The sequence below is a fragment of the Micromonospora sp. NPDC049139 genome (assembly GCF_055586845.1).
On record NZ_JBVJHK010000004.1, the window covers coordinates 169,511 to 283,278 of the forward strand.

101 protein-coding genes, 1 tRNA gene and 1 pseudogene (2 of these 103 running past the window's edge) are annotated in these 113,768 nt (G+C 74.0%); 65 read left to right on the plus strand and 38 right to left on the minus strand.

What is annotated here, in order from left to right; translation table 11 throughout:
- The 4 genes from ACZ6Q9_RS09895 to ACZ6Q9_RS09910 all read left to right on the plus strand — a co-directional run.
- Window positions 1-345: the 3' end of a phosphoenolpyruvate carboxykinase (GTP) gene (locus tag ACZ6Q9_RS09895; protein ID WP_393258556.1), read on the plus strand. Its footprint begins 1,497 nt before the window's first position; the window shows 345 of its 1,842 coding nt (coding positions 1,498-1,842); the start codon falls outside the window, past its left edge; its stop codon occupies window positions 343-345.
- A 43-nt stretch (window positions 346-388) separates the two neighbouring features.
- Window positions 389-1,267, plus strand: coding sequence for a hypothetical protein (locus ACZ6Q9_RS09900; protein ID WP_396829001.1), 879 nt, complete (start codon window positions 389-391; stop codon window positions 1,265-1,267).
- A 323-nt stretch (window positions 1,268-1,590) separates the two neighbouring features.
- Window positions 1,591-2,733 carry a geranylgeranyl reductase family protein gene (locus ACZ6Q9_RS09905; protein ID WP_396829000.1) on the plus strand — a complete coding sequence of 381 codons (1,143 nt, stop codon included), beginning with the start codon at window positions 1,591-1,593 and terminating at the stop codon, window positions 2,731-2,733.
- 31 nt (window positions 2,734-2,764) lie between these two features.
- Complete coding sequence (locus tag ACZ6Q9_RS09910) at window positions 2,765-3,535, plus strand: isoprenyl transferase (protein WP_350678538.1); 771 nt, start codon at window positions 2,765-2,767, stop codon at window positions 3,533-3,535.
- 28 nt (window positions 3,536-3,563) lie between these two features.
- Here ACZ6Q9_RS09910 and otsB read toward each other — a convergent pair whose 3' ends face one another.
- The 3 genes from otsB to ACZ6Q9_RS09925 all read right to left on the minus strand — a co-directional run bounded on the left by otsB (window position 3,564) and on the right by ACZ6Q9_RS09925 (window position 5,446).
- Window positions 3,564-4,388, minus strand: a complete 825-nt coding sequence (gene otsB, locus ACZ6Q9_RS09915; protein WP_396828999.1) for a trehalose-phosphatase — start codon at window positions 4,386-4,388, stop codon at window positions 3,564-3,566.
- A gap of 101 nt (window positions 4,389-4,489) precedes the next feature.
- Window positions 4,490-4,843 carry a hypothetical protein gene (locus tag ACZ6Q9_RS09920; RefSeq protein WP_393258568.1) on the minus strand — a complete coding sequence of 118 codons (354 nt, stop codon included), beginning with the start codon at window positions 4,841-4,843 and terminating at the stop codon, window positions 4,490-4,492.
- Between the two features lie 162 nt (window positions 4,844-5,005).
- The gene (locus ACZ6Q9_RS09925; RefSeq protein WP_393258570.1) at window positions 5,006-5,446 is read right to left on the minus strand and encodes an XRE family transcriptional regulator; all 441 of its coding nucleotides are present in this window, start codon (window positions 5,444-5,446) and stop codon (window positions 5,006-5,008) included.
- Between the two features lie 263 nt (window positions 5,447-5,709).
- Here ACZ6Q9_RS09925 and ACZ6Q9_RS09930 point away from each other — a divergent pair, with 263 nt between their 5' ends.
- The 6 genes from ACZ6Q9_RS09930 (at window position 5,710) to ACZ6Q9_RS09955 (ending at window position 11,034) form a co-directional block, all read left to right on the plus strand.
- Window positions 5,710-6,054, plus strand: a complete 345-nt coding sequence (locus ACZ6Q9_RS09930; RefSeq protein WP_393452703.1) for a hypothetical protein — start codon at window positions 5,710-5,712, stop codon at window positions 6,052-6,054.
- Window positions 6,055-6,085: 31 nt separating this feature from the next.
- A complete protein-coding gene (locus ACZ6Q9_RS09935) occupies window positions 6,086-6,421 on the plus strand; it encodes a hypothetical protein (RefSeq protein WP_350703423.1) in 336 nt (111 codons plus the stop codon).
- A gap of 378 nt (window positions 6,422-6,799) precedes the next feature.
- Entirely contained in the window at window positions 6,800-8,215 is a 1,416-nt protein-coding gene (locus ACZ6Q9_RS09940; RefSeq protein ID WP_393452700.1) for a PhoH family protein, read from the plus strand.
- Window positions 8,216-8,480: 265 nt separating this feature from the next.
- Entirely contained in the window at window positions 8,481-9,179 is a 699-nt protein-coding gene (locus tag ACZ6Q9_RS09945) for an aggregation-promoting factor C-terminal-like domain-containing protein (RefSeq protein WP_357692212.1), read from the plus strand.
- 114 nt (window positions 9,180-9,293) lie between these two features.
- Window positions 9,294-9,947, plus strand: a complete 654-nt coding sequence (locus tag ACZ6Q9_RS09950; protein ID WP_396828998.1) for a rhomboid family intramembrane serine protease — start codon at window positions 9,294-9,296, stop codon at window positions 9,945-9,947.
- Between the two features lie 115 nt (window positions 9,948-10,062).
- On the plus strand, window positions 10,063-11,034 hold the full coding sequence (locus ACZ6Q9_RS09955; protein WP_350703416.1) for an NAD(P)/FAD-dependent oxidoreductase: 972 nt from the start codon (window positions 10,063-10,065) through the stop codon (window positions 11,032-11,034).
- A 224-nt stretch (window positions 11,035-11,258) separates the two neighbouring features.
- Here ACZ6Q9_RS09955 and ACZ6Q9_RS09960 read toward each other — a convergent pair whose 3' ends face one another.
- A complete protein-coding gene (locus ACZ6Q9_RS09960) occupies window positions 11,259-11,957 on the minus strand; it encodes a TetR/AcrR family transcriptional regulator (RefSeq protein ID WP_396828997.1) in 699 nt (232 codons plus the stop codon).
- A gap of 141 nt (window positions 11,958-12,098) precedes the next feature.
- On the opposite strand from ACZ6Q9_RS09960, the gene ACZ6Q9_RS09965 reads away from it, so the two are divergent.
- Complete coding sequence (locus ACZ6Q9_RS09965) at window positions 12,099-13,043, plus strand: NAD-dependent epimerase/dehydratase family protein (RefSeq protein ID WP_396828996.1); 945 nt, start codon at window positions 12,099-12,101, stop codon at window positions 13,041-13,043.
- Between the two features lie 68 nt (window positions 13,044-13,111).
- Here the strand turns inward: ACZ6Q9_RS09965 and ACZ6Q9_RS09970 are convergent, their stop codons facing one another.
- Window positions 13,112-14,086, minus strand: coding sequence for a DMT family transporter (locus tag ACZ6Q9_RS09970; RefSeq protein ID WP_393453649.1), 975 nt, complete (start codon window positions 14,084-14,086; stop codon window positions 13,112-13,114).
- 14 nt (window positions 14,087-14,100) lie between these two features.
- Window positions 14,101-15,135 carry a class II fructose-bisphosphatase gene (gene glpX, locus ACZ6Q9_RS09975; protein WP_357692224.1) on the minus strand — a complete coding sequence of 345 codons (1,035 nt, stop codon included), beginning with the start codon at window positions 15,133-15,135 and terminating at the stop codon, window positions 14,101-14,103.
- A 153-nt stretch (window positions 15,136-15,288) separates the two neighbouring features.
- On the opposite strand from glpX, the gene ACZ6Q9_RS09980 reads away from it, so the two are divergent.
- The 3 genes from ACZ6Q9_RS09980 (at window position 15,289) to ACZ6Q9_RS09990 (ending at window position 18,021) form a co-directional block, all read left to right on the plus strand.
- On the plus strand, window positions 15,289-15,999 hold the full coding sequence (locus ACZ6Q9_RS09980) for a DUF4245 domain-containing protein (RefSeq protein ID WP_393452695.1): 711 nt from the start codon (window positions 15,289-15,291) through the stop codon (window positions 15,997-15,999).
- Between the two features lie 112 nt (window positions 16,000-16,111).
- A complete protein-coding gene (locus ACZ6Q9_RS09985) occupies window positions 16,112-16,927 on the plus strand; it encodes a hypothetical protein (RefSeq protein WP_393258589.1) in 816 nt (271 codons plus the stop codon).
- A 239-nt stretch (window positions 16,928-17,166) separates the two neighbouring features.
- Complete coding sequence (locus tag ACZ6Q9_RS09990; RefSeq protein ID WP_393258592.1) at window positions 17,167-18,021, plus strand: hypothetical protein; 855 nt, start codon at window positions 17,167-17,169, stop codon at window positions 18,019-18,021.
- A gap of 78 nt (window positions 18,022-18,099) precedes the next feature.
- On the opposite strand, the gene ACZ6Q9_RS09995 is transcribed toward ACZ6Q9_RS09990, so the two are convergent.
- Window positions 18,100-18,312: an exodeoxyribonuclease VII small subunit gene (locus ACZ6Q9_RS09995; protein ID WP_350678613.1), complete on the minus strand. Its 213-nt coding sequence runs from the start codon at window positions 18,310-18,312 to the stop codon at window positions 18,100-18,102.
- A 37-nt stretch (window positions 18,313-18,349) separates the two neighbouring features.
- The gene (xseA, locus tag ACZ6Q9_RS10000) at window positions 18,350-19,570 is read right to left on the minus strand and encodes an exodeoxyribonuclease VII large subunit (protein ID WP_393452692.1); all 1,221 of its coding nucleotides are present in this window, start codon (window positions 19,568-19,570) and stop codon (window positions 18,350-18,352) included.
- A 176-nt stretch (window positions 19,571-19,746) separates the two neighbouring features.
- Here xseA and ACZ6Q9_RS10005 point away from each other — a divergent pair, with 176 nt between their 5' ends.
- Complete coding sequence (locus ACZ6Q9_RS10005; RefSeq protein ID WP_363705064.1) at window positions 19,747-20,733, plus strand: 4-hydroxy-3-methylbut-2-enyl diphosphate reductase; 987 nt, start codon at window positions 19,747-19,749, stop codon at window positions 20,731-20,733.
- A gap of 44 nt (window positions 20,734-20,777) precedes the next feature.
- Window positions 20,778-21,221 carry a hypothetical protein gene (locus tag ACZ6Q9_RS10010; protein WP_396828995.1) on the plus strand — a complete coding sequence of 148 codons (444 nt, stop codon included), beginning with the start codon at window positions 20,778-20,780 and terminating at the stop codon, window positions 21,219-21,221.
- A gap of 530 nt (window positions 21,222-21,751) precedes the next feature.
- Here the strand turns inward: ACZ6Q9_RS10010 and ACZ6Q9_RS10015 are convergent.
- Window positions 21,752-25,021, minus strand: a complete 3,270-nt coding sequence (locus tag ACZ6Q9_RS10015) for a S8 family serine peptidase (protein WP_396828994.1) — start codon at window positions 25,019-25,021, stop codon at window positions 21,752-21,754.
- Between the two features lie 160 nt (window positions 25,022-25,181).
- Window positions 25,182-26,354, minus strand: a complete 1,173-nt coding sequence (locus ACZ6Q9_RS10020; RefSeq protein WP_393258604.1) for a DNA recombination protein RmuC — start codon at window positions 26,352-26,354, stop codon at window positions 25,182-25,184.
- 53 nt (window positions 26,355-26,407) lie between these two features.
- On the opposite strand from ACZ6Q9_RS10020, the gene ACZ6Q9_RS10025 reads away from it, so the two are divergent.
- The gene (locus ACZ6Q9_RS10025) at window positions 26,408-27,169 is read left to right on the plus strand and encodes a hypothetical protein (protein WP_396828993.1); all 762 of its coding nucleotides are present in this window, start codon (window positions 26,408-26,410) and stop codon (window positions 27,167-27,169) included.
- 78 nt (window positions 27,170-27,247) lie between these two features.
- Here the strand turns inward: ACZ6Q9_RS10025 and ppc are convergent, their stop codons facing one another.
- On the minus strand, window positions 27,248-30,034 hold the full coding sequence (gene ppc / locus ACZ6Q9_RS10030) for a phosphoenolpyruvate carboxylase (protein ID WP_396828992.1): 2,787 nt from the start codon (window positions 30,032-30,034) through the stop codon (window positions 27,248-27,250).
- Between the two features lie 104 nt (window positions 30,035-30,138).
- Window positions 30,139-31,158: a hypothetical protein gene (locus ACZ6Q9_RS10035; RefSeq protein ID WP_393258611.1), complete on the minus strand. Its 1,020-nt coding sequence runs from the start codon at window positions 31,156-31,158 to the stop codon at window positions 30,139-30,141.
- An 83-nt stretch (window positions 31,159-31,241) separates the two neighbouring features.
- On the opposite strand from ACZ6Q9_RS10035, the gene ACZ6Q9_RS10040 reads away from it, so the two are divergent.
- Window positions 31,242-32,282 carry a S66 peptidase family protein gene (locus ACZ6Q9_RS10040; RefSeq protein WP_396828991.1) on the plus strand — a complete coding sequence of 347 codons (1,041 nt, stop codon included), beginning with the start codon at window positions 31,242-31,244 and terminating at the stop codon, window positions 32,280-32,282.
- 126 nt (window positions 32,283-32,408) lie between these two features.
- Here ACZ6Q9_RS10040 and ACZ6Q9_RS10045 read toward each other — a convergent pair whose 3' ends face one another.
- Window positions 32,409-33,359 carry a cyclase family protein gene (locus tag ACZ6Q9_RS10045; RefSeq protein ID WP_396828990.1) on the minus strand — a complete coding sequence of 317 codons (951 nt, stop codon included), beginning with the start codon at window positions 33,357-33,359 and terminating at the stop codon, window positions 32,409-32,411.
- A gap of 297 nt (window positions 33,360-33,656) precedes the next feature.
- On the opposite strand from ACZ6Q9_RS10045, the gene mfd reads away from it, so the two are divergent.
- Genes mfd through ACZ6Q9_RS10065 form a run of 4 tightly spaced genes read left to right on the plus strand, consistent with a single transcriptional unit; the run spans window position 33,657 to window position 40,779 of the window.
- Window positions 33,657-37,346: a transcription-repair coupling factor gene (gene mfd / locus ACZ6Q9_RS10050; RefSeq protein ID WP_393258618.1), complete on the plus strand. Its 3,690-nt coding sequence runs from the start codon at window positions 33,657-33,659 to the stop codon at window positions 37,344-37,346.
- 59 nt (window positions 37,347-37,405) lie between these two features.
- Window positions 37,406-38,176: a hypothetical protein gene (locus tag ACZ6Q9_RS10055; RefSeq protein WP_393258621.1), complete on the plus strand. Its 771-nt coding sequence runs from the start codon at window positions 37,406-37,408 to the stop codon at window positions 38,174-38,176.
- A 2-nt stretch (window positions 38,177-38,178) separates the two neighbouring features.
- Entirely contained in the window at window positions 38,179-39,150 is a 972-nt protein-coding gene (locus tag ACZ6Q9_RS10060; protein WP_396828989.1) for a nucleoside triphosphate pyrophosphohydrolase, read from the plus strand.
- 9 nt (window positions 39,151-39,159) lie between these two features.
- Window positions 39,160-40,779 (plus strand): DUF885 domain-containing protein, encoded by a 1,620-nt coding sequence (locus ACZ6Q9_RS10065; RefSeq protein WP_393258625.1) that lies wholly within the window; start codon window positions 39,160-39,162, stop codon window positions 40,777-40,779.
- Window positions 40,780-40,950: 171 nt separating this feature from the next.
- On the opposite strand, the gene ACZ6Q9_RS10070 is transcribed toward ACZ6Q9_RS10065, so the two are convergent.
- Both ACZ6Q9_RS10070 and ACZ6Q9_RS10075 read right to left on the minus strand, forming a co-directional pair.
- The gene (locus ACZ6Q9_RS10070) at window positions 40,951-41,889 is read right to left on the minus strand and encodes an NAD(+) diphosphatase (RefSeq protein WP_396828988.1); all 939 of its coding nucleotides are present in this window, start codon (window positions 41,887-41,889) and stop codon (window positions 40,951-40,953) included.
- Window positions 41,886-42,578, minus strand: coding sequence for a hypothetical protein (locus tag ACZ6Q9_RS10075; RefSeq protein ID WP_393452668.1), 693 nt, complete (start codon window positions 42,576-42,578; stop codon window positions 41,886-41,888). Before ACZ6Q9_RS10075 ends, ACZ6Q9_RS10070 begins: the two co-directional genes overlap by 4 nt.
- 234 nt (window positions 42,579-42,812) lie before the next feature.
- Between ACZ6Q9_RS10075 and eno the strand changes: the two genes are divergently transcribed.
- The 4 genes from eno to ACZ6Q9_RS10095 are packed head-to-tail and all read left to right on the plus strand — an operon-like array spanning window position 42,813 to window position 45,903.
- Entirely contained in the window at window positions 42,813-44,096 is a 1,284-nt protein-coding gene (eno, locus tag ACZ6Q9_RS10080) for a phosphopyruvate hydratase (RefSeq protein WP_350703373.1), read from the plus strand.
- Between the two features lie 31 nt (window positions 44,097-44,127).
- The gene (locus ACZ6Q9_RS10085) at window positions 44,128-44,772 is read left to right on the plus strand and encodes an FtsB family cell division protein (RefSeq protein WP_393453643.1); all 645 of its coding nucleotides are present in this window, start codon (window positions 44,128-44,130) and stop codon (window positions 44,770-44,772) included.
- Window positions 44,773-44,806: 34 nt separating this feature from the next.
- Complete coding sequence (locus tag ACZ6Q9_RS10090; protein WP_396828987.1) at window positions 44,807-45,364, plus strand: DUF501 domain-containing protein; 558 nt, start codon at window positions 44,807-44,809, stop codon at window positions 45,362-45,364.
- A gap of 2 nt (window positions 45,365-45,366) precedes the next feature.
- Window positions 45,367-45,903 carry an amino-acid N-acetyltransferase gene (locus ACZ6Q9_RS10095; protein ID WP_466021400.1) on the plus strand — a complete coding sequence of 179 codons (537 nt, stop codon included), beginning with the start codon at window positions 45,367-45,369 and terminating at the stop codon, window positions 45,901-45,903.
- A gap of 15 nt (window positions 45,904-45,918) precedes the next feature.
- On the opposite strand, the gene ACZ6Q9_RS10100 is transcribed toward ACZ6Q9_RS10095, so the two are convergent.
- Window positions 45,919-46,563 (minus strand): TetR/AcrR family transcriptional regulator, encoded by a 645-nt coding sequence (locus ACZ6Q9_RS10100; protein ID WP_396828985.1) that lies wholly within the window; start codon window positions 46,561-46,563, stop codon window positions 45,919-45,921.
- A gap of 95 nt (window positions 46,564-46,658) precedes the next feature.
- Here ACZ6Q9_RS10100 and ACZ6Q9_RS10105 point away from each other — a divergent pair, with 95 nt between their 5' ends.
- The 4 genes from ACZ6Q9_RS10105 (at window position 46,659) to ACZ6Q9_RS10120 (ending at window position 48,769) form a co-directional block, all read left to right on the plus strand.
- Window positions 46,659-47,048 carry a DoxX family protein gene (locus ACZ6Q9_RS10105; RefSeq protein ID WP_393258637.1) on the plus strand — a complete coding sequence of 130 codons (390 nt, stop codon included), beginning with the start codon at window positions 46,659-46,661 and terminating at the stop codon, window positions 47,046-47,048.
- A 166-nt stretch (window positions 47,049-47,214) separates the two neighbouring features.
- The gene (locus ACZ6Q9_RS10110; protein WP_393259210.1) at window positions 47,215-48,144 is read left to right on the plus strand and encodes a Ppx/GppA phosphatase family protein; all 930 of its coding nucleotides are present in this window, start codon (window positions 47,215-47,217) and stop codon (window positions 48,142-48,144) included.
- Between the two features lie 47 nt (window positions 48,145-48,191).
- Window positions 48,192-48,395, plus strand: a complete 204-nt coding sequence (locus ACZ6Q9_RS10115; protein WP_350703367.1) for a FitA-like ribbon-helix-helix domain-containing protein — start codon at window positions 48,192-48,194, stop codon at window positions 48,393-48,395.
- Entirely contained in the window at window positions 48,392-48,769 is a 378-nt protein-coding gene (locus ACZ6Q9_RS10120) for a type II toxin-antitoxin system death-on-curing family toxin (protein ID WP_393452658.1), read from the plus strand. The genes ACZ6Q9_RS10115 and ACZ6Q9_RS10120 overlap by 4 nt, the downstream gene beginning before the upstream one ends.
- A gap of 811 nt (window positions 48,770-49,580) precedes the next feature.
- Here ACZ6Q9_RS10120 and ACZ6Q9_RS10125 read toward each other — a convergent pair.
- Window positions 49,581-49,784, minus strand: a complete 204-nt coding sequence (locus tag ACZ6Q9_RS10125; protein WP_393258640.1) for a DUF397 domain-containing protein — start codon at window positions 49,782-49,784, stop codon at window positions 49,581-49,583.
- Complete coding sequence (locus ACZ6Q9_RS10130; RefSeq protein WP_396828983.1) at window positions 49,775-50,584, minus strand: helix-turn-helix domain-containing protein; 810 nt, start codon at window positions 50,582-50,584, stop codon at window positions 49,775-49,777. Before ACZ6Q9_RS10130 ends, ACZ6Q9_RS10125 begins: the two co-directional genes overlap by 10 nt.
- 152 nt (window positions 50,585-50,736) lie before the next feature.
- Here ACZ6Q9_RS10130 and ACZ6Q9_RS10135 point away from each other — a divergent pair, with 152 nt between their 5' ends.
- The 12 genes from ACZ6Q9_RS10135 (at window position 50,737) to ACZ6Q9_RS10190 (ending at window position 60,552) form a co-directional block, all read left to right on the plus strand.
- The gene (locus ACZ6Q9_RS10135; RefSeq protein WP_393258646.1) at window positions 50,737-51,036 is read left to right on the plus strand and encodes a hypothetical protein; all 300 of its coding nucleotides are present in this window, start codon (window positions 50,737-50,739) and stop codon (window positions 51,034-51,036) included.
- 58 nt (window positions 51,037-51,094) lie between these two features.
- On the plus strand, window positions 51,095-51,427 hold the full coding sequence (locus tag ACZ6Q9_RS10140; protein ID WP_350686966.1) for a PadR family transcriptional regulator: 333 nt from the start codon (window positions 51,095-51,097) through the stop codon (window positions 51,425-51,427).
- On the plus strand, window positions 51,424-52,464 hold the full coding sequence (locus ACZ6Q9_RS10145) for an HAAS signaling domain-containing protein (RefSeq protein WP_393258647.1): 1,041 nt from the start codon (window positions 51,424-51,426) through the stop codon (window positions 52,462-52,464). The genes ACZ6Q9_RS10140 and ACZ6Q9_RS10145 overlap by 4 nt, the downstream gene beginning before the upstream one ends.
- A gap of 119 nt (window positions 52,465-52,583) precedes the next feature.
- The gene (locus ACZ6Q9_RS10150; protein ID WP_393258648.1) at window positions 52,584-53,066 is read left to right on the plus strand and encodes an LppU/SCO3897 family protein; all 483 of its coding nucleotides are present in this window, start codon (window positions 52,584-52,586) and stop codon (window positions 53,064-53,066) included.
- Between the two features lie 207 nt (window positions 53,067-53,273).
- Window positions 53,274-53,960 (plus strand): dienelactone hydrolase family protein, encoded by a 687-nt coding sequence (locus ACZ6Q9_RS10155; protein WP_393258649.1) that lies wholly within the window; start codon window positions 53,274-53,276, stop codon window positions 53,958-53,960.
- A 19-nt stretch (window positions 53,961-53,979) separates the two neighbouring features.
- Window positions 53,980-54,693, plus strand: coding sequence for a uracil-DNA glycosylase (locus ACZ6Q9_RS10160; RefSeq protein ID WP_393259211.1), 714 nt, complete (start codon window positions 53,980-53,982; stop codon window positions 54,691-54,693).
- A gap of 80 nt (window positions 54,694-54,773) precedes the next feature.
- Window positions 54,774-55,517 carry a DUF4129 domain-containing protein gene (locus ACZ6Q9_RS10165; protein ID WP_396828982.1) on the plus strand — a complete coding sequence of 248 codons (744 nt, stop codon included), beginning with the start codon at window positions 54,774-54,776 and terminating at the stop codon, window positions 55,515-55,517.
- A gap of 43 nt (window positions 55,518-55,560) precedes the next feature.
- Complete coding sequence (locus ACZ6Q9_RS10170; protein WP_396828981.1) at window positions 55,561-56,145, plus strand: hypothetical protein; 585 nt, start codon at window positions 55,561-55,563, stop codon at window positions 56,143-56,145.
- On the plus strand, window positions 56,142-57,149 hold the full coding sequence (locus ACZ6Q9_RS10175; RefSeq protein ID WP_350703340.1) for an AAA family ATPase: 1,008 nt from the start codon (window positions 56,142-56,144) through the stop codon (window positions 57,147-57,149). Before ACZ6Q9_RS10170 ends, ACZ6Q9_RS10175 begins: the two co-directional genes overlap by 4 nt.
- Window positions 57,149-58,564 (plus strand): DUF58 domain-containing protein, encoded by a 1,416-nt coding sequence (locus tag ACZ6Q9_RS10180; RefSeq protein WP_396828980.1) that lies wholly within the window; start codon window positions 57,149-57,151, stop codon window positions 58,562-58,564. Before ACZ6Q9_RS10175 ends, ACZ6Q9_RS10180 begins: the two co-directional genes overlap by 1 nt.
- On the plus strand, window positions 58,561-59,118 hold the full coding sequence (locus ACZ6Q9_RS10185; RefSeq protein WP_396828979.1) for a hypothetical protein: 558 nt from the start codon (window positions 58,561-58,563) through the stop codon (window positions 59,116-59,118). The genes ACZ6Q9_RS10180 and ACZ6Q9_RS10185 overlap by 4 nt, the downstream gene beginning before the upstream one ends.
- Window positions 59,119-59,220: 102 nt before the next feature.
- Window positions 59,221-60,552: an NAD(P)/FAD-dependent oxidoreductase gene (locus tag ACZ6Q9_RS10190; RefSeq protein WP_393258657.1), complete on the plus strand. Its 1,332-nt coding sequence runs from the start codon at window positions 59,221-59,223 to the stop codon at window positions 60,550-60,552.
- 95 nt (window positions 60,553-60,647) lie between these two features.
- Here the strand turns inward: ACZ6Q9_RS10190 and ACZ6Q9_RS10195 are convergent, their stop codons facing one another.
- Window positions 60,648-62,486: a DUF6311 domain-containing protein gene (locus ACZ6Q9_RS10195; protein WP_393452631.1), complete on the minus strand. Its 1,839-nt coding sequence runs from the start codon at window positions 62,484-62,486 to the stop codon at window positions 60,648-60,650.
- Between the two features lie 102 nt (window positions 62,487-62,588).
- Between ACZ6Q9_RS10195 and ACZ6Q9_RS10200 the strand changes: the two genes are divergently transcribed.
- The 4 genes from ACZ6Q9_RS10200 (at window position 62,589) to ACZ6Q9_RS10215 (ending at window position 64,882) form a co-directional block, all read left to right on the plus strand.
- Window positions 62,589-62,669, plus strand: a tRNA-Leu gene (locus ACZ6Q9_RS10200).
- Between the two features lie 111 nt (window positions 62,670-62,780).
- Window positions 62,781-63,596 carry a Bax inhibitor-1/YccA family protein gene (locus ACZ6Q9_RS10205; protein WP_393258660.1) on the plus strand — a complete coding sequence of 272 codons (816 nt, stop codon included), beginning with the start codon at window positions 62,781-62,783 and terminating at the stop codon, window positions 63,594-63,596.
- 151 nt (window positions 63,597-63,747) lie between these two features.
- Window positions 63,748-64,506: a Bax inhibitor-1/YccA family protein gene (locus ACZ6Q9_RS10210; protein ID WP_396828978.1), complete on the plus strand. Its 759-nt coding sequence runs from the start codon at window positions 63,748-63,750 to the stop codon at window positions 64,504-64,506.
- Between the two features lie 55 nt (window positions 64,507-64,561).
- Complete coding sequence (locus tag ACZ6Q9_RS10215) at window positions 64,562-64,882, plus strand: hypothetical protein (RefSeq protein WP_396828977.1); 321 nt, start codon at window positions 64,562-64,564, stop codon at window positions 64,880-64,882.
- Between the two features lie 43 nt (window positions 64,883-64,925).
- On the opposite strand, the gene ACZ6Q9_RS10220 is transcribed toward ACZ6Q9_RS10215, so the two are convergent.
- The 3 genes and pseudogenes from ACZ6Q9_RS10220 to ACZ6Q9_RS10230 form a co-directional block, all read right to left on the minus strand.
- Entirely contained in the window at window positions 64,926-66,188 is a 1,263-nt protein-coding gene (locus ACZ6Q9_RS10220) for an acetyl-CoA C-acetyltransferase (RefSeq protein WP_396828976.1), read from the minus strand.
- A 125-nt stretch (window positions 66,189-66,313) separates the two neighbouring features.
- Window positions 66,314-67,117, minus strand: a complete 804-nt coding sequence (locus ACZ6Q9_RS10225) for an SGNH/GDSL hydrolase family protein (protein WP_396829068.1) — start codon at window positions 67,115-67,117, stop codon at window positions 66,314-66,316.
- A pseudogene (locus tag ACZ6Q9_RS10230) lies at window positions 67,106-68,166 on the minus strand (SGNH/GDSL hydrolase family protein); the annotation flags it as partial. The pseudogene ACZ6Q9_RS10230 and the gene ACZ6Q9_RS10225, both read right to left, overlap by 12 nt.
- 148 nt (window positions 68,167-68,314) lie before the next feature.
- Between ACZ6Q9_RS10230 and ACZ6Q9_RS10235 the strand changes: the two are divergent.
- Together ACZ6Q9_RS10235 and ACZ6Q9_RS10240 are read left to right on the plus strand one after the other, a co-directional pair.
- Window positions 68,315-68,671, plus strand: a complete 357-nt coding sequence (locus ACZ6Q9_RS10235) for a YkvA family protein (protein ID WP_357462538.1) — start codon at window positions 68,315-68,317, stop codon at window positions 68,669-68,671.
- Between the two features lie 78 nt (window positions 68,672-68,749).
- Window positions 68,750-70,120: a cystathionine beta-synthase gene (locus ACZ6Q9_RS10240; RefSeq protein ID WP_350703322.1), complete on the plus strand. Its 1,371-nt coding sequence runs from the start codon at window positions 68,750-68,752 to the stop codon at window positions 70,118-70,120.
- A 70-nt stretch (window positions 70,121-70,190) separates the two neighbouring features.
- On the opposite strand, the gene ACZ6Q9_RS10245 is transcribed toward ACZ6Q9_RS10240, so the two are convergent.
- From ACZ6Q9_RS10245 to ACZ6Q9_RS10280, 8 genes are all read right to left on the minus strand, one after another.
- The gene (locus ACZ6Q9_RS10245) at window positions 70,191-70,700 is read right to left on the minus strand and encodes a GNAT family N-acetyltransferase (protein WP_396828975.1); all 510 of its coding nucleotides are present in this window, start codon (window positions 70,698-70,700) and stop codon (window positions 70,191-70,193) included.
- Window positions 70,697-71,626 carry a ribonuclease Z gene (locus ACZ6Q9_RS10250; protein ID WP_396828974.1) on the minus strand — a complete coding sequence of 310 codons (930 nt, stop codon included), beginning with the start codon at window positions 71,624-71,626 and terminating at the stop codon, window positions 70,697-70,699. The genes ACZ6Q9_RS10245 and ACZ6Q9_RS10250 overlap by 4 nt, the downstream gene beginning before the upstream one ends.
- A 336-nt stretch (window positions 71,627-71,962) precedes the next feature.
- A complete protein-coding gene (locus tag ACZ6Q9_RS10255; RefSeq protein ID WP_396828973.1) occupies window positions 71,963-73,147 on the minus strand; it encodes an osmoprotectant NAGGN system M42 family peptidase in 1,185 nt (394 codons plus the stop codon).
- Window positions 73,144-74,955 (minus strand): N-acetylglutaminylglutamine synthetase, encoded by a 1,812-nt coding sequence (gene ngg / locus ACZ6Q9_RS10260; RefSeq protein ID WP_396828972.1) that lies wholly within the window; start codon window positions 74,953-74,955, stop codon window positions 73,144-73,146. Before ngg ends, ACZ6Q9_RS10255 begins: the two co-directional genes overlap by 4 nt.
- Before the next feature lie 2 nt (window positions 74,956-74,957).
- Window positions 74,958-76,739: an N-acetylglutaminylglutamine amidotransferase gene (locus ACZ6Q9_RS10265; RefSeq protein ID WP_396828971.1), complete on the minus strand. Its 1,782-nt coding sequence runs from the start codon at window positions 76,737-76,739 to the stop codon at window positions 74,958-74,960.
- A 203-nt stretch (window positions 76,740-76,942) separates the two neighbouring features.
- The gene (gene msrA / locus ACZ6Q9_RS10270) at window positions 76,943-77,605 is read right to left on the minus strand and encodes a peptide-methionine (S)-S-oxide reductase MsrA (RefSeq protein WP_393258674.1); all 663 of its coding nucleotides are present in this window, start codon (window positions 77,603-77,605) and stop codon (window positions 76,943-76,945) included.
- Between the two features lie 74 nt (window positions 77,606-77,679).
- Complete coding sequence (locus tag ACZ6Q9_RS10275) at window positions 77,680-78,633, minus strand: Fic family protein (protein ID WP_393258676.1); 954 nt, start codon at window positions 78,631-78,633, stop codon at window positions 77,680-77,682.
- 208 nt (window positions 78,634-78,841) lie between these two features.
- Window positions 78,842-79,252: an HIT family protein gene (locus ACZ6Q9_RS10280; RefSeq protein ID WP_393258678.1), complete on the minus strand. Its 411-nt coding sequence runs from the start codon at window positions 79,250-79,252 to the stop codon at window positions 78,842-78,844.
- 112 nt (window positions 79,253-79,364) lie between these two features.
- Between ACZ6Q9_RS10280 and ACZ6Q9_RS10285 the strand changes: the two genes are divergently transcribed.
- The 3 genes from ACZ6Q9_RS10285 (at window position 79,365) to ilvA (ending at window position 83,301) form a co-directional block, all read left to right on the plus strand.
- Entirely contained in the window at window positions 79,365-80,507 is a 1,143-nt protein-coding gene (locus ACZ6Q9_RS10285; protein WP_363708544.1) for a cystathionine gamma-synthase, read from the plus strand.
- 15 nt (window positions 80,508-80,522) lie between these two features.
- Complete coding sequence (locus tag ACZ6Q9_RS10290) at window positions 80,523-81,920, plus strand: amidase (protein WP_396828970.1); 1,398 nt, start codon at window positions 80,523-80,525, stop codon at window positions 81,918-81,920.
- 160 nt (window positions 81,921-82,080) lie between these two features.
- Window positions 82,081-83,301 carry a threonine ammonia-lyase gene (ilvA, locus tag ACZ6Q9_RS10295; protein ID WP_363708548.1) on the plus strand — a complete coding sequence of 407 codons (1,221 nt, stop codon included), beginning with the start codon at window positions 82,081-82,083 and terminating at the stop codon, window positions 83,299-83,301.
- A gap of 91 nt (window positions 83,302-83,392) precedes the next feature.
- On the opposite strand, the gene greA is transcribed toward ilvA, so the two are convergent.
- Together greA and ACZ6Q9_RS10305 are read right to left on the minus strand one after the other, a co-directional pair.
- A complete protein-coding gene (greA, locus tag ACZ6Q9_RS10300) occupies window positions 83,393-83,890 on the minus strand; it encodes a transcription elongation factor GreA (RefSeq protein WP_357462509.1) in 498 nt (165 codons plus the stop codon).
- Window positions 83,891-84,042: 152 nt separating this feature from the next.
- Complete coding sequence (locus ACZ6Q9_RS10305) at window positions 84,043-84,477, minus strand: DUF4307 domain-containing protein (protein WP_396828969.1); 435 nt, start codon at window positions 84,475-84,477, stop codon at window positions 84,043-84,045.
- Window positions 84,478-84,669: 192 nt separating this feature from the next.
- Here ACZ6Q9_RS10305 and mca point away from each other — a divergent pair, with 192 nt between their 5' ends.
- The 7 genes from mca to ACZ6Q9_RS10340 all read left to right on the plus strand — a co-directional run bounded on the left by mca (window position 84,670) and on the right by ACZ6Q9_RS10340 (window position 94,903).
- Window positions 84,670-85,551 carry a mycothiol conjugate amidase Mca gene (gene mca / locus ACZ6Q9_RS10310; RefSeq protein WP_393258684.1) on the plus strand — a complete coding sequence of 294 codons (882 nt, stop codon included), beginning with the start codon at window positions 84,670-84,672 and terminating at the stop codon, window positions 85,549-85,551.
- A gap of 48 nt (window positions 85,552-85,599) precedes the next feature.
- The gene (locus ACZ6Q9_RS10315) at window positions 85,600-85,893 is read left to right on the plus strand and encodes a hypothetical protein (RefSeq protein ID WP_396828968.1); all 294 of its coding nucleotides are present in this window, start codon (window positions 85,600-85,602) and stop codon (window positions 85,891-85,893) included.
- Window positions 85,894-86,134: 241 nt separating this feature from the next.
- Entirely contained in the window at window positions 86,135-88,603 is a 2,469-nt protein-coding gene (locus tag ACZ6Q9_RS10320) for a putative bifunctional diguanylate cyclase/phosphodiesterase (protein WP_396829067.1), read from the plus strand.
- Between the two features lie 83 nt (window positions 88,604-88,686).
- Window positions 88,687-90,681, plus strand: a complete 1,995-nt coding sequence (locus ACZ6Q9_RS10325) for a thioredoxin domain-containing protein (RefSeq protein ID WP_396828967.1) — start codon at window positions 88,687-88,689, stop codon at window positions 90,679-90,681.
- A 77-nt stretch (window positions 90,682-90,758) separates the two neighbouring features.
- On the plus strand, window positions 90,759-91,940 hold the full coding sequence (locus tag ACZ6Q9_RS10330; protein ID WP_393258689.1) for a 5-(carboxyamino)imidazole ribonucleotide synthase: 1,182 nt from the start codon (window positions 90,759-90,761) through the stop codon (window positions 91,938-91,940).
- A 41-nt stretch (window positions 91,941-91,981) separates the two neighbouring features.
- Complete coding sequence (gene purE / locus ACZ6Q9_RS10335; protein ID WP_396829066.1) at window positions 91,982-92,452, plus strand: 5-(carboxyamino)imidazole ribonucleotide mutase; 471 nt, start codon at window positions 91,982-91,984, stop codon at window positions 92,450-92,452.
- A gap of 198 nt (window positions 92,453-92,650) precedes the next feature.
- Window positions 92,651-94,903, plus strand: coding sequence for an MMPL family transporter (locus tag ACZ6Q9_RS10340; protein ID WP_396828966.1), 2,253 nt, complete (start codon window positions 92,651-92,653; stop codon window positions 94,901-94,903).
- Window positions 94,904-95,492: 589 nt separating this feature from the next.
- Here the strand turns inward: ACZ6Q9_RS10340 and ACZ6Q9_RS10345 are convergent.
- Window positions 95,493-100,409, minus strand: coding sequence for an SCO7613 C-terminal domain-containing membrane protein (locus ACZ6Q9_RS10345; RefSeq protein ID WP_396828965.1), 4,917 nt, complete (start codon window positions 100,407-100,409; stop codon window positions 95,493-95,495).
- A gap of 164 nt (window positions 100,410-100,573) precedes the next feature.
- Window positions 100,574-102,001 (minus strand): UDP-glucose dehydrogenase family protein, encoded by a 1,428-nt coding sequence (locus ACZ6Q9_RS10350; protein WP_393258695.1) that lies wholly within the window; start codon window positions 101,999-102,001, stop codon window positions 100,574-100,576.
- Window positions 102,002-102,248: 247 nt separating this feature from the next.
- Here ACZ6Q9_RS10350 and ACZ6Q9_RS10355 point away from each other — a divergent pair, with 247 nt between their 5' ends.
- Window positions 102,249-103,412 (plus strand): acyl-CoA dehydrogenase family protein, encoded by a 1,164-nt coding sequence (locus ACZ6Q9_RS10355; protein WP_357692345.1) that lies wholly within the window; start codon window positions 102,249-102,251, stop codon window positions 103,410-103,412.
- 41 nt (window positions 103,413-103,453) lie between these two features.
- Here ACZ6Q9_RS10355 and ACZ6Q9_RS10360 read toward each other — a convergent pair whose 3' ends face one another.
- Complete coding sequence (locus ACZ6Q9_RS10360; RefSeq protein WP_393455642.1) at window positions 103,454-104,113, minus strand: hypothetical protein; 660 nt, start codon at window positions 104,111-104,113, stop codon at window positions 103,454-103,456.
- Between the two features lie 23 nt (window positions 104,114-104,136).
- Between ACZ6Q9_RS10360 and ACZ6Q9_RS10365 the strand changes: the two genes are divergently transcribed.
- Window positions 104,137-104,655 (plus strand): acyl-CoA thioesterase, encoded by a 519-nt coding sequence (locus ACZ6Q9_RS10365; protein WP_393258700.1) that lies wholly within the window; start codon window positions 104,137-104,139, stop codon window positions 104,653-104,655.
- Window positions 104,656-104,879: 224 nt separating this feature from the next.
- Window positions 104,880-106,871 (plus strand): acetoacetate--CoA ligase, encoded by a 1,992-nt coding sequence (locus tag ACZ6Q9_RS10370; RefSeq protein ID WP_393455645.1) that lies wholly within the window; start codon window positions 104,880-104,882, stop codon window positions 106,869-106,871.
- Between the two features lie 149 nt (window positions 106,872-107,020).
- Here ACZ6Q9_RS10370 and ACZ6Q9_RS10375 read toward each other — a convergent pair whose 3' ends face one another.
- Window positions 107,021-107,701 carry a TIGR03089 family protein gene (locus tag ACZ6Q9_RS10375; protein ID WP_393258703.1) on the minus strand — a complete coding sequence of 227 codons (681 nt, stop codon included), beginning with the start codon at window positions 107,699-107,701 and terminating at the stop codon, window positions 107,021-107,023.
- 149 nt (window positions 107,702-107,850) lie between these two features.
- Here ACZ6Q9_RS10375 and ACZ6Q9_RS10380 point away from each other — a divergent pair, with 149 nt between their 5' ends.
- Entirely contained in the window at window positions 107,851-108,996 is a 1,146-nt protein-coding gene (locus tag ACZ6Q9_RS10380) for a glycosyltransferase family 4 protein (protein ID WP_357462467.1), read from the plus strand.
- A gap of 62 nt (window positions 108,997-109,058) precedes the next feature.
- Window positions 109,059-110,150, plus strand: coding sequence for a mannose-1-phosphate guanylyltransferase (locus tag ACZ6Q9_RS10385; protein ID WP_357692357.1), 1,092 nt, complete (start codon window positions 109,059-109,061; stop codon window positions 110,148-110,150).
- Here ACZ6Q9_RS10385 and ACZ6Q9_RS10390 read toward each other — a convergent pair.
- Window positions 110,119-110,745 carry an NUDIX hydrolase gene (locus tag ACZ6Q9_RS10390; protein WP_393455651.1) on the minus strand — a complete coding sequence of 209 codons (627 nt, stop codon included), beginning with the start codon at window positions 110,743-110,745 and terminating at the stop codon, window positions 110,119-110,121. The two genes, ACZ6Q9_RS10385 and ACZ6Q9_RS10390, sit on opposite strands and share 32 nt — an antisense overlap.
- Window positions 110,746-110,784: 39 nt before the next feature.
- On the opposite strand from ACZ6Q9_RS10390, the gene ACZ6Q9_RS10395 reads away from it, so the two are divergent.
- On the plus strand, window positions 110,785-111,819 hold the full coding sequence (locus tag ACZ6Q9_RS10395) for a hypothetical protein (RefSeq protein WP_396828964.1): 1,035 nt from the start codon (window positions 110,785-110,787) through the stop codon (window positions 111,817-111,819).
- Window positions 111,820-112,127: 308 nt separating this feature from the next.
- Complete coding sequence (locus ACZ6Q9_RS10400; protein ID WP_393258708.1) at window positions 112,128-113,132, plus strand: ArsR/SmtB family transcription factor; 1,005 nt, start codon at window positions 112,128-112,130, stop codon at window positions 113,130-113,132.
- Window positions 113,133-113,218: 86 nt separating this feature from the next.
- Here ACZ6Q9_RS10400 and ACZ6Q9_RS10405 read toward each other — a convergent pair whose 3' ends face one another.
- Window positions 113,219-113,768 carry the 3' portion of a coenzyme F420-0:L-glutamate ligase gene (locus tag ACZ6Q9_RS10405; RefSeq protein WP_393455656.1) on the minus strand. Its footprint extends 539 nt past the window's final position, so only the last 550 of its 1,089 coding nucleotides appear in the window; its start codon lies beyond the right edge, outside the window — the gene reads right to left on this strand; it ends in the stop codon at window positions 113,219-113,221.

The following is a 113,768-nucleotide window of genomic DNA, read 5'->3' on the forward strand; positions in this document are numbered from 1 at the left end:
TACGTCAACTGGTTCCGCAAGGACCCGGAGGGCAGCTTCCTCTGGCCCGGTTTCGGCGAGAACTCCCGCGTCCTGAAGTGGATCGTCGAGCGGATCGAGGGGCGCGCCGAGGCGGTGGAGACCCCGATCGGCATGGTCCCGGCCCAGGACGCGCTCGACATCGAGGGCCTGGACATGACCCCGGAGGACGTCCGGATCGCGCTGAAGGTCGACCCGGAGGAGTGGCGCAACGAGCTTCCGCTGGTCACCGAGTGGTTCGAGAAGTTCGGCGACAAGCTGCCGGGCGTGCTCTGGGCCGAGCTGGACGCGCTGCGCGCCCGGCTCGACGCGGAGCCGCAGCGCTGACGACAGGTGTGATCGACGCCCGTACCGGGCATCATCGGTTCCCATGAGGACGGCCGCCGAGACCGAGGTCCGGCGGCCGTCCGCCGTCCGGGCGCTGACCACGCTGCTCGCACTGACCGCGGCGGCCACCGTCGCGGTCGAGCTGCTCAACTGGTGGTACGCCCCGGAGCAGGGCTTCGGGCTGGCCGTACGCACCGGCTGGGCCATGCTCCGCTCGCTCGGCTTCCTGCTGCTGATCGGGCACGTCCGTCGCGGCCGGACGGTGGCCCGGCCGTTCGGGCTGATCCTCGCGGTGACCACGGTGTTCGCCGTCGGGCGGCTGATCGTGCCCCGGCAGGGCGTGCCGCCGTTGCCCGGGCTGCTCGGGTTCGCCCTGCTCACCGCCCTCTGCGCGGCCGTGGTCTGGCTGCTCTACCGCTCGCCCGCGGTGTCCGGGCACCTGGTCCGCCACCGGCCCCGGCTGGTCATCGACCATAGTGGCATCTCCTGGCGGGAGACCCCACCCCGCTGGCCCGAGGTCAACGGCTGGCTGCTCACCAGCCGGGTTGCCGCGTTCACCTACAGCCCGCTGATGCTGGTCCCGGCCCTGGTCGCCGGCGGCGCCGTGCTGGACGACAGGCTGACCGCCGTGCCGGCGGTGCTGTTCTGGTTCGCCGCCGGCATCGTGACCAGCTACGCGGTACTGTTCTGCACCGCTTTCCTGATGCGCGGCAAGGGCTGGGCGCGCATCCTGCTGGTGGCGGTGACCGTCGTCGTGCTCGCCGTCGACCTGCCGTTGTGCTGGTGGCTGCTCGGGCTGGACGGGCTGATCCGCGACGGCGGCCCGCTGCTGGCCGCAGCCGCCCTGACGCTCTACGGCCTGTGGCGCGCGACCCGCGCCGAGCGAATCGGGCGCGCCGGGCTTTCCGAGCGTGCCAGGTGAACCCGAGCGCACCGGGCGAACCGAGCCGGGCCGGGTCAACCGAGCGCGCCGCACCGGCCTGACGGAGCGACGAGTCCGGGACAGATCACGGGCCCCTGTCGAGCGCTGTCGAGCTGCCCCGTCCATGGGACCGCCGGAATGACGAGGCCGGCCGCCCGGATGGTGCCCCGTCTGTGCGGGCAGCTCGACAGGGCTCGAGCCGTTGGTCGGTGCCGGGTCGACGACGTGCTGACGGACATGCCGGTGCGGCATCGGCGCGCCGCGCGTGTGCGACGGCAGGATGGCCGAAAGGCCGGAAGGTCAGGCCGGAGGGAGGCGATGCGGTGAGCGATGAGTTCGACGTGGTGGTGGTCGGGGCCGGTCCGGCCGGGTCGGCCGCCGCGCTGGCGGCCCGGCGGGCGGGGGCCAGCGTCCTGCTGCTGGACCGCTCCGACTTTCCCCGGGTCAAGGCGTGCGGGGACGGCATCGCGGCGCACGCGCTGGACGTGCTCGCCGAGCTGGGTGTGCCCGATGCGGTGGCCGGGCACGCGCCGCTGCCGGCGTTGCGCCTGGTCGGGCCGGGTGGCGGCACGGTGGCCCGGGCGCTGCCCCGGCCGGCGTACACGGTGCCCCGGACGGTCTTCGACGCCCGGCTGGTGGCGGCGGCGGTCGCGGCCGGCGCGCGGTTGCGCCGGCACGCGGTGCGGCGGGTGGAGGTCCGCGCCGACCGGGTGGTGCTCGACGGGGAGCTGGCCGCGCGGGCGGTGGTCGGCGCGGACGGCGCCGGGTCGGTGGTCCGGCGGGCGCTCGGGCACCCGGTGAACCCCGACCGCCACCTGGCGCTCGCCATCCGAGGGTACGCCCCGGCGCTGCCCGGCCCGCCCGAACAGCTCATCGTCACCTCGGCGCCGCGCTGGCCGGCGTACGCCTGGTCGTTCCCGATCGGCGACGGCCGGGCGAACGTCGGGTACGGGGAGGTGCTGCGGGGGGAGCCGCTGAGCCGGGCGCACCTGGTCGACCGGCTCGGCGCGCTGCTGCCCGGCACGGACCTGGCCACGGTGACCGACCTGCGGGCGCACCACCTGCCGCTGTCGACGCACCGCCCGTCGCCCGGGCGCGGCCGGGTGCTGCTCGCCGGCGACGCGCTCTCGCTGATCAATCCGTTCACGGGCGAAGGGATCTTCTACGCCCTGCTCTCCGGCGCGCTCGCCGGCGCGGCGGCCACCGGCTCGCCCGAGCAGGCTGCCCGGCGGTACGCGGCGGCGCTGCGCCGCCGGCTCGGCGCCCACCTGCGGCACAGCTCGTTCGCGGCGTGGCTGGCCCGGCGCCGGCGGGTCGTCGACGCGGCGGTCCGGGCGGCCCGCCGGGACGACCGGGTCTACCGGACGGTGGTCGAGTTGGGGCTGGGCGACGGGCGGCTCGACGCCCGCACGCTGGGCATGATCGGCATCGGTCTGCCGGCGTGGGAACGCCATCCGAGGGGGTGATCGGCGGGACAGGTCGCTACGCTGCAAGGTGATGACTCTGCGGGACCTGATCTATTCGGTGTACGAGCGTCGCCTCACGGCCAAGCTCGCGGGCAAGCCGGTGCCCCGGCACGTCGGCGTGATGTGCGACGGCAACCGCAGGTGGGCCCGGGAGATGGGCTACGTCGACCCGAACGACGGGCACCGGGTCGGCGCAGCGAAGATCAAGCACGTGCTGGGCTGGTGCGACCAGGCCGGCATCGCGCACGTCACGCTCTACCTCCTGGCCACCGACAACCTGCGCCGGCCGGCCAGCGAGCTGGACCCGCTGCTGCAGATCATCGAGGACCTCGTGGTCGAGCTGGCCGAGGAGGGCAACCCCTGGCGGCTGCGCATGGTCGGCGCGCTCGACCTGCTCCCGGCGTCAACCGCCGCGGCGCTGAAGGCCGCCGAGGAGCGCACCCGCGAGCGCAGCGGCGGGGCCGAGGTCAACATCGCGGTCGGCTACGGCGGCCGGCGGGAGATAACCGACGCGGTGCGCTCGCTGCTGCTGGAGCACGCCGCCTCCGGCGGCACCATCGAGGAGCTGGCCGAGGTGCTGGACGTCGAGCACATCGCCGAGCACCTCTACACCCGGGGCCAGCCCGACCCCGACCTGGTCATCCGCACCAGCGGCGAGCAGCGGCTGTCCGGCTTCATGCTCTGGCAGTCCGCGCACTCGGAGTTCTATTTCTGTGAGCTCAACTGGCCGGACTTCCGCCACATCGACTTCCTCCGCGCCCTGCGCTCCTACGCCAACCGGCAGCGCCGCTACGGGGCCTGACCTCCCGGCCCCGGCCACCCCGGGCGCGTCAGGTGAGGTGGTGGGCGGCGGCGGCGAGGAAGTCGCCGAGCGCGGCGGGGGAGTCCAGGGTCAGGTCGGCCGCCTCCGCGACCTCGTGGCCGGTCTCGGGGTTGGCGACGGCGACGCAGACGCCGAAGAAGTGCGGATCGGCGGCGGCCCGGGCCCGCAGCGCGGCGAAGGCCTTGATGTCGGAGACGTCGTCGCCGAAGTACCAGGCGCCCTGGGCGTCCCGGACCACCTCGTCGGTCACCATGCCCTTGTCCCGGTCGACCGGCGGCTTGAGCTCCAGCACCATCCGCCCGGCCTGGACCTTGAGCCCGAGCCGCTCGGCCTGGGCCCGGCCCCACCGCTCCACGGTGTCGCCGAGCTGCGGCACCGTGCGCCAGTGCAGCGCCACGGAGAGCCGCTTGTACTCCACCAGCGCGCCCTCGGGCAGCTCGGCCCGGGCCAGCTCGGCCAGCTCGGCCATGGTGGGCACCCACGGCAGGGCCGCCGGCTCGGTCACGGTCTCGCCGCCCGAGTGGCTGTGCTCCAGGCCGTAGAGGCCGTACAGGTCGATCCCGGCCAGCCCGCCGAGGTGGTCGCGGAGGAACTCGACCGGTCGCGCGGAGACGATCGCGACCCGCCGTACGACGGGGGCGAGCGCCTCGATCGCGGCGAGCACGTTCGGCGCGGGCCGCACCGCGGTGGGGTCGTCGTCGACCGGTGCCAGGGTGCCGTCGAAGTCGAAGAAGAGCACCGTCGCGTCGGCCCGCCCGGCGGTCGTCCGCCAGGCACGGTCGGCGTCCAACGGGGTCTTCGGCTGCTGGTTGCCCAGGTTCAACGGCGGCACGCGCGTCAGCGTACCCCGGCCGGGTCGGCTCAATCCCGGTCGAACGATGCGGTCCGGCCGGCGTCCGGAGGCGCGGTCGGCACGAAGGCGGGCCTGGCGGGTCAGCGTTCGGCGGCTCCCCGTCCCCGTCGACCGAACGGCACGACGGCCGCCTCCTGGCCGTGGCTGAGCAGGTAGCCCTCCACGAACCCGGTGTTCCGGTCGCCGCTGCGTTCCTCGATCTCCTTGAGCCGGCTCACCAGGAAGTCGGTGAGCGCGCTGATCCGGTCGTTCAGCCGGTCGTGCAGCTCGGCGACCACGGCCAGGACGACCGCGGTGCCGGCGGTGGCGAGCGCGAGGAGGTTGACGAGCAGGGGAAGCTGCCCGCCGTTGACCGCCAGCGTCACCACGTTTCCGGTCACGCCCAGTGTCATCGACACGGTGGCGATGACGACTGCCATCCACTTCAGGGTCATGGACAGACCCCTCCTTCTGTCCCGCAGGGCTGGGTTCGGCCTTGTCCCGTCCCCCCGCCGACGACGAGCCCAAGCAGTACGAATAGGGACGCTAGCGTGCCCGTTCCGGCCCCGGAGCGAAACGAATGGGTCTGACCTGCCGTTCTTTCGCCATCTGAGGAACTAGCCGGCCTGTTTACCTCGTTTTCGGACATCGGCCGGCAGAGTCGGGCGATAAGCGAGGTAACGGATGGTCTCCCGGATGTGGAACTTCTCCGCGTCTGAGACGTCGGGGTCGACGAGGCGGCGCAGCAGCGCCTCGACGTCGGGGTCCATCGGTGGTGGGGTGGAGGTGCTGCGGGGCGTCGCCGTGCGGTCCCAGCCCAGCGCGGCGAAGGCGGTCGCCGGGTTGAGCCCCAGGCCCTCGCAGAACGCCACCACGCGCTCGGCCTCCGGGTCGCTGGCCCAGTCGCCCCGGACCCAGCGGTTGATGGTCTGCCGGGAAACCCCGGTGCGACGGGAGACCTCGGTGCCGCTCCAGGCCCGGGTGGCCCGGGCCTCGTCGAGCGCCCGACGGACGAAGGTGGCGAAGGCGATCTTCCGTGCGTTGGCCGTCTCGGTCACGTCGTGACGGTACGACCCGCCGGCCAGCCGTGCCCGCCCCGGCACGCTGGTGTCACGCGGACGAGACGCGAATGTCGGCCTGCCGGTAAACGATCCGGCGCCGCTTCTGAGGGGTGTCACCTGGGCAGAGTAGGTGCCCGTAGAGGCGGAGTAAACAGACGAAAAGCTGATACTGTCACGCCCATGAGACAACCTACGGTGTGTCACGTGCATGAGACGATCAGTGCTCACATGCGTCACGCCCCCGGCGCGAGGGGGGTGTGGTGACCGAACTCGCCACCCGAGCCCAGGCCTTCGGCCTGATCGCGGAGGGAGTGGCCGCCGGCCTGAGCGCGCCCTGGCGCCTCTACGTCGCCCGGGGCTGCCGCTACCTCTCGCTCAGCGTCGGCGACCGCACCGAGTGGGACACCTGGCGTACCCACCTCGGCTGTCCGGAGCTCAGCGTCCGGGTGTACGACGCCGGCGGCGAGATCCGCCGGTCCTCGGTGGCCGAGGTCGTCCTGGACGGCTGCCGGATCAGCGTCGAGCTGATCGAGGAGGTCAGCACGGACGACCTGGACAGGCTCCTGGTCGCCGATCCCACCTCGGTCGAGCCGGAGGAGCGATGACCGGGCACCCGCGGCGCACCGGAGCCGCCGGATGAGCCCCTTCCTCGCGGTCTTCCTCGTCCTCGTCCTCGGCGCCACCAGCTACGCCGCCGGTCGGCTGCACGGGCAGCTCAGCTACCGGATCGGCTACCGGTTCGGCTACCGCCAGGGCTACTTCGACGGCGACCGGGGCGCCTGGAACCGACGCCGCCGCGACGCCCAGGCGGCCATCGCGTCGGCGCTGGCCGGCCCGTCGCCCACCACCACCCGCGTCACCGGCACGGTGGTCCGGCCGGGCACCACGTACACCGGCTCGTCGTTCGCGGCGCCGGCCGCCCCGGTCACCGGGCGACACCCGACCGGCACCCTCGTGCGGCGGACCGGTTGAGCCCGGTCGACGGGGATCCCGAGGCCCCGTCGACCGGTACCCAGGGCACGGTGCGTCGTCCGCGGCGGACACGCACCGTCGGGACCACGTCAGACCGGTGACGGTGGTCCCACCGGCCGGGATGCGCGCAGGGGGCATGCATCCCGGCCGGTTCCGCCGCCGCCTGTTAACGTGCCGGTCCCCGGAGATCCACGATCGCCCTCTAGCCCGGAGGGTCCGGCGCCGCTAGCGTCTAGGCATGGCACGGGGTTCTCCCGAGCCAGCCGGTCCGCCCGGATCTGCGACCTCGCGCACGGGGTTCCGCATCCGACCCCGTGTCCCCGGGCACCGGAGGAGGCGGAACGCGGGTGGCGGATGCCCATCCGTCGGAGCAGGCCTGTGACGACTCGCCGTACGACCGCCGGGGCCGACCGGACCACGGCCGCGACTGCCACGACCCGCCGCACCACCCGGAGCCGCCGCGGGGCGTCCGCCGCTCCGGCCGACGCCGAGGAGCCCCGACCAGCCGGCCAGGCGTTCGTCCTGGACACCTCGGTGCTCCTCTCCGACCCGGCGGCCTTCCACCGCTTCGCCGAGCACGAGGTGGTCCTGCCCCTCGTGGTCATCTCCGAGCTGGAGGGCAAGCGGCACCATCCGGAGCTGGGCTGGTTCGCCCGGCAGTCCCTGCGCATGCTGGACGAGCTGCGGGTCAGGCACGGGCGGCTCGACCGCCCGGTGCCGGCCAACGACTCCGGCGGCACGCTGCGGGTGGAGCTCAACCACGCCGACGACGGCGTGCTGCCGCCGGGCTTCCGCACCGACTCCAACGACGCGCGGATCCTCTCCGTCGCGTTGAACCTCGCCGCCGAGGGGCGGGAGGTGACCCTGGTCAGCAAGGACATGCCGCTGCGCGTCAAGGCGGCCTCGGTGGGCCTGCGGGCCGACGAGTACCGGCACGGCCAGGCCAGCGACCCCACCTGGACGGGGATGTCCGAGCTGGAGCTGGCCGAGGAGCAGATCGGCCGGCTCTACGCCGGCGAGACGCTCGACCTGGACGAGGCCGCCGGGCTGCCCTGCCACACCGGCCTGGTGCTGCACTCCGCCCGCGGCTCGGCGCTCGGCCGGGTGCTGCCCGACAAGACGGTGCGGCTGGTCCGCGGCGACCGGGAGGCGTTCGGGCTGCACGGCCGGTCGGCCGAGCAGCGGATCGCCCTCGACCTGCTGCTCGACGAGTCGGTCGGCATCGTCTCGCTGGGCGGGCGGGCCGGGACGGGCAAGTCCGCGCTGGCCCTCTGCGCCGGGCTGGAGGCGGTGATGGAGCGCCGGCGGCACAAGAAGGTGGTGGTCTTCCGCCCGCTCTACGCCGTCGGCGGGCAGGAGCTGGGCTACCTCCCCGGCTCGGAGTCGGAGAAGATGTCGCCCTGGGCGCAGGCGGTCTTCGACACCCTCGGCTCGGTGGTGCACGAGAACGTGCTGGAGGAGGTCACGTCGCGCGGCCTGCTGGAGGTGCTGCCGCTGACCCACATCCGGGGCCGGAGCCTGCACGACGCCTTCGTGATCGTGGACGAGGCGCAGTCGCTGGAGCGCGGGGTGCTGTTGACCGTGCTCTCCCGGATCGGCCAGGGCTCGCGGGTGGTGCTCACCCACGACGTGGCCCAGCGGGACAATCTCCGCGTCGGTCGGCACGACGGGGTGACCGCGGTGATCGAGGCGCTCAAGGGCCATCCGCTCTTCGCCCACGTCACCCTCAGCCGTTCGGAGCGTTCGCCGATCGCCGCGATGGTGACGGACCTGCTGGAGGACATCCCGCACTGATGACCGTTATCTGACTGTTTGTGCCTATAATTTGAGTGACGCAAGTCACAAATGAGCCTGTTGGTTTCCCATCGGCCTCACCGTGCGCGATGGTGTCCAACGAGCGCCCACGTACCGACAAGATCGTTGGTGATCGTTCGTCACACCGACATCTTCCACCCCCGGTGCGTCGGCTGCGACCGGCACAGGTCGGGGCGCTCGCGGCGCGGCCCGCCCATGACGGGTGCCCGCGCCGTGTCCTTGCCCCCGACGAAGGGACCACTTCGTGAGTCGGCTGTGGAGCCGGTTCGGCGCCCGCACGGCCGCTGTCGCACTGCTCTCCGTGGGCGTTGCCGGCGGTGTCTACCTGGGCGAAGACCGACAGACCCAGCAACAGGGCCTCACCGCGCAGGTCGGCGCCGCCGTGGAGGAGGCCGAGCTCGACTACCAGCGCGAACGCCAGGCCGCCCACCAGGTGCAGTCGGCGAAGCAGCGGGCCGCCGAATACCAGGCGAAGCTGCGCGCCGCCGCGGCGGCCAAGGAAGCCGCCAAGCGGGCCCGCGAGGCCGAGGCCGCCGCCGCGTCGCGGAAGAAGGCGCGGGAGGCCGCCGCCAAGGCCGCGGCCGAGAAGGCCGCCGAGAGCAAGCCGTACGACGGGCCGATCCCGGCGTCCTGCGCGGAGTTCAGCGGCAACCGCGAGGTCGGCTGCGCCCTCATGGTGAAGGCCGGCTTCGGGATGGACCAGTTCCCCTGTCTGGACAAGCTCTGGACCAAGGAGAGCGGCTGGAACCACAAGGCCCGCAACTCCTCGTCCGGGGCGTACGGCATCCCGCAGGCGCTGCCGGGCAGCAAGATGGGCTCGGTCGCCGACGACTGGCAGACCAACCCGGCGACCCAGATCAAGTGGGGCCTCGGCTACATCGAGGGCCGCTACGGCTCGCCCTGCAAGGCCTGGGCGCACTCCCAGGACGTGGGCTGGTACTGACCGACCGGCCGGAGGCGGGGTGTGTGGGCGTCCACACACCCCGCCTCCGTCGTCGGGGCACCCGGATCGCCGCAGGAGTGGCGGCACGGGCCGTCACCTGATAGCTCTTGACGGGTGACCCTGCACCCGCGAAGCGGCGATCCGCACCGGTTCGGCACCGAGGCGTTCTACGCCTCGCTCGGCCGGGCCTTCGTCGCCATGTGCGCGGTGGTGCCGTTCCTCTTCCTCATCGAGGCCCTCGACCAGGGGCTGGCGGCCGGCTTCGACGCCGCCGCCGGGATCATCCCCAAGCGCATCGACGGGCTCGACGGGGTGTTCTTCTCGCCGTTCCTGCACCACGGCTTCGACCACCTCTACAGCAACAGCATCCCGCTGATCCTGCTCGGCACCTTCGTGCTCGCCGCCGGCGCCCGCCGGTTCCTCTGGTCGACGCTCGTCATCGTCCTGGTCAGCGGGCTGGGGGTGTGGTTCACCGGCTCGTCCAACTCCGTCGTGGTCGGCGCGAGCGGCGTCATCTTCGGCTACCTGGGCATCCTGCTCATGCGGGGGATCGTCGAGCGGAGCTGGTGGAACTTCGCGGTCTTCCTGCTGGTCGGCCTGCTCTACGGCTGGCAGCTGGTCGGCATCCTCCCCACCGACGAGCGGATCTCCTGGCAGGGGCACCTGTTCGGGCTGCTCGGCGGGGCGGTCGCCGCGATCATCTTCCGGCGCCGCCGGGACGACCTCGGTGGCCCGTACCGCTCGGAGTCCACGCTCACCCTGCCCTGAGCGCCGACGCGCCGGTGCCGTGCGGCCGGTGGGACATGCTTGCCCGGGCACACCGCCGGCCCTACCGTCGGGATCAGCACGCGTTGATCCGTGAGCGGAAAGCGACGGTACGCCCATGCGCGAGGTCGATGTCGCGGTGATCGGGGCCGGTCCGGCCGGCTTGTTCGCGGCGTACTACGCCGGCTTCCGCGGGCTCTCCGTCGCGGTCGTCGACGCGCTGCCCGAGCCCGGCGGCCAGATCACCGCCATGTACCCGGAGAAGCTGATCCACGACGTGGCCGGCTTCCCGGCGGTCAAGGGGCGGGACCTGATCGCCAACCTCGTCGCCCAGGCGGCGCCCTTCGACCCGCGCTATTTGCTCGGCACCCGCGCCGAGAAGCTCTCGTACGCCGACGGGCGGCCGGTGCTCGGCCTCGCCGGGGGCGAGCAGCTCGGCTGCGGAGCGGTGATCGTGACCGGCGGGCTGGGCAGCTTCACGCCCCGCCCGCTGCCGGTGGCGGAGCACTTCGCCGGTACGGGGATCGTCTACTTCGTACCGCAGCCGACCGAGCTGGCCGGCCGGGACGTGCTGATCGTCGGCGGCGGCGACTCCGCCTTCGACTGGGCGCTGACGCTCCAGCCGCTGGCCCGCTCGGTGACGCTGGCGCACCGGCGGGAGAAGTTCCGCGCCCACGCCGCCACCGTCGCCCGGGTGCTGGAGCTGCCGGTGCGCGTGATCGTCAACGCGGAGGTGACCGGGTTGCACGGCGACGGGGCGGTGACCGGCGCCGAGATTACCGTACGCGGCGGCGCCGCCGCCGAGCTGCTGCCGGTGGACACGGTGGTCGCCGCCCTCGGCTTCACCGCCGACCTCGGCCCGCTGGCCGAGTGGGGGCTGCGGCTCGACCGCCGGCACATCGTGGTCGACAGCGCGATGGCGACGAACCTGCCCCGGGTCTTCGCGGCCGGCGACATCACCGAGTACCCGGGCAAGGTGCGGCTGATCGCCACCGGCTTCGGCGAGGCCGCCACGGCGGTGAACAACGCGGCCGTCGCCATCGACCCGAGCGCGCACCTCTTCCCCGGGCACTCCTCCGACGGCACCTGACGCACCGGTACCGGATGCCGCCCCGGCCGTGGCCGGATCGAGATCAATGGTTGCGACGGTGGGCGGATGAGCTTCCCGGCTCCGCACCGCGACGGCACGCCGGCTTCGCCCTCCGCCGGCCGGACGGGACCTGGGAGCGGCTCGGCTCCGCCGAGCCGGTCGATCCGCCGTGGCCGACGCCGCGTTCCGCCGTTCCGCCCCGCTGACCGTCGCGCGGGACGGGTTCAGTCCGTTCGGGGGAGACCGATCAGGTCGGCCATCAGTGCCATCTGGTGGTCGAAGTACGCGTCCCGGTGCGGCAGCGTGCGGTTGATCCGGCCGAACAGCTCGAAGCTGATCAGCCCGAAGAGCTGGGTCCAGCCGGCCATGCCCCGGGCGAGCAGTGCCTCGGGCAGCTCGCCGCCCAGCATCCCGGCCAGGTCCGCCAGGTCGGCGCGGAGCGGCCCGGCCACCTCGGCGGCCGGTGGCGGGTCGAGCCGACCGGCGCCGAATCCGTCGCGGAGGATGCCGATCAGGGTCAGCGGCGGTCGCTGGGCGGGGCCGATGGTGTCGTCCGGGGCGGCGTAGCCGGGCACGGGGCTGCCGTAGAGCAGGGCGTACTCGGCGGGGTGGGCGAGTGCCCAGCCGCGGGCCGCCCGGCAGGCGGCGTGCCAGCGTCCGCGCAGGTCGAGGCGGTCGCATCCGGCGTCGGCCGCCTCCACGGCCTCGCCGAGCGCGTCGTACGCCTCGATGATCAGCGCGGTCAGCAGCTCGTCGCGGCTGGGGAAGTAGCGGTAGATCGCCGACGAGACCATGCCCATGTCCCGGGCGACCGCACGGAGTGACAGGTTGGCGCCGTCGCTGGCGAGGTGTCGCCGGGCCACGGCCTTGATCTCGTCGATCATCTCGGCGCGGACCCGGGCGCGGATGGAGGGTGCAGTCATGCCTCCACCCTGCCACGATTGAGAGCGCAGATCAAAACCGAGAGCAGCGCTCTTGACGTGAGGCGCGGTCGTGGGTCATGCTTGGCGTCGAACGAGAGCGCCGCTCTCGGAGAGAATTGCCGTTCTGAAAGGTGACCCCTGATGGCACTGCACGTGATCGTCGGCGCCGGCCCCGTCGGCACCGCCACCGCCCGTCTCCTCGCCGACCGGGGCGAGCGGGTGCGGCTGGTGACCCGCCGGGGCGGCGGGCCGGAGCACCCGGCGGTCGAGCGGATCGCCGCGGACGCCACCGACGCCGACCGCCTCACCGCGGCGGCCACCGGCGCGGCGGCGCTCTACAACTGCGCCAACCCGGCCTACCACCGGTGGGCCACCGACTGGCCGCCACTGGCCGCCGCACTGCTCACCGCTGCCGAGCGGAGCGGGGCGGTGCTCGCCACCGTCGGCAACCTCTACGGCTACGGCCCCGTCGACGCCCCGATGACCGAGGCGACGCCGCTGCGGCCGAGCAGCGTGAAGGGGCGGGTCCGGGCGCAGATGTGGGCCGACGCGCTCGCCGCCCACGAGGCGGGCCGGGTCCGGGCCACCGAGGTGCGGGGCTCGGACTACCTGGGCGCCGGCGCCCAGTCACTGCCGAGCATGCTGGTGCTGCCGCAGGTCCTGGCCGGCCGGCGCGCGCTGGTGCCGGCGGATCTCGACGCGCCGCACAGCTGGACGTACGTGCCGGACGTGGCCCGCACCCTGGTGGCCGCGGCCACCGACGAGCGGGGCTGGGGCCGGGTCTGGCACGTGCCGACCGCGCCGGCGGTCTCGATCCGTGGCCTGGCCGCCCGCGCGGCCGCGCTCGCCGGGGCGCCCGTGCCGAAGCTCACCCGGATGCCCGGGCCGATGCTGTGGCTGGGCGGGTTGTTCGACGCGACCGCGAAGGAGATGCGGGAGATCGCCTACCAGTTCGACCGGCCGTTCGTGCTGGACTCCACCGCGGCCGTCGCGACCTTCGGCATCGACCCGACCCCGCTCGACGACGCCCTCGCCGACACCGTCGCCGCCCTCCGCGCCCAGCCGGCCCCGGCGCGCGCCTCCTGAGCACCGGTGGTCCGTTGTTCCGCGCGGGCCGGCACACCCGCCAGGTCCGTTCCGCTGCCCTGACGACGTCAGCGGGCCGGGCCGTCCGGCCGGCCGGGCGCGGCCGGGGCGAGCGCGGTGACGAGGACCGCGACCATGGTCAGCGCCGCGCCGAGCAGGGTGGTGAGGCTCGGGTGGGAGGCCGTCGTGGGCCGCAGCACGTCCAGCAGCACGGCGCCGACGATCTGACCGGCGATGGTGGCCAGGCCGAGCAGCAGCACGCCGGTGAACCGGACGATCGCGGCGGCGATCGCGATGAACACGATCCCGATCGGCCCACCCAGGTAGAACCAGGGCTCGGTGGGCAGGTCGCCCGCCGGCCAGCCCCGGACCGCGACGTCGACGGCGAAGGTCGCCAGCAGGGCCGTCGTCCCGGCGGTGAAGTTGACCAGCGTGGCCGTCAGGGCGCTGCCGGAGGCCATCCGCACCCGGCCGTTGACCGCCTGCTGCCAGGCGATGGCCACTCCCGCGAGCAGCGGCAGCAGCGCCAGCCCGAGGGTGCCCGGGTCGCCGAGCCGGTCGCCGACGGCCAGCAGGACGGCGACCACGGTCAGCGCCGCGCCGGCCAGCCGCTGGGCGGTGACAGGCTGGCGCCCGTTCGGGCCGACCCCCGCCCGGTCGACGGCCAGGCTGCTGCCGGACTGGCCGGCGACCACCGCCACGGTGAACACGGCCACGCCCAGGGCGCCGATGGTCAGCCCCTGCGCGGCCACCAGCAGGGCGCCGCACACCCCGCCGAGGCACTGCCACGGCCGCAGCGTGCCGTCGGCGAGCGCGCCACGCAGGGCCACCAGTCCCCGCCGCCCACCGGGGGTGGCGGGAACCAGCACCAACAGCACCAGCAGGCCCACGCCGAACGAGACCACCGCGGCGGCGATCCCGTCGGACAGCCGTACGCCCAACTCACCGTTGATCCGGGACTGTACGGCCACGGCGACCCCGGAGGCGGTCGCGAGGCCCACGCCGGCGATCCGGCGGGTCGCCGAGGGGGCCGGCGGGGCCATCGTCCCGGTGGCTGTCACTCCTGCTCGGCCAGGGGGCGACCGTCGAAGTCCACCGCCGAGTAGAGGGCCAGCTTCTCCAGCCGGTGGTACGAGTCGATCACCCGGATCGTGCCGCTCTTCGAGCGCATCACGATCGACTGGGTGTACGCCCCACCGGCCCGGTAGCGGACCCCGCGCAGCAGGTCGCCGGAGGTGACCCCGGTCGCCACGAAGAAGCAGTTGTCGCCGGTGACGAGGTCGTCGGTGGTGAGCACCCGGTCCAGGTCGTGCCCGGCGGCGAGCGCCTTCTCCCGCTCCTCGGCGTCGCGCGGCCAGAGCTTGGCCTGCATCACCCCGCCCATGCACTTGAGGGCGCAGGCCGCGGTGATCCCCTCCGGGGTGCCGCCGATACCCATCAGCACGTCGACGTCCGACTCGCCGCGGGCGGCGGCGATGGCGCCCGCGATGTCGCCGTCGGAGATGAAGCGGATGCCTGCCCCGGCGCGCCGGATCTGCGCCACCAGGTCGTCGTGTCGGGGCCGGTCCAGGACGCAGACCGTCACCTCGGAGATGTCGGCGCCCTTGACCTTGGCGATCCGGCGCAGGTTGTCGGCCACCCCGGCGTTGATGTCCACGACGTCGGCGTAGACCGGGCCGACCGCGAGCTTCTCCATGTAGAACACGGCGCTCGGGTCGAACATGGCCCCGCGCTCGGCGACCGCGAGCACGGCCAGGGCGTTCGGCATGCCCTTGCTCATCAGCGTGGTGCCGTCGATCGGGTCGACCGCGACGTCCACCTCCGGCCCCGTGCCGTCGCCGACCTCCTCGCCGTTGAAGAGCATCGGCGCGTTGTCCTTCTCGCCCTCGCCGATCACCACGACGCCCCGCATGGGGATCGAGTTGATCAGCTTGCGCATCGCGTCGACGGCGGCCCCGTCGCCGCCCTCCTTGTCGCCCCGGCCGACCCAGCGGCCGGCGGCCATCGCCGCGGCCTCGGTGACCCGGACCAGGTCGAGGGCGAGGTTGCGGTCGAGATCCTGTGGGATCCGCGTCCTTGTGGTGTTGGTCATGACGGCTCCTCCTCGCGACGTTGCGGGGCGGCAGGGTGCGGCGTCGCCGCTGCCGGCTGTGTCGCTGATCCTCACACGATGGCTGACCGGGCGCCGTGCCGGGGCGGTGATGGCCCGGATACGGCCGGTCGGGCGGTGCGGGAAGATGGCGGGGTGGAACCCGCACAGCCTGCCGATCGCGTACCCGCCGACCAGACGCCGCCGGACGGTCAGCCGCCGGTCGACCCGACCCCGGCCGCCGCCGTGCCGGAGGGCGAGCCGGCGCTGGTGGAACCCCCCGCCGCCCCGGGCGCCGCGCCGGCCGGCGCGGCGGAGACGGGCGAGCTGCCCGCGCCGCCGCCCGCGGTCGACGCCCGCAAGTCGGAGCGGTCGCCGAAGGACATGGCGCTCTCGCTGCTCGTGCTGCTGATCCCGATCGCCCTGCTGCTCGCCTTCTACCGGGGGTTCCTCGGCGGCGACCAGCCGGTCACGGTCGACCCCGCGCCCGCCGTCGAGTCGGCCCGGGCCGCCAACGCGTTCCCGGTCAGCGAGCCGGTGGAGCTGGGCGACGGGTGGCGGACGGTCAACGCGACCTTCCAGAACGTCGAGGGCGGGGCGAGCCTGCGCCTCGGCTACCTCACCCCGGAGGGGCGGGGCGCCCAGCTGGTGCAGAGCAACGTGCCACCGGAGCGGCTGCTGCCCGCCGAGCTGACCGCCGAGGGGCAACCCCAGGGGCAGACCGACCTGGGCGGGCGCACCTGGCAGCGGTACACCGCCCGGGCCAACGAGCAGGCGCTGGTGCTGCTCGAACCGAACCGGACGGTGATCGTGGTCGGCGACGCCCGGGACAACGAGCTGCGACACCTGGCCGGGACGATCCGGTAGCGGCCGGCTGTCGAGGGCCCCCGGACGTCGGTCCCATCGGCTACGCTGCCCCGGCTCACCCCCGGCGACCGCGGTCGGCCGGGTGCTTACCGTTCTGCGAAGAGAGACAACAGTGAACATTCGACGGTGGAGCGTCGGCGTGCTCGCCGCCACCCTGCTCGTTCCCGGTCTGGCCGCCTGCAAGTCGGACGCCGCCGAGCCCGGCGCCGCCGGCTCGTCCGCGTCGTCGGCCCCGGCCGTCCCCGCCGACCCGAAGGAGGCGCTGCTCGCCTCCACCAAGGAGATCGAGAAGGGGAACTTCAACTTCACGATCGCCGGTGACGGCATCAGCGGCAAGGGCTCGGTGCACAAGCCCAGCAACAGCGCCCAGTTCACGATGAAGGCCGACGACGGCTCCGGCACCACCTTCGGCATGGAGATGATCTACATCGAGCCGGAGAGCTGGGTGAAGATCGACCTCGGCGAGCTGGGGGCGATGATCCCCGGCGCCGACAAGGTGAAGGACAAGTACCAGCACCTCGACCAGTCCAAGGTCAAGGACGCCGGCGAGCTCGGCCTCAACATGAAGGACGTGGACCCGGCCGGCGCTGCCGTGCTCGCCAAGGGCATCACGGAGGTGCAGAAGACCGGCGAGGGCAGCTACGCCGGCAAGCTCGACGCGTCCGCCGTGGGCGACGGCTCGGCCGCCCTGGACTCCGACATGGTCAAGGCGCTCGGCGCGCAGGCCAAGTCGCTGTCCTTCACCGCCAAGCTGGACGACCAGGGTCGGCTCACCGAGCTGGTCATCTCGGTCCCGGCGGCCGGTGAAACCAAGGCCCACGACATGACGGTCACCTACGCCGACTACGGCAACGCCACCACGCCGCAGAAGCCGGCGGCGGACAAGGTCGTCGAGGCCCCGGCCTCGACGTACGAGATGTTCAGTTAACACCGGCACGACGGAAGCGGGCGGCTCCGGCCGCCCGCTTCCGCGTTTCGGCGGTCACCCGACCGGGGCAACCGGACAGACCGGTGATTGTGCGACGCGGTGGCAGGGAACAACAGGGGAGCGGGCCCGCCCGGCCGCTCCGGCAGCCGCCCCCGGGCTCGCGCGACGTAGCCGACGCGGTGCGTCGCCCGGTTTCCGGCGCCGTCAGGTGCGTCGGGTGACCCACGTGGGAGACACGCATGACTCTTCGACGCCTGAGCGCCGGCCTGGTGGCCGCCGCGCTGTTCACTCCCGGTCTGGCCGCCTGCAATGCCAGCGGGACACCGGAGGCGGGCTCGTCCGCCTCCCCGTCCGTGTCGGCGTCCGGCACGGTGGCGGCCTCCGGCGCCGCGACCCCGGTCCCCGGCGACGCCAAGCAGGCGCTGCTGGCCTCCACCCGCGAGATCAGCAACGGCAACTTCCGGTTCACCATGTCCGGCGCCGGCTCCACCGCCGAGGGGCAGGTGCACGAGCCCAGCCAGAGCGCCGAGATGCGGGTGACGATCGGCCAGCCGACCGACGACCTGTTCATGAAGCTCGACCTCGTCCACGCCAAGCCGGACAGCTGGGTGAAGCTGGAACTCGGCGGCACGACCGCGGGCAGCCTGCCGGGCGTGCAGAAGCTGAACCTCGGCAAGTACCAGCACCTCGACCAGACCCGGATCAAGGGCAACCGGAACCTCGGCTTCGACTTCGACAAGGTCGACCCGGCGGGCAGCGAGGTGCTGACCCAGGGCATCACCGAGGTGCGGCAGACGGGCGAGGGCGCGTACGCCGGCACCATCGACGTGTCGAAGGCGGCGCAGGCGGGCTCGGTGGACCCGGCGGTGGTCACGGCCCTCGGGGCGCAGGCGAAGTCGGTGCCGTTCACCGCGAAGCTCGACCCGCAGGGGCGACTCAGCGAGATGGTCATCCAGATTCCGGCCGCCGGCCAGACGAAGGCGCAGGACATCCGGATCACCTACTCGGACTACGGCAACGCCGCCGCGGCGCGGAAGCCGCCGGCGGACCAGGTGGTCGAGGCACCGGCGGAGCTCTACAACCTGTTCAACTGACGCGCGCCGCGTCGATCATGGGGGTTCGTGGTGGGTGACGTTTGTCCCCACCACACCCATGATCGACGCGCGGGGACGTCAGGAGGCGGGCTCCTGCCGGGCGGCGTCGATCCGGGCGCGGGCGCCGTCGAGCCAGCGCTGGCAGACCTCGGCCAGCTTCTCGCCGCGCTCCCAGAGCGCCAGCGACTCCTCCAGCGTCGTGCCGCCGGCCTCCAGCCGCTCGACCACCGACGCCAGCTCGGCGCGGGCCTGCTCGTAGCTGAGGCGCTCGTCCTTCTTCTCGTCAGTCATCGCTGCCATCCCACCACATCGTGTCTGCCCTACCCGTTCAGCCGTCGACCGTGGCGGCCAGTTCGCCGTCGGCGAGCCGGACCCGCAGCGCGTCGCCCTTGCCCACCTCGGACGCGGCCCGAACGACGTGCCCGTCGGCCCGCTGGACGATTGCGTAACCCCGGTCGAGGGTGGCCGCCGGCGAGAGAGCACGCAGCCGGGCCAGGGTGTGTCGCAGGTCGTCGTCGGCGGCCGCGAGCCGGTGCTCCAGGCAGCGCCCGGCCCGTTGGCGGAGCCCGGTCAGGTCGGCGGCCCGCTGGTCGACCATCACCTGCGGGCGGGCCAGCACGGGCCGGGAGCGCAGCCCGTCGAGCCGGTGCGACTCGCGGTCGACGAGGTTGCGCACCGCGCGTTCCAGGCGGTGCCGGGCCTGCCGGATGAGGCGTACCTCCTCGGTGAGGTCGGGGACCACCCGCTTGGCCGCGTCGGTCGGCGTGGAGGCGCGCAGGTCGGCGACGTAGTCGACCAGTGGCGCGTCCGTCTCGTGGCCGATCGCGCTGACCACCGGCGTGCGGCAGGCGAACACCGCCCGGCAGAGCGCCTCGTCGGAGAAGGGGAGCAGATCCTCGATGCCGCCCCCGCCCCGGGCGATGATGATCACGTCGATGGTCGGGTCGGCGTCCAGCACCTTGAGTGCGTCGACGATCTGCGGGACCGCGCTCGGCCCCTGGACGGCCACGTTGACCGTGCGGAACTCCACGGCCGGCCAGCGCCGGCGGGCGTTGGTCAGCACGTCCCGCTCGGCGGCCGACGCGCGGCCGGTGATCAGCCCGATCCGGTTGGGCAGGAACGGCGGCCGGCGCTTGCGGGCCCGGTCGAAGAGCCCCTCGGCGGCGAGCAGCTTCTTGAGCTTCTCCAGCCGGGCCAGCAGCTCGCCGAGGCCGACCTGCCGGATCTCGTCGGCGCGCAGGCTGAGCGTGCCCCGGGCCGCGTAGAACTCCGGCTTGGCGTGCAGCACCACGCGGGCACCCTCGCGCAGCTCCGGCGCGCCGGCGTCGAGGACGTCCCGGTTGGTGGTGACGGTCAGGCTCAGGTCGGCCGACGGGTCCCGCAGGGTGAGGAAGACGGTGGTGGCGCCCGGCCGGCGGCTGATCTGCGCCACCTGCCCGTCGACCCACACCCAGCCCAGCCGGGCGATCCAGGCGCCGACCTTCTGGCTGACCACCCGGACCGGCCACGGCTCCTCGGACGTGCTCCGCCCCACCTCGCCTGTGCTCACCTGCCCACCCTACGGCCCGCCGTCCGGGCCCCGTTGATCATGAGGTTGTTGCCCTGCTGACGGCGTGTCGCGGGCAACAACCTCATGATCAACGAGGTGGGTCGGGGGTCGGGGGTGGGGTGCGGGGTGGCGGTCGCAGTCGGGGTTGCCGTCCGGGCGGCACGTACGATGGGCGGGTGACTCAGGCTGAAGCGACGTCCCGGACCGGCAAGCGCGTGCTCCTGGCCAAGCCCCGCGGCTACTGCGCGGGCGTGGACCGCGCGGTGCAGACCGTGGAGGAGGCGCTCAAGCTCTACGGCGCCCCGATCTACGTACGCAAGCAGATCGTGCACAACAAGCACGTCGTGCAGACCCTGGAGGCCAAGGGCGCGATCTTCGTGGAGGAGAACGAGGAGGTGCCGGAGGGCGCCACCGTCATCTTCTCCGCGCACGGGGTGGCGCCGGAGGTCTACGAGCAGGCCCGCACGCGCTCGCTCAAGGCGATCGACGCGACCTGCCCGCTGGTCACCAAGGTGCACCAGGAGGCGAAGCGGTTCGCCGCCGAGGACTACGACATCCTGCTCATCGGCCACGAGGGGCACGAGGAGGTCATCGGCACCTCCGGCGAGGCCCCGGAGCACATCCAGCTCGTGGACGGCCCCGAGGATGCCGACAAGATCACCGTCCGCGACCCGAACAAGGTCGTCTGGCTCTCCCAGACCACCCTCTCGGTCGACGAGACGCTGGAGACGGTGGCCCGGCTCAAGAAGCGGCTGCCGATGCTCCAGTCGCCCCCCAGCGACGACATCTGCTACGCCACCTCCAACCGGCAGCACGTGGTCAAGGAGATCGCGCCCGAGTGCGACGTGGTGATCGTCGTCGGCTCGCGCAACTCCTCCAACTCCGTACGCCTCGTCGAGGTCGCCCTGGACGCCGGGGCGCGGGCCGGTCACCTCGTCGACTTCGCACACGAGATCGACGACGCCTGGCTGGAGGGGGCGCGCACGGTCGGGCTGACCTCGGGCGCCAGCGTCCCGGACGAGCTGGTGCAGGAGGTGCTCGCCCACCTCGCCGCGCACGGGTTCACCGACGTGGACGAGGTGGTGACGGCCAACGAGCGGCTGACCTTCTCGCTGCCGCAGGAGCTCAAGCGGGACATGAAGGCCGCCGCGGCCCGCGGCTGACCCGGCAGGGAACGGCGCCGGGCTTCGCTGCGTCCGATACGGGTATGAGGACCTTTCGGCTCGCCGCCTCCGCGCTGGCCGTCTGCGTGGCGCTGAGCGCCTGCGGCGGTCAGAACGGTGCCGGCGGCATCCACACCCCCAGCCCGACGGGAGCCCCAGTGACCACGCCGCCCAGCCCGGATCCGACCACCCCCGGCGCGCCGCCGACCAGCGACGACGCGAGCGGTCCCGTCCTGCCCCCACCCACGAAGCGCCCGGGCCGGCCGACCTCGTCGCCGCCGGCGGGCGGCACCACGCTGACCGGGACGGTCACCCCCGGGGTCGAGCCCAACTGCCTGCTGCTCGGCAACTACCTGCTGATCGGCGGCCCGCGCGACGTGCTGAAGCCCGGCGCGAAGGTGACCGTCACCGGTCGGGTCCAGCCCGACCTGCTCACCACCTGCCAGCAGGGCACGCCCTTCCAGGTCGACACCGCCCGCCGCGGCTGAGCCACCATCCGCGCGCAGGCGGCGCGCCGGGTCCTCATCGCGGCGGGCGTCGTTGCGGGCGGGCAGCGGTGCCGCCGGGGTTGCCGGCGGGACTTCAGCGCGGGCCGGTCGCCGGCGGACTTCAGCGCGGGCCGGTTGCCGGCAGGTTTGGCGCGGGGCGCCGGTGGTCGGCGGGTTTGGCGCGGGCCGGTTCCCGGCGGGTTTGGCGCGGGGCGCCGGTGGTTGGTTAACTGCGCAGACCCGTCCCGCCGTGTGCCCTGTCGAGCTGCCCCACGGATAGGGGCAGGGCCGGCGGTGTCCGGCCCGCCGGGCCGCCGCCTCGAACCGGTCTCATGGACGGGGCAGCTCGACAGCGTGGCGTGGACAATGCCCCGAGGCCCGAGGCCCGAGGCCCGAGGCCCGAGGCCCGAGGCCCGAGGCCCGAGGCCCGCCGCCCGCCGCCCGATGCCGATTGGCCCTGGTCGGAGGCACGAACGGGCGGAGCCCGCCCCCGGGTGGGGGCGGGCTCCGGTGTTCCGGTGCGGGACGGGTCAGCTCACGGTGCCGATGGAGACGGCGCCGCGGCCGACGACCGCGCCCTCGGTGGTCACCACGGACAGCTCACCGAAGAGCGCCCGGCCGGCGGCCGGGGTCGCCTGGGCGGTCACCGTACCGGTCAGGGTGGCGGTGGCGCCGTTGGCGAGGGTGAGCGGGGTGGCCGGCGCCGAGAGGTTGCCCAGCGCCGCGGCGGAGAACGAGTCACGGTAGTCGTAGGCGGTGCTGCCACCGGCCCCGTCGACCGCGTAGCCGTCGACGACCACCCGGTAGGTGCCCGCCACGGGGTTGTTGATGGTCACGGCCTCCTCCGAGTCACCGTCGGCGGCCCGACCGACCTCCGTGGCGCCACGGAAGACGAAGAGGTCGAGGTCGGCGGCGGCGCTGGCCGGGTTGCCGATCCGGGCGGTGAAGCGGGTCGCCCCCGCCGGCACCTCCACGACGAACTCCTGCGTCGTGCCCTCGGCGATGGTCGGCCGCTCGGCGTGGACGCTGGAGAGCGGGCCGCCCTGGCCGGCCACCGCGACCGGGCCGAAGGTGTTGGCCAGCGACCAGGTCACCGGGGTCGCCGCACCGGCGGCAACCGACGGCAGCTCGATCACGGCCGGCTCGACCGCGACACCCTGCACCCGCGCCGTGAGCTGGTACGGGTTGTTCAGCGACGGCGAGGTCCGGCGGGACTCCACCTCGATCTCCCAGACCCCGGCGATCGGGTTCTGGTAGTCGCGCTCCTGCGGCTTGCAGGCGTTGGCGTCGGAGAAGTTGGTGTAGCAGGCGAGGCTGGAGGTGCTCTCCACCGGGACGCCGTACGGGTTGAACGCGATGAACCGCGTCTGCGAGCCGGTGGCGATGCCGGACAGGTTCACCTGGAGGGCACCGGTGCCCGGCGGCACCGTCACGAAGTACGAGGTGAAGCCGTTCCGGTCGACCGAGCCCTCGGCCGAGAAGGAGTAGTCAGGCTTCTGTACGTCGTTCGAGGCCACGACGACGGCGGAGACCTCGAAGTCGATGACGGAGGTGTGCGGGTCGTCGATCGTCATGATCGCGCCGTGCGCGCCGGAGGTGGCGGGCTTGGCGGTGACCGTGACGGTGACGGTCTTGTTCAGCGGGAGCGAGACGGTCTTCGGTGCCTTGAAGGTGCCGTCGTTGCCGCGCAGGCCCACCACGTGCTTCACGGTGCCGGCCGGCCCGCTGGTACGGGTGATTCCGACCTGGTAGGTCTTCGCCTGGCCGACCCGGTGCCCGCCGTCGGCCGAGCCGCAACGGTTGTAGACGCCGGTGCCCCGGTTCGGGGTGCCGAGCTGCCCGGAGAGCACGGTGCAGACCGGGGCGTCGGAGGTGTAGGAGCGGGTCTCCACGCCCTTGCGCAGCAGCTTCCACGCGCCCGCCACGTCGAACATGCCGTAGCCCTGGCCGTACGTCGGGACGTTCTTGATCGGCTTGGCCGACGAGTAGACGGCCCGGCGCAGCACGGCCGGGGTGACGCCCTTGTCGGTCGCCTTGGCGGCCGACAGCAGCAGGGCGGCGGCGCCGGCGGCCTGCGGGGAGGCCATCGAGGTGCCGTTCAGCATCGCGTAGCCCGGGGGCAGCGGGTAGCCGGCCTCGGGGACCGGGTTGCCGAGCTGCCAGGTCGGCGCGGTGGAGATGGCGGAGCCGGGCGCGGTGATGCTCGGCTTGACGCCGCCGTCCTCGCGCGGGCCACGGGAGGAGAAGTTGAACAGCGCGTTCTTCTGCTCCACCACCGAGCCGTAGTTGGCCAGCCAGGTGTCCTTGCTGATGCTCGCGGCGACGCTGACCACGTTGGCGGCCACCGACGGGTCGCCGATGGTGTTCAGGCCCGGGCCGGAGTTGCCGGCCGAGATGAACATCTGCACGCCGTAGGTGGTGATCAGGTTGTTGTAGAGCTCGGCGCGGGCGTTGTTGCCGTCGTTCAGCGCCGGCAGGCCGCCGATCGACATGTTGATCACGTCGACCTTGCGGTTGATCACCAGGTCGGCCATGCCGGTGGTGAGGGCGGCGTACGTGCAGCCGCCGCCCCACGAGCAGGCGCGGGCGGAGACGAGCTTGGCACCGGGCGCGGCACCGTCGAAGGCGCCGTTGCCGAGCATGTCGTTGGCGGCGGTGATGCCGGCGACGTGGGTGCCGTGGGTGCTCTCGACGATGCCGATGTTGACGTAGTCGACCAGGCCGGGGCCGCCGACGGGAGCGGTGTCCACGTCCTCGCGGTACTCCACGACGAACGGCATCCGCTCGGCGACGGGGGTCGCCGGGTTGTCGGTGCCGAAGTGGCCGACGTCGAACTTCTCCTTGTACGGCCGCATCAGGGCGTCGTCGGTGAAGTCGTTGTTCTGGTTGGTGTCGACCCAGATGTTGTGGGTGGCCGGGTCGTAGAGGATGCCGAAGGCGTCGGTCCGGTCCCCGTCGCGGTTGACGTCACCGGCCGGGTCGCTGTTCGTGGTCACCGACTCGGCGAACCGGTTGAACCGGTAGGTGCCGGCCGGGGCCTTCCAGGTCGCGCCGGCCGCGGTGAACGACGGGCCGGTCACCTCGGTGATCATGGCGCGCCAGGTGGCGTCCTCGAACGGGTCCGTCGCGGTGACCCAGTCGACGATCTTCCGCTCGCCGGTGGTGGTCTGCTGCAGCGCCGGGTGACCGAGGTCCACACCGGAGTCCATGATGCCGATCGTGACGCCGCGGCCGTCCCACTCCGGGTGCTGCTTCACGAACGAGACCGCGCCGGTCTCGTGCGTCGGCATGTACGGGTTGGCGGCCGGGGTGTCGGCGCCGGGGCCGGGCAGGGTCGCAGCCTGCTTCGCCGCCTTCTTGCCGGCGGGGGCCACCTCGGGCGCCGGGTCGGGGAGCTGGATGGTCTCGTCCAGGTCCACGGCGGAGACGCCGGGCAGCGTGGCCGCCTTCACCACCTTCGAGGTGGGGACCTTGGCCAGGATGTAGCCGATGCTGTCGTACCGCTCGGTGACCGCGGCGCCGAGCGCCTTGAGGTCGGCGGCGACGTCCTTCGCCTCGCCCTTCTCGGTGGCGACGATCAGCGTGACGGTCGGGGCCTTCTTCGCTTCCGCCTCGGCGAGCAGCTTGGCGTCGTGCGAGCCCAGGGCCTCGACGGGGGTGACCTGCGAGGTGTCGGGGGCGGCGGTGGATGCGGTGCTCGCGTTCGCGGCTCCGCCCGCGCCGGTCACGGCGCTGGCCGCCACGACCGACGCGAAGAGCGCGGCGGAGGTACGCCGGCTCAGGTTTCGGGGTTTGCTCACGTTCTCTTTCCTCCAGAGAACAGGGCCCTCAGATGCAGGGCACACGTGACCAAATCCTTCGTGGTGGCGCAGGTGGTGTCACTACCGGCGAGTTCGTTGTGACCACTTCGTGACGTGCGTAAATGCGCATTGTCACATCGGAGGTGGTACGAATCGGCCGTCAGTCCAGTGTCGACCCGCCGGTCGGCGCGTCGGCCGTGCCCAGCAGCTCCGGCGCCTGCGGCTGGCGGGGGGCCAGCTCGACCTGCGTCGGGGCGGCCAGCTCCTCGTCGGAGACCCCCAACTCGGCGAGCTTGCGGGCGCTGACCAGCACCCGGGCCTCCAGCGACCCCACCGCCCGGTTGTACGCGGTCACCGCCCCGCCCAGCGACGCGCCCAGCTTGCCGACGTGGTCGCCCAGTGTGGACAGCCGGCCGTACAGCTCGCGGGCCAGCGAGTGCACCGCCACCGCGTTGCGGGCCAGCGCCTCCTGCCGCCACGAGTAGGCGACGGTGCGCAGCAGCGCCACCAGGGTGGCCGGCGTCGCCAGCACCACGTTGCGGGCGAACGCGTGCTCCAGCAGCGTCGGGTCGCGCTGCAACGCGACGTCGAGGAACGGGTCGGCCGGCACGAAGAGCACCACGAACTCCGGCGTACTGTCGAACGCGGCCCAGTAGGACTTGGCGGCCAGCGCGTCGACGTGTGCCCGCAGGTGCCGCGCGTGTGCGTCGAGGTGGGTGTCGCGGCCCCGCTCGTCGCGGGCCTCCATCGCGGTCAGGTAGGCGTCGAAGGGCGCCTTGGCGTCTACCACCACCGACCGGCCCCCGTGCAGCCGGACCACCAGGTCGGGGCGGACCCCCTGGTGGTCGGTGGCGGCGGTGACCTGCTCGGAGAAGTCGCAGTGCTCCAGCATGCCGGCCGCCTCCACGATCCGGCGCAGCTGGTGCTCGCCCCAGCGGCCCCGCACCTGCGGCGCCCGCAGCGCCGCCACCAACTGCTTGGTCTCGGTGCGCAGCTCGCCGGAGACGGTGCTCATCGTGCGGACCTGTTCGCGCAGCTCGGCGTAGGCGTCGACCCGGTCCCGCTCCAGCTCGGCCACCCGTTGCTCGTATCGGCGCAGCGTCTCGTGCAGCGGGGCCACCGCTCGGGCGACGGCCTCCTGGGACTGCGCGGTCGCCTCGTAGCTGAGCGCCCGCATGGACTGCTCCAGCCGGCCCTCGCCCTCCCGGGTGGCCCGCAGCGTGGCGTCCAGCCGGGCGATGTCGGTGGCCGAGCGGGCCCGGGCGGCGTACCAGCCCACCGCGCCTCCGGCGGCGAGGCAGACGACCACCACGGCCAGCGTCGAGAAGTCCACCACCGGAGCTTGCCAGACGCGTACGGCCGGACCGGCCCGGGTACGTTCGTGCCATGGAAATTCTGCTGGTGGTGATCCTGGCGGCGCTGCTGGTGGGCGCGTTCGTCTGGTGGCGGCGGGAGCGTGCCGCCCGGGAGGCGCGGAGCCTGGCCGACGTGCGGGCCGACGCCCAGCGTTGGTACGAGCGCCTGGGCGGACAGGTGATGAACCTGCACGGCGACCACCCGGCGGTCCGCCAGGCGCTGGTCGACGCGGGCGAGCGCTACAACGCGGCCGGCGGCCAGCTCGAACAGGCCCGGACCGTCCAGCAGTACCGCCTGGCCCGGGAGACCGCGCTGGAGGGGCTGACGTACGCCCGGGCCGCCCGGGTGGCGCTCGGCATCGACCCCGGCCCCGAGCTGCCCCCGCTGGCCGCCGCGCAGGGCGCCGGCGAGCTGACCCGGGAGCGGCAGGTCGACGTGCGGGGGCAGACGTTCAAGGCGGGCCCGCAGCCGGGCCGGGACACGCCCTACTACTACCCGGGCGGGCGCTACCAGGGCCGGCCGGTGCCGGCGGGCTGGTACTCCACGCCGTGGTGGAAGACCGCGCTGGGCGCGGGGGCGGGCGTGGTCGGCGGCCTGTTGATCGCCGACGCGCTCTTCTCGCCGGCCTTCGCCGACCCGGGCTACGGCTACGCGGCCGGCTACGAGGAGGGCTTCGGTGACGGCGCCGACTACGGCGACCAGCCCGGCGATTTCGGCGGCGGGGACTTCGGCGGCGGCGATTTCGGCGGCGGCGATTTCGGCGGTGGCGATTTCGGTGGTGGCGGCGACTAGTGAGCTCCCGCCGGTCGCCGTGTTAGGAAGGGCACCTTGCTATACAAAATCCGTTAACAAGGTGCCCTTCCTTACACCTCAGCCGGTGTTGCGCATGCCGGCGGCGATGCCGTTGACCGTGGTCAGCAGGGCACGCTCCAGCGCGGTGCCGTCGCTCGGGGCCCGTCGGCCGCCCGGCGCGGTCGCCAACGCCCGGCCCGCCGCCCCGGACTCCCGGTACTGGCGCAGCAGGGCGACCTGGAGGTGGTGCAGCGGCTCCAGGTAGGTGTCGCGGACGGCCAGGGTGCGCTGGAGCACCGGGGAGCCCTCCAGCAGGGCGGGCGAGGCGGTCACCGCCAGCACCTCCTGCTTGGTCAGCTCGTACTCCTGCTCGATCTTGTGGAAGATCGGGTGCAGCTTCTTCGGCACCAGCGTCTCGACGTACCGGCGGGCGATGCTCAGGTCGGTCTTGGTGAGCATCATCTCCACGTTGGACAGGAACGTGCGGAAGAAGTGCCAGTTGCGGTGCATCTCGGCCAGCACGTCCTCCAGCCCCGCCGCCCGCGCCGCGGCCAGCCCGGAGCCGACCCCGAACCAGCCGGGCACGATCTGCCGGGTCTGGGTCCAGCCGAACACCCACGGGATGGCGCGCAGGCCGCCGAGCCCGGCCCCGGTGTTGGGTCGCTTCGCCGGACGGGAGCCGATGTTCAGCGCCCCGAGCAGCTCGGTCGGCGTGGACGCCCAGAAGTACGCGGGCAGGTCCGGGTCCTCGACCAGTGACCGGTACGACCGGAAGGCCGAGTCGGAGACCAACTCCATCGTCGCGTCCCAGCGTTCCAGCATCTCGGCGGGCTGCCGGGGTGCGGTGTGCAGCAGCGTGGCCTGGAGCACCGCGGCCAGGGTCAGCTCCAGGTTCTCCCGGGCCAGCGACGGCAGCGAGTACTTGTCGGAGATGACCTCGCCCTGCTCGGTCACCTTGATCGCGCCGTCCAGCGTGCCGTACGGCTGGGCCAGGATCGCCTCGTGCGTCGGCCCGCCGCCGCGCCCGACCGTGCCGCCGCGGCCGTGGAAGAGGCGCAGGTGCACGCCGTGCCGGGCGGCCACGTCGCGCAGCGCGCGCTGGGCCCGGTGGATGGACCACTGGCTGGTGGTGATGCCGGCCTCCTTGTTGGAGTCGGAGTAGCCCAGCATCACCTCCTGCACGTCGCCCCGCGCGGCGACCAGCGCCCGGTAGGCCGGCAGGGACAGCAGTTCGTCGAGCAGCTCGCCGCCCGAGTTCAGCTCGCTCGGGGTCTCCAGCAGCGGCACGAACCCGATCCGGGACCGGCCGCTGTGCACGTCGACCAGGCCGGCCTCGCGGGCCAGCACCACTGCGGCGAGCACGTCGTCCACCCCGAGGGTCATCGAGATGATGTACGACTCGATGACCTCCGCGCCGAACCGGTCCTGCGCCTCACGGATGGTGCCGAAGACGTCGAACGTCTTGCGTGTCGCCTCGGTCAGCGGCGTGTCCAGCGTGGACAGGGGTCGGCGGCCGGCCAGCTCGTCGGCGAGCAGCTTGGTCCGCTCGAGGCGGCTCAGCGAGGGGTAGTCGGAGACCTCGCCGACGGCCGCGTAGAGCTGGGCCAGCACCGCGTGGTGGGCCTCGGCGTGCTCCCGCACGTCCATGGTCGCCAGGTGCAGCCCGAACGCGGAGACCGTGCGGATGGTGGAGGCGAGCCGGCCCACGGCGGTGAGCTGGCCGGAGTTGCGGGCCAGCGAGGCGCGCAGCAGCTCCAGGTCGGCGATCAGCTCGGCCGAGCCGCGGTAGTCCCGGCCGGGCACGTGCGCGGTGCCCTGCCGCAGCCGCTGCCGGGTGTTGGCCAGCTTCGCCTTCACGCAGCGGGCCTTGAGCCGGTAGGGCTCCTCGGCGTTGACCCGGCGGAACCGGGGCGCCACCTCGGGCAGCGCGTCCAGGTCGGCGGCGAGGCTGGCGGAGAGGTCCAGCGACACCCCGCGCAGCCGCCGGGACACCGACACCTCGTTGATCAGGTGGTCCATCGCCTTCTCGGTGGCCTCGATGCCGTGCTCGTGCTGGATGGTCAGCACCTCGCGGGTCACGGTCGGGGTGACGAACGGATTGCCGTCGCGGTCGCCGCCGATCCAGGTGCCGAAGGTCAGCGGCCGGGCGGTCGGGGAGGTCTCCACGCCGAGGGTGCGCAGCGTGTCGGCGAGGTCGTCGAGCACCTGCGGCGCCGCCTCGGCGTAGAGGTCGCGCAGGTAGTAGATGGCGTTGCGGGCCTCGTCGGTCGGGTCGGGCCGGTCCAGCCGCAGCTCGTCGGTCTGCCACATCAGGTCGAGCAGCTCGGCGAGGCGGCGGTTGGCCGGGCCCTCGTCGCTGGCGCCGTAGAGGATCGCGTTGGCGGTCTCGGTGTCCAGTTCGTCGGCGATCGCGCGCAGCTTGGACAGGATCGACCGGCGGGCCGCCTCGGTCGGGTGGGCGGTGAAGACCGGGCGTACCGCCAGCCGCCGCGCCGCCGCGGCGATCTCCTCGGCCGGCACCCCGCGCTCGGCGATCATCTTGGCCGCCTGGTCCAGCCAGCCGCCCTGGACGGCCCGGCGGCGGCGCAGGTCCCGGGCCCGGTGCACCTGCTCGGTGATGTTGGCCAGGTGGAAGTAGGTGGAGAAGGCGCGGGCCAGCTTGGTGCCGGTGGTGACGTCGAGGCCGGCGAGACGCTGGGCGGCGCTCAGGGCGTCGGAGCGGACCAGCGCGCGGATCTCCTCGACCAGGTCGAGCAGCGGTCGACCCTCCTGGCGGGCGAGGGTCTGCCCGAGCAGGGTGCCGAGGCGGCGGATGTCGGCTCGCAACGCGGCGTCGGGGCCGTCGTGGTCGTGCTGGTCGCTCACGGGGCGCTCCTTACGTGAGTACGAAGGACAGCGCTGTCCGATCCCCTGGATCGTATCCACGACGACCCCGCCGTCAGGAGGGGGTCCCGATTTCGTCCCATTCCTCAGTCCGTTGGAGACGCGGGGCGCCCGGCATGGCGGGGCGCCGCCCGCCGGCCCCGGACCAGGCTGGCGGTGAGCAGCCCGGCCGCGCCGAGGACGCACCACAGGGCGAGCCCGGTCACGGCCCAGCCGGTCGACCGGCGGTCGAAGTAGACGACGGACTTTAGCAGGTCGGTGGCCAGTCCCGGCACGTTCCACCGGTGCATTCCGCGCAGCCAGGTGGGGAGGAACTCGGGGGCGTAGATGCCGCCGGAGCCCGGGTTGCCGAGCACCACCAGCAGCAGGATCACCAGCCCGGTGCCGAGCAGCCCCAGCCAGCCCTGCACGGCGGAGGCGACCATCGCCGCCGCGAACACCGCCAGCGTCCCGGTGGCGGCGACGCCCACCAGGTCGTGGTCCCAGACGCCGAGGACCGGGCCGACCACGACCGCGCCGAGGGCCCCGAGCACCAGGCTGTACGCCGCCAGCGCGGCGATCCGCAGCCCGGCGCGGCGTGGTCCGCGCGGCGCGGTGCCGTTGCCGAGGCCGAGGACGGTGGAGGCGAGGTAGCCGCCGAGGACGTACCCGACGGCCAGGTAGAACGGGACCAGCCCGCGGGGGTCGGTCCCGGCCACCGGCACCTCGTCGGTCACCCGCAGCGGGAGTTCGGCCTGCCGCGCGGCGGTGGAGAGCACCTGCGCGACGACGTCGGCCGCGGCGGGCGAGGCGGCGCTGGCGGTGGTCAGGGCCAGCCCGCCCTCGGCCGTGGCGGCGAGCACGCCGTACACCTCGCGGGTGGTCAGGCCGTCGTCGGCGGCGCCCGGGTCGTCGTACTCGACGGGTTTGATCTTGTCGGTCTGGTTGCGTACGGCGTCGAGGAGGGCCTGCGCCTTCTGGTCGCCGCGCACCACCCCGACGGGCACGTCGCGCGGGGTCGGCTGGTGCAGCGCGCCGACGTAGGCGGCGATGAACGCGGTGGCGAGCGCGAGGGTGCCGAGCAGCAGCCCCACGGTCCGCAGCCGGTTGCGCGCCCCCTCGTCCACGCCGCCAGCCTAGGGCGGCTTTCGGGGCTTTCGTCGCGGTTATTCGGGCGGAAACCGTTCGACTGACCCGATAGCGTCCGATCATGACGTCGCCGAACTATCCCCCGAAACCCCGCCCCGGCGACCGGGTCGCGGTCGTCTCGCCCTCCGCCGGCCTGCCCGCGATCTTCCCCCACGTGTACGAGCTGGGGCTGCGCCGGCTGCGCGAGGAGTTCGGCCTGGAGCCGGTGGAGTACCCGACGACCCGGGTGATGGACGCCGACCCGCGCGACCGGGCGCGGGACCTGACCGCCGCCTTCGCCGACCCGACGATCACCGCCGTGCTCGCCACGATCGGCGGGGACGACCTGATCACGGTCACCCCGCACCTGGACGACGCGGTGCTGCGGGCCAACCCGAAGCCGTACTTCGGGTACTCCGACAACACGAACGTGCTCAACCACCTGCACCGGCTGGGGATCGTGGCCTACCACGGCGGGTCGGTGCTGGTGCACCTCGGCCGAGCCGGCAGGCCGCACCCGCTGACGTTCGACTCGCTGCGCGCCGCCCTCTTCACCTCCGGCTGGTACGACCTGACGCCCGCGCCGGAGTGGGGCGACCGGCCGAACGACTGGCGGGACCCGGCGTCGCTGGCCCACGAGCCGGAGATGCTGCCGGGGGAGGGCTGGCGCTGGCAGGGGCCGACGACCGTGGTCGAGGGGCGCACCTGGGGCGGCAACCTGGAGATCCTGCACTCGCTGATGGCGACCGACCGGGTGCCGCCGGCCGGCGAACTGGCCGAGTCGGTGTTGATCGTCGAGACGTCGGAGGAGATGCCCTCGGCGACCGAGGTGTTCCGGATCCTGCGCGACATGGGCGAGCGGGGCCTGCTCGCCGCGTTCCCGGCGGTGCTGGTCGGCCGGGCGAAGGCGTGGGACTTCGAGCGGCCGCACACCGTCGACGAGCGGCGGGCGTGGGCCGACGCCCAGCGGGCGGCGGTCGCCCGGGCGCTCGCCGCCTACCACCCGGACGCGGTGGTGGTGTTCGACGTCGACCTCGGCCACACCGACCCGCAGCTGATCGTCCCGTACGGCGGCGAGATCCGGGTGGACGCGGTCGAGCGCCGGATCTCGGTGCGCTACTGACCACCCGCCGCTGTCGGCGCTCGCTCGGTGGAACGTCACGGGTGTCAACGAACCGTCCTGACACCCATGGCGTTCCACCGAAGCCGCCCGCCCGCCCGTGTGCGGGCCGGGCCGGGCCGGGCGAGGTCAGGCCGGGACGACGGCGAAGGCGCGGACGGGGAAGGTGCCCATCCCGGCGACCATCGGCGGAGCGGCGGTGAACCGGAAACCGCTCGGGGGCAGGGCGTCGAGGCCGGTCAGGTGCTCCACGATCGGGACACCGGCCGCCAGCAGCGTGCTGTGCGTCGGGCGTTCGCCGGCGGCGGCCGGGCTCATGTCGTCGATGTTGATCGAGTCGATGCCGACCAGGGCGGCGCCCGCCTCGACCAGGGCCCGGGCGCCCTCCCCGGTGAGGTGGGGCGCCTCCGGCGCGCTGTACCGGTCGGTGCCGAAGTGCGCGTCCCAGCCGGTGTGCAGCAGCACCGCCCGCCCGGCGACGTCGTACGGGGCCAGCATCAGCCGGTCGATCGCGCGGGTGCCGGCCGGCACCCGGACCACGGTGCCGGGCAGGTCGGCGAGGCGGTCCAGCGGCGTGCCGGCGAGGTCGGCGCCCTCGGCGTAGCGGTGCGCGGGGGTGTCCAGGTACGTGCCGGTGTTGGCGATCATGTCGATCCGCCCCACCTGGAACTCGGTGCCCGGGGCGTAGTTCGCCCGGGACGCGTCGCGGGTCAGCCACTCGCTGATCCGCGGGGCTGGCCAGCCCGGCAGGGTGGTCATCCCGTCGGTGACCACGTGGCTCAGCTCGACCAGCCGCCGCCCGTCCGCGCCGCCCGGGCCGGCCGCACTGTCCGGATCGGCCGCGCCGTCCGGGCCGGTCAGGCCCCGGCCGCCCTTGTGCGGCTCCTCGATGATCGTCTTGTCGCTGATCCGCACCTCGGCCACCATCAGCAGCCCGAGGTGCCGGACGAACAGCGCCGCCAGCTCGTCGTCGCCGATCTCCCGGCCGGGGATGTCGAGCCGGAACCCGTCGGTCCGCAGCCCGCCGCCGTTGGCGAAGGTGACCTCCGCGTCGAACTGTGCCCGCCACTGACTGCTCATGATCGAAGCCGACCACGCCGGCGCCGCCCCGGTCAAGATCCGCTCCCGATCGGCGCTGCCCTGGTCAAGATCCGGTCCCGATCGGCGCTGCCCTGGTCAAGATCCGGTCCTGCCCGGGGCCGGCCCGGGTCGGGATCGGGGTTCCACGCCAGGCGCCGCCGTCGGCTCTGGGCGAGATTGTCCCCGCCGCGAGATAGGCTGGCGGGCGTGCACCCCCCGTCCCGACGGACGCGGGGCTTCTGTCGTGCTGCGGCGCTGCCGCGTGCCGAGCCGGCGATCCCACGGGAAGTGATTGACATGCTCACCGGTCTGTTCTCCGCCGCCCTGGCCGACCCCGGGCTGGCCCGGGCACGTGACCTGGCGCGCTCCGGTGCCGCGCAGGTCGACGGCCTCGACATCACCGCGCCGCCCGCGCTGCGCCCGTTCGCGGTCGCCGCGGTCGCGGCGGACCCGGTCGGCGGCGGTGCCCGAGGCGGCGGGGCGGCTGGCGGTGCCCGAGGCGAAGGGTCGGGTGGCGGCGCGGGCCGCCCCGTGCTCGCCGTGACCGCGACCACGCGGGAGGCCGACGACCTGGCCTCGGCGCTGGGCGCCCTGCTCCCGCCCGAGCAGGTGGCGGTCTTCCCGTCCTGGGAGACGCTGCCGCACGAGCGCCTGTCACCCCGATCCGACACGGTCGGCCGGCGGCTGGCCGTGCTGCGCCGGCTCGCGCACCCGGGGGCGGCCGACGCGCACGGCCGCACCGGTCCGCTGCGGGTGGTCGTGGCGCCCGTCCGGTCGCTGCTCCAGCCGCAGCTCAAGGGGCTCGGCGACCTGGAACCCGTGCAGCTCGCCGCCGGCCAGGAGGCCGACCTGGAGGAGGTCGCCCGCCGGCTGACCGACATGGCGTACGCGCGGGTCGACCTGGTCACCAAGCGGGGCGAGTTCGCCGTACGCGGTGGCATCCTCGACATCTTCCCGCCCACCGACGAGCACCCGTCCCGGGTCGAGTTCTGGGGCGACGAGGTGGAGGAGATCCGCACCTTCGCCGTCGCCGACCAGCGGACCATCGAGCAGGTGCCGCAGCTGTGGGCGCCGCCCTGCCGGGAGCTGCTGCTCACGCCGTCGGTGCGGAAGCGGGCCGCCGCTCTCGCCGAGGAGCACCCGGAGCTGGCCGAGATCCTCGACAAGCTGGCCGAGGGCATCCCCGTCGAGGGGATGGAGTCCCTCGCCCCGGCGCTGATCGGCGCCGACTCGATGGAGTTGCTGCTGGACTGCATGCCGGCCGGCACCCACGTGCTGCTGTGCGACCCGGAGCGGATCCGCACCCGGGCGCACGACCTGGTGCGTACCTCCGAGGAGTTCCTCCAGGCGAGCTGGGCGGCGGCCGCCGTCGGCGGGCAGGCCCCGGTCGACCTCGGCGCCGCCGCCTTCCGGACCCTGGCGGACGTCCGCGCCGCCGCCGCGCGGCTGCGCCGGCCCTGGTGGACGCTGTCGCCGTTCGGCCTGGCCGAGGCGGAGGGCGCCCCGGCGCGGGAGCCCTGGGAGGACGAGCCGGGCGAGGTGGACGTCACCCCCGACGACGCGATCGCGGTGACCCTGGCCGCGCAGCCGGCCCCGCTCTACCACGGCGAGACCGCCCGGGTCGTCGACGACCTGAAGCGCTGGGCCGGCGAGGGCTGGTCGATCGCGCTGGTCTTCGAGGGGCACGGCCCCGCCCAGCGGGCGGTCGAGGTGCTCCGCGACGCCGGTCTCGGCGCGCGGCTGACCGAGGAGATCCCGGCCGCCCCCGCCCCCGGCGAGCTGCTGGTCAGCTGCGGCAACCTGGCCAGCGGCTTCGTCGACGAGGCGTCCCGGTTCGTGCTGCTCACCGGCAACGACGTCACCGGCGGGCGGGGCACCTCCACGCGAGACATGCGCAGGATGCCGAGCCGGCGGCGCAACACCATCGACCCGCTGGAGCTGAAGGCCGGCGACCACGTCGTGCACGAGCAGCACGGCATCGGCCGCTACGTCGAGCTGGTGCAGCGCACCGTCAACGGCGCGTCCCGGGAATACCTGGTCATCGAGTACGCCCCGAGCAAGCGCGGCCAGCCCGGCGACCGGCTCTTCGTCCCCACCGACCAGCTCGACCAGCTCTCCCGCTACGTGGGCGGCGAGCAGCCGACCCTGCACAAGATGGGCGGCTCGGACTGGCAGAAGTCCAAGGCCCGGGCCCGCAAGGCGGTCAAGGAGATCGCCGCGCAGCTCATCCAGCTCTACGCCGCCCGGAAGGCGTCCAAGGGGCACAACTTCGGCCCCGACACGCCGTGGCAGCGGGAGCTGGAGGACGCCTTCCCGTGGCAGGAGACGCCGGACCAGCTCGCGGCGATCGAAGAGGTCAAGCGGGACATGGAGCAGACCGTCCCGATGGACCGGCTGATCTGCGGCGACGTCGGCTACGGCAAGACGGAGATCGCCGTCCGGGCGGCGTTCAAGGCGGTGCAGGACGGCAAGCAGGTGGCGGTGCTGGTGCCCACCACCCTGCTCGTGCAGCAGCACTACAACACGTTCGCCGAGCGGATGAGCCAGTTCCCGGTGACGATCAGACAGCTCTCCCGCTTCCAGACGCCCAAGGAGGCCGAGCAGGCCCTGGCGATGGCCGCCGAGGGCACCGCCGACATCGTCATCGGCACCCACCGGCTGCTCCAGGCGGCCACCCGGTTCAAGTCGCTCGGCCTGGTCATCGTTGACGAGGAGCAGCGCTTCGGCGTCGAGCACAAGGAGCACCTGAAGACGATGCGCGCCTCGGTCGACGTGTTGAGCATGTCGGCCACCCCGATCCCGCGCACCCTGGAGATGGCGATCACCGGCATCCGGGAGATGTCCACCATCGCTACCCCGCCCGAGGAGCGGCACCCGGTGCTGACCTTCGTCGGGGCGTACGACGAGCGGCAGGTGGCCGCCTCCATCCACCGCGAGCTGCTCCGCGACGGGCAGGTCTTCTACCTGCACAACCGGGTCGAGTCGATCGAGAAGGCGGCCCGGAAGCTCCGCGAGCTGGTGCCCGAGGCCCGGGTGGCGGTGGCGCACGGCCAGATGGGCGAGGAGGCGCTCGAGAAGGTGATGGTCGGCTTCTGGGAGAAGGAGTTCGACGTCCTGGTCTGCACCACGATCGTGGAGTCCGGCATCGACATCCCCAACGCCAACACCCTGATCGTGGAGCGCGCCGACCTGCTCGGCCTGGCCCAGCTGCACCAGATCCGGGGCCGGGTCGGCCGGGGCCGGGAGCGGGCGTACGCGTACTTCCTCTACCCGCCGGAGAAGCCGCTGACCGAGCACGCCCACGAGCGGCTGGCCACCATCGCCCAGCACACCGAGCTGGGCGCCGGCATGTACGTGGCGATGAAGGACCTGGAGATCCGGGGCGCCGGCAACCTGCTCGGCGGCGAGCAGTCCGGGCACATCGAGGGCGTCGGCTTCGACCTGTACGTGCGGATGGTCGGCGAGGCGGTGCAGGCGTTCAAGGGGGAGCGCCCGGAGGAGGAGACCGAGGTCAAGGTCGACCTGCCGGTCGACGCGCACCTGCCGCACGACTACGTCGGCGTGGAGCGGCTGCGCCTGGAGATGTACCGCAAGCTCGCCGAGGCGCGCGACGAGGAGCGGCTGCGCGAGGTGGTCGCCGAGATGACCGACCGGTACGGCGAGCCGCCCGCCCCGGTGCAGAACCTGGTCGCGGTGGCGCGGTTCCGGCTGCTGGCCCGCCGCTACGGCCTCACCGACGTCTCCATGCAGGGCAAGCACATCCGGTTCGGCCCGTTGCCGCTGCCCGACTCGAAGCAGCTGCGGCTCAAGCGCTACCACCCCGACTCGGTCTACAAGTCGGCGCTCGACCAGGTCAGCGTGCCCCGGCCGAGCACCCGGCGGATCGGCGGCGAGCCGCTGCGCGACCAGGCCCTCCTGGAGTGGTGCGCCCAGCTCCTCTCCGACGTGCTGGGCGAGCCGGCGGCGGTCGGGGTGCCGGCCCGGTGAGCGGGGCGACGGGTGGGCGGCGTCACACGGGCCGCGGGCGGCATGAGAGAGTGGCCGTCATGCGTGCTCGCCGTCTTGTCGCCGTCGCCAGCGTGGCGATCGGCCTCGTCGCCCTCTCCGGTTGCCGTGCCGAGCCCGGTGTCGCCGCCTACGTGGGCGACCAGCGCATCACCGAGGATGCCGTCGCCGGGGTCATGACTGACCTGCGGACGAAGAACCCGACCCCGGGCGGGGAGTCCGCCGCCCCCGACGCCCGGCCCTCGGCGCCCGCGCCGCAGCTGCCCGGGCGCGGCGAGGTCGTCAGTGTGCTGGTGCTGAGCGAGGTCTGCGCACAGGTCTCGGCGGAGAAGAACTACCAGCCCCGGGGGGCGGTGCCGGCGGCGCAGCTCGCCCAGCAGTTCGGCCTGTCGCCCGACACCGACTACGTGCGGCGGGTGGCCGACCTCTACACCTGCCTGTCCGGCGTGCCGACCGGGGCGCCGGCCGCGCCGACCGAGCAGGAGCTGCGGGACGTGGTGGCGGCGGGCCGCGAGGCGGGCGCCATCCCGGCCGACGTGACCGACGAGGCGGCCGCCGGCCAGCTCGACGGCGAGCAGTTCCGCACCGCGCTGGCCACCCGGAAGGCGCTGGCCGAGGCGGTCGCCGCGCACGACGTGACGGTCAACCCCCGCTACCGCCCGCTGGAGTTCCCGGTGCTGAGCTTCGCCGGCAACGCCCCGGCGGTGAGCGTGCCGCTGGGCGAGCCCGGCTCGGACGCGGTCACCGACGTCTCCACCCCGGATCCGCTGCCGCCCGCCGGGGCGGAGGCGGCCGGCCCGGCCGACAGCTGAGCATGCCGGCGCGGATCGTCCTGCTCGTCACCTCGCCCCGGCTGCCGGCCGGGCTGCTGACCGCCGCCGCCTGGGACGTCGTACGCCGGCATCCGGTGCTGGTGGGGGCGGAGAGCGAGCTGACCACGGCGGTCCGCGCGGCGGGCGCCGAGGTGACCGTGGTCGACGGCCCGGCGACGCAGGCGCTGCTGGACGCGGCGGCGGCGCACGGCACCGTGGTGTGGCTGGCCGGCCCGGCCGGCGACGAGTCGCTGGCCCGGGAGCTGGGCCTGCGACTGGCCCGCGAGCCGGGGCTGGCCGAGCTGGAGCTGATGTACGGCTCGTGGGACCCGCCGGGCGCCCGGCTGCTCGACGCGGTGGCGGTGATGGACCGGCTGGCCTCGCCGGGCGGCGACCCGTGGAAGCGGGCGCAGACCCACCGCAGCCTCGCGGGCTTCCTGCTGGAGGAGTGCTACGAGGCGTACGACGCGATCAGCGCCGAGGACACCGACGCGCTGCGCGAGGAGTTGGGCGACGTGCTGCTCCAGGTGGTGCTGCACGCCCGGCTCGCCGAGGAGCTGCCCGAGGGGCGGCGGTGGACCGTCGACGACGTGGCCGGGGGCCTGGTCGACAAGATGGTCCGGCGCAACCCGCACGTCTTCGCGGAGGGCGAGGCGGGCACGCTGGAGGAGATCGAGGCGAGTTGGGAGCGGATCAAGCGGGCCGAGAAGGCGCGTGACTCGGTGCTGGACGGCATCGCGCTGAGCCAGCCCGCGCTCGCCCTGGCCGCCAAGATCCTCGACCGCGCCGGCCGGGTCGGGCTCGCCGTGCCGCCCCCGCTGGCGGAGTCCCAGGTGGACCCGGAGGCGCGGCTCGGCGCGGGCCTGCTCGCCACGGTGGCAGCGGCCCGCGAGGCCGGCCTGGACGCGGAGGCGGCCCTGCGCCGAGCCGCCCTCGCCTACGCGGACGCGGTCAGGACGGCCGAACGCCGGTAGGGTCGGTGGGTGGAATCCTTTGTGCCGCTCGCCGAGCGGATCGTCGATGCGTTGCTGGAGAGCCGGCCGGGGCTCGCGACCTCCACCGGGGACCACCGGTACGACGACCGGTTGCCGGATCTCTCCGCGACCGCCGCCGCGGCCGACCAGGCGATGCTGAGGGAGGCAGCCGACGCGCTCTCCGAGCTGGACCCGGACGCGCTGGAGGTCGAGGAGCGGGTCGACCACGCCCTGCTCACCTCGTTCGTGGACCAGGCGCTGTTCGAGTGGGCCGAGATCCGCGCGCACGAGTGGGACCCGCTGGTACACAATCCGGGGCCGCTGCTGCACGCGCTGGCCGCCCGCCCGTACGCCCCGGTCGAGGAGCGGCTGACCAGCCTGGCCGGCCGGCTCGCGGCGGTGCCGGACGCGCTGGCGACCGCCCGCGCCACGCTGCGCGACATGCCGCGCATCCACGCCGAGACGGCGGTCGGGCAGTTCACCGGCACGGCGGCGCTGATCCGCGACGAGGTGCCGGCCCTGCTCGCGCAGGCGCCCGCCCTGCACGACCGGGTCGAGCCGGCCGCCATCGCGGCGATCGCCGCGCTGGAGGAGTTCGTCGCGTGGCTGCGCGTGGGCCTGGCGGCCGACGCCGGCCCCGGGCGTGACCCGCGCCTGGGCCGCCGCCGCTGGGAGGCGCGGCTCTGGCACACCCTCGACACCGAGCTGGGCGCCGCCGAGATCCAGCGCCGGGCCTGGGCCAACCTGGACCGGGTCACCGAGGAGATCCGCGCGGCGGCCGTCGAGCTGGTCGGCGGCCCGGCCGACGACGAGACCGTGCGTCGTGCGCTGGACCTGCTGGCCGCCGAGCACCCCGACGACCACACCATCGTGGCGCTCGCCTCGGTGACCCTGGACGAGGCGACCGACTTCGTCCGCGCCCACGACCTGGTCACGCTGGTCGACGACCCCTGCGTGATCCAGGAGATGCCCGAGTTCGCCCGGGGCGTCGCGGTCGCCTACTGCGACTCGCCGGGCCCGCTGGAAACGGCGGCCGTGCCGACCTTCTACTGCATCGCGCCCACCCCGGCGGACTGGCCCGCGCAGCGGGTCGAGTCGTTCTACCGGGAATACAACGACCACATGATCCGCAACCTGACCGTGCACGAGGCGATGCCGGGGCACTTCCTCCAGCTCGCCCACGCCCGCCGGCACGTCGGCCCCACCCGGGTCCGGGCGCTGACCGAGTCGGGGCCGTTCATCGAGGGCTGGGCGGTCTACGCGGAGGAGCTGATGGTCGGCCTCGGCTTCGGCGGCCTGCCGGTCCGGTTGCAACAGCTCAAGATGCAGCTCCGGATGACCATCAACGCGCTGCTGGACCAGCTCGTGCACTGTGAGGGGCTGCCGGAGGCCGAGGCGATGGCCCTGCTGACCGGGCGGGGCTTCCAGGAGGAGGGCGAGGCGGCCGGCAAGTGGCGGCGCGCCCTGCTCACCTCGACGCAGCTCTCGACGTACTTCGTCGGCTACAGCGAGGTGGCGGAGATCGCCGCGGCCCGCCCGGCCGGCGTGTCGGTGCGCGACTGGCACGACGCGATGCTCGCCCACGACTGCCCGCCCCCGCGCCACCTGCGCACCCTGCTCGGCGTGTAAGGAAGGGCACCTAGTTAACGTTTTCGGTAGAGGAAGGGCCCCCTCCTAACAGCGCACGCGCAGCGCCCGCGCGTTAGAGCACGCACAGCGACCGCGCGTTAGAGCACGCACAGCGCCCGCGCGGTAGAGCACGCGTAGCGCCCCGCACGGTAGAGCACGCGCAGGGCACGCTCACCGCCGCGCGGCGGTCGCCGTCGCGTCGATCAGCCAGCGCGAGATGGAGTACGCGGGCGGCAGTTCCGCCGGCAGCCGGTCGAGCGGGAACCAGCGCGCCTCGGTCAGCTCCCGCCCGTCCACGACCGGCTCGGCGCCTGGGTCGGCGGCGGTGGCGGTGAAGCCGGTGAGCAGCACGTTCGGGCCGGAGAGCGCCCACGGCTGGCTGCCGAAGTAGGCCAGCCCGGCCAGCGTCAGCCCGACCTCCTCGCCGACCTCGCGGTGGGCGGCCGCCTCCAGCGTCTCGCCGGCCTCGACGAACCCGGCGACCAGCGCCCACAGCGCGGTCGGCCCGTACGCGTGCCGCACCAGCAGCAGCTCGTCGGGGCGGCCGGCCGGCCCGGGACGGGTGATCGCCACCAGCACGGCGGCGGAGAGCCGCATCGGCACGTACAGGTCGCAGTCGGGGCAGCGCCGGGACGACTCCCCGGGCACGTCGGCCAGTTCGGCCCGGCAGGCCCCGCACCACCGGTGCGTACGCCGCCAGTCGACCACCGTCAGCGCCCGGCCGGCCAGCGTGGCGAGTGGCTCGGGTACTTCGGCGGCCAGCGACGCCCAGCCGCGCCAGCGGGCCGGCAGCCCCGTCGCCCCGGATAGCTCCTCCTGCCCGGTCGCCTCGGCCGCCCACGCGGGGACGCCGTCCAGCGTGCCCAGCGGCACCCACGCGGTGTCGGCCGGCAGGTCGGCGACCCGCAGGACGGCGCCGTCGGCGGCGGTCAGCAGCTTGCGACCGGCCACCGGCAGGGCCAGGTCGGTCGGCGCGGGCGCGACGGCGCGGTCGGCCCCGGGGACGAACCCGCCCGGTCGTCCGCGACCCGACGCCGCGTGCCCACCAGCCGCACCGGACGGGGTGGCGGCCGTGCCGGCCGGGTTCGGGGCGGCGGCCGGGCCGGTCACGAGGTGGTCGTCCGGCGGTCCACCACGCCGGCGCCGGACGGCAGGGCGAACGCGGTGGCGTCGACCGTCTCGCGGTAGCGGTGCAGGGCCAGCTCGACCGGCTTGCCGTCGACCTGGCCGGTGAAGCTGCCCAGCGCCCCCTCGGTGGTCACGCAGGCGATGAAGTCGCCGCTCGACCGCTCCACGTCGACGCAGGTGGCATGGCGACCGGCGAGGGTGGTGTCGCTCTGCGTGATCACCGCGTCCGGTTCGAGCGCGGCGGCGGTCAGCAGCCCCACCACGATCGGCGGCGTGACCAGGCCCTGCTGCTTGGCCTCGGTGAACAGGGCCACCGAGGGCTTCGCGTTGGGCGCGGGCGGGGCCTCCAGGGTGCAGGTCGCCCGGCCGGCGGCGGTCTCGCAGCGGGTGGTCGCCTCCGGGGTGACGGTGAGCTTGCCGCCCGGCCAGGTGTAGGCGGAGCGGGCCGGCTCCTGGGCCTGGACGATGGTGGCGGTCTGCCCGCCGGGAAGTTGGTAGTCGGCCGAGTACGTCAGCTCCAGCGCCCCGTCCAGCCGGGCGGCCACGTCGTTGACCAGGTCGGCCCGCCCGATCGCCCGGCCGGCGTCGTCCAGGGTCTGACAGCCGGTCACCGTGAGCGACGCGATGACCGACACGGCGAGCATGCGGAGGGTGGTCGAGGCGGCGGGCATGGCGAACAGCGTGGCCGATCGGGTCAACCGCGCGCAAACCCGTTGCCGGTTGAGGCCCGAGAATTCGGGAATGTCTGTGTAAAGCGCCGCCGGAGGGCGGGTTCCGGATCCGGTCCCCGTGCGCCCGGACCGCCCGCGTCCGACGGCCGCCCGATACGCTGCGTTCAACACCTGCCTCAGCCGCACCGTCGCGGCCCGAACCGGACCGGAACCACACAAACGAGGAGCGACTCAGTGGCAACCATCGAGGGAATCGTCGCGCGGGAGATTCTGGACTCGCGGGGCAACCCGACCGTCGAGGTCGAGGTCGGGCTCGACGACGGCACGATCGCCCGTGCGGCGGTGCCCTCCGGCGCCTCCACCGGCGCCTTCGAAGCGATCGAGCTGCGCGACGGTGACGCCGACCGCTACCAGGGCAAGGGTGTCGAGAAGGCGGTCTCGAACATCGAGGACAAGATCGTCGACGAGCTCATCGGCTACGAGGCCAGCGAGCAGCGGCTGATCGACCAGAAGATGCTCGACATCGACGGCACCGACAGCAAGTCCGAGCTGGGCGCGAACGCCATCCTCGGCGTCTCCCTGGCCGTGGCCAAGGCGGCGGCCGGCAGCGCGGAGCTGAGCCTCTTCCGCTACCTGGGCGGCCCGAACGCGCACCTGCTGCCGGTGCCGATGATGAACATCCTCAACGGCGGCGCGCACGCGGACTCCAACGTCGACATCCAGGAGTTCATGATCGCGCCGATCGGCGCGCCCAGCTTCCGCGAGGCGCTGCGCTCCGGCGCGGAGGTCTACCACGCGCTGAAGTCGGTGCTGAAGAAGAAGGACCTCTCCACCGGCCTCGGCGACGAGGGCGGCTTCGCGCCGAACCTGCCCACCAACTCCGCCGCGCTGGACCTGATCGCCGAGGCGGTCGAGAAGGCCGGCTACCGGCTCGGCACCGACATCGTCTTCGCGCTCGACGTGGCCGCCACCGAGTTCTTCGACAACGGCACCTACACCTTCGAGGGCGCCGCGAAGACCGCCGAGGAGATGAGCAACTACTACACCAAGCTCATCGGCGACTACCCGATCGTGTCGATCGAGGACCCGCTGTCCGAGGACGACTGGACCGGGTGGCAGACCCTCACCGCCTCCGTCGGCGACCGCATCCAGATCGTGGGCGACGACCTGTTCGTCACCAACCCGCAGCGGATCGCCCGCGGCATCGCCGAGAACGCCGCCAACGCGGTCCTGGTCAAGGTCAACCAGATCGGTTCGCTGACCGAGACCCTGGACGCGGTGGACCTCGCCCACCGGGCCGGCTTCAAGTGCATGATGAGCCACCGCTCCGGCGAGACCGAGGACACCACCATCGCCGACCTGGCGGTGGCCACCGGCTGCGGCCAGATCAAGACTGGTGCCCCGGCCCGCTCGGACCGGGTCGCGAAGTACAACCAGCTCCTGCGGATCGAGGAGGAGCTGGCCGACGCGGCGCGGTACGCCGGGGCGGGCGCGTTCCCGCGCTACCGTTCGGCCTGAGACGCGCGAACCTCGGGGGAGGGGTGTGACGATGCAGCAGCGCCGCACACCGGGTGGTCAGCGTCCCGCCCGCCGGCCGGGTCACTCCGGCCGGCCGGGCGGGGCCCGGGGCGCCCGGGCCTCGGTCCGCGACGGCGGCGTCCGCGCCGAGCCGCGTGCCACCGCCGGTCGCGCACCGGGGACGGCCCGGGGCGCCGAGGGCGTACGCTCCGCGAACCGGCCCGCCGGGGCCCGTCGTACGGCGGCCGGCGGCACGGTCAAGCGGCTCACCGCACCCCGCTCCCGGGGCCTCACCGGGCGGGCCACCGTGCTGTTCGCGGTGCTGATCGCGCTCGCCCTGGCCTACACCTACCCGGTGCGGGTCTACCTCGACCAGCAGGCCGACATCGAGCGGATGGAGGCCGCCCAGGCGGCCCAGCGCGAGGTGATCGAGGGCCTCTCCGCCGAGGCGGCCAAGTGGCAGGACCCGGCGTACATCGAGACGAAGGCCCGGGAGCGGTTCTTCATGGTCCGCCCCGACGAGACGCTGCTGGTCGTGCTCTCCGACCCCGAGGGCGCCGCGCGGGACGCCGCCGGCGGGGCCGCCCAGTCGGCGAAGCCGGCCACGCCCGACCCCTGGTATGACACCCTCTGGTCCAGCGTGCGGGCCGCCAACGGCGACCAGCCCGACAAGTGAGCAGCACCCGAGCACCGAACGAGAGATGGGCACCGTGACAGTCGTACCACCGCAGGAGCCGGCGGCGGACTCCGTACCCCCGCCGAAGCGCGAGCCGGCCACGGAGGCCGACCTGGCCGCGGTGGCCGCGCAGCTCGGCCGCCCGCCCCGGGGCACCCGGGCGGTCGCCCACCGCTGCCCCTGCGGCCTGCCCGACGTGGTGGAGACCACGCCGCGCCTGGCCGACGGCACGCCCTTCCCGACGTTGTTCTACCTGACCTGCCCCCGCGCCACGGCGGCGTGCAGCCGGCTGGAGTCGGCCGGGCTGATGAAGGAGATGGCCGACCGGCTGGCAACCGACCCGGAGCTGGCCGCGCGCTACCGCGCCGCGCACGAGGACTACCTGGCCCGCCGGGAGGCGATCGGCGAGGTCCCGGAGATCGCCGGCATCTCCGCCGGCGGCATGCCCGGCCGGGTGAAGTGCCTGCACGTGCACCTCGGGCACGCGCTGGGTGCCGGGCCGGGGGTCAACCCGTTCGGCGACGAGACGCTGGCGCTGGTGGAGAAGTGGTGGGCGGCCGGCCCCTGCGTGGACGCGCCGGCGGCCGACTGACCATGGCGAACGGGGGCGGGGGCGTGGCGGGGGCCGACGAGATCGTGGTGCGGCGGGCGCGCACCTCCGACGTGCGCGGCATCCGGCGGCTGGTCGACACCTACACCGACGACCGGCGGCTGCTCAGCAAGGCCACCGTCACCCTCTACGAGGACGTGCAGGAGTTCCGGGTCGCGGTCCGGTCGGACGACGGCGCGGTGGTCGGCTGCGGCGCGCTGCACGTGATGTGGGAGGACCTGGCCGAGATCCGGACGGTGGCGGTCGACCCGTCCTGCCGGGGCCGGAAGCTCGGCCACCGGATCGTCGCGGAGCTGATCGACGCCGCCCGCGAGCTGGGCGTGGCCCGGATCTTCGTGCTCACCTTCGAGACCCGGTTCTTCGGCTCGTTCGGGTTCACCGAGATCGACGGCGCGCCGGTGCCGCAGCCCGTCTACGAGCAGTTGCTGCGCTCCTACGACGAGGGTGTCGCCGAGTTCCTGGACCTGGAACGGGTCAAGCCGAACACCCTCGGCAACACCCGGATGCTGCTGCGCCTCTGACCGACCGTTCGCTGGTCAGCGGCCGGGGCGGGTGGCGACCATGGCGTCGTGCAGCTCCTCGGAAGTGGGGACGGGGGGCAGTGCGGATGCGAAGCCCTCCGGATGGCAGGCGTCGAGCAGTAGCGCCACCAGGCGCCGCCACGCCCCCGGCGCCGCCTGCCGGGTGGAGCGCAGCACGCCGGCGTTGGCCATCAGGAACAGCATGACGTCGGCGCCCGTCACGTCGGAGCGCAGCTGGCCCTCCTGTTGGGCGCGCCGGATCAGGGCATCCAGTGCGCCCAGCGCCCGGGACCGGGGTTCCTCCATGCCGGGCGAGTTGGGGAAACAGGCGGTGAAGCCTTCGGTCACCGCTCGGTCGGCGGCCTGCATCGCACACACCCGCTCGACGAAGTCGCGGAAGGCGGCCCCGGGGTCGGGTGCCCGAACGGCCTGCTCGGCGAGGTCGGCCAGCTCGTTCAGCCGATCGGTCAGTACCGCCTCGATCAGTGACTCCCGCTTCGGGAAGTGCCGGTAGAGGGTGGCGATGTTGACCTCGGCCCGCCGGGCCACGTCCTCGAGCGGTGCCTCCAGCCCGCGCTCGCCGAACACCGCACGGGCTGCCGCCACGACGCGTCCACGGTTGAGTTCGGCGTCCCTCCGCAGCCCCTTGCCAGATCTCATGACCCAATCCTACGAAGTGAAGGGTGCCCTGCGTTTCTGGTACGGTTGGCGTACCGCTCAACCGCAGGGTTCCCTTCGTTTTGTGGAGAGTTACGTTGAAGATCGTTCTCTGGGTCGCCCAGGGCCTCCTCGCCGTCCTGTTCGCCGGGGCGGGCGGCATGAAGGTCGTCATGGCCAAGGACTCGCTCGTCCCGTTGATGCCGTGGGTGGTCGACTTCTCTTCCGGAATGGTGAAGGTGATCGGCGTCCTGGAGGTGCTCGGCGCGGCCGGGCTGGTCCTTCCCGCCCTCACCTTGATCGCGCCTGTGCTCACTCCGATCGCCGCCACCGGTCTCGCCGTTGTCATGCTCGGCGGCGGGATCGTGCACATCGGCCGGGGAGAATACCCCCACAGCATCGGCAACCTGGTGGTGCTCGCGTTGGCGGTGTTGGTCGCCTGGGGCAGGTTCGGCCCCTACGCCCTCGCTGCCCGGAACTGGGGGTAGCCACCGGCCGGTAGGCGAGGCCCGGCCGCCGACACCCTACGCGCCGACTTCGCCGCCCTCACCCCTTGACCTCCATGGGAGCATCCGCCCGTGGCCCCAGCCCGGTGCGGGTGGGCGGCGAACAAGCCCCGGATCCTGCCGTAGGGTTGCTGCCGTGACGACGCGCGTGGCCGCCATCGACTGCGGGACCAACTCGATCCGACTGCTGGTCGCCGACCTGCCCGATCCCTCGGCGGGCCCGGACGCGCCGCTGGTCGACCTGAGCCGGCGGATGGAGATCGTCCGCCTCGGCCAGGGCGTCGACAAGACGGGCCGGCTGGCCCCGGAGGCCATCGAGCGCACCCGCGTCGCGCTGGCCTCCTACGCGGCCGAGATCGAGAAACTCGGCGCGGAGCGGGTCCGGATGTGCGCCACGTCGGCGTCCCGGGACGCCTCCAACGCCGCCGACTTTCGGGAGATGGTCGAGCGGACCCTCGGGGTCGCGCCCGAGGTGGTGACGGGCGACGAGGAGGCGCGGCTCTCCTTCACCGGCGCGGTGCGCGGGCTGCCCGCCGGCACCGAGGAACCGTTCCTGGTCATCGACATCGGCGGCGGCTCGACCGAGTTCGTCGTGGGCAGCCGCGCCGGCGGCGTCGAGGCGGCCATCTCGATGGACATCGGCTGCGTCCGGATGACCGAGCGGCACCTGCACGGCGACCCGCCGGGCATGGCCGAGGTCGCCGCCGCGCAGGCCGACATCGCCGTCGCGGTCGACCGGGCGCTGGCGGCCGTGCCGGGCCGGCAGGCCGCCACCCTGGTCGGGCTCGCCGGGTCGGTCACCACCGTGGTCGCCATCGCCCAGGGCCTCCAGGAGTACGACCCGGGCCGCATCCACCACGCCCGGGTGTCGTACGAGGCGGTGGCCGACGTGACGGCCGACCTGCTCGGCAAGAGCCGGGAGCAGCGGCTCGCGATCCCGGTGATGCACCCGGGCCGGGCGGACGTGATCGGCGCCGGCGCCCTGGTGCTCCGGGTGATCATGGAGCGGGCCGGGATGGCCTCGGTGGTCGCCTCCGAGCACGACATCCTCGACGGCATCGCCTGGTCGCTGGCCTGAGGTCGCGCGACCCGGAATCCGCTGGTCACCAGCGGTATGATTTCCATATGGTCACCACGGTCAATCTCCCCGACGGTCTGCACGAGCGGCTGAAGGCTCTCGCCGAGCAGGAGCACAGGTCGATGAACGCCACCATCGTCGTGGCGGTGGAGGAGTACGTGGCTGCTCGCAGCCGTCGCGCCCGCGTACAGGGTCTTGCCCGCGAGGTCGCGGACCGTGACGCCGAGCTGCTGCGGCGACTTGCCGAGTGATCAACTACCTGGACGTCGACGACCTGATGGAGATCGCCTCGATCGTCCTCGGCGAGGCACCGCAGGTGCGTGATCCCGGCCTGCTCTCCTCCGCGGTCGTGCGGCCCGCCACGGTTGCGTTCGGCCAGGAGGCTTACCCCGAACTGTGGGGCAAGGCCGCCGCGCTGCTGCACTCGATCTGCATGAACCACGCGCTGATCGACGGGAACAAGCGTCTCGCCTGGGCGGCGGCGCGTGTCTTCCTGGCCCTCAACGAGGTCCCGATCCGCGATGTCGACGTCGATCAGGCCGAAGCTTTCGTGATGTCGGTGGCCAGCGGCGCGATGACCGAGGTCTCCGACATCGCCCGGGAACTCCGCAAGCTCTATGTTTGATATGACCGTACGGATTCTGTCGCAGATGTCGGACGGCATCGCCTGGAGCCTCGCGTAGCCGGCCGGGCAGCGACGCCGGCTACGCGAGGTCGGAAACCGATGCGTGCCCGGTGTCGCCTTTGCGTCACGACAACCGGGGAATGAAGGACTTGAATAGCGGCATGAGCAGACTGCCCAGGGTGCTGATCGCGGCGGCCGGCGTGACGGGCGTCGTGGCGTACGGGCTTCCGCAGCCGTGGTCGCTGGTGGCGGCCGTGGCGGACCTGCTGCTGGTCGGGCTAGCCGGCGGGCTCTGGCTCCGGGCGGGTCGCAGTCGGGAGGTGTTGCTCCGCCATCGGATCGAACCGCCCGAGTTCCAGGGATACCCGCAGCAAGGGCATCCCGGCGGACACGCGGGAATGCCCTGGCGGCGCTGGGTACCGCGTGCCGAATCGTATGCCCCGCCCCAGTCGGATTCGCCACCCATGGCTCCGGCCACGCCCCGGCCCAGGCGGCGACTGCGGTGGCTCAGTTCCACGGTTAGGGAGATCGCGTCTTCCACCAGTCGGGTACGCCGCTGGCCCAAGACGCGGCCGAACACCTTCCTCACCTCGGCGCCGAACCCGGTGCCCCCGCCTCCCGCTCCGCCCGGGCCAGCGCCCGACGTGCCTCAGAGGCTGGTGGACCTGGAGACCCTGGTGCGCACGACGAACGAGCGCGGGCAGCGGGCCCAGTGGTGGTTCTTTCTCGCCGGGGTCGCGGCGTCCATCCCGGCCGGTGTCGTGGTCAACCTGCTGACGGGCTAGCGGGGCCCTTCGGCGAAACGGTGCCGTCAGCTCCGGAGACCCGTGCCGTCCACGACGCCGGTGACGAAGCGGGACCAGGCGGTCGGCCCGAAGGAGAGCACGGGGCCCGAGCGGTCCTTGCTGTCGCGGACCAGCACCACGCCGGGCAGGTTGTCGGCGACCTCCACGCACGAGGCACCGCCGTTGTCGCTGCGCGTGGACTTGCGCCACCGGGCGCCGGTCAGCTCCATGTCTTCGCCACTTCCTGCATCAGGGCCAGCGACTGCCGCCGGGACAGCGCCTCTGAGCGGACACTTTCCCACCTGCGGTGCAGGCTGGCAATCTCCTCGGCGCGGTCCAGCACCTGGGCGCGCAGCGGACTGTCGAGATGCGCCACCCAACCACCGTCGGCGTACCCGGCCAGGATGAACGGCCCGGCAAGGCCCGGGTAGACGCCCACCTCGGTCGGAACCACATGCAGGTGGACGTGCGGACGCGCCGCCAACGTGATCAGATGCTCAAGCTGTTCGCGCATCACCCCGAACTGGTCGACCACCGGCCGGCGCAGGATGCCCTCGTCGATGACCGCGACCAGTTGCGGTGGCTGGGCCCGGTCGAGGATCTGCTGCCGCTGGAGTCGGGCGGTCACCCGCTGCTCGATCTGCTCCGGGCAGTGAAGCCCGCCGCCGGCCAGGACCGCGCGGGCGTAGCTCTCGGTCTGGAGGAGGCCGGGCAGGACGGAGATCTCGAACCACCAGAGCGTGGCCGCCTCCTGCTCGACGGCCACCCACGGCCGGAACCAGGCCGGCGCGGTCTCCACGCTGACCAGCGGCAGGATCCGTCCGAGCAGGCCGCCGCTGTCCAGCGCCTCGTCCGCGCGCCGGACGAAGTCGAGCGAGGGCGTACGCCGGCCGATCTCCACCATCCCGACGAGCGAGCCGGAGTAGTTGATCCGCCGGGCCAGTTCCTCCTGGCTCAGCCCGCGCTCGGTGCGCAGCCGCCGCAGCTCGCCGGCCAGGAGATCCAGCGTCGACAGTTGGGGTCTGGTCATCACACCTCGCTCACCGGGCTTCACACGTCGGGCCGGGCGGGCCACCGCCGGCCGGTGCCCGCCGCGTGACTTCCGACCGTAGTCGGATGGTCACGATGATGGGGGCGACCCGGGGCCCACAGTGCCCTCACAACCCGACGAGGGGCGATGACGTGACGATCCGACGCCTCCACCCGACGTGGTGCGTGCCCGAGAGCGGCTGCGGGACCAGCGCGCTGCACCTGTCCCGCCTGCGGCCGGCCGCGCCGCGCGGCGACGAGGTGATCCAGGTGCGTGCCGCGCTCTGGCAGATGGACGTCGGGCGGCTGGCTCCGGCCGGCGTCCTGCTGGAGTTGTCGGCCGGCGACGATCCGGAGCGCTGGCCGATCGACCTGGCGCAGGCTCGCGCGCTGGTGCACGTACTCCGGGATCTGCTGCGGATCGCGGACGAGGCGGCGCGCCGCGCGGCCTGACCCGCCGCGCGGCGCGTTCCTTTGACACTATTTCGCAATGCGCAGTAGTGTGCAAAGCGTGGACACCACACAGCTCCTGAAGGGCGTGCTGGACCTCGCGGTTCTCGCCGTCCTGCGCGAGGAGGACGGCTACGGTTACGACATCCTGCGCAGGCTCCGCGAGGCCGGGCTGGAGGAGGTCGGCGACGCCTCGGTCTACGGCACGCTGCGCCGGCTCTACGCCGCCGGCCTGCTGACCACCTACGTCGTGCCGAGCGAGTCCGGCCCGCACCGCAAGTACTACTCCCTCAACGCCGCCGGCCGGGACCAGCTCACCCGCTACGGCAAGCTCTGGCGCTCGTTCGCCACCACCATGGACGCACTGCTCGACGATCGGGGGATGGCGGCATGACCGTCACGGAGCAGGAGATCGCGGACTACGTCGCACGGGTGCGGGCCGCACTGGCCGACCTGCCGCCGGCGCACCGCGACGAGTTGACCGAGGACCTGCCGGAACACCTCGCCGAGGTCGCCGTCGAGGCCGACGGCACGCTGGTCGAGCGGCTCGGCGCGCCCGAGGCGTACGCGGCCGAGCTGCGCGCCGCCGCCGGGGTCGGCGCCGTCGCCCGCGGCCGTCGCCTCGACCGCCGCCTGGGTGCCGCCGTGGACCGGCTCCGCGCGCGGGCGCAGCGCTGGGACGTCCAACTCGGACCGCCCCTGGGGTACGCCTCGGCGAGCGAGTTCCTCCGGCTGCTCCGGCCGGCCTGGTGGGTGCTGCGCGGCTACCTGGCCGCCATGCTCGTCACGGTGGCCACCACCGGTGACTCGTTCGGCGTGCTGCCCGAGCTGAACGGCAGCGCGCTGGCCGGCCTGGTGCTGCTCGCCGGCAGCGTGCTCGCCTCGATCTGGCTCGGCCACCACACGCCGAGCCTGACCCGGCCCAAGCGGCGGCTGCTGCACGCCGGCACGGCGGTGCTGGTGGTCTTCGGGCTGATCGGCCTGACCGACGTGAACGGCCGCGTCGGCTCCGGGGACTTCGGCTACGAGCACATCTCGGTCGACGACCGGTACTCCCACGTCCGGGACGTCTACGTCTACGACAGCGAGGGCCGGCTGGTGGAGAACGCCCGGCTCTTCGACCAGAACGGCGACCCGATCCGCCTCGGCTACCCGCACTGCCCGGACGGGCGGGACCCGAACGGGGTCGGCAACCCGCTGCTGCGCCCGTACCCGTACTGCCCCGACGAGGCGCCGTTCGCGCCGCGCCCACCGGCGGCCACCCGGCCCGCGCCCGGCCTGCCCCCGTTGGCGCCCACCGCGTCGGCCGACCCGTCCGGCCCGGTCCCTACGGGCAGCCCGACGGCCGGACCTACCGCGGTCCCGACCGCGACGGAGGCCCCGCCCGCGACGGAGGCGGCCCCGGCCACCCCGGCGCCGAGCCGGACGTGAGCCGGATCGCGTCCGGGAAAGCTGGGAAATAGCTGAACGGATGAGGTCGACGGGGCGGCGGCCGTCGTACCCGATCGCTACGGTGTCGTCTGCTCATCCACCCCTCGGAAGGACAACCCGTGTCAGAGCAGGTCGCACCGCCCCCCGCGCCGGACGCCGCGCAGCCCCCGTCGGCCGTCCAGGCGCCGCCACCGGCAGGGCCGGAGACGAAGAAGTCCGGCTCCAAGAAGGTGCTCGGCATCGTGGGCGCGATCGTCGCGTTCCTGGTCGTCGCGGGGCTCAAGTTCGGCGTCGGCTCGGCGATCGGCAACTTCCTCAACAAGGACGAGACCGCCGACGCCAAGGTCGGCGACTGCATCGCCGAGCTGCCCGAGGTGACCGGCACCAAGGAGGAGGAGGTCGACGGCGCGAAGGTCGTCGAGTGCACCTCCACCGACGCCGTGTACAACGTGGTCGGTCGGGTCGACGGGCAGACCGAGGCGCAGGCCCGCTCCGGCGAGGCGTGCGAGCAGTACATCAAGGAAGACCAGGACGGTTACGTCTTCTACAGCATCGAGCCGGGCAAGACGGGCTACCTGCTCTGCCTGACCAAGAAGGCCTGACCGGCCCCACGGCACCACGGCACCGCCGACGGCGGCGCGGACGACGGTCCGCGCCGCCGTCGGCGTCTCCGCGTACGGCCGGCGAACGGGAGGTGAATGCCACTGTTCCGGCGTCTTCCCCGGGGCGCGCACGGCGTGGCAGGCTACCGGCACGTAGGACCACTGGGCGACCAGCCAACGATGACTGACCGCTAGGAGGACGGGCCGATGGGTGAAATGGTGAGCTTCACCAGCAACGGGGGTACGCGCGAGGGGTATCTCGCGATACCGTCCGGCGGTGCGGCCAGCCCAGCGGTCATCGTCATCCAGGACTGGTGGGGGCTCGTGCCCCACATCACCTCCGTCGCGGACCGGTTCGCCGAGGCCGGGTTCGTCGCCCTCGCCCCGGACTTCCGCCACGGCGGCCCGGCCAGCAAGCCCGACGAGCCGCGCCAGATGCTGAACAGCCCGCAGATGGACGAGGCGGCGGCGGACATCGCCGCCGCGGCGGACTACCTCGCCGGGCGTTCCGAGGTCACCGGCAAGGTCGGCTGCGCGGGCTTCTGCGCCGGCGCGAGCCTGGCCCTGTGGGCGGCCAGCCGCACCGAGCGGATCGTCGCCACCGCCGCCTTCTACCCCCGGCTGCCCTGGGACGGGATGCGCTCCGAGTGGGCCGACTACGCGGGCAAGGCCGCCCTCATCCACTGCTCCGAAGCCGACGGCACCTCCACCGCCGACGGCGTGCAGACCGTCCGCCGCGCCGTCGAGACCGCCGGCGGCACGTGCCAGACCTACGACTACCCCGGCACCGCGCACGCCTTCTTCAACGAGGACCGGCCGGAGAACTTCGACCAGCGCGCCGCCGCCACCGCCTGGGCGCGCACCCTCGAACTCTTCCGGGCCAAGCTTGGCTGAGCCGCGTACGCCCGACGAGGTGGTCGCCCGCGCCGCGCGGGCGACCGACCTCGCCGACCTCGACGCCGCCGTCAGCGACTGCTTCGCCTGCCCCCGCCTGGTCGAGTGGCGCGAGGAGGTGGCCCGCACGCGGCGGGCGGCCTTCCGCGACCAGGAGTACTGGGGCCGGCCGGTGCCCGGCTTCGGCGCCCCCGACGCGCGCATCGCCATCCTCGGCCTGGCGCCCGCCGCGCACGGCGGGAACCGCACCGGCCGGATCTTCACCGGCGACCGCTCGGGCGACGTGCTCTTCGCCGCGCTGCACCGCGCCGGGCTGGCCAACCAGCCGACGAGCGTCGCCGCCGACGACGGTTTGTCCCTGCGGGACACCCGCATCTTCGCCGCCGTGCGCTGCGCGCCGCCGGACAACAAGCCCACCCCGGGCGAGCGGGACACCTGCGCACCGTGGCTGCACCGCGAGGTCGCGCTGATCCGGCCCACCCTGCGCGTCGTGGTCGCGCTGGGCGCCTTCGCCTGGTCCGCGTGGTGGCCGGTGCTGCGTCAGGTGTACGGCCAGCGCCCGCCCGCCCCGCGACCGGCGTTCGGTCATGGGGCACACTGGTCCGGCACGGCCGCACCGGAGCTGCTGGGCTGCTACCACGTCAGCCAGCAGAACACCTTCACCGGACGGCTGACACCAGGGATGCTGGACGACGTGTTCGCCCGGGCGAAGCAGTTGGCCGGGGTGGACTGAGGCACGCGGGGGCGGTGGCGATGACGGACGGAACGCGTCGGCCCGCGACGCACCCCCCGGCGGCCCGGAGGTAACCCCGGATGGATCTGAGCGTGCTACGCAGGTGGTGGCCGGTCGCCGCGGTCGGCGTCCTGCTTGCCGTCGCCGCGTTGGCGTCCGCCCACTCGTCGATCGGCGCCAGCCGGATCCCGCCCGCCGCCGACAACCTCCCCTACGTGCCGGAATACCCTACCGCCGAGCCGGCCGCGTCGATCCCCGTCGATCCCCGGGGTGCCGGCGAGGACACCCAGGCGAGCATCCCGCCGTGGCTCGGCACGGTCGCCCTCGTGCTGCTGGGGTCGGCCCTGCTCGCCGCGTTCGGCTACCTCGCCTGGACGCTGGTCCGGGGCGCGATGCGCCGCACCACCCGGGCGCTGCCGCGGCAGCGGAACCGGCGTACGGCCGAGGGCACCGCCCTCGAGGTGGCCGCCGCCCTCGACGCCGGCCTGGTGGAGCTGGACGACGCGGACGCCGACCCGCGCGCCGCGGTCATCGCCTGCTGGGTACGCCTCGAAGAGGCCGCGGCCGGCGCCGGTGTGCCCCGGCTGGCCGGGGACACCCCCACCGACCTGGTCACCCGCCTGCTGCGGGGCGACCCGTCGGCGGGGGTGCCGGCGATCGTCAGCGCCGACGTGCTGGCCGAGTTCGCGCACGTCTACCGCGAGGCGCGGTACGCCACCCGACCCGTCGACGAGCGCACCCGCGACCAGGCCCGGGCGGCGCTGCGCCGGCTCCGCGCCGAGCTGACCGCCGTGGTCGCCGGCGACCCCGGGGTGCCGACGTGACCGGGTCGTGGCGGGCGTGCGCCCGGCGTGATGAGGTGGCGCGGTGAGCAGCACCAGCATCGACGACCTGCTGAGCTTCGAGGAGGAGCGGCCGGGGCCTGCCGGCCGGTCCCGGGGCGGGCGGGTCGGCCGGGTGTTCCGCGCCCTGGCCGGCATCGCGGCGGTCGTGGTGGTGCTGGTCGCCGGCCTGCGCGTGGTGGGGCTCCGGGTCTCCCTGCCGGTCCTGGTCGTCGGGGTGGTCGCCCTGTTCGTGGTGCGCCGGGTCGTCGCCGCCCTCGCGCCCACGCCCCCGTCCCGGGCCGGTGCCCGGGGCCCGGCCGGCGACGACGACGGCACGTGGAACTGGGGTGCCCGGGACGCGCTGCGCACCGCGATCAACGGCTGGGAGCGCCCGCTGGACTGGTGCGGGAGCAGCCGGGAGCGGTTCGCCGAGCGGGTCCTGCCGCGGCTCGGCGAACTGGCCGACGAGCGGCTGCGTCAGCGTCACGGCCTGACCCGCGAGTCGGACCCGGCCCGCGCCCGCGCCCTGCTGGGCGACCGGCTCTGGACCTTTCTCAGCACGCCCTCCCGCCGCCCCCCGTCGCCGCGCGACCTCGCGGCGATCGTCGCCGAACTGGAGAAGATATGAACGACGTGGACCGCAGCATGCCCGCCGCGGAGGTCGGCCACCTCGCCCGGTCGGTGCTGGAGGCGGTCGGTCAGGTCGTGGTCGGCAAGCGGGACGCGCTGGAGCTGGTCCTCGCCGGCATCCTGGCCGGCGGGCACGTGCTGCTGGAGGACCTGCCGGGCCTGGGCAAGACGCTGACGGCGCGCTCCTTCGCGCAGGCGCTCGGGCTGGACTTCCGCCGGCTCCAGTTCACCCCCGACCTGCTGCCGGCCGACGTCACCGGCTCGTTCCTCTACGACCAGCGCAGCGGCGACTTCGCGTTCCGGGCCGGCCCGGTCTTCACCAACCTGCTCCTCGCCGACGAGATCAACCGGACCCCGCCGAAGACCCAGTCGGCCCTGCTGGAGGCGATGCAGGAGAAGCAGGTCTCGGTCGAGGGCGTCACCTACCGGCTGGACGAGCCGTTCCACGTGCTGGCCACCGCCAACCCCATCGAGTACGAGGGCACCTACCCGCTGCCCGAGGCGCAGCTCGACCGGTTCCTCCTGCGGGTCTCCTTCGGCTACCCCGAGCACGAGGAGGAGTGGGAGGTGCTGCGCCGGCGGATGGCCCGCCGCCGCGAGGAGGCGGACATCAAGCCCGTGGTCGACGCGGCCACCCTGCGCGCCATGCAGGCCGCGCTGGAGGACGTGGTGGTCGAGGACTCCGTCGGTCGCTACATCGTCGCGCTGACCGCCGCCACCCGGGAGCACCCGTCGGTGCTGGTGGGCGCCTCGCCGCGCGGCTCGCTGGCGCTGCTGCTGCTGGCCCGGGTGCGGGCCGTGATGGCCGGCCGCGACTACGTGGTGCCGGAGGACGTCAAGGAGGTCGCGGCGCCCGCGCTGGCGCACCGGATCACGCTGCGTCCGGAGATGTGGCTGCGCCGCGTCGACCCGTCCTTCGTGGTCGGCGAGGTGCTGGAGGCGACCCCGGCGCCGGCCAGCGGGGCGCTGCCCAGCTACGCCGCCGGCCGGCCCGGGCACTGATGGTCGCGCCCGCCGTGCCGCCCCGCACCGAGTCGCCGGAGCAGGGGCCGCAGCCCGCGACCGGCTGGGTGCCCACCTGGGCGCTCGGCCGGGCGGTGCTGCTCACCGGCCTGCTGCTGATCGCGGGGGTGCTGCTCGGCCGGGTCGACCTGATCGTGCTGGCCGCCCCGTTCGCGATCGGCACCGCGTACGCGCTGCGCCGCCGGCCGGCCGCCCTGCCGCAGGTCTGGATCTCCGCCGACGAGGGGCACCTGGTCGAGGGCGGCGAGCTGACCGGCACGGTCAGCGTCGGCAACCCGGACCTGCTCGACTACGACGTGGCGGTGGTCCGCAGCCGGGTCTCGCCGTGGCTGCGGGTGGAGCGGGCCACGATCGCCGGGGCGGTGGCCGCGCCCGGCGCCCCCTCGGCCGTCGTCCCGTCCGTCGCCGACCGGCCCTTCGTGACCGCCGTCCCGACCGACGCGGCCGTCGACCTGGAGCTGGCCGGCACGGCGCTGCGCTGGGGCCGGCACCCGGTCGGCCCGGCCGGCGCCCGGGTCGCCGCCGCGCAGGGCCTGCTGGTCTCCCGCGCGGTGGTCACCGAGCCGGCCCGGGTCCGGGTCTACCCGAGGACCGAGCCGTTCGACGCGGTCGAGGCGATGCCCCGGGCCGCCGGCCTGGTCGGGGCGCACCACTCGCGCCGGCCCGGCGAGGGCGGGGAACTGGCCGGCGTGCGGGTCTTCGCCCCGGGCGACCGGCTGCGCCGGATCGACTGGCGCGTGTCGCTGCGCGCCCGGCAACTGCACGTCGCGGCCACCCTCTCCGACCGGGACGCCGAGGTGGTGGTGCTGCTCGACGTGCTCGCCGAGGCGGGCCGCTCCGGCGGCGTGTCCGGCGCCGCCTCCGTGCTGGACACCACGGTCCGGGCCGCCGCCGCGATCGCCGAGCACTACCTGCACCGCGGCGACCGGGTGTCGATGCTGGAGTACGGCCCGGCCGCCCGCCGGCTGCGCCCGGCCACCGGCCGCCGGCAGTACCTGACCGTCCTGGAGTGGCTGCTCGACGTGCGCGCCGAGTCCTCCCCGCACGAGCCGTACGACCAGGTCTTCGGGCCGCAGTTGCTCTCCGCGGACGCGCTGGTGGTGGTCCTCACCCCGCTGCTGGACGAGCGGTCGGCGCAGATGCTGGCCCGGCTGGCCCGCTCGGGGCGGTTCGTCGTCGCGGTGGACACCCTGCCGGCCGACCTCGCCCCGCCCAAGGACCGGGGCTGGGCCGAGGTGGCGTACCGGCTGTGGCGGCTGGACCGGGACACCATGATCGGGCAGTTGCGGGAGCACGGCGTGCCGGTGGTGCGCTGGGCCGGCGCGGGCAGCCTCGACCAGGTGCTGCGGGACGTGGCGCGGCTGGCCACCGCCCCGAGGGTGGGGGCCCGATGAAACCGGTCGAGCGCGTCCGGGCGGTGCGGTACGCCGCCGCCCGGGTCAGCCTGACGCCGCTGCTGGTCCGCGCCGGCATCTTCCTCACCACGCTGGTCGGGCTGGTGGTGGCCTACCCGTCGCAGGTGCTCCTCGGCCAGCCGCTGCTCGCCCTGGTCGTGGTGGCGCTGCTGCCGGCGCTCGGGCCGCGCCGGGTCTGGCCGACCTTCGCCGCGCTGGTCACGGTCGCCGGCTGGCTGGTCGCCACCGACGGGTACGGCCGGCCCATCGCGCTCTGGCGGCTGCTCGCCGTGGCGGCCGTGCTCTACCTCACGCACACCCTCTGCGCGCTGGCCGCCGTCCTGCCGTACGACGCGGTGGTCGACCCGGACGTGATCGTGCGTTGGCTCGCGCGGGCCGGCGCGGTGCTGCTGGGCACCTTCGTGCTCGGCGTGCTCCTCGTGGAGATCGGCGGCCTCGGCGACGGCGCCGGATCCCAACTCGCGACCGCGGCCGGACTACTGACGGCGATAGCGTTGACAGCGTTGCTGGGGTGGCTGCTGCGCCGCCGTTAACCTGCCGGTAACAGCAGTTGCGCAGGTCACAGGGGTTGTGCTCCGTCACAGAAGAGGGGCGCGATCGGGATTAGCCGGGCCGCGCCGGGAAAGATAGATGACGTGAATCCGAAGCGGATCCTTGTGGTGGGTGCCGGGCACGTCGGTCTCTACGCGGCCCTGCGCCTGTCGAAGAAGCTCAGCTCCCGTGAGGCTGAGGTCATCGTGGTGGACCCTCAGCCCCACATGACCTACCAGCCCTTCCTGCCCGAGGCCGCGGCCGGCAACATCTCGCCCCGGCACTCCGTGGTGCCGCTGCGACGCGAGTTGCGGCGGTGCAAGGTGGTGGCGGGCGCCGTGACGCGGATCGACCACGACCGCAAGACCGCCGTCGTGCAGCCGATCAGCGGCCCGACCCGGGAGATCCCGTACGACCACGTCGTCGTCGCCCCCGGCTCGGTCTCGCGGACGCTGCCGATCCCCGGCCTGCACGAGCACGGCATCGGCTTCAAGACCATCGGTGAGGCCATCTACCTGCGCAACCACGTGCTGGACCGGCTCGACGTGGCCGCCGTCACGCCGGACCCGGAGGTCCGCCGGTCCGCGCTGACCTTCACCTTCGTCGGCGGCGGCTATGCCGGCATCGAGGCGCTCGCCGAGATGGAGGACATGGCCCGGGACGCGCTGAGGTACTACCCGGAGCTCAAGCCGGAGGACATGCGCTGGGTGCTGGTCGAGGCGACCCAGCGGGTGCTGCCGGAGGTCGACCGGGACATGGGCGCCTACACGGTCCAGCAGCTGCTCAAGCGGAACATGGACATCCGGCTGGACACCCGCCTGGAGTCCTGCGTCGACGGGGTGGTGAAGCTCTCCGACGGCGACAGCTTCCGCTCCGACACCATCGTCTGGACGGCCGGCGTCAAGCCGTCGCCGATGCTGGACGCGACGGACTTCCCCCGCGACGAGCGGCGCCGGGTCACCTGCCTGCCGACCCTCCAGATCGTCGACGGCGACCGGGCGGTCGAGGGCGCCTGGAGCGCCGGTGACTGCGCGGCGGTGCCGGACCTGACCAAGGAGCCGGGCAACTACTGCTCGCCGAGCGCCCAGCACGCGGTCCGCCAGGCCGCCCGGATGGCCGACAACATCGCCAACGTGGTGCGCGGCCGGGAGCCGGTGGAGTACAAGCACAAGCACGCCGGCAGCGTGGCCAGCCTCGGCCTGCACAAGGGCGTCGCCCAGGTGTACGGGATCAAGATGACCGGCTGGCCGGCATGGTTCATGCACCGGACGTACCACATGAGCCGGATCCCGTCGTTCAACCGGAAGGTCCGGGTGGTGGTCGACTGGTCCCTGGCGTTCTTCCTCAAGCGCGAGGTGGTCGCCCTGGGCCAGCTGCACGACCCGCGCGAGGAGTTCGCCGAGGCGTCCCAGCCCGCCGGCGCCGGCCGGGCCTGACCGAGCACCACCGCCGGCCCCTCCGCTCGAGCGGAGGGGCCGGCGGCCTGTGTGGGCGGGTTCACGCCGCGCCGCCTCGGGCGGGCGGGCGCCGGTCAGACCCGCCAGATCCAGGCGTCGGCGATCCGGGTCGACGGCCCGTAGAGCTGCTCCAGCGTGCCGCGCAGGCTGTCGGCGTGCGGGGTGTCGACGGCCAGCGCGACGCAGGAGGCACCCCAGAAGTCGGCGTCCTTCGCGGCCTGCCGCCGCTGCTGGTCCCCGATCACCGGCTGCCCGCCGCGTCTGGCGACCTCCGTCAGCAGGGCGGACGTGGGCAGCTTGTAGGTGCCCATCGCCGCCGTGCCGCCCCGGCCGTACGGGCCGATGAAGAAGCCCTCCGGCATGCCGAACGCGGCGTCGGCGGCGGTGGCCCAGCGCATCGGCCACGGCTCCTGCGGCGTGGCGAGCGGCACCGGCACCAGCACCCCGCCCGGCTCGACGCACTGCCGCCAGTGGCCGGCCGTGACGAACTCCGGCACCGGCGGGCGCTCGGCGGTGGGCAGCGGGGCGGGCAGCAGCGGCAGCAGCGCCACGCCGACCGCCGCCGGGACCAGCCGCCGGGCCCGGCCCGCGCCGCGCAGCGCCCGGTCGGCCGCGAGCACCAGCAGCGTGGCGATCAGCGGGAGCGTCGCGAGGGCGAACCGCATCGGCAGCGCGCCGTCCACCACGGGCAGCCCGGAGAGCAGTGTGTACGGCCCCGGCACGGCGGTGCGCTCACCGTCGAGCACCACCCGGGGGCCGAGCGACAGCGCCCCCATCGCCAGCGCCCCGACCACGCACGCGACGGCCAGCGGGCGGCGACCCAGCCAGACCGCGCAGGCGGTGGTGACCAGCAGCAGGGGCCACCCGAGGAAGGTGTTGTACTCGGCCGGGCCGGTGGTCAGCCGGGCGGCTCCGTCGCTGCCGACCACCGACAGCGGCGACACCGTCCACCAGCTGCGCAGGTCAGCCGAGAAGTAGTGCGGGCTGAACATGCCGTCCGCGACGCCCTGCGGCCCGGCGAACTGGAACCACAGCGGCCAGGCCAGCACGAGCAGGGCCAGCCCGGCGGCGAGCACCATCCCGCCGGCGAAGCCGGGCAGGGCGCGGCGGGCCAGGCCACGGTCCGTCACGGCGTACGTGACCGCCATCACCAGCAGCGTCAGCGCGCAGAGGAAGAGCACCTCCTCGCCGATGAAGACCTGCGCCGTGACCGCCGCCGCCAGGCCGACGGCCGAGCTGACGACCCGCCGGCGGTCCGGCCCGTCGGTGGTGACCCGGCCGGCGGGGTCGGCGGCGCGCAGCAGCCGGACCACCAGCCAGACGATCACCGGGACCAGCCACTGGGCGGTCATGTGCAGGTGGCTGTTGGTCTGCGAGACCATGCCCGGGCCGAAGCCGCAGAGGGCGGCGCCCAGCGCGGCGGCGACCCGGTGGGCGCCCAGCGTCCGGGTGAAGAGTAGATACCAGGCGACGGCGGTGCCGGCCAGGTTCGCCAGCGCCAGCAGCGCGAAGGTGACCGGTGCCCCGAGCAGCAGGGTGACCGGGGCGAGGAGGATCCCCAGCGCGATGACCGTGGTGTTGGTCATCAGGTTCACCCCGTCCGGCGCGTTGAGCCGGTCGGTGAGCAGGTCGAAGTCGCCGAGCAGCGCCCGCGCGTCGACGGCGAGGAACCACTCGTAGAGGGCCTGGTCCGCCGGGTTCAGCGCGAGGACCCGGGTCGTCGGGTCGGGCCAGAGCCCGTGGGTGAGCCAGCCGGCCAGCGCGACGAAGAGGAGCCCGACCGTGACGCCCGCCCGGTGCCGGGAGACCGTCGTCAGCAGGCGGGCCGGCGAGAGCCGGCGCGGCAGCCGGTCGGCGGCGAGGACGGCCTGGTCAGGGGCGGCGTCGGGGGCCGTGGGGGCTGCGCTGCTCACGGCCTCGACCCTAGTGCGACCCGGGCGTCGGGGTACGCCGGGTCGCCGCCGACCGGCTACCGTGACACTGCACCAGGCGTGTCGACGCGCCCGGTGTCACCCGCCCGGGTGGTGGAACGGCAGACACGGCCGCCTTAAAAGCGGCTGCCGCAAGGCGTGCGGGTTCGACCCCCGCCCCGGGCACCCCACCACTCTCAGCATCCGCTCAGCTTGGCGATCACCACGCGGCTGCCCTGGGCGTTTACTCTTGAGGGGCACGTTCACGTGCAACGACCCCCTGAGGGAGGCCTGACAGTGAAGACTTCGAACCCGGTGCTCGCCCGGCTCGGCCAGGCGGCCGAGCGGGAGCGTTCCGCCGGGTACGCCCCGACCGGGCCCTATGGACAGCCCGGCTACCCCCAGCAGTACCCGACGGAGGCCGGCTACCCGGCGGCTCCGCCGGCCGTCAACACCATGTCGGTCGACGACGTGGTGGTCAAGACCGTCACCCTCCTCGGCATCCTCGGCGTCTCCGCCGCGGCCGCCTGGGTGCTGGTGCCGGACGCCCTGCTCGGTGCCGCCTGGATCGGCGCGGCGGTGGTCGGCCTGGTGCTCGGCCTGATCATCTCGTTCTCCCGGATGGCGAACCCGGCGCTGGTGGTCGCGTACGCCGTCGTCGAGGGCGTCTTCGTCGGCATGGTGAGCAAGTTCTTCGACTCGCTCTACGACGGCATCGTGCTCCAGGCGGTGACCGCCACCTTCGGCGTCTTCTTCGTGATGGCGATGCTCTACAAGGCGAAGGTCATCCGGGCGACCCCGAAGTTCGTCAAGGGCATGATCGCCGTGATGGCGGGCCTCTTCGCCGTCATGATGATCAACCTCGTGCTCGCGCTCTTCGACATCAACACCGGCCTGCGTGACGGCAGCCCGCTGGCGATCGGCTTCAGCCTGGTCTGCATCGTGGTCGCCTCGCTGAGCTTCGTGCTCAGCTTCAAGGAGATCGAGGACGGCGTCCGGATGGGCCTGCCGCAGCGCTACTCCTGGGTCGCCGCCTTCGGCATCCTGGTGAGCCTGGTCTGGCTCTACATCGAGATCCTGCGCCTGCTGAGCTACTTCCAGGGCGACGACTGACCGTCGTCCGCGACCGACCGGAGCCCGTCCCCGCTGCCGCGGGGGCGGGCGCCGTCGTTTCCGCATCCGCGCCGGTCCCGGCGTTTCGCGCCGCCGCCCGGCCGCCGGGGGCAGAGTGACTGCGTGGGGGTACGCCGAGCAGGGAGGCGACGTGCGCAGCAGCAACCCGGTGCTCACCCGGTTCGACGAGACCGTCCGGGTGCAGAGCCGGGTGCTGGGCGCCGGCGACCCGGAGGCGATGACCGTCGACGACGTCGTGGCCCGTACGGTCGGGCTGCTGCTGCTCACCGGGGCCACCGGCGCCGCGGCCTGGGTGCTCGTGCCGCCGGCGGCGTGGCTCCCCGCCGCGCTGGCCGGCACCGCGCTGGCCGGGATCGCGCTGGTCGTGGTCATCTCCTGGCGCGGCATCACCAACCCGGTGCCGATGGTCGGCTACGCCCTGCTCCAGGGGCTGCTGCTCGGGGTGGCCAGCCGGGCCTTCGAGCTGGTCCACCCGGGCGTCGTCGTCCAGGCGGTCACGGGCACCTTCGGGGTCTTCCTCGGCATGGCGCTGCTCTACCGGGCCCGCCTCGTCCGGGCCACGCCTCGGCTGGCCCGGCTGGTCGTCGGCACGCTGTTCGGGATCGTCGTGCTCAGCGTGGTCAACCTGCTGGCGTACCTGGTCTCCGGCCGGCAGGGGCTGGCGGTCTACGGACTGACCGGCGAGGTCGGCTGGTTGCCGTACGCCTTCTCGGTGGTGGCGATCGTCGCCGGCGCGTTCAGCTTCGTCCTCGACTTCGACCTGGTCGAGCGCTCGGTACGCGACGGCCTGCCCCGCCGCTACGCCTGGCTCTGCGCGTTCGGCCTGCTGACCGGCCTGGTCTTCCTCTACTGGCAGTTCCTGCGCCTGCTCGGCTACCTGCGCCGCTGACCCGGCCTCCACCCGCCCGCCCGCGCCCGGCAGGGTGGGTCCGTAGACTCGGGCGGTGAGCGCAGGGGAGCTGAGCCGGGCGGTGGACCTGCTGGTCCGTCAGGTCGGGCACTGGCAGCAGCCGCGCTGGTCGGCCACGGCCGCCGGCGGCAACGTGTCGCGTGCCGACCTGGTGCACCGGCTGGTGCAGGAGGTCGCCAACCTGGCCGCCGACGCCGCGGGCGAGCCCCGGCGGGTGGTGCCCCGGCTCGACAACGACCTCGCGCTGCCCGACCAGCTCCGGGTGGTGGCCGCCGACATGGTCGCCGCGGCCCCGCCGCCCCGGGCGCTGGCGCGGGCCGCCGCCGAGGTGACGGCGACCCGCGAAGCGCTCTAGGCGTTCTCCTCCCGGTCCCGGCCCGCCGGGCCGGGCTCCGGGGTCAGCTCAGGCGCTCGATCACCATGGCCATGCCCTGGCCGCCGCCGACGCACATGGTCTCCAGGCCGATGGTCCTGTCGTGCCAGTCGAGGGCGTTGAGCAGGGTGCCGGTGATCCGCGCGCCGGTCATGCCGAACGGGTGCCCGACGGCGATGGCGCCGCCCATCACGTTCAGCTTCTCCAGCGGGATGTCGAGCTGGCGGTACGAGGGGATCACCTGGGCGGCGAACGCCTCGTTGATCTCCACCAGGTCGACGTCGTCGATGGTCATGCCGGCCCGCTCGAGTGCCTGCCGGGTGGCCTCGACCGGGCCGAGGCCCATGATCTCCGGCGACAGGGCGGTCACGCCGGTGGAGACGATCCGGGCCAGCGGGGTGATCCCGAGGTCCTTCGCCTTCTGGGCGCTCATGACCACCACGGCGGCCGCGCCGTCGTTGAGCGGGCAGCAGTTGCCGGCGGTGATCCGGCCGTCCGGGCGGAACACCGGCTTCAGGCCGGAGACCGCCTCCAGGGTGACCCCGGGCCGGGGGCCGTCGTCGGTGCCGACCACCGTGCCGTCCGGCGTGGTGACCGGGGTGATCTCCCGGGCCCAGAAGCCGTCGGCGATGGCCTTCTCGGCGAGGTTCTGGCTGCGTACGCCGACCTCGTCCATGTCGGCGCGGGTCACGTCGTGGACCTGGGCCAGGTTCTCGGCGGTCTGCCCCATGGTCAGGTAGATGTCCGGCAGCTCGCCCGCCTCGCGCGGGTCGGTCCAGACCGGCGCGCCGCCCTGGGCGCGGGCCTTCGAGCGCTCGGCCGCCGCCGCGAAGCGCGGGTTCTCCCAGCCGCCGCCGACCAGCGCCTGCGCCTCGGGCGGGAGGCCGTCGGAGTTGCCGCGGGCGTACCGGGAGACGGTCTCCACGCCGGCGGAGATGAAGACGTCGCCCTCGCCGGCCCGGATCGCGTGCATCGCCATCCGGGTGGTCTGCAGCGAGGACGCGCAGTAGCGGGTGAGGGTCGCGCCGGGCAGGGTGTCCAGGCCCATCAGGGTGGCGACGACCCGGGCCATGTTGAAGCCCTGCTCGCCGCCGGGCAGGCCGCAGCCCAGGTAGAGGTCGTCGATCTCGGTCGGGTCGAGCTGGGGGACCTTGTCCAGGGCGGCCCGCACGATGGTCGCGGCGAGGTCGTCCGGGCGGACGTCGCGCAGGGACCCCTTGTGCGCCCGGCCGATGGGGGAGCGGGCGGTGGCGACGATGACGGCGTCGCGGGACGACTCAGTCGGCATGGAGCCAACGTTAACCCGTCGGTAACTTCGCGCGGAAGCTGGCGGCCGACCGGGAAATGTCACGTCCGGCGGGGGCGCGACGCCCGGCGGGCCAGCGGCGGGACGCGACCGCGGCGGCCGGCGGGTCAGCGGCGGGACGCGACCGCGGCGGCCGCCGCGACGGCGGGCAGCAGGGCGTGCGCCCAGACCCGGTAGCCGTCGGCGGAGGGGTGGTAGCCGTCGTGGCACAGGGTGCCCGCGTCGGCGCGGAACACCGGACCCGTCTCGGTGGCCAGGTCGACCACCGTGCCCCCGGCGTCGAGCACCGCCGCCGTCTGCGCGCGGGCGACCCGCCGCCCGGACCAGCCGACCAGGTGCCGCAGCGGCGGCGCGATCGCGCGTACGGCGCCGAGGTCGGGGCAGGTGCCGACGACCACCTCCACCCGGGCCTCGCGGAGCCGGTGCACGGCCGCCGCGAGGTAGGCGGCGGCCTCCGCCGGCCGACGCAGGGTGGTGGCGTCGTTGGCACCGATCAGGATCACCGCCACGTCGGGGCGCTCGCCGAGCAGCGCCCGGGCCACCTGGGTGGCGAGGTCGGTCGAGCGGGAGCCGGAGACGCCGACGCTGGACAGGTGCACCTGCCGGCCGTTCGGGCCCTCGGCGAGCAGGTTGGCCAGCTGGCCGCCGATGGTGTCGTCGAGGCGTTCGACCCCGACGCCGAGGGCGGACGAGTCGCCGAGCAGCACCAGCCGCACCGGCGGGGCGCCGGCCCGCCCGACCGTGGCGCGCAGCGCCAGCCCGAGCTCCGGCTGGGCGTAGTGGCGGTGCCGGGCGACGAAGGCCTGACCGGCGAGGACGGCGGCGCCGCCGACCGTGCCGGCGACCAGGGAGAGTGCCGCGGCCCGACCCAGTCGACCGGCGAGCCCCGAGGGGATGAAGCGTTCGCTCATGCCAGTCCCTCCAGAGTGGGTGAGTCGGCGGCGGGGCCGGGTTGCGGCACCGCGCCGACACCGAAGAAGGCCCGTCGGCGCAGCTGCGCCCACCGACCGGCGGGGCCGCGGTCGCGCCCCCGCACCTGGGTGCCGCTGACCTCGGTGCCCGCGTGTCGAGCGGCCTCCTGGGCGGCCGCGGGGAGCGAGCGTACGCCCTCGCCCCGGGCCGGGGTGGTGCGCCGCTCCTGCCCGGCGCCCAGCGCGGACAGCACGGTCGGCAACAGCGCGGCGGCGGCCACGGCGTAGCCCTCCGCCGAGGGGTGGAACCGGTCCCAGGCGAACATCCGGGTCGGCTCGGCGGTGAACCGGGGGCCGAGCAGGTCACCGAGGGAGACCGTCCAGCCGCCGGCCTCGACCACGGCCACCGTCTGGGCGGCGGCGAGCTGCCGGCTCCAGCGCCGGGCCAGCCAGCGCAGCGGCGGCTGGATCGGGCGGATCGCGCCCAGGTCGGGGCAGGTGCCGACGACCACCTCGCAGCCGGCGGCGCGCAGCGTGCGGACGGCCTCGACCAGATAGCGCACCGCCAGGCCGGGCGGCGTGCGGTTGGTCACGTCGTTGCCGCCGATCAGGATCACGGCGACGTCGGGCCCGCACTCCAGCGCCGCCTCCACCTGGTGCTTCAGCACGGCCGAGATGGCGCCGACCACCGCGAACCGGTGCAGCCGGACGGGCCGCTGGAGGCGGCGGGACAGGCCGGTGGCGAGCAGGGCGCCCGGCGTCTCCCGGCGGCGGTGCACGCCGTAGCCGGCGGCCGACGAGTCGCCCAGCACGACCATGGTGACCGGTGGGCCGGGCAGCTTCGCGCCGTAGACCCCGTCGCAGCGGGGCGGCGGCGCCTCGGCCATCGGGATCGTGCGGCGGGCCTGCCGGGCCTGCCCGAGGAGCACGCCGCCGGTCGCCACCGCGGCGGCCGCCGTGGCACCCGTGCCGATCGCCGCCAGGCGGGCGATCTGCCGAGCGCGTTGCCAGCGCGAACCAACCGGGACAGCGGAACCAACGACCCCCATGCAGCGACATTATCGCGCCGGAACGACACGCCGCCGTCGTCGTGTCGGCTCGCGGATGGCTGGAAGACGACCGTCCTGGGTACCTGTTCCGGTGACCGGGCGACAGTTGCGCCGGCACGTCACCCTGGCACGCGGAGAGGGGCCGAACATGGGGAAGACATTGAAGCGGAGCGCCGCGTTCAGCGCGCTGGCGAGGGCGCTCGCGGCGGGGTCGCGGGGCGGGCCGTCACTCGGGGCGCGGCTCGCGGCGCTGCCCCGGATGATCCGGGCGACCACCCGGGGGGAGTACGACGGTGGCCTGCGGCTGGCCCTGATGACCGCCGCGACGGCGTACATCGTCTCGCCGATCGACCTGCTGCCGGAGATCCCGCTGGCGATCTTCGGGCTGGCCGACGACGCGGTCATGGTGACCTGGCTGGCCGGCAGCGTGCTCGCCGAGACCGAGCGGTTCCTGGAGTGGGAGGCCCGCCGCAGCTCCGTGATCCCCGGGCACGTGGTGTCCTGAGCCGACGTACCCTGAGGCGTCGAGAAAACGTCTGCCCGGCCGCCGCCGGCGGCGCCGGAGGAGAAGGGCAACAACGAGGTGCGGTACTACGACAACGTCGTCGAGCTGATCGGCAACACCCCGCTGGTACGGCTGCGCAACGTCACGGCCGGCATCCAGGCCACCGTGCTGGCGAAGGTGGAGTACCTCAACCCGGGCGGGTCGGTGAAGGACCGGATCGCGCTGCGGATGGTGGAGGACGCGGAGAAGGCGGGCATCCTCCAGCCCGGCGGCACGATCGTCGAGCCGACCAGCGGCAACACGGGCGTCGGCCTGGCCCTGGTGGCCCAGCTCAAGGGCTACAAGTGCGTCTTCGTCTGCCCCGACAAGGTCAGCCAGGACAAGCAGGACGTGCTGCGGGCGTACGGCGCGGAGGTGGTGGTCTGCCCGACCGCCGTGGCGCCGGAGGACCCGCGCTCCTACTACAACGTCTCCGACCGGCTGGCCCGGGAGATCCCCGGCGCCTGGAAGCCCAACCAGTACAGCAACCCGGCCAACCCGCGCTCGCACTACGAGACCACCGGCCCGGAGCTGTGGGAGCAGACCGGGGGCGGGCTCACCCACTTCGTGGCGGGCGTCGGCACCGGCGGCACCATCTCCGGCATCGGCCGCTACCTGAAGGAGGCGTCGGAGGGCCGGGTCAAGGTCATCGGCGCCGACCCGGAGGGCTCGGTCTACTCGGGCGGCACCGGCCGGCCGTACCTGGTCGAGGGCGTCGGCGAGGACTTCTGGCCGGAGACGTACGACCGGGGCCTCGCCGACGAGATCATCGAGGTCTCCGACAAGGCGTCGTTCGAGATGACCCGGCGGCTGGCCCGCGAGGAGGGCCTGCTGGTCGGCGGCTCCTGCGGCATGGCCGTGGTGGCCGCCCTGGAGGTGGCCCGCAAGGCCGGCCCGGACGACGTGGTCGTGGTGCTGCTGCCGGACAGCGGCAAGGGCTACCTGTCGAAGATCTTCAACGACACCTGGATGGCCCGGTACGGCTTCCTGGACAACTCCGGCACGGAGCCGACGGTCGCCGACGCGCTGGCCAACAAGCCGGGCGGCCTGCCCGAGCTGGTGCACGTCCACCCGACCGAGACGGTCCGCGACGCGATCGACTACATGCGCGAGTACGGCGTCTCGCAGCTACCGGTGCTCAAGGCCGAGCCCCCGGTGGTGACCGGCGAGGTGGCCGGCTCGATCGCCGAGAAGGACCTGCTCGACGCGCTGTTCACCGGCCAGGCGCACCTGCACGACACGATCGAGCGGCACATGGCCGAGCCGCTGCCGATGATCGGCGGCGGGCAGCCGGTGAGCGAGGCGGTCGGCCTGCTGGAGAAGTCCGACGCCGCCCTGGTGCTGGTCGACGGCAAGCCGAAGGGTGTCCTCACCCGGCAGGACCTGCTCGCCCACCTCGGCGCCCGCTGACGGTGTAAGGAAGGGCCCCTTGTTAACGCTATGCGTTAACAAGGGGCCCTTCCTTACACGCAGACGGCGGTCAGAGCGGTCGGTCGTACCGGAGTTGGGGCACGACCACCGGGCCGAGGTGCTCGTCCCGTGCGGTGCCGGTGCGTACCCAGCCGCCGCGCTCGTAGAAGCGCCGGGCGTGCGCGTTCGACGCCAGCACCCACAGCACCGCCCGCGACCAGCCGCGCGAGCGCATGGCGTCCAGCGCGTCGACCATGAGGGCCCGCCCGGTGCCCCGGCCGCGCTCGGCCGGGTCGAGGTGGAGGGCGTTGAGCAGCCCCGTCGCCGGGTCGCCCTCGTCGTCGGGGCCGAGGTAGCTGAAGCCGACCAGCCGGCCGTCGCGTTCGGCGACGGTCATCCGGTGGTCGTCGCGCTCCCACCCCCACCGCTCGGCCCAGTACCGCCCCATCGCCTCCGGTCCCGGCTCGGCCAGCGCCTCGGGCGGGACGAACGACGCGTACGCCGCGACCCGGGACCGCTGGTGCAGGGCGCCGACCGGCATCAGGTCGGCCGCGGTGGCGGGGCGGAGGGTGACCGTCACCCGGCCGAGGCTACCCGCCGGGGCGGGACCTGCACGGTGGTCAGGTCCTCGGCGATCACCAGGTCGCCGTCGAAGTGCGCGCGGGCCTCGTCGGCGAAGCGGGCCGCGTCCGCGTACCGCTGCGAGAAGTGGGTGAGCACGAGCCGGCGTACGCCCGACTCGGCCGCCACCCGCGCGGCCTGGCCCGCCGTGAGGTGGCCGACCTCGGCGGCGAGCGCGGCCTCCGAGTCGAGGAAGGTCGACTCGATGACCAGCAGGTCGGCGTGCTCGGCGAGGGCGTAGACCCCGTCGCAGAGCCCGGTGTCCATCACGAACGCGAACCGCTGCCCGGGCCGGGGCACGCTCACCTCCTCCCGGGTGACGCGGCGCCCGTCGAGGTCGAGGTGGCCGACCCGGTTCAGCTCGCCGACGGCCGGCCCGGCGATGCCGTACGCGGCCAGCTTCTCCGGCAGCATCCGGCAGCCGTCCGGCTCGACGAGCCGGTAGCCGTACGTCTCGATCGGGTGCCGCAGCCGGCGGGCCTCTAGCGTGCCGACGCCCAGGGTGATCCGCTGCCCGTCGGCCTCGATCGGCTCGACGCGCAGCTCGGCGGTCTCGTGGAAGGAGCTGGCGTGCCGCAGCCGGGCGAAGTATTCCGCGCCGCCGGCCGGGAAGTGCACCGCCACCGGGTGCGGCACCCGGTCCAGCGAGAGCCGCTGGATGGTGCCGGGCAGGCCGAGGCAGTGGTCGCCGTGGAAGTGGGTGACGCAGATCCGGGTCAGGTCGGTGGCGGTGACCGTGGAGTGCAGGAGCTGCCGCTGGCTGCCCTCGCCCGGGTCGAAGAGGATCACCTCGTCGTCCCAGCGCAGCACGTACCCGTTGTGGTTGCGCTGCCGGGTCGGGGCCTGGCTGGCCGTTCCGAGCACCACCAGCTCGCGCATCGACACGGTTGACCTCCGGCTGCGTCGACCACCCGGCCCGGAAAAGGGTCGACCCCCGGGCTTCCGCGCTCGCGCGCGGGCCGGCTGGACTGGGCCGGCACCCCGGGGGTCGGGTGGCTGTCGTGGATTCGCCGCACCGCTGCCACACGGTCTCGACGATGGTGCCTGTGCCCGCCTCGCGGCGGACGAGTTTACTGTCGAGGACAGCGGCTAGCGGACAGCCACCTCACGAGTCCGATTGCTATACAAGTCTGGACCACCTCCTTTCCCGTGTACGGCCACGCTATCCAGCGGCCGGGCCGGCGGCAACGGATTTCGATCACAGGCCCCCGGGGAATACGTTCAGGGGGTTTCCGTGATGCCGATGGGTCCCTCGCGGGGGCCCTCCTCGCTGGCCGGCTGCACGGCCAGCGACGGGAAGTCGGCCAGGTCGCCCTCCGGCTCGGCGTCCCACTCGGGGAAGACCAGGTCGCTCTGGAGGTAGAGGCAGAGCAGTTGGGTGAGCTGGCGCAGCCCGTCGAGGTGGGTGCGCTCGTGCCCGTGGGTGGCGTCCACGCCGAAGCCGAGCAGGGCCACCCGGGCGTGCGCCCCGGCCTCCACCGCCGCCGCCACGTCCGAGCGGTAGTAGTCGAAGACGTCCCGGACCAGGCGCACCCCGTGCTCGGCGGCGATCGAGGCCAGGTTGCGGGTCAGGTGGTAGTCGAACGGCCCGACGCCGTCGCCCATCGCCAGGGTGGCCGCGTCCTCCCGGGACTGCTGGCCGGGGGCGACCACCGCCGCGTCCACGGAGACGATCTCCGCGACGTCCGGGTCCAGCCCGTGGCTGGCCCCGTGCCCGATCTCCTCCGTCACGGTGACCAGCAGGTGCGCGGTGACCGCCGGGCGTACGCCGGCGTCGACCATCGCCTTGAACGCGGTCAGCACCGCCGCCACGCCCGCCTTGTCGTCCAGGTGTCGGGACTTGACGTACCCGGAGGGGGTGACCGTCGGGTTCGGCAGGAACGCGACGAAGTCACCGGCGTCGATGCCCAGCGCGCGCAGGCCGGCGATGTCGTCGACCGGCTCGTCGACCCGCACCTCGACCTGCTCCCAGCCGATGCCCTGGGAGTCGACGGCCTCGTTGTAGCGGTGCCCGCTGGCCTTCAGGGGGAGCACCTGCCCGGTGATCACCCGGTCCAGGTCGTCGGTGAAGATCCGCACGTGCGCGCCCTCGGCGAACCGGGCGCTGTGCGTGCCGATCGGCTTCAGCTCCAGCCGGCCGTTCTCCTTCAGCCGCTTGACCATGCCGCCGATGGTGTCGGTGTGCACCACGATCGCCCGGTCGGCGCCGGTGGAGCGGGGGCCGGGCAGGAAGGCGCTCAGCGCGCCGCGCCGGGTCAGCGTGGAGCCGATGCCGAGCGCGGAGAGCCGCTCGCCCACGTACTGCTGCACGTGGTCCGTACGCCCGGACGGGCTCGGGACCTCCAGCAGCTCCACCAGCACCTGGCGCAGGTAGTCCAGGTCGATCTCCAGAGGTCTCGGGCTCACGCGGCGCCTCCCGGGCCGACCGGGGACCAGAGCCGCTGCGGCGCGCGGGTGCCCGGGAAGAGCAGGTCGACGAAGCGCTCGGCGGTCGGCTGCGGCTCGTGGTTGGCCAGGCCGGGCCGCTCGTTGGCCTCGATGAAGACGTGCTCGGGCCCGTCCGGCGCTTCGACCAGCAGGTCCAGCCCGGTGACCGGGATGTCCAGCGCGCGGCTGGCCGTCACGCACGCCTCGGCGATCGCCGGGTGCAGCTCGGCGGTGACGTCGTGGATGGTGCCGCCGGTGTGCAGGTTGGCGGTCTTGCGTACGGCCAGCACCTGCCCCTCGGGCAGCACGTCGTGCAGCTCGTGGCCGACCTCGGCCAGCACGTCCCGGGTCATGTCGTCGATCGGGATCGTGGACTCGCCGCCCGTGGCGGCGGCCCGGCGGCGGCTCTGTCGCTCGATCAGCTCGGCGATGTCGTGCACCCCGTCGCCGGTGATCGAGGCGGGCCGACGGACCGCGGCGGCCACCACCTCGTGGTCGATGACGACCACCCGCAGGTCCTCGCCGGCACGCATCTCCTCGATCAGCACGTCCGGGCAGAACCGGGCGGCCAGTTCGACGGCGGCGGCCAGCGCCTCGGGGGTGCGTACGCCCACCGTGATGCCGTTGCCCTGCTCGCCCCGCGCCGGCTTGACCACCACCCGGCCGGCCTCGGCGAGGAAGGCCGCGTCGCCGTCGTCGCCCGTGGCGGTCCGCCCGCGCGGCACCGACAGGCCCGCCTCGGCGAGGATCCGGCGGGTCACCCGCTTGTCGTCGCAGCGGCTCATCGCCACCGCCGAGGTCAGCTCCGACAGCGACTCGCGGGTCCGGACGGTGCGCCCGCCGCTGGTCAGCCGCAGCTCGCCCCAGGCCGGGTCGGTCACCTCCACCCGGATGCCGCGGCGCATCGCCTCGTCGGCGACGATCGTCGCGTACGGGTTGAGCTGGTCGTACCCCTCGGGCGTGGCGGGCAGGAAGAGCCGCTCGTTGATCGGGTTCTTCCGCTTCACGCAGAGCGTCGACGTCCGGTAGAAGCCGAGTCGCTCGTAGAGCCGGATCGCCCCGGCGTTCTCCGCGAGCACGGACAGGTCCACGTACGCCCGGCCGCGCGCGACCAGCCGGGCGGCCAGCGCGGTGATCAGGGCCTGGCCGGTGCCGGGCGGCGCCGTGTTGAAGTCGACGGTGAGGCACCACAGGCTGGCCCCGTTGTCCGGGTCGTCGAAGACCGCGACGTGGTCGACGCCGGTGATGGTGCCGACGACCTCGCCGGTGGCGTCCTCGGCGACCAGGTGCAGGAAGCGGTCGGTGCGGGCGTTGGCGACGAGCACGTCGACCGGGGCGGTGACCATGCCGTTGCGGGCGTAGATCCGGTTCACCGCGTCCGCGTCGGCGGCGTCGGCCAGCGGGCGGATCGCCAGCCCCGGGACGTCGTCGTCGGCCGGCCGGTCGCCGTCCAGCGGCAGCCGGTAGGTCAGCGACGGGTCGATGAACAGCTCGTCGGGCAGCCGGGACACCAGCACGTGCGGGTCGCGCAGGTAGATGCAGATGTCCCGGGAGCCGGCGGCCTCGGAACGCAGCACGGCGGCGACGGCGGCCTGGTCGGCGAAGGTCTGCCCGAAGACGAGCCGGCCCCAGCCGCAGTCCAGCACCACGTCGGTGTCGCCCTCGCGGGCGGGCGTCTCCGGTGTGCCCGGGGCCATCGGGTCGCCGCCGGGCCCGACCCGCTCCCGTCGCCGGCCGCCACGGAACCGGTCGGACCGGGCCGTGCCGGTCGCCAGGGTGTCGGTCACGGTCAGTCGATTCCGTGGCTCTGGAGCCACATTTCCAGGAGTCCGAGTTGCCACAGCTTGTTTCCGTTCAGCGGGGTCAGTTCGGCGTTCGGGTCGGCGAGCAGCGCGTCGACGTAGTCGGCGCGGAACAGGTCGCGGCGGCGGGCCTCGGGCGCGGAGAGCGCGTCGCGTACCCGGTCGAGGAGCTTGCCCTCCAGGTGGGTGAGGCCGGGGACCGGGAAGTAGCCCTTCGGCCGGTCGATGACCTCGTGCGGCAGCACCCGGCGGCCGATCTCCTTGAGCACCCCCTTGCCGCCCTGCGCCAGCTTGAGTTCCGGCGGGCAGCTCGCGGCCAGTTCGACGAACTCGTGGTCGAGGAACGGCACCCGGGCCTCCAGCCCGTGCGCCATGGTCATGTTGTCCACCCGCTTGACCGGGTCGTCGGTCAGCATGACCTGGGTGTCGATCCGCAGCCCGGCGTCGACCGCGGTCTGGGCGCCGGCCCGGCCGAGGTGCGCGGCCACGAACTCCCGGGCCGGGTCGCCGTCGGCCAGCCAGGCCGGGTTCAGCACCTGGGCCAGCCCGGCCGCGTCCCGGTCGAGGAACGCCCGGGCGTACGTGTCGAGCGCCTGGTCCCGGCCGACGCGGGCGAGCGGCGGATACCAGTGGTAGCCGCCGAGGATCTCGTCCGCGCCCTGGCCGGACTGGACCACCTTGACGTGCTGCGACACCACCTCGCTGAGCAGGTAGAACGCCACGCAGTCGTGGCTGACCATCGGCTCGGACATCGCGGCGACGGCCGCTTCCAGCGGCGGCACCAGGTCGGCGGCGGCCACCCGGATCTGGTGGTGGTCGGTGTCGAACGTCTTCGCGACGAGGTCCGAGTAGCGGAACTCGTCACCCTCCCGGCCGCCGACGGAGTCGAAGCCGATGGAGAAGGTGGAGAGCCCGCGCTGGCCCTCGCCGGCGAGCAGGGCGACCACCAGGCTGGAGTCCAGGCCACCGGAGAGCAGCACGCCGACCGGCACGTCGGCGACCATCCGCCGGCGCACGGCGGTGGTCAGCGACTCGAGCAGGGCGTCCTGCCAGTCCTTCTCGGACCAGCCGGCCCGCTCGGCGGCGCGGGTGAAGGCCGGGTCCCAGTAGACCCGCTCGGAGGTGCCGTCGGCCTCGTAGACCCGTACGGTCGCCGGGGGCAGCTTGGCGACGCCGCGCAGGATGGTGCGTGGCGGCGGCACGATGCTGTGGAAGCTCAGGTAGTGCGCGAGCGCGACCGGGTCGATGGTCGTGTCGATCCCGCCGCCGGCCAGCAGCGCGGGCAGGGTGCTGGCGAAGCGCACCACGCCCGGCGTCTCGGCCACGTAGAGCGGCTTGATGCCGAGCCGGTCCCGGGCCAGCACCAGCCGGCCGGTGTCCCGCTCGCTGATCGCCACGGCGAACATGCCGACCAGGTGGTCGACGAAGTCGGGCCCCCACTCCGCGTACGCCTTGAGCACGACCTCGCTGTCGCCGAAGGAGAAGAAGCGGTGGCCCTTGGCCTGGAGCTCCTCGCGCAGCTCGCGGTAGTTGTAGACGCACCCGTTGAAGACTCCGGTCAGCCCCGCGTCCGGGTCGACCAGCGGCTGCCCGCTCGCGGCGGAGAGGTCGATGATCTTCAGTCGTCGGTGTCCGAGGGCCGTCGGGCCCTGGGCCCAGACGCCGCTGTCGTCGGGCCCCCGGTCGCTCATCGTGGCCGCCATGCGCTCCACCGCCGACACGTCGGCGCGCGAGCCGTCACGGCGGAACTCTCCCGCAAGTCCGCACATGCGAGGCAATGCTGCCAGAGGCCGGTGCGGTTCGCCCGTTGAGCTGATGTCGGGGGAGTGGGCGGTTGCTAGGATGCGCGCCTTCGCGTGTCAAGCCCCCGGGCCGGCCGGAGTTTTCCCGCCCGGCATCGCCCGGTGCCTGATTGGAAACGGGCCTGCGGTGTGACAAACACCGCAGACCCGTTCGCGGGCGTCGCGCGGGCTCAGCCGGCGGTGCGGGCGATGCCCACCGGGCAGCTCAGCCCGTTCGGGCCGTGGTTGCAGTACCCGTTCGGGTTCTTCGTGGGTGCGAGGTACTGCTGGTGATGATCCTCGGCGAGGTAGTAGGCGCCGAGCCGGTCGATCTCCGTGGTGATCTCGCCCTTGCCGGCGCGCGCCACGATCGGCGCGAACGCGTCCCGCGACGCCTGCGCGGTGGCGAGCTGCTCGTCGGTGGTGGCGTAGATCGTCGACCGGTACTGGGTGCCCACGTCGTTGCCCTGGCGCATGCCCTGGGTCGGGTCGTGGTTCTCCCAGAAGACCTTGAGCAGGTCCTCGTAGCTGATCGTGCTGGGGTCGTAGACCACCTGGACCACCTCGGCGTGCCCTGTCATGCCCGAGCACACCTCCTCGTACGTCGGGTTCGGCGTGATGCCGCCCGCGTAGCCGGCCGACGTGGTGAGCACGCCGGGCAGGGTCCAGAACAGCCGCTCGGCGCCCCAGAAACAGCCCATGCCGAACACGGCCACCTGCGAGCCCTCCGGGAACGGACCCTTGAGGGGGGTGCCCAGCACCTCGTGCCGGTCCGCGACGGGCATCGCGATCAGACGACCCGGCAGGGCCTGGTCGGGGGTGGGCAGCTCGGCCTTCATACGGCGCAGGAACACGGTGGGACTCCTCTCGTACCTCTCCCAGCGTGCAACACCGCCGGACCCGCCTTCCTTACCCGCCCCGCCGCCACTCAGGCCCGGCGGTACCTCGTCCTGGCGTATTCAGTGACCCACTTCCGGCTGCTCCGCCAGACGCCGTCGTCTCCCTTCACCGCCCTGAGGCGCCCGCGGGCGGCGGCGACCCGCAGGGCGTCCTGCGTGAGGTCCGCGGTGGCGAGCGCTGGCAGCGGCAGCAGCTTCACGGGGCCGGCGACGGCGGGCATGACGAAGCGGTACAGATTGGTCGTGACGCTGCGCGCGATGAGTTCGCCGAGAGGCCCCGGTTCCCCGGCGTCGGCCTTGCGCATTGCCCTGAGATAGCTGTCCCGGTCGCGTTTGTAGATGATCGCCGGCGGATAGCCGAGCCTGCCCAGCAGGAGGCTGAGCAGGAGCCGTCCCGCACGCCCATTCCCGTCCAGGAAGGGGTGAACCACCTCGAAGGTGTTGTGGAGGACGGCGAGGCGTTCCGCGAGGGGCGTGTCGCTGTCCTCGCGCAACCTGTTGACATCGTCGGTCCACGTGCGCATCCGCGAATCCACCTCCGGCCACGGCGGGGGCTTCATGCCGCCGGGGAAGCGAGCGATCTCGTGCCGCCGGAAGTTGCCCGGAGCCTCTGAGTCGAGCGCATGCGGGTGTGGCGCTACCGTCCAGACCGGTGTCATCGCAAGGTAATGGACGTGCCGGACCTCCTGTACGGACAGGAGTTGGCCGTCCTGCCAATCGCCTGGTGCCAGTGCCTGACCGTAGACCCACCTCGCGGCGTCGGCGTAGCCCCGGACCTCCATGTAGTCCCGAAGTGGCTTGGCGCCGACCGCGCGGCCCTCGTCGAGGAGCTTCTCGACCTCCTGCAGCACGAGCGTGTTGCCTTCGATGGCCGTGCTGTTGTGGGCTTCCTGATGCCAGATGTCCGACCAGATGTCTTCCGCCTCGTCCGGCGACGGCAGGCCACCCAGGCGCTCTCGCAACTCGAGGACCGCCTCTTCCAAACGCCGGTGCACCGTTGCCCGAGATGGTCGACCGGGTCCCGCCATGCTCGCCGCTCCCACGGTTGTTCGGCTGAGGAAAAATTATTCTACCGAACAGATTGACCTGACTTTGTTCGCCCTGGCCGGAGAAATCCGAACGAACAAAAGGCGCCCCGGGTCCCTCAGTAGGGGCGGTGGGCCCTGCCCACGTTGTCCTCAGTCGCCAGCCTCAGCGGGCGGCGGAGATCCGGGTGGCGTACGCCTGGGCCTCGGCGTCGTCGGCGTAGCGGGTGCGGGGCCAGAAGAAGCCGCGCAGCCCGTCGCCCTTCGTCCGGGGCACCACGTGGGTGTGCAGGTGCGGGACCGACTGGGACACCTTGTTGTTCATCGCCACGAACGTGCCGCCGGCCCCCAGACCGGTCTCCACCGCCAACGCGAGCCGCCGGACCAGGCCGAAGTAGCCGGCCAGCCCCTCGGCGGGCAGGTCGGCCAGGGTGACCAGGTGGGTGCGCGGCACCACCAGCACGTGCCCCTTGAAGACCGGCCGGGTGTCCAGGAACGCCACCCCGTCCGGCTCGTCGGCGACCCGGAACGCCGGCACCTCGCCCGCCACGATCCCGCAGAACACGCACCCGCTCACCCGGGCAGGGTAACCGCCGCCGGGAAGGGCGGCCGTGCGGTGGCAGAGCCGGGTGATCCATCGGGTGCGGGTTGTGACGCCTCCCGCGGCCCCGGCGACTAGCCTCACGGGAATGAGTCACGGCTTCGAGACGCTCGCCATCCACGCCGGTCAGGACCCGGAAGCCCGCACCGGCGCGGTGATCCCTCCGATCTACCAGACCAGCACGTACGCCCAGGACGCCGTCGGCGCGCCCCGGCTGGGCTACGAGTACAGCCGCTCCGGCAACCCGACCCGCGACGCGCTCCAGGAGTGCCTCGCCGCGCTGGAGGGCGGGTCGGTCGGCCTCGCCTTCGCCAGCGGACTGGCCGCCGAGGACACCCTGCTGCGCACCGTCTGCAAGCCGGGCGACCACGTGGTGATCCCCGACGACGCGTACGGCGGCACGTACCGGCTCTTCGCCCGGGTCGCCGAGCGCTGGGGGCTGGACTACACCCCGGCGCGGGTCTCCGACCCGGACGCGATCCGGGCCGCCGTCGAGCCGGGCCGGACGAGGATCGTCTGGGTGGAGACGCCCACCAACCCGCTGCTCGGCATCGCCGACATCGCCGCGCTGGCCGGGGTCGCGCACGACGCGGGCGCCCTGCTGGTGGTCGACAACACCTTCGCCTCGCCGTATCTCCAGCAGCCGATTGCGCACGGCGCGGACGTGGTGGTGCACTCCACCACCAAGTACGTCGGCGGTCACTCCGACGTGGTCGGTGGCGCGCTGGTCGCGGCCGACGCCGGGCTCGGGGAGGAACTGCGCTACCACCAGAACGCGATGGGCGCGATCAACGGCCCCTTCGACGCGTGGCTCACCCTGCGCGGCATCAAGACGCTCGGTGTACGCATGGACCGGCACTGTGACAACGCCGAGCGGATCGCGGCCTACCTGGACGGGCACGCCAAGGTCGGTCAGGTCATCTACCCGGGACTGCCCTCGCACCCCGGCCACGAGGTCGCCGCGAAGCAGATGCGCCGGTTCGGCGGCATGATCTCGTTCCGGGCCGCCGGCGGCGAGGAGCACGCCGTGGAGATCTGCAACCGGGCGAAGCTGTTCGTCCTCGCCGAGTCGCTGGGCGGCGTGGAATCCCTGATCGAGCACCCGGGCCGGATGACACACGCAAGTGCTGCCGGCTCGCCGCTTGAAGTTCCCGGCGATCTCGTGCGACTGTCTGTCGGCATCGAGACGGTCGACGACCTGCTCGCCGATCTGGAGCAGGCGCTGGGCTGACCGCTGGCTGGGAGGGTGGCCGTGCAGGACATCATGCCGACCTGGGTGGGGGCGACCGCCAAGCAGATCGCCCGGGGCGTACGCCGGGGCGACGTCACGGCCACCCAGGTCGTCGCGGACCACCTCGACCACATCGCCCGGGTCGACGCCGACCTCGCCGCGTTCCGCACGGTACGCGGCGGGGAGGCGATCACCGAGGCGGAGAAGGTCGACGAGCAGGAGGACCTGGCCAACCTGCCGCTGGCCGGGGTGCCGGTGGCGGTCAAGGAGAACACCCCGGTCGCCGGCCTGCCCACCTGGAACGGGTCGGCCGCGGTCCGTACGCCCGTCGCCGAGGCCGACCACGAGGTGGTCCGTCGGCTGCGCGGCGCCGGCGCGGTGATCCTCGGGGTGACCCGGATGCCGGAGCTGGGCCTCTGGGGGATCACCGACGACGAGACCGCGGTCACCCGCAACCCCTGGGACGCCGGGCGTACCCCCGGCGGCTCCTCGGGCGGCGCGGCCGCCGCGGTCGCCGCCGGGCTGGTGCCGATCGCCCACGGCAACGACGGCCTCGGCTCGATCCGCATCCCGGCGGCCTGCTGCGGCCTGGTCGGGCTCAAGCCGGGGCGGGGCGTGGTCCCGTGCCAGCTCGGCGCGGAGGACTGGTTCGGCCTCACGGAGCACGGCATGCTCACCAGCACGGTCGCCGACGCGGCCGTCGGCTTCTCCGTGCTGGCCGGCCGCCGCCCGGAGACGCTGGTCCCGCCGCAGCGGCTGCGGGTGGGCGTCTCGCTCCGTTCGCCGGTGCGGGGCGTGCACCCCGACCAGCCCAACCGGGACGCGGTCGCCGCCGCCGGCCGGCTGCTCGCCGCCGCCGGTCACGACACGGTGCCGGCCGATCCGGTCTACCCGACCGCGCTGGGCCTGCAGGGGATCGCGACCTGGTTCGCCGCGGCGGCCGCCGACGTGCGCGCCGCCGGGCTGGACCGGCGCGGCCTCCAGCGGCGCAGCCGCCGGCACGTCGCCCTCGGCGAGTGGGCGCAGCGGCGGGGGTACGTCCGGGAGGCCGACCGGGCCGCCTGGCGCGAGCGCTCGATCGGCTTCTTCGCCGACCACTCGGTCGACCTGCTGCTCACCCCGGCCCTGGCCACCGTGCCGCCGGAGGCCGCCGGCTGGTCCGGCCGCTCCTGGCGGGCCAACATGCTGGCCAACATCCGGTACGCCCCGTTCGCCGCGCCGTGGAACATCGCCGGCCTGCCCGCCCTCGTGGTGCCGGTCGGCCGCCGTCCCGACGGGCTGCCGGTCGGCGTGCAGCTGATCGGCCCGCCCGGCTCCGAGTTGCTGCTGCTCGGCGTCGCCGGCCAGTTCGAGATGCAGGCCCCCTGGTCCCGCCACGCCCCCACCTACCCCCGCACCCCCGCCACCGTCTAACCCCACCCCCACCCCCGCCAGGTCTCCGCGATCTTGCGGTTTCCGCCCCGGCAAATGGGGATGAACGGCGCGCTTCGCGGGCCCAAGGTGCAAGATCGCGGATGGTTCCGGTGCGGGCGTCGGTGCAGGCGGCGGGGGCGGCGGGTGGCACGATCAGGGCATGACGGAACTGGTCGGTCTCGCCGACGTACGCGCCGCGCGGGAACTGCTCGCGGGCGTCACCCGGACGACCCCGCTGGAGCCCTCCCGGCCGCTCAGCGCGGCGCTGGGCGGGCCGACGTGGCTCAAGTGCGAGAACCTGCAGCGCGCCGGCTCGTACAAGGTGCGCGGCGCGTACGTGCGGATCTCCCGACTGTCCGAGGCGGAGCGGGCCAACGGCGTGGTCGCGGCGAGTGCCGGCAACCACGCCCAGGGGGTGGCGCTCGCCGCCGGCCTCGTCGGCACCCACGCCACGGTCTTCATGCCGGTGAACGCGCCGCTGCCGAAGGTCGCCGCCACCAAGGGGTACGGCGCCCAGGTCGAACTCGTCGGCAACACCGTCGACGAGTCCCTGGTCGCGGCGCAGACCTTCGCCGAGCGGACCGGGGCGACGCTCATCCACCCGTTCGACCACCGGGACGTGATCGCCGGCCAGGGCACGGTGGCCCTGGAGATCCTCGAACAGTGCCCCGAGGTCAGGACGATCGTCACCGGGGTGGGCGGCGGTGGGCTGGTCTCCGGCATGGCGGTGGCCGCCAAGGCGTTGCGGCCCGACGTGCGCGTCATCGGCGTGCAGGCGGCCAGCGCGGCAGCCTTCCCGCCCTCCCTGGTGGCCGGCGAGCCGGTACGCCTCCCGTCGTTCAGCACGATCGCGGACGGCATCGCCGTCGGCCGGCCGGGGGAGATCACCTTCACCCACGTCCGCAAGCTGGTCGACGAGATCGTCACGGTCTCCGAGGAGGACATCTCCCGGGCGCTGCTGATGCTGCTGGAGCGCGGCAAGCAGGTGGTGGAGCCGGCCGGCGCGGTGGGCGTGGCGGCGCTGCTGGCGGGCGCGGTCGAGGTGGAGCCGCCGGTCGTGGCGGTGCTCTCCGGCGGCAACATCGACCCGCTGCTGATGCTCCGGGTGATCGAGCACGGCCTCGCCGCGGCCGGCCGCTACCTGCGGGTGACCGTGCGCTGCACGGACCGCCCGGGGCAGCTCGCCTCGCTGCTCAGCGAGATCGCCGAGCACCGGGCGAACGTGGTGGACGTGGAGCACCAGCGGGCCAACCCGCGCCTGCGTCTGGGCGAGGTGGAGGTGGCGCTGTCGGTGGAGACCCGGGGCGTCGAGCACTCCGACACGCTGATCAGCGCGTTGCGGGCCAGCGGCTACCAGGTGGTCTTCGCGGCTGAGGCGTGACACCGGTCGGTGTCACGCCTCAGCGGGGTGTGCGGAGCGTCGCCCGGCTCTCACCGCCCGGTGGCGGCGGGCGAGTGCCGGGCGGTGCGGATCAGCCGGAGAACGGCTCGAAACCGACCACGGTCACCTTGATGTCGGCGCCGCTGGGGGCCGTGTAGGTGCAGGTCTGACCGGCCCGGCCGCCGAGGATCGCCTTGCCCAGCGCCGACTCCGGGCTGTAGACCGTCAGGTCGGTGGTCGACGCGATCTCCCGGGAGCCGAGCAGGAACGTCTCGGTGTCGTCCTTGTCGTCGTCGAAGTAGATCGTGACGACCATGCCGGGGGACACCACGTCGGCGGTCGGCGCCTCGCCGACCTGCGCGGTGCGGAGCAGCTCCTTCAGGTAGAGGATGCGCCCCTCGGCCTTGCCCTGCTCCTCGCGGGCCGCGTGGTAGCCGCCGTTCTCCCGCAGGTCGCCCTCCTCGCGCCGGGCGTTGATCTCGGCGGCGATGACCGGCCGGTTGGCGATCAGCTCGTCGAGCTCGGCCTGGAGCCGGTCGTATGCGTCCTGGGACAGCCAGGTGGCGGGCGCCTCGTTGCCAGTGGACACAGGCGGTCTCCTCAGATGTGCGTGCTGGCTGACAGGTGAACCTCCAAGCTACCAGTGCGGTACGACACGGGGGTGTCGACGATCACCGGCGGCACCCCGTCCGGCGCCGCCGTGTCGCCTGTGCCGGCGCGTCCGGCCCGCGTCGTGGCTGCTCAGGCCGGGGGCCGGCAGCGCACCACCTCGCCGATGAAGGGGCGGGCACTGGTGACCAGCCGGTGCTGCGTCGTCACCTGCCGCTGGCCCGGCCGGGCGGTCACCGTGACCTTTTCCTTGGCCACCTCGGCGCCGGCACGGTCCCGGGCGCGCAGCAGGCACACCGCCGATCCGCCCTCGGGCACGGTGACCCGGAAGTCGACCAGCACCTGGCTGTCGGTGATGCCGGTGTAGGTGATCACCTGGGCGTCGTAGTTCGGGTCGCCGTACTGCCGGTAGAGCCGGACCGTGACCAGGATCAGGACCGCGACGAGGGCGATCACGAGCAGCGCCGCCAGCAGCGGCCGGCGGCGGCCGGGTTCCCGGCGGCGGCCGTACCGGCCGGGCGGGAAGGCCGGCGCGCCCGGCGGAAGTGTGGCGTGCGTCTCGGTCACCGGCGGGTATCTCCTGGCGTTGTTGTCGGCGGCATCGGCAAGAATGGCAGAGTTCCATCTTCCCAGCCCGTCCCGTCGTCAAGAATGACACGTCGGCACCGTCAGGTCCCGGTGCGGGGGGAGGATGCCGGCAGATCAGCCGGGCGGTCCCGCGGGGGGTCCGCCGGCCGCCAGAGACGAGGAGCGCCGACGTTGGCAGAGCGACTGCGACTGATGGCCGTCCACGCACACCCTGACGACGAGTCGAGCAAGGGCGCCGCGACCACCGCGAAGTACGTGGCCGAGGGGGTCGACGTCCTGGTTGTCACGTGCACCGGCGGGGAGCGCGGCAGCGTGCTCAACCCGAAGATGGACCGGCCCGACGTCTGGGCCAACATCGCCGAGATCCGCCGGAGCGAGATGGACGCCGCGCGGGCCATCCTCGGCGTCGAGCAGGCGTGGCTCGGCTTCGTCGACTCCGGTCTGCCCGAGGGCGACCCGCTGCCGCCGCTGCCGGAGGGCTGCTTCGCCCTCCAGGACGTCGAGGTGGCGGCCGGCCCGCTGGTGCGGCTGATGCGCCAGTTCCGCCCACACGTCGTCACCACGTACGACGAGGAGGGCGGCTACCCGCACCCCGACCACATCATGACGCACAAGATCAGCGTGGCGGCCTTCGACGCCGCCGGTGATCCGGAGCGCTACCCGGAGCTGGGCGAGCCGTGGCAGCCGCTCAAGCTCTACTACGACATCGGCTTCTCGAAGGGCAAGATCATGGCCCTGCACGAGGCGATCCTCGCCACCGGCCGGGAGTCGCCCTACGAGGAGTGGCTCACCCGCTGGGAGGACCGGCCCGACAAGGGCCCCCGGATCACCACCCGCGTGGAGTGCGCCGACTACTTCCCGGTCCGCGACGACGCGCTGCGGGCCCACGCCACCCAGATCGACCCGGACGGCTTCTGGTTCCACGTGCCGATGGAGGTGCAGCGGCGCGCCTGGCCGACGGAGGACTTCGAGCTGGTCCGCTCGTTGGTCGACAGCCCGCTGCCCGAGTCCGACCTCTTCGCCGGGGTGCGCGAGACGGTCCATGCCCGCTGATCCGGTGGGCGGCTACGCTGGTCACCAACCGCACACCGGAGGAACGCCATGCTGACCGCTGCACAGGTGCTCGCCCAGAACAACTTCGGGGACACCCGTTCGGGTGGCCTGGCGGGGCCGATGGGCCTCTTCCTCATCCTGGTCCTGGCGACGGCGACCATCCTGCTGATCCGCAACATGAACGCCCGGCTGCGCCGGCTGCCCGACCGGTTCCCCCAGCAGGGGCCAACCGTCGACGCGCACCGGGCGGACGCGGCGGTCGTCGATCCGACAGACGGGACGCCGGCGCAGGATTCATCCTCGGACGCCCCCAAGGGGCGTCAGCAGCGCCGCAACGGGTAATCCACGCATGATTCACGTCGAACCGGGTCGTCGCCCCCTGTTGCGGCCACCGGGTTTGCCTTAGCCTTCCGCCGGGGGACCAAGAGTTCCCGAGCCGTGCGCGGAAGGGGGCGCCGATGACCACCACAGCAGCGGCCGCCCGGCGTACCGGCGATCGGCCCGTGGGCGGAGGGGATCGGTGACCTCCGGCAAGGCCGGCGAGCCGCCCAACCGGCTCGAAGACCGCGGCACCCCGCCGCGGCTGCTCCTGCTCACCGCCGCCGTCGCGCTGACCGCCCTGGTCGCCGCCGCGGTGGGGTGGACCCTGCCGACGCGCATCCCCGCCGACGCCGCGCTCGGCGGGCCGGCCCGGTTCGGCATCGCCGTCGTCGTGTTCGCCGTCGCCCAACTGGCCCGGCTGCGGTTCCGCACCGCCGCCGGAATGGTCAGCATCACCTGGGGCGAGGCCGCGCTGATCATCTGCCTCTACCTCGCGCCCGCCGGCTGGCTGCCCTCCGCCACGCTCCTCGGCGCCGGGCTCGCCTGGTCGGCGATGTCGCTGCTCGGCGACCGCCGGCCGGTGCTTGAGGTCGTCCGGATCACGGCCTCGCTGACCGCCGCCACCGCGCTGGCCGTCTCGGTCACCACCGCGCTCGGCCGGCCGCTGCTGGCCGCGCCGACGCCGGGGCTCGCCCTGGCCGTGGTCGCCGGGTCGGTCACCTACCTGCTCGCGACCGCCTGGCTGGGCGGGGCCACCCTGGCGCTCCGGCACGGCATCCCCGTCGCCCCGCCGCTGCTCGCCGCGCTCCGCGGCAAGCTGCTGATGTTCGTCGGCAACGTCGCCGTCGGGCTGGTCGTGGTGGCGCTGCTGGAACTCGACGCGCGCTGGCTGCTGCTGCTCCCGCCGCCGCTCTGGCTGCTCCAGCAGACCTACCGGCACCGGCTCCGCGCCGACCAGGAGCGCCGCACCTGGCGCGCCTTCGCCGAGGCCACCGCCGCGCTCAACCAGCTCGACGAGCGGGGGGTCGCCACCGCCGCGGTGACCGGGGCCCTGGCGCTGTTCAACGCCGAACTCGTCGACGTCGACGTCGCCCGGGGCGACGGCCGGTGGCGGCGCTACCGGGGCGACCCGGGTGGTCACCTGGTCGACCGGGAGGTCGCGCCGCCGGGCCGGACCGACCCGGCGGAGCACGAGCTGGTCCGCACCCTCACCGTGGGCGCCGCCCGGGTGGGCGAGCTGCGGGTCCGCTTCCCGCGCTCGGCCCCGCCCAGTGCCCGGGAGCGCGACGCCGTGGCCGCGTTCGGCGACGCCCTCGCCGCCGCCCTGCACGACGCCGCCACCCACCGGGAGCTGCGGCTGGTGACCGCCCGCTCGTCGTACGAGGCGGTGCACGACCAGCTCACCGGGCTGGTGAACCGGTCGGCCATGCTCAGCAAGGGCGACCAGGCGCTGCGGCAGCTCGCCCACGACCATCCGGTGGCGCTGCTGCTGCTCGACATCAACCAGTTCAAGGAGGTCAACGACACCCTCGGGCACGCCGCCGGCGACCAGTTGCTGCGCTTGACCGCCAACCGGCTGGGCACCCTCGCCCGCCCCGGGGACCTGCTCGCGCGGCTCGGCGGCGACGAGTTCGCCCTGCTGCTGACGTCGGTCCCGGTGGTCGGCGACCGGGCCGCCGCGATGGCGTACGCGCTGCGGCAGGCCCGCGAGATCGCCGAGCGGCTCGCCGCGCCGACCGAGGTGGCGGGGGTCCGGATGTCCGTCGAGGTCTCCGTCGGGGTGGTGGTCGCCGACGCCGGCACCGCCGACCTGACCGAGCTGCTGCGCCGGGCCGACATCGCGATGTACCAGGCCAAGGAGGGCGGCGGCAGCGTCGCCGCGTACGACTCCACCAGGGACGCCGCCAGCACCGACCAGCTGGCCCTGCTGGCCGAGCTGCGCGAGGCGCTGAAGGCCGACGACCAGCTGGTGCTGGCGTTGCAGCCCGCGGTCGACCTGGCCACCGGCGCGCCGACCGGAGTGGAGGCGCTGATCCGCTGGCGGCACCCGCGCCGGGGCTGGCTCGCCCCGCACGACTTCATCCGGCCGGTGGAGAACAGCGAGCAGCTCGGCAGCTTCACCCGCTACGTGCTGGACAAGGCGCTCACCGTCGCCGCCGGCTGGGCCCGGGACGGGGTCGACGTGCCGATCTCGGTCAACCTGTCGGCGCGCAGCCTGCTCGACCCCCACCTGCCCGCCGAGATCGCCGAGGCGCTGCGGCGGCACGAGGTGCCGCCGGACCGGCTGGTCCTGGAGATCACCGAGACGGTGGTGATGAGCGAGCTGGAGGTCATCGACGAGGTGCTCACCACGCTGCGGTCGATGGGCGTGCAGCTCGCGGTGGACGACTTCGGCACCGGCTTCTCCTCGCTGACGTTCCTCACCCGGATCGCCGTGGACGAGCTCAAGGTGGACCGTTCCTTCGTGATCCGGATGGCCGACTCGCCCGAGGCGGCGGCGATCGTGCGGACGACCGTCGGCCTGGCCCACGAGCTGGGGCTGCGGGTGGTCGCCGAGGGCGTGGAGACGGCCGAGCAGCGGTCCGCCCTGGCCGAGCTGGGCTGCACGGCCGCACAGGGTTACCACTTCTTCAAGCCGATGCCGGCCGACAAGATCGGGGCGGTGCTGGGCACCCTGCTCGACGAGGCCCGGCCGAACGTCTTCCCGCTGCGCGCCGACGGCGCCTCCTGACCCGGCCCGGCGCACCGCACCGCTCGGGCGGGCGCCCACGCGGAGCGCGGGCGGGCGGGGCACCGGCTGGTTATGGTCGTCGGGTGAACCGACTCGCTGACGCCACGAGCCCGTACCTCCTCCAGCACGCCGACAACCCGGTCGACTGGTGGCCGTGGTGCGACGAGGCGTTCGCCGAGGCGAAGCGCCGGGACGTGCCCGTGATCATCTCGGTCGGCTACGCCGCCTGCCACTGGTGCCACGTGATGGCCCACGAGTCGTTCGAGAACGAGCAGGTCGGCGCCCTGATGAACGACGGCTTCGTCTCGATCAAGGTGGACCGCGAGGAGCGACCCGACGTCGACGCCGTCTACATGACCGCCACCCAGGCGATGACCGGGCAGGGCGGCTGGCCGATGACCGTCTTCGCCACCCCGGACGGCACCCCGTTCTTCTGCGGCACCTACTTCCCCCGGCCGAACTTCGTCCGGCTGCTCCAGTCGGTCGCCGCCGCCTGGCGGGACCAGCGGGACGCCGTGATCACGCAGGGCGCCGCCGTGGTCGAGGCCATCGGCGGAGCCCAGGCCGTCGGCGGCCCCACCGCGCCGCTGGACGCCGCGCTGCTCGACGCCGCGGCCGACCAGCTCGGCGGCGAGTACGACGAGGTGAACGGCGGCTTCGGCGGCGCGCCGAAGTTCCCGCCGCACATGAACCTGCTCTTCCTGCTCCGGCACCACCAGCGCACCGGCTCGGCGCGGAGCCTGGAGGTCGCCCGGCACACCTGCGAGGCGATGGCCCGCGGCGGCATCTACGACCAGCTCGCCGGCGGCTTCGCCCGCTACTCGGTCGACGCGCACTGGACCGTGCCGCACTTCGAGAAGATGCTCTACGACAACGCGCTGCTGCTGCGGACGTACACCCAGCTCTGGCGGCTGACCGGCGACCCGCTCGCCGCCCGGGTGGCGGCCGAGACCGCCGCCTTCATGATCGACGACCTGGGCACGCCCGAGGGTGGCCTGGCCTCCGCGCTGGACGCGGACACCGAGGGCGTCGAGGGGCTCACCTACTCCTGGACCCCGGCCCAGCTCGTGGAGGCGCTGGGGGAGGACGACGGCCGCTTCGCCGCCGACCTGTTCGCGGTCACCGAGGAAGGATCGTTCGAGCACGGCACGAGCGTGCTGCGGCTGGCCCGGGACGTGGACGACGCAGCCCCGGACGTGGCCGCCCGGTGGGAGCGGATCCGGGCCCGGCTGCGCGAGGTCCGCGACACCCGTCCCCAGCCGGCCCGGGACGACAAGGTGGTCGCCTCCTGGAACGGGCTCGCGGTCACCGCGCTGGTCGAGCACACCGCGCTCACCGGCGATCCGGTCACCGCCGCCGCCGCGGTCCGGATCGGCGAGGTGCTCGCCGAGCGGCACATCGTGGACGGGCGGCTGCGCCGGGTCTCCCGGGCCGGCGTGGTCGGCGAGCCGGCCGGCGTGCTGGAGGACCACGGCTGCGTGGCCGAGGCGTTCTGCGCGCTGCACCAGCTCACCGGGGAGGGGCGCTGGCTGACGCTGGCCGGCCGGCTGCTCGACGTCGCGCTGGAGCGGTTCGCCGCCCCCGGCGGCGGGTTCTACGACACCGCCGACGACGCCGAGCGGCTGGTCGCCCGCCCCGCCGACCCCACCGACAACGCCACCCCGTCCGGGCGTTCGGCGATCGTCGCGGCGCTGGTCGCGTACGCGGCCCTGACCGGTGAGACCCGCTACCGGGAGGCCGCCGAGGCCGCGCTGTCGACCGTGGCGCCGATCGTCGGCCGGCACGCCCGGTTCACCGGCTACGCGGCCACCGTCGGCGAGGCGCTGCTCTCCGGGCCGTACGAGATCGCGGTGGTCACCGACGAGCCGACCGGCGACCCGCTGGTGGCGGCGGCGCACCGGCACGCCCCGCCCGGCGCGGTGATCGTGGCGGGCCGCCCGGGACAGGCCGGGGTGCCGCTGCTCGCCGACCGGCCGATGGTCGACGGGCGGCCCACCGCGTACGCCTGTCGGGGTTTCGTCTGCGAGCGCCCGGTGACGATGGTGGAGGACCTGGTCGGCCAGCTCGGCCGGCGCTGAGGCCCACGGCCGCGGCGGTGTGCGATCGGCCATCCGGCGGGGCGGCGGACGGGTCGCCCGGATAGGCTGGCGCCGCTATGGATTCCCGTACCGGTCTGCCCGTTGTCGGCATGGTGGGTGGTGGCCAGCTGGCCCGGATGACCCACCAGGCCGCGATCGCCCTCGGCCAGTCGCTGCGTGTGCTCGCGCTGGCCCCCGACGACGGCGCCGCGCTGGTCGCCGCCGACGTCCAGTACGGCGACCACACCGACCTCGCCGCGCTGCGCACCTTCGCCAAGGGCTGTGACGTGGTCACCTTCGACCACGAGCACGTCCCCACCGAGCACATCCGGGCGCTGGCCGCCGAGGGCGTGAAGCTCTTCCCGCCGGCCGACGCGCTGCTGCACGCCCAGGACAAGCGGGTGATGCGGGAGCGGCTCGGCGAGCTGGGCGCGCCGAACCCGGCGTGGCGACCGGTCGCCGAACCGGCCGACCTGGTGGCCTTCGGCGACGAGACCGGCTGGCCGGTCGTGCTCAAGGCGGCCCGCGGCGGCTACGACGGCCGGGGCGTCTGGCTGGTCGGCGACGCGGCGCAGGCCACCGAGCTGGCCGCGACGCTGCTCGCCGGCGGCACCCGGCTGATCGTCGAGGAGCGGGTGCCGCTGCGCCGGGAACTCGCCGTGCAGGTGGCCCGCTCGCCGTTCGGGCAGGTCGCCGCGTACCCGGTGGTCGAGACGGTGCAGCGGGACGGCATCTGCGTCGAGGTGCTCGCCCCCGCGCCGGGTCTGCCGGAGGAGCTGGCGGTCGCCGCCCAGCAGCTCGCCATCGACCTGGCCACCGCGCTCGGCGTGGTCGGCCTGCTCGCGGTGGAGCTGTTCGAGGTCGCCGACCCGACCGCGCCCGCCGGCAGCCGGATCGTGGTGAACGAGCTGGCGATGCGGCCGCACAACTCCGGGCACTGGACCATCGAGGGCGCGCGCACGTCGCAGTTCGAGCAGCACCTGCGGGCGGTGCTCGACTACCCGATGGGAGACACCTCGCTGACCGCGCCCGTCGTGGTGATGGCGAACGTGCTCGGCGGCGAGCCGGGCGGGATGTCGATCGACGAGCGGCTGCACCACCTCTTCGCGGCGGAGCCGGGCGCCAAGGTGCACCTCTACGGCAAGCAGGTGCGACCCGGGCGCAAGATCGGGCACGTCACGGTGCTCGGCGACGACCTGGACGACGTACGGACGCGGGCCGCGCGGGCCGCCCGCTGGCTGCGGGAGGGGCACCAGTGAGCGTGACCGGTGAACGTGCGGATGCCGTCGTCGGCCTGATCATGGGCAGCGACTCGGACTGGCCGACGATGAAGGCCGCCGCCGAGGTGCTGGACGAGTTCGAGGTGCCGTACGAGGTCGAGGTGGTCTCGGCGCACCGGACCCCGGTCAAGATGATCGACTACGGTCGGGCCGCCGCCGACCGGGGCCTGAAGGTGATCATCGCCGGTGCGGGGGGCGCCGCCGCCCTGCCGGGCATGGTCGCCTCGGTCACCCCGCTGCCGGTGATCGGCGTGCCGGTGCCGCTGAAGCACCTCGACGGGATGGACTCGCTCCTCTCCATCGTGCAGATGCCGGCCGGCGTGCCGGTGGCCACGGTGTCCATCGGCAACGCCCGCAACGCCGGGCTGCTCGCCGTCCGGATCCTGGCGGCCGGCGACCCCGCCCTGCTCGACCGGATGGCGGCCTACCAGGCGGACCTTGAGCAGTTGGTGGCCGAGAAGGACGCCGCCCTCCGCGCCTCCCTCGCCTGACGGTCCGCGCCCTCCGCGCCTCCGTCGCCTGACGGTCCGCGCCCTCCGCGCCTCCGTCGCCCGGGTCGGGTCCCGGCGACAGGGTGCGAGGACCGAGCCCGGGTGCGGTTTTCCGCACCCCGACGGCTGGGGGCGGCCCCGCGGAGTCGGCGGTCGACCTCATGGTCCGGGCCACGCCGGATTCGTAGCGTCGTCGGCATGATCCGTTTGTCGCGTGCGCCGAAGCACGCCGGCCTGTCGGCCCCGGAACCCTTCACCACGCGGATTGGCCGGTGGAGCGCCAACCATCCCTGGCTCGCCATCACGGCCTGGCTGTGCTTCGTGCTGGCCAGCGTGGTCGGCGGCAGCCTCGCCGGCACGGTCGAGGCGACCACGCAGGACAGCCTGCACGGGGAACTGGCCCGTGCGGACCGCATCGAGCAGGCCGGGGCCTTCCCCAAGGCCCCGGCGGCGGAGAGCGTCCTGATCACGGCGCGGGCCGGCGAACTCGATCTCGACCGGGCGCGGGCCGTGGCCACCGACCTGTCGACGCGCATGCGCGCCCTGCCCGACGTGGCGAAGGTGGCGGACCCGGTCACCTCCCCCAGCCGTCAGGCGCTGCTGGTCGAGGTGGAGATGGCCGGTTCGGCGGACGACGCCGACGCGCGGGTCGCGCCGCTGCTGGACGTCACGTCGCAGGCGCAGCAGCGGCATCCCGACCTCCGGGTGGAACAGGTGGGATCGGGTTCGCTGTCGAAGGCGCTGACCGAGACGCTGGCGGCCGACTTCGTCAAGGCGGAACTGATCAGCGTGCCCGTGGCGCTGGTGATCCTGCTGTTCAGCTTCGGCGCCCTGATCGCCGCCGGCGTGCCCGTCGTGCTGGCGTTGTCGGCCGTGGCCGGCGCGATGGGCCTGGCCCAGTTCGCCTCGCACATCTTCCCGGCGGGGGAGATGGTCAACAGCATCATCCTGCTGATCGGCATGGCGGTCGGCGTCGACTACTCGCTGTTCTACCTGCGCCGCGAGCGCGAGGAACGGGCCCGCGGGCGCGACCACCGCAGCGCGGTCGAGATCGCGGCCCGCACCTCGGGGCACGCCGTGCTGGTCTCCGGCGTGGCCGTCATGGTCGCCATGGCCAGCCTGTTCCTGGTCGGCGACAACACGTTCAGCTCGATGGCGACCGGCTCCATCCTGGTCGTCGGGGTGGCCATGATCGGATCCCTCACCGTCCTGCCCGCGATCCTGGTCGTGCTCGGACGCTGGGTGGACCGGCCCCGGGTGCCCTTCCTCGGCCGGCGGATCCAGCGGGCGGAGCGCAGCCGCTTCTGGGCGGCGGTCCTGCGGCCGGCGCTGCGCGCGCCGCTGGCGACGTTCGTGATCTCCGTCGGAGTGCTGGTCGTCGTGGCCGTCCCGGCGCTGGGGATGAACCTCAAGCGGCCCACCCTCACCGACCTGCCCCGCTCGATCCCGATCCTGCACACCTACGACCGCCTGGCCCAGGCGTTCCCCGGCAACGACCTCGGCACCAGCCACCTCGTCGCGATCCGCACCGGCGGCACGGGCGGGCCGGCGGTGGAGCGCGAGATCACCGATCTCGCCGCGCTCATCAAGGGGGACGGCCGGTTCGCACAGGACCGCACCCCGACCGTACGCAGGTCCGCCGACGGCACCGTCTTCCTGGCGACCGTCCGGGTCGCGGGCACCACCGACAGCCGCGCGGCCGCCGAGTCGCTGCACCGGCTGCGCGCCGAGTTGTTGCCGCAGACGGTCGGCACGGTCCCAGGCACGGAGTGGGCGGTGGCCGGCCGTACCGCCAACGACGCCGACTTCCGCGACCGCATGGCCGACGCGCTGCCGGCGGTCGTCGCGTTCGTGCTCGCCATGACCTTCCTGGTCATGCTCGTCACGTTCCGCTCGGTCGTGGTGGCGATGACCTCGATCCTGCTCAACGCGATCTCCGTGGCCGCCTCGTACGGGCTGCTGGTGCTGGTCTTCCAGCACACCTGGGCGGAAGACCTGCTCGGGTTCACCTCCAACGGCGCGATCGTGTCCTGGCTGCCGCTGATGCTGTTCGTCATCCTCTTCGGGCTCTCGATGGACTACCACGTGTTCGTCGTGAGCCGCATCCGCGAGGCGGTCCTGCGGGGCGTACCGACCCGGGAGGCGATCGAGCGGGGCATCGTCTCGTCGGCGTCCACGGTGAGCTGCGCCGCGATCATCATGGTCGCCGTGTTCTGCATCTTCGCCACCCTGTCGGTCGTCGAGTTCAAGCAACTCGGCGTGGGGCTGGCCGCCGCGATCCTGATCGACGCCACCGTCATCCGCGCGGTCGTCCTGCCGTCGCTCATGCGACTGCTCGGCGAGGCCAACTGGTGGGCGCCGCGATTCCTCGCCGGCCGTCGTCGGACCGCGGTCGCGGACACCGACCGTGACGCCGACACGCAGGTCCTCGTGGCGGCCGTCGACCGGTAGCCGGGTCGGCGGGACGGCGCGCCGCGCGTGGCGGGCCGCCGACCCCGATGATCCTTGCCCGACACACACCGAACCGGAAGGAGGACGGGCACACCGGCCCGCGAGGGCACGGCGGCCCTGACGACAGATGACCACGCCCTCGCCTGCCTCGCGGTGATCGACGGGGTGCCGAACGACCGGGCGGTCGCCTACGTCCGGCAGCACTACTCGCCCCAGGCCGTCGAGACCCCCTGGCAGCGCCGCTACGTCGCCCGGTTCCAGTAGCCGACCGCGACCATCCGGGGGCCGGGGCAGGGGCGATGGTCCCGTCGTGGGCCCCCGACCCGCACGGACGCCGCCGACGAGCAGCAGGGCCGCTCGTCGGCGGCGCTCTGTCAGCCGGCGAGGTCCGGCTCCTCCGGACGATGTCCCGCGCCATCTCGACGCCGAGCGCCGGCGGGTCGTCGCGCCGCTGCCCGAGCGCGCGCCCGGGGTTCAGCCCGACCTCGGCGTGCCGGCCCGTCCAGGCGCCGCCCGCCCGGCTTCTGGTGCGTTCGGCCCGGCCTCGGCGTCCCGTCCGACCCCGGCGCCGCCCGTCGGGCCCTGCGGCTCACCGCATGCCGCGTAGGGCCGTCTGGAGGCGTTCCTGGGCGCGGCGGCGGCGCTCGTTGCTCGCGCCGAGCACCAGCAGCAGGAGCCCGACCGGGATCAGCGCCAGCCACGGCCCGAGGCTGAACAGCGCGTGCACCGCCGCGATCGCGGTGACGGCGGCGCCGACGATCACCGGCGCCTGCTGCTGGCTCGTCGAGCCGAAGATGAGCACGGCGACCGCGCCGAGCAGCAGCAGCACCTGCCGCAGCGTGCTGGAGTCGGTGGCCAGCACGATCGCCAGGGTCGGCACGAACGCGGTGACCAGCGCCGGCCCGTACGCGACCCAGCTGCTCAGGTCGGGCCGGTGCCGCAGCTCCAGCACCCCGACGAGCAGGGCGAGCGCCGCGAAGGGCAGCGTGTACGCCTCCGGCAGCGCCACGTCGGCCACCCGCATCAGGATCCACCAGGCGGTGATCTCGCAGACCACCACCGCCCAGAACAGGATGCGCCGCTCCACCGGCCGGCGGCCCGGCCGGGTGGCCGCGACGCCGAGGACCGCGCCCCAGGCGGCCAGCAGCGCCGCGATGTGCCGGGGCGAGTCGAAGGCCAGGGCCAGGGCGATCAGGGCGGCGGCGTGCCCGCTCCACTCCACGGTGGCCGCCTCGCGCTGGGCCTCGGGACGGCGGAGCCGGGGCAGGGTCGCGGCGAACACCTGTAGGGCCGCGCCGACCGCCAGCACGCCGAAGGCGGACCAGACGGCCGCGAGCCCGGCCACCAGGCCGACGGTGAGCACGAACAGCTGCGCCATCAGCGAGGCGAAGAGCCAGCCGAGGATGCGTGCCCGCTGGGTGGTGCCGAACAGCGCCGCCACCGTGCCGACGCCGACCGCGCCGCCGAGCGTGAAGAGCGTCAGCTCTCGGGTGGCGAGGCTGCCGGCCAGCCCCGCGCCCCCGGCGGCCAGCCCGATGGCGAAGACCAGCACCCGGGTCAGCCGCAGGGAACGGGCCGGCTCGACCAGCGGCGGGGGCGGGGTCAGCGCCAGGCCCAGCATCGAGATGGTGAACACGGCCAGCGCCGCGAGGGTGCTCGCCGGCCAGCCGTTGCCCAGCGCCACCGGGGTGATCAGCAGGGTCACGGCCGCGCCGGGCAGCACCACGGGCACCGCCCGGGAGCGCCGGCCGCCGCTGAACCCGGTGGCGGCCAGCGCGGCGGTCGCGGTGAGCAGCAGCGCGGTCAGCACGTGGGTGGCGTCGACCGCGCCGGGCGGCGGGGTGAGCAGCTCCGGCGGTGGCCCCTGCCAGATCCGGGCGAGGCTGCGGTGCGGCTCCACCAGGGCGACGACCAGGGACGGCGCGATCGACACCAGCGCCAGGACGGTGGGCAGCGCGGCGACGGTGAGCGCGCCGGCGGCCGGGCTGACCCGCCAGCGCCGCGTGCCGTCGTCCGGCAGCCGCCGCAGCGCCCCGTCGAGCAGCACCGACCAGCGCCGTACCGGCTGGGCCGAGCCGGCCGGCGGTTCGGTCGCGCCGCGGACCAGCTCGGCGAGCACCCCGAGCAGGGCCGCGGCGGCGGCGTATACCCCGACGGGCAGCCCGGCGGGGACGGCGGCCAGCGCGGTCACGGTGGCGCCGCCGGCCACCGCCGCGCTCGCCCAGGGCAGGTACTGCGGAACCCGCCGCCGGGCGGCGGCCACCGCCGCCAGGCCCAGGCTGGACGCGGCCAGCGCGGCGGTGAGCACCACCTCCGGCGAGCGGCCGAACTCGGCCGCCAGCGCCGCGACCGCGCCCGGGGACGCGAGCAGCGCGGCGCCGGCGGCGGCGCCCCCGATCTGCGTCAGGTGCGGCGGCATCCCCTCGGCCTCGATGTCGTCGACCAGCGGCACGGCCAGTGTCCGGGCCAGCGCCGCCACCACCACGCCGATCAGCGCGATGCTGCCCAGCGCCAGCGCGGTGGTCCACGGCCGGACCAGGCCGGCCCCGGCGGCGTGCAGGGCCACCACGCCCGCCACGACCGCCCGGGACAGCCCGGCGCGCGGGTCGGTCGCCGCCACGGCGGCCATCCCGAAGACCGTGGCGACCATGGCACCGACCAGGACCGGCGACCACCACGGCAGGTCGAACGCGGCCGGCGCGCCGATCGTGGCGAGCACGGCCGCCGCCCCCGACACGTCGTACTTCCAGGGCGGCGGCAGCAGGACCGCGGCGGCGACGCCGAGCAGGGCCAGCGCGACCGGCGCCTGCCACGCCGACCCGCCGGTCGACGTGGCCGGCCAGCCGGTCAGGTCGCCGGCCCAGATCGGGCCGGGGGTGGCGAGCACCCCCAGCCCGCCGCGCAGCGCGCTCCAGCCGGCCAGCACGCCGATGAGCACGCCGCCGACGGTAAGGCCGAGGATGGGCCCGCGCCGCCACTCCTCGGGCATCGCGCGGGCGGCCACCGCGACCACCAGCACCAGCCCGGCGGCGACGGCGAGCTGGCCGCCGGGGGCGAGCACCGCCGCGATCCGGGCGAGGGTGGCGATCAGGGCGGCGGTCACCGCCGCGGCGGCGAGGTCGGAGCCGTCCAGGGCGAGATCGGAGCGTCGGCCCGCGTCGATGGGGCCGGCGAACACCACCATCGCGGCGGCGACGAGCAGCAGCCCGCCGACCCAGGCGTCGGCGGCGGTGGCGCCGGGGGCCCCGAACGCGGCGGCGGTGACCACGACCGTGCCCAGGGCGGTGCCCACCGCCAGCGGCGCCGGGACGTGTCGCTGGGACACCTGCACGATGGCGGCGTAGCCGAGGGTGACACAGACCGCCAGGAAGCTGGCCGCCAGCACCGGGACGGTGGCCTCGCGCAGGCTCGCCGGGGTGGGCGTCGGGTCGGTCGGCACGGTGGCGGCGACGAAGGCGGCCACCGCGCCCGGCAGCGCGAACGCCGCGCCGCCGGCGGCCCAGGCCGAGACGGTGTCGGCCGCGGCCGGGGCGAGCCGCATCCGGGGTGCCACGGCGACCAGCACCCCGGCGGCGAAGAGCGCGAGCAGGGCCGCGGTCGTCAGCGCCGGCCGGGCCAGGGCGGCGCCCGCCCCGAACAGCCCGACGCCGGCCGCGGCGACCGCGTGCGCCACGGCCGCCCGTCCGGTCCGGGCGGAGAGCCCGACGACCCCGATGCCGATCGCGGTCAGGACCATCGGCCAGGGCGCCACCGCCCACCCGAGACCGAACGACGCCGGTACGGCGAGCGCGGTCAGCGCCGCGCCGACCACCGCGAACTCCCGGCGGATCTCCGGCGGCAAGGCCAGCACCGCGGCCACGGTCAGCAGGAAGGCGCTCGCGGCGAGCTGCCAGGCGGCCGGGCCGACCGCGGCGGCCAGCTCGGCCGGGTGGCGGTCGAGGTCGGCCGCCCAGGCCGGCAGCGCGGCTCGGACGGGGGCGACCCCGGCGCGCAGGGCCCCGCCGGCGACGACCACCCCGCTGACCGTGAGCGCCACCGCCGAGGCGAGCTGCGGGCCGCGCCGGGCGGCCTCCGGCACCGCCCGCACGGCGAGCCCGGTGACGGTGATGACCGCCGCGATCAGCAGCAGCGCCCGGCCGGGTAGCGCCACCGAGGCGATCCGGCTCAGCGCGCCGATCACGGCCAGGGTGAAGATCCCGGCGCCGAGGTCGGGCAACGGCGGCCGGCGCAGCACCAGCGTTCCGGCCAGGCCCACGGCGGCGGCCAGCAACAGCGCCAGCCCCGCTCCGGTCGCGGCCGGCACGGTGGTCGCGCGCAGCAGGGCGGAGACGGCGTACGCGAGGGCGACGGCGGCCGCCACCCCGTGCAGCGTCCAGGTCAGCTCGCGCAGCCACGGCACCGCCCGGGCGGCCGGGGCCGGCGTCGCCTGCTCCGGCGGGACACCGTCGAGCACCTCGCCGGCCTCCTCCGGGGCCCCCTCCGGCCGACCCTCGGCGCGACGCTGCCGGGGCGTGGCCGGTGCCGCCGACGCGGCGGGGGCGGCCGGCGGCTCGGGCAGGTCCCGGCGGACCGGCCGCTCCACGGTGACCGGTGACCGGGCCAGCCAGAGGTCGAGCACGGCCACCGCGGTCAGCACCAGCGCCCAGCCGCCGGGGCCGGTGACCCGGTCGTACGCGAACAGCGGCAGCACCGGCTGGGCGGCCAGCACGGTGGCGAACCGGGGCGCGCGCAGCCCCGTCCAGCCCGCGTAGCCGAAGGAGACGCCGGCGGTGACGGCGAAGATCACCCCGGCGAAGACCGCACCCGAGGCGCCGCCGTTGCCGATCCGGTCCACCGCCCACAGCGCGTAGCCGGCGAGCGGCACCAGCAGCAGGCCGACGGCGGAGATTGTCTCGGCGGTCGAGGTGAGCCCGCGCCGTGCCAGCACGGGCGGGGCGAGCAGCATCAGCACGGTCGCGAGCAGCAGGATGCCCAGCCGGGCCAGCGCGTCCATCGAGCTGGTGGCCACCGCGGCGAAGACCACCGCGGCGACGCCGAGCAGCAGCGCGCCGAGCCCGAGGGGGATGTTCTGCACCTCGCGGGAGGACGCCTCCGGCGGGTGCTCCGGGTCGTCGGCGTCGAGCCAGGTGGCGCTCGGCGGCGGGGGCGGGTCCTCCGGGCCGGCCGGGGTGCCCTGCCGGGGCACCCGGGGCGGTGCGCCGGTGGCGGCGGTGGGCGGGCGGCGGCCGGGCCGGCGGCGCAGCACCCGGCGGGGGCGGGTGGCCTGCTTGAGACGTTCCTCACCGGCGTGCGCGAGGATGTCCCGCTGGAAGAGCGCGGCCTGCATCTTGGCGGCGATCTGCCGCTGCTCGCTGGCGATGGCGGCCTCGCGGGCCTTCATCTCCGCGATGGACCGCTCGATCTCCGCCAGGTGCTCGACCCACTGTGGCTGGTGCGCGCCGCAGTGCGGGCAGCTGACGGCCGGTTTGATCTCCCGGCCGCACGAGGAGCACTGAAAGCTCGCCACGACACCCCTCCACCCGCACTGTGGACTCCCACCTTGGCAGCATGCCGAATGCGGGCGCGGATTTCGACAGTTGTCGGCGGGTCCGGGGCAAAGATCGTCCACGCGGACGGCAAACGGCCGGTCGCGGAGCGTGCTCCACGGCCGGCCGTTTCAGCGGTCGATGGTCAGGGGCGGCCCATGCCGCGGTACTCCCAGCCGGCCTGCGTCCACAGTGCCGAGTCCAGGCAGTTGCGCCCGTCGACCACCCGGCGGCCGGCGGCCAGCTCGCCGAGGGCGACGGGGTCGGCGTTGCGGAAGTCGGCCCACTCGGTGAGCACGCAGACGAGGTCGGCGCCGGTCACGGCCTCGTTGATGCCGGGCTCGTAGACCAGCTCGGGGGCCACCGCGCGGGCCCGCTCCATGCCCTGCGGGTCGTAGACGTGCACGTCGGCGCCGGCCTTGCGCAGCAGCGACGCGACGGCGAGCGCCGGGGCGTCGCGTACGTCGTCGGTGTTGGGCTTGAAGGTCGCGCCGAGCACGGCGATCCGGGTGCCGGACAGGTCCGGCCCGGCCGGCCCGGACCGGCGGCCGAGCAGCTCGGCGGCGAGCTGGACGACCCGGGTCCGGCGGCGCATGTTGATCAGGTCGACCTCGTGCAGGAAGCGCAGCGCCTCCCCGGCGCCGAGCTCCTGGGCGCGGGCCTGGAAGGCCCGGATGTCCTTGGGCAGGCAGGCGCCGCCGAAGCCGAGCCCGGCCTGGAGGAAGCGGTTGCCGATGCGGGGGTCGAAGCCGATGGCCCGGGCGAGGTGGGTGACGTCGCCGCCGGCGGCCTCGCAGACCTCGGCCATCGCGTTGATGAAGGAGATCTTGGTGGCGAGGAAGGCGTTCGCGGCGACCTTGACCAGCTCGGCGGTCGCGAAGTCGGTGACCACCAGGGGCACCTCGCGGTCCTCCGTGGCGGCCAGGTCGAAGACGCCCTTGTGGGCGGCGTAGAGCATGCCGTTGGCCCACTCGCTCTTGACGCCGACCACGATCCGGTTGGGCCGCAGCACGTCGTCGACGGCGAAGCCCTCCTGGAGGAACTCGGGGCTCCACGCCACCTCGACGCCGAGGTCGGCGGGGGTGTGCTTGCTCACCAGTTGCTCGACCCACTCGGCGGTGCCGACCGGCACGGTGGACTTGCCGACGATCAGCGCCTTGCGGGTCAGGTGCTGGGCCAGGCTGGTCACCGACGCCTCGACGTACGACAGGTCGGCGCCCATGCCGTCGGCGATCTGCGGCGTGCCGACGCAGATGAAGTGCACGTCGCCGAACTCGGCGACCTCGGCGATGTCCGTGCTGAACCGCAGCCGCCCGGCCGCCAGGTTGCGCTTGAGCAGCTCGTCCAGGCCCGGCTCGTGGATCGGCACTTCGCCGGCGTTCAGCATGGCGATCTTGTCGGCGTCGACGTCGAAGCCGAGGACCTCGTAGCCCAGCTCCGCGTAGCAGATGGCGTACGTCGCACCGAGGTAGCCGGTGCCCAGGAAGGTCACCCGCGGCCGCTGCGCGCCCGAGGGGGGCGTCACCGCGGCGATGGCGGGCATCGGCTGGCTGTTCGGGTACGGGATCGTCACGCCTGTCTTCTCCGCTCGCGCTGGCGTCGCGTCGTCGCGTCGCGTTCTGCTGCGGCGCCTGGGCGGGCACCGGAGGGACTCTATGCCTGTCACTTCCATCATCGCCGGGCGGCGTCGACGCTCGTCGTGCCATAGCCTACGCGGCGGTAACATCGCCTGAGGTTGGTCGCTATCCTTCAGTCTGCGCCGTCGACGGTCAGGAGACGCTACAGACTGCGCATGATAGCGGTGAAGGGGAGGGGCCGACATGGCCGCAGAGCAGTCGTTCGACGTCTACCGGTTGCCGGAGGAGCACGAGGCGATCCGGGAGGCGGTCCGTGAGGTCTGTGCGGCCAAGGTGGCCCCGCACGCGGCCGAGGCGGACGAGACCGGTGAGTTCCCGAAGGCGTCCTACGACGCGCTGCGCGCCGCGGACTTCCACGCCCCGCACATCCCCGTCGAGTACGGCGGCGCGGGCGCGGACGCCCTGGCCACGGCCATCGTGATCGAGGAGGTGGCGCGGGCCTGCGCGTCCTCCTCGCTGATCCCCGCGGTCAACAAGCTGGGCACCATGCCGCTGCTGCTGGCGGGCTCGGAGGAGCTCAAGCGCCGCTACCTGAGCCGTGTCGCGTCGGGCGACGCGATGTTCTCGTACTGCCTCTCCGAGCCGGAGGCGGGCAGCGACGCGGCCTCGATGACCACCCGCGCCGTACGTGACGGCGATCACTGGGTGCTCAACGGCGTCAAGCGCTGGATCACCAACGCCGGGGTCTCGGAGTTCTACACGGTCTTCGCGGTGACCGACCCGACGGCCCGGTCCCGGGGCATCTCCGCGTTCGTGGTGGAGAAGTCCGACGCCGGGGTCAGCTTCGGCGCCCCGGAGAAGAAGCTCGGCATCAAGGGCTCGCCGACCCGCGAGGTCTACCTGGACAACGTCCGGATCCCGGCGGACCGCATGATCGGCGCCGAGGGCACCGGCTTCGCCACCGCGATGAGGACCCTGGACCACACCCGGGTCACCATCGCCGCGCAGGCCCTCGGCATCGCCCAGGGCGCGCTCGACTACGCCAAGGGGTACGTGCAGGAGCGCAAGCAGTTCGGCAAGGCGGTCGCCGAGTTCCAGGGCGTCCAGTTCATGCTCGCCGACATGGGCATGAAGCTGGAGGCGGCCCGGCAGTTGACGTACGCCGCCGCCGGCAAGTCGGAGCGCGGCGACGCCGACCTGACCTACTTCGGCGCGGCGGCCAAGTGCTTCGCCTCGGACGCGGCGATGGAGATCACCACCGACGCGGTGCAGCTGCTCGGCGGCTACGGCTACACCCGGGACTACCCGGTCGAGCGGATGATGCGCGACGCCAAGATCACCCAGATCTACGAGGGCACCAACCAGGTGCAGCGCATCGTGATGGCCCGCCAGCTCCTCAAGGGCTGACCGGTCGTCGGGCGGGCCGGTCTCCCGGCCCGCCCGATCTGTCACCGGATCTCGGTCGTGTCCTCCGGCTGGTTGCCGGTGCGCGGCGGCGCCGACCACGGCGACTCGCCGCCGGTGCGGCGGGGCAGCGGCTCGGTCGGCGTCGAGTCGTCCGGGTAGCCCAGGGTCAGCGGGGCGGTGTCCCGGTCGGTCGAGCCGGCCGGGGGCCAGTCGGTCAGGGTGAAGTCGTCCCGTTCCGGGCCGGTCGCGGGCTCCGGCGCCACCTCGGCGGCCGGGCGCGGCCACCGGCGCCAGCGCTGCCCGCTGAACGTCGCCATGATCAGCAGCAGCCCGATCAGGAAGAGGGTGCCGTTCTCCACCGGCACGTGCAGCGGCAGGGGGTCACCGAAGACCTTCCAGCCGTCCGGAATGCGGTCCCGCACCTCGAACGGCGCGGCGAACATCCCCACGTACGGGGCGGCGAGCAGCAGCCCGGCCACCAGCGGGCCGAGCGGTGAGATGCGCAGCGTGCCGAGCAGGCCGAGCAGGATCCCGCCGACGGCGAGGTAGACGGCAGGCTCGATGAGATTGGCCGAGTTGGACGTGCCGATCTCGACCCAACGGTCGACGGTGCCCGCCGACCCGTCCTGCCCGAGCGTGACCAGCACCCACGTGACGGGTGCCACCACCAACCCGGCGAGGAAGCTCCAGAGATGTCGCATCCGCGCACCGTACCGTTTCCGACATGACCGAGCACCCCTCCACCGCGCCGGCCGGCAAGCCGACCTCGTACTCCCGGGTCACCCTGAGCCGGATCATGACCGCTGTCGACGTCAACCTCTACGGCACCGTGCACGGCGGGGTGCTGATGAAGTTCATCGACGACGTGGCGGGGGCGGCGGCCGCCCGGCACAGCGGCGGCACGGCGGTCACCGCGGCCATCGACGAGATCGTCTTCGCCGAGGCGGTCCGGGTCGGCGACCTGGTGCACGCGCACGCCCAGGTGAACTGGACCGGGCAGACCTCGATGGAGGTGGGCGTCCGGGTGGTGGCCGAGCGGTGGGACTCGGCCGAGGACGAGCCGGTCGGGGTGGCCACCGCGTACCTCGTCTTCGTGGGCGTCGACGTCGGCGGCGCGCCACGGGCGGTCCGGCCGGTGCTGCCGGAGACCACGGAGGACGAGCGGCGGTTCCGGGAGGCGGAGATCCGCCGGGCCCACCGCCTCGCCCGCCGCCGCGCTATCCAGGCCCACCGCGCCGGCTGACCCATCACGAAGGCTGAGGTGTAAGGAAGGGTCCCTTCCTCTACCGCAGACGTTAGGAAGGTGCCCTTCCTTACACCCGGCCCACACAGGGTGGTGGTGGGGCATGTGGGTTCCGCACGTGCGCCGACGGGGGCCGGGTGCGGAGAATGGCGCTTCGAGGTAGGGCAAGATGGCGCCACGGCCCATTTCACAGTGTCGTGCGGGGCCAGGGGGAGGGTGGAGCAGTGGGTGACGTGCTGTGGACGCCGCCGGCGGACGTACGCGAGCGGTCCCGGATCGGGAACTACCTGCGCTGGCTGCGTGAGCACCGGGGCGTGGACTTCGCCGACTACGACGAGCTGTGGCGCTGGTCGGTCACCGACCTGGAGGCGTTCTGGCAGTCGGTCTGGGACCACTTCGAGGTGGTCGCCCACACCCCGCCGACCGCCACGCTGACCGACCGGGGGATGCCCGGCGCCCGCTGGTTCCCCGGCGCCACCCTCAACTACGCCGAGAACGTGCTGCGGATGCCCGGCCGGGCCGACGACGACCCGGTGGTGATCGCGCACGGCCAGACCCGGGCGCCGGTCACCCTCACCGCCGCCGGGCTGCGCGAGCAGGTCCGCCGGGTGGCGGCCGGGCTGCGCCGGCTCGGCGTCACCGCCGGCGACCGGGTGGCCGCGTACGCGCCGAACATCCCCGAGACGTACGTGCTGCTGCTGGCCACCAGCAGCCTGGGCGCGATCTTCTCCTCCTGCGCGCCCGAGTTCGGCACCCGCAGTGTCACCGACCGCTGGCAGCAGATCGAGCCGAAGGTCCTCGTCGCCGTGGACGGCTACCGGTACGGCGAGAAGCCGGTGGACCGGCGCGGCGAGGTGGCCGCGATCCGGGCCGCCCTGCCGTCGCTGGCGCACACCGTCGGCATCGCCTACCTCGACCCGGCCGGCCCGCCGCCCGAGGGCGCGCTCGCCTGGTCCGACCTGGCCGCCGAGACCGACGAGCCGCTGACCTTCACCCCGGTCGCCTTCGACCACCCGCTCTACGTGCTCTACTCCTCCGGCACGACGGGGCTGCCCAAGCCGATCGTGCACGGCCACGGCGGCATCCTGCTGGAGCACCTGAAGATGCTGGCCCTGCACCACGACCTGGGCCCGGCGGACCGGTTCTTCTGGTTCACCACCACCGGCTGGATGATGTGGAACTTCCTGGTCTCCGGGCCGGCGGTGGGCGCGGCGATCGTGCTGTTCGACGGCAACCCGGGCCACCCCGACCTGGGCGCGCTGTGGCGGCTGGCGGAGGAGACCGGCACCACGTACTTCGGCACGTCCGCGCCGTTCCTGCTGGCCTGTCGCAAGGCGGGGCTGGTGCCGAGGGAGATCGCCGACCTGACCGCGCTGCGCGGGGTCGGCTCGACCGGCGCGCCGCTGCCCGCCGAGGGCTTCACCTGGGTGTACGAGACGGTCGGCGACGACCTCCAGCTCCAGTCGCTCTCCGGCGGCACGGACGTCTGCACCGGCTTCGTGGGTGGGGTGCCGCTGCTGGCGGTGCACGCCGGGGAGATCACCTGTCGGGCGCTGGGCGCCAAGGTGGAGGCCCGCTCGGCCGACGGCACCCCGGTGATCGGCGAGCTGGGCGAGCTGGTGATCACCGAGCCGATGCCGAGCATGCCGGTGGGCTTCTGGAACGACCCGGACGGCGCCCGCTACCGGGAGGCGTACTTCGACCTGTACCCGGGCGTCTGGCGGCACGGCGACTGGATCACGATCAACGACCGGGGCGGCTGCGTGATCACGGGCCGCTCCGACGCCACCCTCAACCGGGGCGGCGTGCGGCTGGGCACCGCCGAGTTCTACTCGGTCGTCGAGGGGCTGGACGAGGTCGTCGACTCGGTGGTGGTGCACCTGGAGGACGACGAGGGCGGCGCCGGCGAGCTGCTGCTGTTCGTGGTGCTCGCCGAGGGCCTGGAGCTGGACGACGCGCTGCGGAAGAAGATCTGCCGGGAGCTGCGTACCGCCCTGTCGCCGCGGCACGTCCCGGACGAGATCCACCAGGTCCGCGCCGTGCCGCGCACCCTCTCGGCGAAGAAGCTGGAGGTCCCGGTGAAGAAGATCCTCACCGGCACCCCGGTCGACTCGGCGGCGGCCAAGGGCGCCCTGGCCAACCCGGAGTCCCTGTCGGCGTTCGCCACCCTCGCCCAGCGCCGCGCCACCACCCACCCGGAGACCACCCCCGCCTGACCCACCCCGCCCTCCTTCGCGCGCCGATCTTGCACTTTCTGCCCCGACCCATGGGGTGAATCGCCCACATCGAGGGCAGCAACTGCAAGATCGGCGCGGGCGCGGGCGCGGGCGCGGGCGCGGGGGCGGGGGCGGGGGCGGTGCGGGGGTCAGGTCAGGGTCTGGGTGACCTTTTCCGTTGCGGCGCGGGAGGCGGCGCGGGAGCGGTCGAGGTTGGCGCAGAGGACCGAGCTGGCGCCGGCCGCCAGCGGGGCGAGCAGCCAGTCGACCGGGTCGGGGTGCGCCCCCGTGTCGACCAGGACGCGGTCGTCGCGGGCGATGCCCAGCTCGCCCGCGCGCCGCCGCGCGCACTCCACCAGCTCCTCGCCGCCGGCGGCGTACGGGGTGAAGTGGTCCCCGTGCGCGCGCACCTCCGAGACGTAGTCGGCGAAGCCGGGCGGCACCTGCCGCATCGGCAGGGCGAACGGGTCGAGGGCGAGGACGTACCGCTCGCCGGCCGACCAGGCGTCCGCCTCGGCGAGCCGCGTGACGGCGGCGAAGAGCACCTCCACGTCGCCCGGCGTGTCGGCCACCCGTAGCCCGGCCGACCAGCATCCGAGCAGCACCGCCGCGGTCTGCCAGTGCGGCGGGAGCAGCACCCCGGCCGTGTCGCCGGGGCCCACGGCCACCTCGTCCACGAGCAGGTTGGCCGTCTTGGCCACCCAGTTCGCCAGCGTCGCGCCGGAGAGTTCGGTCCGCTCGCCGGTGGCGTCGTCGTACCAGGTCAGCAGCGGTCGGGTCGGGTCGGGCGCGATCGCGTCGGCGAATACCCGGGCAATGTTGTCGGCCATCGGCGCGAACGATACGCCCCCGTCGGCCGTACTCGAAGACAACGACAAGTCGGCGTACCGTCGGGTCGCAGTCAGCGTCCGACCCGGGCTCCGGCGTAGGCTTGCCCGGAGTGTTGTTTCCCACAGATCGCAGTGCAAGGAGTCGCCCCGTGACCGCCGGTCGCCCGCCCCGTGTGCTCATCGACGCCACGAGTGTCCCCGCCGACCGTGGCGGTGTCGGTCGATACGTCGACGGCCTGCTCGGCGCCCTCGGCAAGGTGTGCGGGTCGGGGGTGGAGCTGGCCGTGGTCAGCCTCCGCACCGACCTTGAGCGCTACACCCGGATGCTGCCCGGCGCGGAGATCATCCCCGCCCCGGCCGCCGTCGCGCACCGCCCCGCCCGGCTCGCCTGGGAGCAGACCGGCCTGCCGCTGCTCGCCCAGCAGGTGGGCGCGCAGGTGCTGCACTCGCCCTTCTACACCTGCCCGCTGCGCGCCGGCTGCCCGGTCACGGTGACCGTGCACGACGCGACGTTCTTCACCGAGCCGGAGCACTACGACAAGTCCCGGCGCACGTTCTTCCGCAGCGCCATCAAGACCTCCCTGCGCCGCGCCGACCGGGTGATCGTGCCGAGCAAGGCCACCCGCGACGAGCTGATCCGGCTGCTCGACGCCGACCCGACCCGGATCGACGTCGCCTACCACGGGGTCGACCACGCCGCCTTCCACGCGCCCAGCGAGGAGGAGAAGGCCCGGGTCCGCGCCCGGCTGGGGCTCGGCGGCAGCAGCTACGTTGCCTTCCTCGGGGCCAAGGAGCCGCGCAAGAACGTGCCCAACCTGATCCGCGGCTGGGCCCGGGCGGTGGCCGACCGGGAGGACCCGCCGGCCCTGGTGGTCGCCGGCGGCCAGGGGCACGACGACGACATCGACCGCGCGGTGGCGGAGGTGCCGTCGCACCTGCGGCTGCTGCGCCCGGGCTACCTCCGCTACGCGGACCTGCCCGGCTTCCTCGGCGGGGCGCTGGTGGCCGCCTACCCGTCCTACGGGGAGGGTTTCGGCCTGCCGATCCTGGAGGCGATGGCGTGCGCCGCGCCGGTGCTCACCACGCCCCGGCTGTCGCTGCCGGAGGTGGGCGGCGACGCGGTGGCGTACACCAGCGAGGCCCCCGACCAGATCGCCGCCGACCTGGCCGCGTTGCTCGACGACGAGCAGCGGCGGTTGTCCCTGGCCAAGGCCGGTTTCGACCGGGCCAAGGAGTTCACCTGGGAGTCCAGCGCCGAGGTGCACATCGCCGCCTGGAGCCGGGCGCGCGCCTGATCCCGGAGCGGCGGGGTGGCAACCCGGCGTCCGGGCGGGCCCGGTTCGGGCATGATGTGCTGATGCTCTACGCCGTCATCCCGGCGGGTGGCAGCGGCACGAGGTTGTGGCCGCTGTCCCGCGCCGGCCACCCCAAGTTCCTCCACCCGCTGACCGGTTCCGCCGCCTCGCTGCTCCAGGCCACGGTCGAGCGGCTGGGCCCGCTGACCACCGCCGAACGCACCCTGGTGGTCACCGGGACCGCGCACGTCGCGGCGGTGGCGCGCCAGCTGGCCGGGCTGCCGGAGGAGAACATCCTGGTCGAGCCGTCGCCCCGGGACTCCTGCGCGGCGATCGCCCTGGCCGCCGCCGTCATCGCGCGGCGCGACCCGGAGGCGGTGATGGGCTCCTTCGCGGCCGACCACCTGATCGGCGACCCGGAGCGGTGGCGGGAGGTCGTCCGGGAGGCGGTACGCGGCGCCGAGCAGGGCCTGCTGATGACGGTGGGCATCACCCCGACGCGGGCCGAGACCGGCTACGGCTACCTCCAGACCGGCGACCCGGTCGACGGCGGCCCGCTGCGCCCGGTCGCCGAGTTCAAGGAGAAGCCGAGCGCCGAGGTGGCGGAGGCGTACCTGCGCTCCGGGCGGCACCTCTGGAACGCCAGCATGTTCGTCTGGCGGGTCGACGTGTTCCTCGCCGAGCTGGCCCGCCAGCAGCCCGCCCTGCACGCCGGGATCGTCGCGATCGCCGAGGCGTGGGGCACCGAGGGGCAGGACGACGTGCTCGGCACGGTCTGGCCGACCCTGCCGAAGATCTCCGTCGACTACGCGGTGATGGAGGGCGCGGCGACCGCCGGGCGGGTGGCCACGGTGCCGGGCGACTTCGGCTGGAACGACGTCGGCGACTTCCACACGCTGGGCGAGGTGCTGCCGGCCGACCCGGACGGCAACGTGGTGCTCGGCGGCGACGCCAAGCCGGGGGTGCTGCTGCGGGACAGCTCCGGGCTGGTGGTGGTGCCGCACTCCGGGCGGCTGGTGGCCACCGTCGGAGTGCACGACCTGATCGTCGTCGACACCCCGGACGCGCTGCTGGTCTGCCCGCGCGACCGGGCGCAGGACGTCAAGAAGATCGTCGACGAGCTCAAGGAGCGGGGCGAAGAGGGGCTCGTCTGAGCGTCGCCCTGGCCGGGGCGACCAGCTTCGCCGTCCCCCCGGCCAGCGGCTCCGGCAGGTGGTCCGGCGGGAACCAGGCCAGCGCCTCGGACTCGTCGCTGACCCGTTCCGTCGCGGCGGGCGGGGCGAGGACGGCGAACCGGACGTCGTAGTGCAGGGAGCCGCCCTGGCAGTTCACCGGGTGGATGTCCACGTCGATCGGGACCGGGTCGATCCGCAGGCCCGCGATCCCGGACTCCTCGCCGGCCTCGCGCAGGGCGGCGCCGGCGAGGGTCCGGTCGGCCGGCTCGCAGTGCCCGCCGAGCTGCACCCACTTCCGGAACTTGCCGTGCAGGCAGAGCAGCACCCGCGAGCCGGTGGCGTCGAGCACCAGCGCGCTCGCCGTGACGTGACCGGCCCGGTGCGCCCGGCTCATCGCCACCGGCCCGGCGGCCAGTAGCCGCACGGTGCGGTCCCGGGCCTCGGCGGCGGCCGGGCCGGTCGGCTCCCAGCGCTCCAGCGTGGCGACGGCGTCGGCGTGCAGCGTCGCGTACACCTCGGCGTCCGTCGGCGGCGACGTCCGGGGGTCGGTGGCGGCGGCGGGGGATTCGGGCATGCCGACACTGTACGAGCCGGCGCTTCGTACCCTGGCCGGGTGACCCTGCGACTGCTGGAATTCGTCGTGGCCGGCAACGAGGCCAGCGACCTGCTGCCGGTGCGCTCCGTGGCGTTGCTGCGCGCACACGGCGCCCGGCGCGGCTTCTGGACGGTGCTCGACGAGGGGCCGGTGGAGCGCTGCCTGGCCCTGCTGCTGGAGCGCGACGACGGCGAGTGGGTCGCCCGGCACGTGACCGCCGACGCCGGGGCCGAGAACGGCCGGACGGAGGACGGCGAGGCCCTGGCCCACCACGACGGCTGGGTCTACGTCTTCGGCTCGCACTTCGGCTCGAAGGGCGGCCCGCTGCGCCCGCGACGCGCCTTCGTGGCCCGGTTCCGGGAGGACGACGCGGCGGGTGGCGCGCTGCCGGTGCAGGTGGTGCGCAACCGGTTCCGGCTGCACCGGGCGGTCAACGACGCGCTGCTCAAGGCGCCGTTCACCCCGCTGCCGCCGGGCGCGCGGGTGCGGGCCCGGTTCATCGGGGAGACCGTCGCGCGCGGCACCGCCCGGTCGAAGGGCTGGGTCAGCCGTCTCGTCCCCGACGACCTGCCGCTGAACGTCGAGGCTGCCGCCTTCACGCCGGCCGGCAGCGTCCTGATCGGACTCCGCTTCCCGGTCACGGCTGACGGCGACCCGATCCTGGTCGAGCTGACCGGTGTGCCGGGCATGTTCGACCCCGTGCCGACCTGGCCGGAGGCGGCGGGCGCGTACGTGTTGACCGGGGTGACCCCGCCCGGCGCGCTCGCCGGCTTCCGGGCGATCGCCCCCACCGACGACGGCGGCTACGCGGCGGTCGTCGGGTCCATCGACGCGCTCGGCAAGGGCTCGGTGCTGCTCGACGACCACCCGACCGGCGGGGACGTCACCTCCCGGCACGTCCGGTTCCCGCCGCCCGGCGACGGGCATCTGGTCCCCGGTGAGCTGGTGGCCGACCTGGTGCCGTTCCACCACGTGGAGGGGCTGGCCGAGCTGGACGGGCGCAGTTTCTACGTCACCGACGAGGACCACCGCGTGGCGCTCTGGGTGGGGTGAACGGGCGGGCGCCGGCCGACGCGGGGAGCCACGGCGGGCCGGCGGCCGGGCAGCACCTCTGCGGAGCAGGCCCGCAGACCCTCGTGGTGCCGCCCGGCCCCCGGTCCTCCCCGTCCCCCAGGGCACCCCGGTCCGCGAACGCGTCGCCGACGCGCTCGTCCCCGTGTGCGGGCAGTGGAAGCATGCCCAACCGCCACCATGGACGTCGAGGTTTTTCAGCTCAGGCTTAAAGACGGAGATAAGTGCCGCCCGGGTAGGCTGCAACGGTCACCCGGCATCCCCTCGGCCGGGCGACACGGGAGCACTCCATGCTGAAGATCTATTTCTCCGCCGAGGACATCCTCCGGACCCGGGTGGCTCCGGCGGCGGACCCGGTGTGGGAACTGATCCTCAGTCTGCACCTGCTGCCGGGTCGCGGCCGGGACCCACTGCTGGCGGGCTGGCGACGCAGCGTGACCCGGGCACTGCGCCAGGGCATCGGGTCCCCCGGCCTGAGGCTCCTCCTGTCGCTCAATCCGCCCCGCGGCTACTTCCCCGACTTCCTCACCCCCTACCAGAGCGTGTCCGGGTTCGAGGCCGGCATGGAGGCGGTCCGGAGCACTCCCGTGTCGCTGCTGCAACGCGACCTGTCGCTGCTCGCCACCGGCCACACCCTGCCGGCCGGTGCCGCCGCGGTGGCCCGGGGCGAGCCGGACATGCTGCGCGACCTGACGGGCGCGATGGCGCAGTACCGCGACCTGGCGATCGACCCGTACTGGGCCCGGATCCAGGCGGCCGTGGAGGCCGACCGGTCCCGGCGGGCCCGGGCGCTGCTCGACGGCGGGGTGGAGGGGCTGCTGGCCAGCCTGCGGCCCGCCATGCACTGGGAGTCCGGGGTGCTCCAGGTCCGCGGCTACCCGCACAGCCGCGAGCTGCACCTGGACGGGCGCGGTCTGCTGCTGGTGCCCTCGTTCTTCTGCGCGCCCACCCCGGTTGCCCTGCTCGACCCGGCGCTGCCCCCGGTCCTGGTCTACCCGGTGGACCGGCTGGGCGGGCTGCTGCCGGCGCCCGCCGAGGGCGCCGGCCCGGGCACGCCGGACACCGGACGGGAGGCGCTGGCCGCGCTGCTCGGCCGCACCCGGGCCGCCGTGCTGGCGGTCAGCGACGACGGCTGCACCACCGGGGAGGTGGCCCGCCGGCTGAACATCTCACCGGCCGCCGCCAGCCAGCACACCACCGTGCTGCGCAATGCCGGCCTGCTGGTCAGCCACCGCGACCGCAACAGCGTCCTGCACACCCTCACCCCGCTGGGGCGGGCGATGCTCAACTCCTGAGCGCCGAGCCCACTTCCGCGCCCCGCGTCGTCCACCTTGCACCCGCGCCGCACAGGCGGGGCGGGGAACCGGGGGCGGGAGGCCCGTCAGAGGGCCAGGCAGGCGGCGGCGGGGGCGCCGGCGGGCGGGGGGAGCGGGAGCGAGGCGACGCCCTCCGCCGCCAGGGCGGCGCGCAGGCGGTGCAGGTCGGCGCCGAAGCGGACCAGCTCGGTCGGGCCGGCCGGGGCGGCCGGGGAGCCGAGCACCAGCGCCGTCGCCTCCGCCGGCCAGCCGGGCACGGCGGTGACCATCCCGGCGCGTACGGCCTCGTCGGTGACCAGGGTGAACTCCGTGCCGGGCGCGACCACGCCGGCGACCGCGGCGATCGCCCGCCGCACCGCCTCCCGGTCGGGCGGGGTCGGGTTGGGGGCGTCCGGCAGGGTGGCGGCGGCGGCCAGCCCGGCCGCCCTCGCCTCGGCGGTGCCCAGCGAGAACAGGTCCATCGTGGCGTCCCGGACCAGCGTCGCCGCACCGGCGCCGTCGTCCGGCCGGGGCGCGGTGAGGTAGCCGCGCACCACGGCGACCGGGACCTGGTCGCACTTGCCCTTGATCAGCTCGCCCGCGCCGGCCAGCTCGTCCACGACCGCCATCTGGGTG

Excerpts from the sequence above, each read along its gene's own strand:
- ACZ6Q9_RS10180 (WP_396828980.1), top strand. The coding sequence starts at position 57,149 with ATGGTCGCGCCCGCCGTGCCGCCCCGCACCGAGTCGCCGGAGCAGGGG.
- ACZ6Q9_RS09910 (WP_350678538.1), top strand. The coding sequence starts at position 2,765 with ATGACTCTGCGGGACCTGATCTATTCGGTGTACGAGCGTCGCCTCACG.
- ACZ6Q9_RS10225 (WP_396829068.1), bottom strand. The coding sequence starts at position 67,117 with ATGAGCGAACGCTTCATCCCCTCGGGGCTCGCCGGTCGACTGGGTCGG.
- ACZ6Q9_RS09955 (WP_350703416.1), top strand. The coding sequence starts at position 10,063 with ATGCGCGAGGTCGATGTCGCGGTGATCGGGGCCGGTCCGGCCGGCTTG.
- ACZ6Q9_RS09960 (WP_396828997.1), bottom strand. The coding sequence starts at position 11,957 with ATGACTGCACCCTCCATCCGCGCCCGGGTCCGCGCCGAGATGATCGAC.
- ACZ6Q9_RS10340 (WP_396828966.1), top strand. The coding sequence starts at position 92,651 with ATGATCCGTTTGTCGCGTGCGCCGAAGCACGCCGGCCTGTCGGCCCCG.
- ACZ6Q9_RS09990 (WP_393258592.1), top strand. The coding sequence starts at position 17,167 with ATGACTCTTCGACGCCTGAGCGCCGGCCTGGTGGCCGCCGCGCTGTTC.
- ACZ6Q9_RS10095 (WP_466021400.1), top strand. The coding sequence starts at position 45,367 with ATGGCGAACGGGGGCGGGGGCGTGGCGGGGGCCGACGAGATCGTGGTG.
- ACZ6Q9_RS09970 (WP_393453649.1), bottom strand. The coding sequence starts at position 14,086 with ATGGCCCCGCCGGCCCCCTCGGCGACCCGCCGGATCGCCGGCGTGGGC.
- ACZ6Q9_RS10155 (WP_393258649.1), top strand. The coding sequence starts at position 53,274 with ATGGGTGAAATGGTGAGCTTCACCAGCAACGGGGGTACGCGCGAGGGG.
- ACZ6Q9_RS10375 (WP_393258703.1), bottom strand. The coding sequence starts at position 107,701 with ATGGCCGACAACATTGCCCGGGTATTCGCCGACGCGATCGCGCCCGAC.
- ACZ6Q9_RS10385 (WP_357692357.1), top strand. The coding sequence starts at position 109,059 with ATGCTCTACGCCGTCATCCCGGCGGGTGGCAGCGGCACGAGGTTGTGG.
- ACZ6Q9_RS10175 (WP_350703340.1), top strand. The coding sequence starts at position 56,142 with ATGAACGACGTGGACCGCAGCATGCCCGCCGCGGAGGTCGGCCACCTC.
- ACZ6Q9_RS10040 (WP_396828991.1), top strand. The coding sequence starts at position 31,242 with ATGACGTCGCCGAACTATCCCCCGAAACCCCGCCCCGGCGACCGGGTC.
- ACZ6Q9_RS10400 (WP_393258708.1), top strand. The coding sequence starts at position 112,128 with ATGCTGAAGATCTATTTCTCCGCCGAGGACATCCTCCGGACCCGGGTG.
- ACZ6Q9_RS10355 (WP_357692345.1), top strand. The coding sequence starts at position 102,249 with ATGGCCGCAGAGCAGTCGTTCGACGTCTACCGGTTGCCGGAGGAGCAC.
- purE (WP_396829066.1), top strand. The coding sequence starts at position 91,982 with ATGGGCAGCGACTCGGACTGGCCGACGATGAAGGCCGCCGCCGAGGTG.
- ACZ6Q9_RS10220 (WP_396828976.1), bottom strand. The coding sequence starts at position 66,188 with ATGCCGACTGAGTCGTCCCGCGACGCCGTCATCGTCGCCACCGCCCGC.
- glpX (WP_357692224.1), bottom strand. The coding sequence starts at position 15,135 with ATGACCAACACCACAAGGACGCGGATCCCACAGGATCTCGACCGCAAC.
- ACZ6Q9_RS10185 (WP_396828979.1), top strand. The coding sequence starts at position 58,561 with ATGAAACCGGTCGAGCGCGTCCGGGCGGTGCGGTACGCCGCCGCCCGG.
- ACZ6Q9_RS10060 (WP_396828989.1), top strand. The coding sequence starts at position 38,179 with ATGCCGGCGCGGATCGTCCTGCTCGTCACCTCGCCCCGGCTGCCGGCC.
- ACZ6Q9_RS10360 (WP_393455642.1), bottom strand. The coding sequence starts at position 104,113 with ATGCGACATCTCTGGAGCTTCCTCGCCGGGTTGGTGGTGGCACCCGTC.
- ACZ6Q9_RS10330 (WP_393258689.1), top strand. The coding sequence starts at position 90,759 with ATGGATTCCCGTACCGGTCTGCCCGTTGTCGGCATGGTGGGTGGTGGC.
- mfd (WP_393258618.1), top strand. The coding sequence starts at position 33,657 with ATGCTCACCGGTCTGTTCTCCGCCGCCCTGGCCGACCCCGGGCTGGCC.
- ACZ6Q9_RS10390 (WP_393455651.1), bottom strand. The coding sequence starts at position 110,745 with ATGCCCGAATCCCCCGCCGCCGCCACCGACCCCCGGACGTCGCCGCCG.
- ACZ6Q9_RS09900 (WP_396829001.1), top strand. The coding sequence starts at position 389 with ATGAGGACGGCCGCCGAGACCGAGGTCCGGCGGCCGTCCGCCGTCCGG.
- ACZ6Q9_RS10010 (WP_396828995.1), top strand. The coding sequence starts at position 20,778 with ATGAGGACCTTTCGGCTCGCCGCCTCCGCGCTGGCCGTCTGCGTGGCG.
- ACZ6Q9_RS10285 (WP_363708544.1), top strand. The coding sequence starts at position 79,365 with ATGAGTCACGGCTTCGAGACGCTCGCCATCCACGCCGGTCAGGACCCG.
- ACZ6Q9_RS10235 (WP_357462538.1), top strand. The coding sequence starts at position 68,315 with ATGGGGAAGACATTGAAGCGGAGCGCCGCGTTCAGCGCGCTGGCGAGG.
- ACZ6Q9_RS09995 (WP_350678613.1), bottom strand. The coding sequence starts at position 18,312 with ATGACTGACGAGAAGAAGGACGAGCGCCTCAGCTACGAGCAGGCCCGC.
- ACZ6Q9_RS10125 (WP_393258640.1), bottom strand. The coding sequence starts at position 49,784 with ATGGAGCTGACCGGCGCCCGGTGGCGCAAGTCCACGCGCAGCGACAAC.
- ACZ6Q9_RS10055 (WP_393258621.1), top strand. The coding sequence starts at position 37,406 with ATGCGTGCTCGCCGTCTTGTCGCCGTCGCCAGCGTGGCGATCGGCCTC.
- ACZ6Q9_RS10075 (WP_393452668.1), bottom strand. The coding sequence starts at position 42,578 with ATGCCCGCCGCCTCGACCACCCTCCGCATGCTCGCCGTGTCGGTCATC.
- ACZ6Q9_RS10145 (WP_393258647.1), top strand. The coding sequence starts at position 51,424 with ATGACCGTCACGGAGCAGGAGATCGCGGACTACGTCGCACGGGTGCGG.
- ACZ6Q9_RS10130 (WP_396828983.1), bottom strand. The coding sequence starts at position 50,584 with ATGACCAGACCCCAACTGTCGACGCTGGATCTCCTGGCCGGCGAGCTG.
- ACZ6Q9_RS10165 (WP_396828982.1), top strand. The coding sequence starts at position 54,774 with ATGGATCTGAGCGTGCTACGCAGGTGGTGGCCGGTCGCCGCGGTCGGC.
- ACZ6Q9_RS10115 (WP_350703367.1), top strand. The coding sequence starts at position 48,192 with ATGGTCACCACGGTCAATCTCCCCGACGGTCTGCACGAGCGGCTGAAG.
- ACZ6Q9_RS10085 (WP_393453643.1), top strand. The coding sequence starts at position 44,128 with ATGCAGCAGCGCCGCACACCGGGTGGTCAGCGTCCCGCCCGCCGGCCG.
- ACZ6Q9_RS10365 (WP_393258700.1), top strand. The coding sequence starts at position 104,137 with ATGACCGAGCACCCCTCCACCGCGCCGGCCGGCAAGCCGACCTCGTAC.
- ACZ6Q9_RS10100 (WP_396828985.1), bottom strand. The coding sequence starts at position 46,563 with ATGAGATCTGGCAAGGGGCTGCGGAGGGACGCCGAACTCAACCGTGGA.
- ACZ6Q9_RS09935 (WP_350703423.1), top strand. The coding sequence starts at position 6,086 with ATGAGCCCCTTCCTCGCGGTCTTCCTCGTCCTCGTCCTCGGCGCCACC.
- ACZ6Q9_RS10315 (WP_396828968.1), top strand. The coding sequence starts at position 85,600 with ATGCTGACCGCTGCACAGGTGCTCGCCCAGAACAACTTCGGGGACACC.
- ACZ6Q9_RS10045 (WP_396828990.1), bottom strand. The coding sequence starts at position 33,359 with ATGAGCAGTCAGTGGCGGGCACAGTTCGACGCGGAGGTCACCTTCGCC.
- ACZ6Q9_RS10265 (WP_396828971.1), bottom strand. The coding sequence starts at position 76,739 with ATGTGCGGACTTGCGGGAGAGTTCCGCCGTGACGGCTCGCGCGCCGAC.
- ACZ6Q9_RS10025 (WP_396828993.1), top strand. The coding sequence starts at position 26,408 with ATGGAAATTCTGCTGGTGGTGATCCTGGCGGCGCTGCTGGTGGGCGCG.
- ACZ6Q9_RS09965 (WP_396828996.1), top strand. The coding sequence starts at position 12,099 with ATGGCACTGCACGTGATCGTCGGCGCCGGCCCCGTCGGCACCGCCACC.
- ACZ6Q9_RS09920 (WP_393258568.1), bottom strand. The coding sequence starts at position 4,843 with ATGACCCTGAAGTGGATGGCAGTCGTCATCGCCACCGTGTCGATGACA.
- ilvA (WP_363708548.1), top strand. The coding sequence starts at position 82,081 with ATGACGGAACTGGTCGGTCTCGCCGACGTACGCGCCGCGCGGGAACTG.